Source organism: Pseudoalteromonas sp. SG44-1 (assembly GCF_014164315.1).
Taxonomy (GTDB): Bacteria; Pseudomonadota; Gammaproteobacteria; order Enterobacterales; family Alteromonadaceae; genus Pseudoalteromonas; species Pseudoalteromonas rhizosphaerae.
Map to the genome: position 1 here is coordinate 1 of NZ_JACJEW010000014.1, position 109,350 is coordinate 109,350.

Sequence of the window (109,350 nt, forward strand, 5' to 3'; positions counted from 1 at the left end):
GTAGCCGCCGTATTCAGCGGGGCATTGCCTGTACCAACATCGGTAGCTTTCACGTTTTGCCCATTATCAGCTTGATCTGCATTTAGTGAGCTTTCACTGCCAGCCTGAGTATTGTCAGCTTTTGGTTGAGTAGGCTCAGTCACTTGCTGAGTCGCGTTAGCTTGAGCCGTTGAAGCCGTAGCCGCCGTATTCAGCGGGGCATTGCCTGTACCAACATCGGTAGCTTTCACGTTTTGCCCATTATCAGCTTGATCTGCATTTAGTGAGCTTTCACTGCCAGCCTGAGCACTATCTGCCTTTGGTTGAGTAGGTTCATTCACTTGTTGAGTAGCGTTAGCTTGCGAAGTTGAAGCCGTAGCCGCCGTATTCAGCGGCGTATTGCCTGTACCAACACCAGTAGCTTTCACATTTTGTGCATTATCAGCTTTTGGCTTTGGTGCATCAGTCACTTGTTGAGTAGCGTTAGCTTGCGCAGTTGAAGCTGTAGCCGCCGTATTCAGCGGGGCATTGCCTGTACCAACATCGGTAGCTTTCACGTTTTGCCCATTATCAGCTTGATCTGCATTTAGTGAGCTTTCACTGCCAGCCTGAGTATTGTCAGCTTTTGGTTGAGTAGGCTCAGTCACTTGCTGAGTAGCATTGGCTTGAGCTGTTGAAGCCGTATTCAGCGGCGTATTGCCTGTATTAATCTCGTCAGCTTTAACGTTTTGCCCATTATCAGCTTGTTCACCATTTAGTGAGCTTTCACTGCCAGCCTGAGCACTATCTGCTTTTGGTTGAGTAGGCTCAGACACTTGCTGAGTAGCATTGGCTTGAGCTGTTGAAGCAGCACCCGTATTCAGCGGTGCATTGCTTGTACCAACATCGGTAGTTTTCTCGTTCTGGGCTTGTTCACTATTTAGTGAGTTTGCATTATCTACTTTTGGTTGTGTAGGCTCATTCACTTGCTGAGTCGCGTTAGCTTGCAAAGTTGAAGCAGTAGCGCCTGTATTCAGCGGTGCATTGCTTGTAGCAGCATCAGCTTTCACGTTCTGAGCGTTATTAGCTTTTGGTTGTGTAAGCCCATTAACTTCTTGAGTGGCGTTAGCTTGAGCAGTTAAAGGAGCAGCACCCGTATTAAGTGGCGCCTTACCTTTACCAACATCGTTAGCATTCGCGTTCTGATCGTTATCTACTTTTGGTTGTGAAGTATAACCATCATTAGAAGAAGTATTTCTTGGGACAGAAGAAGAACTATCAACGCCTTGTATCTGTTTTTCTGCCGCTTCATCACTTACTTTTGACTGATTAGTGTTAGTTTGTGAATTTACATAATTCAATAGACCAGGAACACCAACTGCGAATGCTGATACACCCATAGATAATGGTATTTCGCTATTATCAAACTGAGCTGTATTTGAAGACCCTTCAGGTGCCTCAGGCGGTTTAGCACTAGTATTACTAGTCGGATTTACACTAGATGGCTCTTTACTCTCTATAGGTGACATATAAGCATCACCTTGCTTATAGGAATAACCATTGTCCTTTTCATTTTTATAAACAAATGAACCATCTTCATTTTGTGATTGTAAAGTAAATCTACCGTTATCTGTCTTGAATGTTGATACAGGTGATTTACTAGAGCTTACTTCCGTTGGTACATCGACATTATTTGTTTTTTGTATTTCATTCCCGTCAGAATACGGTGAAAGGGATGAGAGACCCAGCCTATTATATGCTTCATTAGCTTGATTAAGAATATCGTTGAAGTATGGTTTAAAGTTTTTTGGTAATTCTTCGTCTGGTATTGAGTCCAAAGCACCCCGAAGTTCATCAGAGTTTTGATAAACACTTCTTAATAAATTGTTGTCTCCGCCCCTCAACATTTTGTCTATAGTTACATCATTCATATTAATATAAGGATTACCCGGAACGGTTTCATTTCTGTCAAGAAGTGAAGTAAATGCTTTAGCTGCTGATGTTGAATTATAACCTTCTTCATTAGAACTCATTATATGTGCTGCATTTTCTTTGAATGAATTCAACGCAGCTGTAGGAGCTGATTCATCTTTATCATAACTAACACCAGTACCAAATAAGGTATTTTTATCCGCTTTATCAACCCCATTTTTGTATGATTGATTATTGTTTATAAGATCGACTTTGTTGGCTTCATAAGGGAATTGAGCCCCGACAGTACCACCTTTACCGGCCATCAAGCCCACTGCATCCATTGTAGATGCATAGCTAAAACCATTTTTACCACCCATTTCCATTACACTGTTAATATCGCGACCTAGGGATGTATTACTTAACGCTTGCTCTCCAGCTTTAAATGCTAATGTAGAGCCGCTAAATTCATCTAACTCGCCAGCACCTAAACCTACAATAAAAGAGTTGTTGCCAGATTGTGTATTAGTCAAATAATCAGCTGCATGTGACATTTGTGCTATTGATTTCATATCATCAAATGAAGCTATGCCGGTATTCACGCGACCAAACATATCTTGGATCTCAGAAGGCGATTTTGTATTCAATGCTTGAGTACCTTCATAAACACTCTTTTCGTCATAGCCTAATTCAGCAGCTCTATCAGCAGCAAATCGCGCAAATTTATCTTCTCCTTCAATCTGCCCGAACGCCCACATTGCACCGTTTAACTCTCCGCTTTTAATTCTATCGATTACATCTTGTTGGTCACCACTTAATAAAGTATGACCTTCAACACGTTTCATTGCATCAGCTTGTTTTTCAGTCATTGCCCCGTATTTTTCTTTTGAATAGTCACTTTCAGAAGGAATATCATTTTTAAAAGGCTTATCAAACTTGGACGTTTTAATCGCATTTTCGGCCTGTTTAGCATTAGAAGTATCTGTATCTAATCCTAGTAACTCAGGGGAAGCATTTTTTATCACGCCACCATCTGCTGTAGTTTCATCAAGTTTACGGTAAGAGTCATTCATCATACTTAGCGCATTAAGCTGAGATGGTGTTGCGCCATTTGATTGGGCATTGTCGGATACAACTTGGCTCCAATCAGCAAGCATATCTGCTTGGCTGTTAACATCATCGATAGACTGCGGTTGTTTTGCTAATATGTCGTCAAGTATAGACAGCATACCTCCGTAACCTGCTTGCGCTGGACCTGCTAACTCAGCGCCTTCTTTTTGATATTTATCTTTGAGGTAATCTTTTTTACTATCAACTGAGCCACCAGCATCATTACCCACTAATGATTTAACTTGATCGTCGGATAGACCATCAATATAAGTATCTAAAGATTTGCCATCTACAAGGGGTGCTAAAGCTTCATTATTTAGCGCTTGACTAAATTTAAGACCATTACTTGAGTTATACATTTCACCTAAGTTAGTTGAAAGTTCTCGTGATTGTGCAATTTGCTCTTGTAATTTATGCCCTTTATTTAAACTTTCTTGAAAACTTTCGCTTTGTTGATTTGATTCGGAAATATTGTAAGCACCTTGCTCACTATTAGTTGTTTGCCCCTTGTGGCTTTCTGCTACATCTTCCAGAAGCTTTTGGGCTGAACTATCTTTAATACCAAATTTAGTCATATCCATATTTGATAAATTTGATGAAACGCTTGCGTTCACACCAAGCTTAAAAGGAGTAGGAGCACCACCTATCGCAGAATAATCTTTATACGTATTAACGCCGCCAGCTACTGAAATTACTGCTTGCCCCATAATTTGGAATGCGGCTTGGCTAGCTGCATCGGAAGAAATATTTTGGCCTTCTTCGAGTGACCTTTTCAATGCAACGGTTTTTTCGGCCGTATTCATATCACTCCAAGTCTTGTTTTTTGATCCTGCAACTACATCTGCGTTTTGTTCAAGCGACGCCATAGCAGTTGATACAGTCTGCTCATATGCTTGGGTTTTTGATTGAACATCTTTCTCGGCAATGGATATTGAATTACCTAATGAATTATTAATACCAGAATCTATATTTACGTTTGCAAAACGACCCGAATCACTTGATTTCACGTTAGCTTCAACAGCTCCAGTGCCAGCGTTGTATGTATTGCTGTGCGTACCCATACTTTGCGCACCATCAGACCACGAACTTGATAACCTTGGCGCAATATTTGTACCATCAACACTGCCTTTACCAGTTGGATTAACTGAACTCATAACACCCATTAGTGAGTGAACACCACCGTAAAGTAAAAACATTGCAAGCATTGGTATTGCAGCGGTTAATGCCGAAGCTACACCTAAGAACCCTTCAACTTCCGATATTACAGCGGGCATAGCTCCCATTGAGAATGGGTCCATCTGAGCGAAACTAGTAGATACTGAGAATGCTTTTTCTGCTGCTTTATATGTAAACAAATCAACAAAAACTTTAATGAAACCCCATAAGTTAACGAACAAGATAAGGTACATGTATTTGCCTATCATGGCGAAACCAGCGCCCCCCATAACAGATAATAGAATCATTACAGGCCCAATAAAGAACGTAAACATTTCAAATACAGAAATCATTGGAATCATGTAGTTCATGAACAAAGAGCGTTCACCTGCTTGCTCGTACAAACGTTTTTGCATTGACTCAAAGACCATTTTATTAACCCACGGGCTATCTTGGCCTTGTAGAGCCTCATAAGTATGAAAAGCAAGAAAACGACCAGCCATTACTTCATATGGATTAGGGCTGGCCATACCACCACCAGTCAAAAGGCTATATGCAGCAGTTATAGAAGGAGCATCAACACCGCGCGCTTCATAATAACTAGAAACCATAGTAGGGAATTTACCCGTATTTATATGGGCGTATATCTTGTTATAAGCCACGTCACACGATAGATACTCTCCATCAGGACTATTATTTAAAAATATTCTAGTGTAGTAGTCAGGGTATGTAACCTTAATTTTATCAATTACCTTGTCTAATCTAGCTGCATCTAATCCACCCATATTCCCATTTGGATTACCTGTACTTAATAGCTGATCAGGTATATAGCAATCATTTATATAATTTTTGATAGATGTCTTAAAATCGTACTGTCCCGGATGATCTAAGGAGTTTATAACGGGTGACATAGGAATAGAATGGAGTCTTACAAGTGCTCCTAATGGATCTGCGGGTGCATTACTGCCCATTGAAGGTGTTGTGAAGTTATTTGCAGCTAAATCACGTAAGCCACCAATTAAATTCGTACCAGCCCAAGAAGGAACAGCTACTAAGAACGGTACATTTGAGACAGTCCGAACATCAAGCGAACTAGTTGAAACTGATTGTAGATGAACAGTAAAACGCGGGGATAGAGGGCCTACAAACATAATAAAGCCCATAACGCCGAAGACAAACTCTTTAAAAGGGTAAGGTGAGCGTTCTGGATCTAGAATATACTTAAAGTATGATAGAAATAGAGTTAGGAATATTAAAACTCCTGCACCAGTTTGTATTTGATCGTAAGTCGAACCAGCGTTAAACATACGGGCTACAGCAACAAGAGTATCATTCGCAAACTCTAAATCACCTTGTAAATAAACATTTAAGTCCATATATCACCCTTTAGTCTGTTTGGTTATAGCAGAGATTTGCACTACTGTTTGGAGGGCTTGGGTGCTCTCTGTATTACTTGCATATATCTTTTTGCTTACAAGCTCATACTGTTTGCTAAAGTCTCGGTATGCAATTTCATACTCCTTTTTTAAAGATGTACCTGAGTTATACATATTTTCTTTAGCCGAAGCGGTCATTGCATAAACTTTGCTGACTTGATTAAAAATTTCCTCGTTTATTTGTCTCAACAACAATGTAGCTGCATAGTTCGCAATATCGTCTATGTTTATATGGTTCTCTTTAGCAAATACTGCCCAACGTACATATGGGAAAGTGAATATTTTAGCAAAGCGCTTCTCCTCTGCGTTAAGAGGTGTTTGACTTAAATATTTAGCAAAAATACCAGGGCTACCTGCTTCTCCAACAAGTCTCGCTTTTACTACCATCTCTAATGGAGTAAAGCTCACTGTTTCTGTTTCAACATTTAAACAGCGATATTCGCCACCTATAGGAATAGTTTCAGTTCCACAACTTCTAATTTTTATCGGTACAGCTGTTTTCCCAAAAATGAAATCTGAATAATTAGCAGGTCCAGTGTTATCAACTCCAGGTTCTGCATCTACTTCAGTGGCACCATTTTCAAACTTAATAACTTTGGTACCTAATAAAGTCATTAACATAGATGCCATTTTTTTCTTCTGCGTATCACCTTTGAACTCAAGCGCATCCAAAAAAGGTGTTGATGAAGTTGGGTTTAATAAGGTAACAGCTTGATAGACTGAATTACCTTCAAGAGTTAGCTTTCTGGTGTTTAAATCTTTCTTTTCATTTGTATTTTTATCGCCAAGAATAGAACCAGCCCAACTAGTAACAGAACCAACTTTTGAGGCCATATCGGAACTAATAAGGCTTTCTTGCATTACCAACCTATCTTCACCAACATACTCGTTATTAGCTAAGAAGGTTTGAGATTCAGCGCAGGCATTTCGAGCCAGTTCATTAAATCGCTGTAATTTATTTTGTAAGTTTTCCATTTCTGCAGCACATGTTGAGCAGATATTATTAATTGCTAGTTTAAAAAAGTAAGAAGCTGCACCTTGAGCTACCGCTCTACCAACTTGAACTAGCTCGTCGCCAGATATTAGACCAAACGAACCTCCGTATAGATCTACGCCACCACAACCTACGGATATAGATGGACTTTCTAATGAAACGACATCAATTGTAGGCTGATTCCAACGAGCAGAAAATTGACCTAACCCCCAGTTATTGCCACTAGCAACGTCAACTTGATATGGACCTAAATCATTTTGATACGAATCAAATAAGTCTTTCATTTCTGCATTAGCATTTAGAGAGCTTGTTAACATGCACAAGCTAACAAAAATTCCAATTTTTTTTAATTTCATCATTATTCCCCAGAAAGAGAGTTAAATAATTGAGCACCTACTGGCTTAGAATCAGCTAATTTCGATTTAAGTATTTCAGCTAAATAACCAGGGTCATTCTCAATTAATTCTGCATCAGCTAACATAGTTCCATCCGTATCGGTCAGCACATTAATCTCCCGAACGTTTTGAGTTTGTTGATACTGTTCATCGGTAATTACATTTTTTAATCGGGCGGATAAAAGAATACGATCTTGCATTAGAGGTAACGTAGTTAAGCCTTCACCTATTTTGGTGAAACCGCTACCGTCATTAAGAGCCATAAACATGGTTGGTGTGAACTGAACGCCAAAGCGTTCAGCAACATTTGTTGTATCAACCACGACTTCAATATCTTCCATGTCGGGCAATACTGACCCATCCATTGAGATACCAAGTACATTCATACCAAAGCGTATTTTTAATTCTTTTAATAACGGAAGTTGTTTTTTGCAATAGGCGCAATTAGACGAGAAGAAAAACCATAAATGAGACTTTTCATTGATTGCACTAATAACATTGCTTATGGCTTTTTTTGTGTCATCTTTAAATACGTTTAATGAAAACGTGGACATAGGGCGACGTTTTGATTCATCTAATTCAGATTCGAACTGATTAAATTCCATTGTTTTAGTAGCAAATCGTGAGCTAATATCGAGCATATAACGCTGCACATACATGTAGCGTGCAATGTTTTCCCTCGTTGGGTTATTAATAGCGGCTTCTTGATACTCAGGTATTTTTGATTTGAGCCAAGCAACATCTAAGCGTACTTTTTCTTCTTTTTTCTCTTCTTCTGGCTTAGTTTCAGCTGCTGGTGCTGCCGGCTTTTCTTTTTCTGGCTCATCTTCAGGTTCTACAGGTGGATCTTCAAACCAATACCACCCTCTGTACTTATCGCCATAAAAAGGAGAGTTTGTTGAAGTTGATGATGCAGCTGAAGCATTAAAGCAAGTTGCAAGTAGTAAAGTAGCTAATATAGTGTTTTTCAAAATGACCCCCAATATTCAATTGAGCCATTTTCTTATTAATATAGGAAATTTTGAAATATTAGAGAGTACAAATATGCCACCTCTAATCATTCAACAGCCAAAAAAGGAGGAGGGGAGAGTTAATCGAAGAAATAAATAATTATGTAATAAAAAAGAGGCTTATGAGCCTCTTTTAAAATTATAAAAATTGATTTGGTATTTCACACAATGAAATTGAATTTATATTACCAACATCTGAGATTTGTTGAACAAAATGCCTGGCATTACTTGCTTGCTGAAATCGATGCCATGGAGCAGAAAATGACATTTGTTTATAATACAGTTCCACGCTTTGTGATAAATAAGCCTTAGTTTTTAAGAGTTCATCTGCAACATCACCTTTTAGGCGAGAACATGTTGCCTTTACATTTACGTGATTGAAATAAAAATCAAATCCAGACAAACTTTTATCGAAGTTAGCTACTACTAAAGTTAAATATTTAGGTTTCTCTTTTTGAATTAGCACACCCGCGACATAATGCTTTTGTTCAGCATTGTTGTTTAGCCCAACATTAATTAGTGAAGCCTGCTCATCACCTAGTAAGTTAACAAAATTAATGCTTACTTGTGACTTCTTAGGAGTCATTGGATCAAGCCATTCGACAGCCTGCAAAGGTAGTGTGGCAATAAGAAGTAATGATAAAAAAGTTTTACGCATAAAAAAACAACACCTTGGCACTTGAAATTGCTATTAGTATTGGTTTTCAAATATTAAAAATCAAACTTTTTAAATGCGTCTCTTACATTAACTTTTAAACTTGTTGTCGCTGAGGTAAATTATCATGCATTGGAACGTCAGTTATCTGATCTTCAAATAGCCCATGTTTCTCACGTTTAGCCTTTGGAGCTTTTGCACCAGTAATATGGCACGATGCACAAAGGTTTATGTCAGAGTTGTCATCATAATGAACTACGTAAGACTTAGAACAGCAAGCACATGACGGCATAATACCAAGTAGCTGTTCACGTACTAGTGGGAAAAAGTAAAATATACGAGTAGGGTGAATTTTAGAGTTTGGGTATAATGCATTATAGGCATAGTACATGTTCAATAATTGCACACCAGTTATAGGTCTGTCTAGTTGGGTATCTTTATACATTTTTTTATATAACGATAAAATTCTGTCGGCCATCAGCCGACCTTCAGTATCTTTTACCCAACCACCTTGACCACGACGAAATTGTCTTGAAAAAGGGAGGTCTTTCCAAAAGTGTTTGATATTGTCTTTTCGTCTATGAGACAGAGCAAGTAGAATTTTCTTTTCAGTACCTAACACTGCTAAAGCGCAAATAGCTATTTCATTTTTATAAATATTAGTCAACGATATAGACATTCTATTTAACCTCAGATGCAAATATGTGGTCTATTGACCCTGCTTTTGGTTTGTTTATTTTCATAGAAGCAATAGCTTGAGTTAGGTCACTTGGTGAGCACGCTAATTTGAATAAAGGAACGCGAGAATCTGCATTTTTTAAACATGCAATATCTTGAACATGAGCATTTTTAAGAGCTGTTACAAGTTGTGAATCAATGCCAATGACACCCTCAATATCACAATCAAAATCAATAAGTGATTTAATTATTAATAACAGCTCCACATTGCAATTAAAGTAGTTATTAATTTGATCGGCAAGGTTGTTTGCATTTTCTAGCATTGCTCTAGTTCCGTTTAAAATTATTCTATGATTTTGAATTATAGATTCATAAAAGGAACTTCTCAATAAAAATAACGTCACCACTTGTGACTTAGAGCGAGTTAATTTTTAATTTAGTATATAAATACGAATAGATTCAATGATTAACGAAACATCAACTTAAATTATATGAAGTAAAATAAAATTTAAGAGCATTTTTTTCTAATCGCTTTACAAAATACCCATCCTAAAGTATTGGATGGGCAGGCCTTTAATCGGGACTTGCATTTGAATCTGTAAAATCAAAATTTTCCATGTATCTATCCAAGTAAGGTACGAGGTCAAGTTGATTTTTACCTTCCTCAACTTCTTCTACAGGCTCACTTTGGGTTTTCTCTACAGCAACAGAAGCTTTGTTCAAACTACTGTCAACCAAAGGGTGATTCGGTTGGTTAACTGATAACTTTACCTCCCCTCCATTATTAACTAGACTCTCAAATAACAAACCTTGAATGGCTAACCTAATTAACTCATTAGGGTAGCCAGATAACTGAGAATCATTGACCAAATGAATCCCAAGTTTACTTTCTCTTTTTATTCTCGCTGTTACTTTAATTATACTACTCATAGATTAACCTCTAACGACTTGTTTGCCCGCGTAGAACAGCCCCTCAACAACGGTAGTTAAATTATTTTCTAGTACAATCATTTTATGATGTGGATATTGCGCTCTAATAGCTGGTTCAAAAGTTTTAATTGGTCCACCGAATAAAACAAAATAATCAATGTCATCACCGCTACCTACAATGTTTCTTACATAGTTTGCAGCCGTACTTGTCGAACTATTAATATTACCCGTTACGTCATATTCGATACCGAGATCATTTTCTTCTTTTTTGCAAATTGGGAATGGGTATTCGTAACCTCTAACCTTTAGCTTGCCATTAGTTTTCCAGAAAGCATCATCCACTAAGCGTCTTGATAAGTTGTTAGTTAATGAAAAAGCTTTAGATAAGGTCGGTATAATTTCATTCAATACGGTTGAAAAGCCGTTCTCAGTAGCACCACTTCTTTTTTCAATTGGCGTTAATCCACGAGATGTACATACATCTAGTGTTAAGTATCCGGCATCGACACAAACAACGTTTGCTGTTTTAAAGTTTTTTTCAAACTCTTGTTTAGGTAGACTTGTCGCATAAGAAACTAATCCAGCAACCGGTTGTGGTAACACCATAGTCTTTTTAACTATTCGTTGCTTACCGCCTTTGAAATCATGCACACCTTCTGTTAATTTTATAAGCTCGTTTTTTTTTGACCAATGATTAACAGGTAGGCCAACAACAAGCAAATCAATAACACGATCATGCATTAGTGAAAGACTGCCTTTTAATAATGCTTTATATTGTTTGGAACCAACATAATGATCACTTAAAACATCATCAGAGTCTTGAGCACTTAAATAAGCGTCAGGCCCAACTTCAAAAATGTCGCCATCAATATCGACTTCTACCGTTTCACGCTTACCAATTCCCATATCGGCTTGCCCAATTCGGCTCTCATTAATTCGCCCAACAGAAGAGCTAAACGTTTTTATCACTGGCTTATCGTCACCCGACACAGTAAAACTTACTGTTCCAAACCCAACCTCAGCAGCTCTCACTATCTTCTTAGCCATTCTCTACACTCCTATATGTATTGTTCAGGCAGAGAATACACCCAGTAATTAAAAGCTTTAAATATTAGAGCACCCCAAAATGACACCTCTAAGGTTTAATTATAAAACTTATTAGTTATTAGTTGAGTGAACGATAACCAAAAACACAGACCAATACAAAGCTATAGAACAAAAGTGGCATAAAAGCGGCATAATATGGCAATGTACGATTTATAATATTGGATATGTAAATTATTTACCGACCAGCGGCATGAAAGCGGCATAAAAAGGGAGCAATATGGCGATGCGAAATTTATGGTATTGGGTATGTCAATCGCTTATCGGGAAGTGGCATGAAAGCGCCACAAAAACGGCACAATAAGGCGATGTATAGTTTAGTATATTGGGTAGGTCGATTGCTGATCGGGAAGTGGCATGAAAGAGGCACAAAAGCGGCACAGCATTGCAATTATGACTAAGTAAATTCCATATTGTTCGCATGCAGCTTTAATTGATGAACTGCGCTACTCATTTTACCTTTCCCTCTAATTAAATACATTAGCGCTTTCACAAAGTGAGCTTCATTTCTTCTTGATTGGTATATCCAGCATTATGATTGAGATGCTGAACGATAAAAAAATCGCATATTTATAATAAATAACTAAGCCAAATACGCCTCAATAATTTATAACCACAAAAATATATAGTTTAATACAGCCCTCAATTAATGGGGTGAGATTTTTTTTACGCCCATTTTTAGGGCATTATCCCTAGTCTAAAAAATAAAAAATTATTAAAACTACCCTCAATTAATAGTGCACTTCCCTAGAACCTACCCACAATGGCGCAACTCCATTTATTTAGAGGAATTACGCTAAATTTCATACTTCTCCAAAATTAAAGTTTACGAAATATTAATTCAACAAAAAAAGAAGCCGCCCTCAATTAATAGGGTGAGATATTTATTGCGCCCATTTTTAGGGCAGGATATTAAATTAAATTGATAAAAAAAATTAAAAGCGCCCTCAATTAATTAAGACGTCACTCAAAACGCCCTTTTAGGGCATTTTACAAATCATTCTGTTCTTACCAAAAAAAGCACCAATTAAGCAAACCTCGAAAACTTAATTCTCCCCTAATTAATTGAGGGCAGTTTTGGTTAAACCGCCCGTTTAAGGGCAGTTTGATGAAACTGCCCTCAATTAGATTTTAGGGCATCAATAGTAAAAGAATACCTCACCGGAAGGTGCCCGAAATTTACAGCATGCATTTATACCCTCTGTATTTTTTTTCTCTTAAGGATAATTACGCGAAAATGACATCACGACAGAAACAAGAGTTTTGAAAAATGAACCAAGATGCATTTGAAGTTCGACAGTATTTAACTGATAAAAAAGACGACCTAGCTTTAAAGCTTGATTCGTTAGTGGATGGATATTGGGGTGTTTGGCGAGACATTAATAGACAAATCATAAGTCAAGCCGCTAATCCGGACCGAACCGATAAAGTCGGCAAGGTTGCACCGAGCATTCGCATATACAAAACCAAAAACCATAACCGAGTAACGCTCAGGTGGCGAATTTACGAAAACAGTTGGGCAAGGCTCAATGTTGCTAAAAGCAATAAGCAGACACTTCGCTACGCAAAAGAACTCAAGCGGAATAAAGATGGCACAACAAGTCGATTCCAATTAGTGAAAAACGCTGAAAGCTGGGAAGTTAGTTTAATTGATGAATTCCTAATTAAAGCGGAACCAATTATCACGCTTATTAATATGATTCATCAAAGCTTAAAGCTACTGAACAACACAAAAACTTTAGAAACTGAGGAGATACAAAATGCAGACTAAAACTGAAAATTCAATATCAGCTGAACATGTCAAGAATGAACAGGCGCAAAGAGCGGCCACAAAGCATGCTGGAAAAATGAAAACAATCACTACCATGATTAAGTATGAAACAGACCACACACATTCATATTTAAAGCTTAACGAGCATAAAATTCTAAATGCATTCGAGCGCTTAGCTGCAATTTTACGGATGGCAAAAACCTCTAGCGTTGCGTACACAAGAATAAGTGAATGGCATAGAGATATTAATTTAAGTCTTGCTCAAGCCCAGCTGGATACACTTCATGAGCACCGAGTAGAACGTGAGAAAAGTTTACCGGTTATGGGTGACCTTATAATTAATACTCCAGAAAGTTACGCCATGCAATTTGAAGTGTCTCACCCAGTAGGACTCACAATTACTCAGTTAATTGTTGCCGTGGACAAAGAGTTAAACGCAATTGAAAAATTATTTATGTTTGGTGCTTTAGATGATCTTGAGTATGAGCAAGCATGCAAACAGGCAGCAGCAATTGTTACTGGTGTAACTGACAGAATAATGAAAGTGACTTCGCCGGGTAAACGCGAAGGAGGCCAATTTAATCCGCGTTACTATTTGGAATTTTTGCGTGATCCACAATTTAACATGCTTTCACTGTGTGACATTCCTTATGAGGTAGCAAAAACAATACTGACTGAAGAACAATTAGTATTAATTGTTAAAGCCAAAAATGAAGATAGTGAAAGCAAGGTAGCATAATGTCATTTGTATCCACCATGAAAATGCTATTTGGTTTATCCACTTCTACTAAGCCGGTTAACGGTGACGTAGAGGTTCTTAAAGATAAACCTAAGCCGATCCACTTACAGACCAATGTAAGTGGAGAAATTTATTTGGATATTTATAACAGGCCAGTACACGATGCTGAAGCTCAATTTTACCCACCTAAAGTAAATGGTTTGAGCGTGTTTTGTGTAGACGCCATTTTAAAGCGCTATAAAGACCAAATTATAGCGCTTGAGCAACACGTAGATATTGGGTTTCATAGAACCACTGAGGATGGTGTTAATCTTTTTGACGCGCGTTATTTGAGTGTAATTCGCAAGCTAGCGGAATATGTTCACATGCTTCCTGCATCTGAATACCACCACCATTCACAACCAGGTGGATTATTTCGGCACTCGCTAGATGCAGCTTTAATCGCTTTGCGTAAAGCAGACAATCAATTGCCTCCGACCGTTGGTAAAGTGGACTTAGATGCACAACGTCGTGTCCGTTACATGTATGCAGCGTGGGTTGGGGCGCTTTTACATGATACAGGTAAAATTTTGACAGATATGCAGGTGAGTGCGTATACAATTTTTGATGATGAAAAAAATATAAGTGTACCAATCGCGAGCTGGGGGAAACCAATTAAGCCTTGGATACCACAAATTGAAACTTTAATTGAATGGGCTACCCGCAATAAAGTAGAACGATATTTTGTCCACTTTAGAGCATCTCGTGTACACAAGGAGCACGTGTCTTCAGGTGCCACTCTGTTACCACACATATTAAAAGGAGAGGGGTTAGAGTTCATTATGGACTCCCCAGATGACTTATATAGCAATCTAACGTCTGCACTTAACGGATATGCTCACATCAATGGATACCTTGCCACAGCAATTCGTTTTGGAGATTCAGTGTCAACGGCTAAAGATGTCAAAACAATGGCAACTTCGGCTTTTGGTACCTTAAAAAAATCAAGAATGATGTCTATTGTCGACACGATGCGAAGCCTTAAAAGCAAATGGAATTTTAATGCTGAAAAAAGCCATGCTTTTGTAATTGGAGATTGTGTTTTTATTCGTTGGCAATCAGCGTTTGATGGAATCCTAAAAGCTGCACGGGCTAACCAGTTCGATGCTCTACCAAATGATACAAAGTCACTATTAGGAATGATGGAAGATTTCAGAATAGTAGAGCCATTCGATAAAGAAAATCGCTTTGCGCTATTTGCTATAGGCAAGTTCACTGAACAAGATGTAATAAACATCATTGACGAAACAATCAGCATTAATTGGATTGAGTTGATTAAAGTGGTGTATCGCGAGTGGATATATGATTCTGACCCAGTGCACCCAAACTTAGAAGGTTTACTTTACCTTAGTGGCTCAAACAAATATTTCATTACGAAAGAAGATGGAAGTTTTACAGAGCTAAGCTTTGATACTAAAGCGCTAAGCGAAGAAAAAGAGACGGTAATTGAAGGTACGAACGAATTACATGACAAAGTTAACATTAGCACGACTAAAAAAACCGTTTCCGTTAACAATGGTGTAAACCATGTTGAGGAAAAAACCAGTACCTCCAAAACAGAAAAAACAGTTCCGCCTAAAACTGAAGTAAATCCAGGGGAAAATAAACAAGTCACGGCCAAAAAGAAAAAAATGCCAAAGCCTAAAAAACCGGAAAAAGCGAATGTTACACCAATTCTATTTGAAAACAGCACCGATACCTCTGTAGTACAAACTGAACAGACAACACTTGCAGAAAAAACTGAACAGGCTGTATCTGTGGAAATAAATCAAAAGGCAATACCACCAGCTTTGGAGAACGAAAAGCCTACATTCCACGAGTATGTTTTGCAAATCAATAATAAATGGTACGTAGACGTAAACAAGTACGTTGAAGCCTACAACACTAATCAAATCGAAGCTGGACAAGCGCTATTAAGCAAAGGTTTTATACGGCAAAAACTAGGTAGCTCATCCCTTGCAACACTTGTTCGGCGTCAAAAAGCAAAGTCTGTCGTTTGCTTTGAACTAACACCTTTAGGTCAGTCCTCGTTAACTGGCGCTGTTAAAAGCAGTTCAGAAACCAAAAAAGGTGTTAATACCAATTCACCTAAAGCAAAGAGTGAGACTACTAAGAAAAAAGCCACTGCCGGTAAAGATAAATCTAGTTTGCCTTTGACCGACCCAACAGAGTTTGAATTCACAACAACAAGCATCAAAGGAAGTCTTGGCGAAATCTTGCTAGCTCACAAATTTAATGTAGCTGGTGGTCCAGAACACATAGACATTATATTAAAAGAAGTAGCGTTAGTTAGCGATTCAAGCCCATCTTTTATAAAAGGGATACGTATAAGCAAACTAATCCAATTAATGAAAGCGCGCTATAAACATGACGTAAAAATTAAAGACATGAGTTCATTTGCCATACAAGTCCACATACAAGATGTATCAAATACAGAGGTGTTCAGTGAGTAGTAAATACAATAGAACAGATGGGCGATACGTTGAGTTTCTATTTCGACCTATCTATGAAGTAAACACAGCAATAGCTTATGGCATTGGTGCAATAACAACTCCGTTTATGACTTTAGGTGCATTCCAACCAGGAGCAACCGTTTCATTTGGTATTGCTGGCATACTGGCTGGTGGAAGTTATCTGTATGCTAGGAAAGCAAAACCATTAATAGAGCGTCAGTTAAAACTAAAACTCAATAGAAAAGAGTTTATGGATTGTAAACAATTACGGGAAATCAACTCGCTTGAACCAAGAATAACGAATGACAAATTTGTTGACCCTAGACACAACTTTATGGGGTATGGGTTTGAATGGGGTTCAGAACATGCCAATCGTATTTATCAAGTTATGAATATGGACTCAAAATTAACGGATATAAAGCTTCCATTTTTTCTACGCAAAGCAACAGACGAATTTCAGCATGAAACTGAAGAGCTTGGTGGAAAACCCTTTATCCATGCTGTAGGCGATGAAACAGAAATAAAGGTTGTGGAAGATACTTATTTTGGGCACACACTCATATCAGGAAATATAGGTACAGGCAAAACAACACTATTACGCTTGCTTAGCCTCAACGCTATACATATGGGTGCAAAAGTAAGTTCAGCTCGCTTCAATATAAATGGCCAACAAAATAAGATCAAAAAAAGCGACAAAACAAAAAATAACAGCAAAGTAATCGTCGTTATCGATCCAAAAAACGACACTGACTGGAAAGAGTCTATCAAGCAGGAAATGGAGCAATTAGGTTATGGCGATAGGTTTTTCAGTGTACACCCAGCTGCGCAAAGTGACTCTTGTCGTATACCGTTACTAAAGAACTTTGTACGCGTCTCAGAAATTGCTGACAGAGTAGCGCCACTCATGGGAACTTCAGGGGGTAGCAAAACCTTTGAAGACTTCGCCTATGAACAAATAACATTTGTAGCTGCAGGCATGGAGTACATTGGCACACCTATTCGCTTAACTTCCATTCAAAAAGCGTTGTCTTCAGGGAAAATACCTTTCTGTGAAAAAGTGTTGCGTGTGTTTTTTGAAAGGACACTAGGACCAGAATACGAAACAAAGCTGAATATGGCTGAGTACCTTAAAAAAGGTGTAGAGGCGTGGCAAGTAATGAGCGAATACTATAAAGCTCGTTTAAGCGAGTCGCATGAGAACGCGGCTATTTTAGGTATTATTCAATTAATCGAACATCCTTCTGAGCACTTTATAAAGATGATCACATCGTTACGCCCTGTATTAACGGCGCTAACGTCAAAGCCAATGGATGATTTGTTTTCCCCTATTGATGATCCCGAAAGTGAAGATAAGCGAAGAATAGTAGATTTAGATAACCTCATGGAAAAAGGGGGGTGTCTATATATAAGTTTAGATTCAATGACTGATAATAAAACAGCAGGTTTTTTAGCGCGTTTAATTATGGCTGAGATTGCTGCTGTGTCAGGTCGTCGTTATAACAATAACGACAAGAAAGCATCACGAGTTGCTGTTTTCTTAGATGAAGCACATGCCGCACTTGAAAATAATGACAGCTTATTAAATCTCCTTGCTGTTGGTCGCGCATCATCAATCGAGCTTTATCTTGCTACACAAACAATAAGCGACATTGCAGCTAAAACCGATGAGCCTACAGCCAACAGAGTTTTAGGTTTATGTAATAACTTCATTTCCTTTAGAACAACTGATCCAAAGACCCAAGAGTATGTTGCTGCGCAATTTTCAAAGACAGCAATCACAAAAGTTCAAAATCAAAGTTCATCTGGTGCATCAAGTAGCGAAAGTATATTTGCCTTCAACTCTATGCATGGTGAGCGTTCAGCTAAAGAGATGGATGATTCATTTCCAATGGGCTTAATGGGCGATTTACCAAAACTTCAATACATAGCACGGTTAGCAGATGGCCGAAAACTTAAAATGAGGCTACCAATTGTAATTAACAGCTGCCCAGAGGAGCGAGCCAAATGGTTATAGATAAGTGGCGAATTGAAAACTTTAATGGTTTAACTGCCCAAAAAACATGGCTTTCACTGAATGACATTGAAAAGCAATCATCTAAGAATGAGATACGAGCACGACTAAGTGAAAAAAATCAGGATAAGTTTTTAAAGTTATGCAGTGATAATGAAGCAGTATTGGAATTGGCAAGAAACATAGCGCTGTATGTTGGTTTACAAAACAAGATATACAAAGAACACGTATTTAGCCTCATTATGAACGGCGTTATAGACAATCTTGAAAATACAAAAGTTGAAACTCTAATTCTGGCAGTATCCGAAAAGTTATACCCAATCATTTACGCAAAAGTGTCGGGCAGGCCAAAAGGCCAGCGATTGTCAGCCTCTGTAACGTGGGATTTTACGAATGAAAGTTTATATTCGTGGATTGAAAACAATAACTTTGAGTCAATTTCAACGACTGAACTTAACGTAAAGTTAGAGTACCTGCGCAAAGATGAAGTAGGACTACTCATTTTAAATAAATTCTTTGACGCTGAATCAATTTTAAAATTCATGCATGCAGTTAAAATTAAGACACTGACAAAGAAAGCGCAATTGGTTGATTCAATCGGTGAGTCAAATATTAAAATACAATTGTCGATGATAGATACCATCAACCCGGCAGTAGTAAAAATATGTAACAAAGTCAAAGAGTACATGGGCAACATTGATATATTCAATAGTGGCGCACCTACTTATATATCCATCATTACAACATCCTTGAGCGCGTATTACGCCAAGGCTGAGATACAAGGACAATCGGCTGCGTATTTGGTTTTTTGTGAATATATTTCTAATCAATTAACTCAATTATGTTGCATGGAAATTAAATGTGAAAGTGAGGTGTGGGATTGGACTAAAGAAAGCTTGTGCGCCTGGACAAAAAGGCACCCAAAAGACAATTTAATAACATTGCACACTCCAACTAAAAAGACGAATAAAAAACTATATTTAATTTTCAATTTATTGGTATTTAATCGCGTTGATTTAAGTATTTGGGGAGTGCCGGCCACAGGCAAAAGGCAGGCAATATTTTGGGGGGATGCAGTATGAAGACTGCAATTACAAGTAAGCATACACGTTTAGAAATATTATTACTTCTGTCCTCACTATCGGTGGCGGCTATGCTGCTCATGCTGCTACTAACTGAACCAGACGAATATAAAACGAATGTACTGCAAGAGTCATATCAGATTAAAGATGCGATTTCAGAGAATGATTGGAACGTATTGCATAACGAAACCCTCTTTTTACAAGATAAATGGGTAAATGGGAGTGGGCTATACAAATGGTTTTTATCAAAGTTGATGCCTGAAAAGGACACTGAATGGGATGGTGTCATAGGTAGTACATTCCAAGAAAGACTAGCAATAAATGGGCAGATACTAGCGTATCAAATCGCTTTGCGAATAATGATGTTTAAGTATTGGCTGTTTGTATCACTTCCACTTTGTTTAGCTTTAATTTACGGCTCTGTTAACAGACACAAAGCAAACGCATATAGATTTGGCGGGGCTAAACCTAATTTGGTGCGTTTATATATAAAAATCATTTGGATTTCATTCTGTTTATTTACATTTTTTATGTTAGCGCCGAATTTTGTAGGCGTAGTGCTGCCCTATTTCCCATTTATTTATTTGATAGGTATTGCCCTATTGATTGATTTCAGGAATAATCCGTAATTTCCATAAAGGTACAAGTTAAAATGATTACAAATTTACTAAGAAAATTTAAAAGAAAAAAAGTTGAGAAGTTAGAGTTCCACCTGAAAATTTAACACAGGCCATATCAGAGTTAACATCTACAGTTGAATCTAAGTTAGGACCAGTAGCGAAGGCTTATTCATTTTCACAGGTTTTTAAAACATTCATTATATTTGGAGGCTTCTTAACGCCCATATTAATCAACTGTAAGGCAGAGACATTAGAAATAAATAAGCCTAAGTATGTTTCGCAAATAATGCTTGAGGGTGAGATGACTGATGCTGGTGCCGGCTCTGGCTACAATTTAGCGAAAGATTGAGGGTGCAAAGTCAAAAGGTTTCATAGATGGGATAAGTAGCACAATAGACGTTGAAAATGAATTGATGGAGATGACAGAGACTAAAGATGCTAAGTCAGTTAGCGCTCACGGTTTCAGCATTAGTCGCCTAATAGGTGGAATTCTATAAATGTATACCTTAGAGGTGCGATTTTAACCCTCTGTAAAATTTAAAATAAGCCAAATTAAAGGTAATAATGATTTTGCTGAGAAGGACTAGGAACACATTAATGTGCTCCTTTAAAATTAGCATAGCTTAGAGGGGCCATTTTAGTACGCTCTAAAATTTTAAAATGAATCAATTACAGTGAATAATCACTTTGAATTAAAACCACTCATTAATCGGAGATAACCATGAGTATAGCAATTGCAAACATCGACAACATGAATAACGTTGAGACATCTAAAAAAACTAAATACCTTCTATTAGCACTAGCTATAGCATGTGTAGTGTTTTCATCACTAGCACTTGCTGCAGGTAGTGGTACTGAATGGAACTCGATATATACAACGTTTGATGGTTGGGTAAAAGGTATTCCGGGTAAAACAATTTCACTTTTAGCATTTGGTTACTCTGTTTATAACATTACTCAACAAAACTACACTATGGCTGCTGGTGCATTCCTTGGTGCAGTATTAATGGTAAATGCTGGTTCAGTATTAGATTTAATCTTTACTGCGGGTATCCCAGGCCTTTAATAAAAAATTTAGTTTCCCTCCTTAATAAAAGGCTCATTTTGAGCCTTTTTTTTTGGTCTAAATAATTAGAGGTATCAAATACACCCTCTCTAATTTTATGCATTCGTCTTTATACGGTAAATAATAGCGAATACATTTTAATGAAGGACAAACTAATGTCAGACAATCCTTTTCAATACAGAATGCCAAAACGCATTAACGAGCCACTAACTCTCATACTGTGGCCAATGCACTACGTACTTATGCCGATCATGTGTTTTGGGTTTGGCATATTAATCAACAAACCAATGGAATTGCTTACTTTTGGTTTAATTTGGTTTTTCACATTGAAATACACAGAAGAGCGTTACTCACGAGGGTTTATTCTTCATTTCCTATGGTGGCATGGCGCTTTGCCTTTTTTGAAAAAAAGTAAATATATACCTGACCCATATAGTCGTGAATATTTTCAATAGGAACTCTTTAGATGAAAAGAAGTGAAAGCAAAATTTTAAAATCCGTTAGCGAGATTAAAAAAAATCAAACTAAAAACACAATTATTCAGTACGGTCTACTTGCCATTGCAGGGGTATTAGCTTGCGCATTGGCTTTTAAAGACACTGAAGTAATCGCCACGCCACCTAATTTCACACAACCTTTAGTCGTTGCAGGTAATGTGGCCAATAAAGAATATAAATTACGATGGGCAGTTGCGGCAGCGTCGATAGCAGGGAACTTATCGAAGGACAATGCTGATTTTGTATTGAATCAACTGGATAGCATGCTTTCACCTTACTTACGGCAGCAAATATTGCCATCACTAAAAAAAGAGGTCCAAATTTTAATAGCACGGGATGCAGAGCAAACATTTGTTATTAAAGACGCGATTTACGACCCAGTAAAGGACTTAGTTTGGATCTGGGGTGACAGGACTATCAAACTAAAAGCAACGGCCAATAATATCAACTTACCTCAAAGATGGACGTATGAGTTCAGAATTAAACCTTTCTCTGAACGTGCAGCTATTACGCATTTTAACTCATACAAAGGTCTGCCAAAGAACCGTGATGTTGAATATCTGGTTGAAGAAAACCCTATGTTAACTGCTGAGCTTAAAAAAGTCATAAGTGACGATTAAGGAAAGAAAATGAAACTAATAAATAAAATAACAGCATCTATCTGTTTATCACTGAGCTTAATGCCGGCAGTCTATGCGCAAGACGAAGGGTTAGACATACCAATACAAACAAACTTTGGTAGAAAACCAATGAATGCAACACCGGCGGGTCAACCAGCTTACAACGGTGCCGCTGAATTGCGCGCTGCAACTAATAGCTTTGTACCTAGTGAAACTAATAGAGCAACGTCGAACGCTCCTGTAAGTAAAAGTAGTAATGAACCTGATTTCTTACAAAAGGTGAAACAAAGTTTTAAACCAGAACAATCGTACAATCTAAAGCCGGGAAGAAACATAGTTATTCCAGTCGGACAGGGGTTTAGTAATGCCATACGCACCAACTTTAGAAGTTTATCTGTTAAAACGAGTGCCAACGCAGAGCAAGCTTTACTTGAGGTTGAAGATGGCCACTTGTATGTGACGTTAAGAACAATGCAACCAATTAGTTTATTACTATCTGAAGACGGTGTTATTGAATCTGAAATTTCTATCGTATTAGTACCAATGGCTTCACCACCAGCCATGGTAGATATTGATATAGATATGCCAGCTGAAATGACGTTAAAAGCGCTGAATCATTTTAACGAAATGGAAAAACAGAAAAAAATTGATAAAGCGACTCTTGAAGCGCAAAACGCACCGGTACTGCGTTCATCAAGTTATCAAAAGAGTATTGTTTCAATATTAAAACCGATAGCGCAAGGTAAGACACCTGCTGGATACTCAATAACAAACGATATACCAAATTACCTTAAACATCCGTGCCGTATAGCTATATATCATGAAGCGGGCCAGCGATTAAGTGGAAGCCAAGACTTTATTGATGTAGTTCTCGTACACAATGATAGTGATCGTGTTTACCAAGTACGTGAAGAAATGTGTCTAAATGATGGTGTTACATCGGTTGCGCTATATCCAAAGTCTTATTTACAACCTGGTGAAGAAACAGAGATTTATATTATTCGTAAACTGAAAAAGGCAAATGCGGACTCATATGGTCAGACTAGACCACGCTTAACAATGGGGGCAGGTGAATGATGCAGGAAAAGATAAAAACCTATATTGAAGACAATCCATGGTTGCGCAAGGGCATTCTTGGAGTCATATTTCTTGTTATTCTTTGGTTTGTTGGTGGATCACTGTTTACAGATGACACGATGAGTGAACAGCAAGTAGAGAGTCAATCCGTTACATCAATTCTGGGCCTATCCGACACACTAGGCACAATGGATCAACGCGAAGCAGAAGGTATTGTAGATGAAATGAAAGTACGTTTAGCCGATAAAGAGCGCGAGATGGAGGCTAAGTACAACAAAGACGCAGAAAACCTTGAGCAATTGAAACTTTCAATGCAGCAAATGCAAAATGAGATGTTTGAGCTAAAAAGGAAGAACGCTACGAACACAAAACCAATTGATATAAGCACTAAGCTGCCTAGCAAACAGTTTCAAGTACAAGGTGAGCCAGTCAGTTACAAAGCAGATCAGCAAAACCAAAATGTACTATATAGACCGCAAACTGAGATAATAACGCAATCACCGCAAATTAAAGGCAACGTTATTAGAACAATTACTCAACGCAGTATACGTGAAGTGCAGCGCTCTGGTGAAGTAACTATAAGTGATATTAAAGTTCAGCGTTTGACGAATGACAGTCAAAATGTAGACGATAGTCGTGAAGGACAAATTGCTAAAAGTAATGACGAAAGAAACCCGTCAGCAAAAGGTGATAAAGGTGAATTTACATTAGCAATGGGCTCAATATTATCGGGCACGTTAATTAATGGTGTTGCGGCGCCAACCAAAGTAGGTTCACAAGATACACCAATCCCTATTTTACTTCGTGTAAAACGCGAGGCGATTATGCCTAACTTTTTCTCACTCGATATACGTGAGTGTATGGTCCTTGGTGCAGGTATTGGTAACCTAGCAAGCGAACGTGTTGAAATCCGTGCAGAAGCAATTTCATGTATTACCAATGATGGCCAAGCCATTGAAAAATCATTAACGGCTTATGCTGTGTCTAGTTCAGATGGTTTAACCGGTATACGTGGCACGGTAATCGAGCGTAGTGGTAAAGCGATAGGTAACTCTATCAAAGCAGGCTTTTTGTCAGGTTTTGCAAGTGCAGCTGCCCCGCAGCAAGTACCTTCGATTAATACTGAGCTTTCTGCATCAACAGTATGGCAAAGCCAAAACCTAAACCAGTACGCTGGAGCAGGCATAATGGAAGGTGCAAGTAGCGCAATGGAGCGTGTAGCTTCATATTACTTAGCAATTGCTGAGGCTATGTGGCCTGTTATAGAGATTCCAGCAGGTATTGAAGTAGATTTCTTAGTTCAGAAGGGAATGACCTTACAATTGAACCAAGACGATATTAAGGACCTAAAATAATGGCCGGTTATTTAGCAAAACTAATTTTAGCCTCCAGCATTGCTATTTTATTATTGGTAAGCGTTAAAACTTACCAACAGACAAAACAAATAGCTCAGCTGCAGCAACAAGTAAGCAAAAAACAATCTCAAGTGATCGCCTTAAATGGTAAGCGATTAATTGATAAGTTTATGCGTGATGGAAACACACAAGCGGAGTCAATGGAGGCTTTCGCGCTATTAATAAAAATGATGGAGGATGAGGGAGTATTAATTATTGATAGTAACCAAACAATAACTGCGCCTACAGACAAGCAATTTAAAGATCTGCGCGTAAGCGATATAAACGCAATGGCTAAAGATAAAGGTGTAAATATAGTTAAGTTTCGGGATGAAATAATTGAACAAGCAAAGAAGGAAGCGGACAAAATGATAAAGGAGTTAGAAGCACTACAAAGGTAGATTTAAAAAGGCCAAATACCCAACGGAGAGTAGTGTTGGATACTCGGCCTAACCCTTGAGAGACATAATACGTATTTCGATATTTTAGGCTACTGATTAGAAAAGGGTACAAATGAGCATAAAAAAATGATCATCATTTGTGAATTATCTTGATCTAACTATTTAAGCGAAGTATCCTTTGCCAGAATTTCGATAAATAATTGAATAATTAACATATAGATAAGGCTAAGCACAACGAAGAAACAACAAAAAAATAACATTGCTAAGCAATAGAAAAACAAAACCGACATAAAAGTCGGTTCTAGAAAGGTTTTATATTTATGTAATGTTGTAAGCAACCAGCGGCAACTGGTAAGTCCCACGTAACTTGTGACAAGCTTATAACTACATAAAAATAAGGTCAAGGTCTTTTTTGGCTAAAATTTAAGTTATAAGTGTTTTTTTATGAAAATTACTCTATCTGATCGTAGTGTCATCCCATGAGCGACACTGCAATAACGGGTCGCTCTGTGCATAGGCATTTGACTCCGCATTTCGATTTTAAAGCTAAAAATCCAATTGCGAAGCTGCTTGTTGCTCGCATTGAAATGCATGATTTCAAACTAAATACGTTCTTAAACAAAGCGCGATACGCTGGTGGCATTGTAAATCTTGGTTTCAGTAACCTCGTACTCGCGGCGCGAACTAACCGTATGCGAATAGAAAGAGAGCAAACCCTTCGCGAAACGATGAAGGCGTTAGTTTACTGCGCCTCATACAAACCCTATTCAGATTCACTATTTGAAATTAAAATGTCCATTAAAGCTTTGGCCAAAATGGTTAATCAACTTCACATATCAGAGCCAACAGCCAAATACCGCCATGGCCGTGAAAACTACAACCCTGTAATTAATGCATTAAAGGATTTAGCTGCTGCAGGATTGGTCATGCTACAACAGAATTACAGCGTTAAACTAAAGCGCTATCAAAGTATGCGTATCTTCATCACCCCTGAGTTATTCGCATCCCTTGGTATCAATAAAAAAACCGTTAAAAAGCTTATACACTCACAAAATAAGCACGATATTAAAAATGGATTTGATGTAAATAAATCAAATAGAATGGAGCATTTACGCGCGCAAAGTAATGCGGCCATACAAGAACACGACAGCCATAGCTTAAAAACATTTAAGGCTCGTCTTAAAAATGAATTCAATGTTCCTGACGATATACGCGAGATGAAAGAAAAGGTAACGTCGCTAATTAAAAAGAAACAAAAGGAAGTTGGGAGCGAACAAAAACCAGGGGCAAATCCACAGCAGGTGTTTAACCGGTTAGTTGTACAATTTAATGTGCCTGCGTTTAAAATTTATGAATTAGAGGAAAACATAAAGCAAGAACATCCCTATATTGAGAAAGCCTCCCCCCCTTACTACGAGCTGTTAATAACACTACTTAAAGAAAGTCACCAATAATTCACTAGATGAAAACACACGGCTACCCAGCCATCAATGATCTATCAAAAAACACCTAATTTCAGACGAAACCAACCCATAAATACGAGTTTAATTATTTCTTAATGATACTAAAGTTGAGTGCTATTATTTTTAGAACAATTAATTGGGCTATTTTTTAACACACATACTTAAATAAATTTATTAGAGCTGGTTTTTAAGCCCAGCATCTAATTTAACTATTAAAATTCTTCACTATCATTTATAGACATCACTACTAGATTATTTGGATCTGAATAATAATCTGGAGGTAAAGTGCCATCAAACTCTAACAAAAAATCGTCATCGTCAGAATTAACACTCTTATTTTGATTGGGTAACAGCACACCAACCTCACGCATTTGCTCATCAGTAGCGGTATCAGAAAACATTGATGAGCTAGTAGTAATCAAGAAAAACACACCCATTAAAATTACGACGAAAATAATCATAGAGCTCCCCTAGTGAACTGTTGGTTTAGTAAAGCGTTCAGACTTTGCTTTAATTGATTTGATTAATTCTTGGCTAGATCCTTTAGTTAAACCAAGTTGCTTTTGTGCCTCAAGTAAACGTTTGTTGAAAAGTGATTCCATTGTCTTAAATGCCTGTCGTGAGTTGATGAAATAATAGTATCAATATTCGATATTTGAGCTACTGATTGGAAAACAGTTACTGAAAGGGTTTCTGATAAGTATTCGGTTACCTATAGCCGAAATACTATTTGGTTCACGGATCTATGTTGACAAGCTTATTGAGTTATAAATTAGAATAGAGCGTAATCTTGGTTTTGAAACTGCCGGAAAAGAATACCAGGCAAGAACATACACATTAATGTACTGATATTAGTCAATGAAAGCAAAGTATCGAGATAGGCAAAAAAAATGCGCTGAACAGCGCATTTGATTACATTTAATGGTAGATGTTAGCTATTAAACTCTAACTTACGCTTCAGCGCGTTTAGGCCTCTTAAAGCATTAAAGGTAATTGCTTTGCCTATCGGCAGTGAAAAAGACATTAATGGTAAACTTAATTCATTGTTTTTATTTAAGTAGTGCAGCTTAGCACCCAATAGATAACTAAAAACGATGTATATATCTTGATGATAAGCATCTGTCCTAGAACAATATATTACCCGGTGAAAGATAGAGCTTTTATTATCAACTGGATGGTGTGCATCACGGACATTAAAAACATTAACTGGTTCGCCACAGCACTCACATGAAGTAGGTCTAGCTATTTGTACCTGAACACCATTAGAACATGCAAAACCTATATTAGCGCTTCTATTACTTTGGAACGATTCTTTGATTGGTTGAGCTATTAAGCTCTCAACTTTACTCTGTACTTTTTCCATTCTAATTCTCTTGTAATACTTACTGGTAACTCGTTGTTGCAAAATAATTTTAATTTAATAATCAGGAAGTGAAAGTGGGATTCGCTTCATCAATTGTAAAACAACGATACTGGCTGAAAGTGTATAATAGCGTGCACTTATATTTAGTCGTCATAATCAAGGGCTCGTGACATAACAAAACCAGCAGTGCCATCATGCACCACCTGGGCCCAACCCCAATCATCCAAACCTATTAAAGCAACCTCATCACCAGCATCTAAGCTACCGATAACATTGCTTTGTGGGTGTGCATTATCTCTAAAGTTAACAGGTCGATTAATAACTGCAACGACCTTTTGAATATTTCGATCCATTGGCTGAACTTTAACCTCTTCATCAATTTCAATGTCATTCTGTAACTCTAAAACATCATTTTTACTAGTTTCTGTTTCGCTCTGTGACTTTATATCAATCAAGTCAGTTTCAATGGCAACAGGGGCAGGAGTGGCCATTGGTCGAATATCTTCATTGACTTGCGCAGCATTTAATAAAGATTGCTCTGCAAAGCCATAAACACCTAGCTCATCTTCAACAACAAACACACTGCCGTTATGAAGTTCATCTACGACATTAAAACGTGCGCCACCCATAACTAGGACTGGGGGAATTGCGTTATCCTGCACGATTGACGCGACATAAATATCTTTTTCGGTCGTTATTACTTTTTTTGAATCAAGTATTAAGTTTTTGTAAGGTAATGCTCCATCGACATCATTTGAAATTGCCTGTGTTAGTAGTGGCCACGCCTTGCTGTACGACTTGTAATGATTAATGTAAAACTTAGCCAGGGTGAACGATGCGTTATTGTCGCCCTCTGAATGCAACTTATTCAGAATTGCTTCTATGAAAGGGTAATCTGCACTGATGAATGTTCCTCTGTCATAGAGTGATACTAAATCAGTCATTGCGTCTTTATTACCATGTTTGGCAGCGACTTTAAGCCACAAAATAGCAGGAGAGGCATCATTCAACGGTTGTTCTGTATCAAGTTTTAATAATTCTGAGGCGTAGATGTATTGCGCGGAATCATTTCCCGCTTGAGCGGCTGCGATAAGCGCTTTTTCAGCTTGTTTTGTTTTCCCTTCACGCTTTTCTAAAATGTATAGATTTAGGTAGCCAAGTGCATCCCCTTTTTCACCTGCTTGAGAATACAAATTTCGCGCTTCAATCAAGTCATTTTGCTGCTCTTTAATATAGGCCATGTTGACTAACGACTTTACATACCCATTATTAGCTGCATCTTGGTAAGCGATATAGGCTTTTTCTAAGTCTACCTGACCGAAAACACCTTTTTCATACAACACGCCCACCATGAATTGTGCTTTTGGGTTACCTGATCTAGCTGCGCGTAGTATTAATTCAGACCCTTTTTCGGTTAAATCACCCGCGACACTCACTTGCTTTGTTAGCATTAACTGGCCAAGCAAAAGTTGGGCTGAAGTATCACCCACACTGGCTTTTTGCTGTAAGTCAGTGATTTCGTTTTGCTCAATACTCAGTGCGCTAAATGAGATTGCAGCCAGTAGGCTCGTGTAGATTAACTTCTTTAACATTATTTACTCCGCTTATGAGATGTATAAGCGTATTAAAACGTTTTTAATCTAGGAAGTTAAAAAATAGAGATACCTAAAAAGGGGTGTGTAAATTTAAATGTTTGATATTTGATATGGAATAGATGGGGAAATGGCGCACCAGTGGAGAGTAACCAATTCAAAACTGGCGCGACACCAAAACTAAAAGTTTTTTCTGCTCAAACCCTAGAGCAGATTTTCATTTTACACAACATTCCTTTTAATTCAATGTGAAAAATGAGTATTTCAACACAAGAACAAGGATAATTATTCTATTTATAAATAATCCTTGTTCGCCAGCATCTTATTAGGGGGGGGGAAACTTATAAGAGAACGATACAGGACTAAATTCGGGTCGCCGGTAGGTATTAGAAAAAAGAGTCCTCAGTGGCACTCTTTGATGGTTTTACTCAAATTCTGAGTTAGGTGCAAAACCTTCCCCATGCATTGCCTGATATTGATTGCTAGGTCTTGGGGCGCTCTTGTGTGGTTCTTGTTGCTGAACTCCCGCGCTTTTCTGTTGAGATTGGTTATGAGTAGTGGGTGCAGGTTTATTATCTTGGTGTTGATCGTCAAGTTCGTTTGCATTGTTATCGGTGTAAGCATGATCTTTCTTTTTACCATCTAAAAACTTGATAGTGTGGCCTTTAATATTTTTATGATAAATTTTACCTTTCACTGAATTATTCTCAATAGAAGTGCTTTGCTCACCGAGTACAAACACCAAACTCCCTTTTTTTAGGTATGTATTTATATTTTCTGCCACTGAACCTGTAAAAAAAACATCATGGCTTTCAGTTTTTTTCTTATTCTCACCATCGCTTTTGTAATATGTATTTGTACCGATACGAATATTAACGATAGCTGTACCTTGCGTTGTATAACGAAGAATCGGGTCTTGGAATAAGTTACCTAGAACTAGCGTTTGATTGAACATAATAAAAATCTCTATAAAGTTTGTTGGTGTATTTGGTTATTAAAGCATCATTTACATTTCTGGCTACTAAGCTAGATTTACCCTCTGGCCTTTTTATAATTCTGGAATGAGGCTGATTTCATTTCTGCATTCAATAGACAGCGTTCTGCTATGAAATAAAGGCTAATAAGCAATAATGCATATTTAACGCTCTCTTTAAATACAGCAAAAACATACTGAGTTTCGTTGATAGCGACATTAGCATCTGTTTCAATATGAACTGGGGGGAGGATAGATAACCAAATAAACATAATTGACGCTGTTAAGATGATCGTAAAGCAGGTTGCAGCAATAAAAAACCTTACAAATCTATATATGTAATTTAAAATACTCATTCGTTTCTCTCTCGAAGTACAAAATAATTAAACGTAGTTTTACCTTTATTGAGTGAAAGTGAAAAAAATAGAGAGGGTCAAAACACCCTCTGTAAATTTATCCCACCAACTCAAAACGAGTTTGACTTAGCTCAGAGAAATCATAATAGGTTGAGTAGTTGCCTTCTGGCTTTGCTGTGCCCTCGATAGAAGCTTTAGTTATAAGCGCATCATCATGCAAATAAATACCCTGTAGGCCATTTAATTTAGCGGTCGTTATATTTGAAACATCATGAGCAAAGAGATCTGCAGGATGGCCATTAAGCATGTCATCACGCCCTCGAAGTAATACATGATTTATTAAACCTTCCGCAATGGCGCTATGTGTTATATAGCTAGTTGTATGCCTAAGCTTTAAATAAGAGCCTATAAAGTAATAGAGTGAAGGTACATTGTAGTTATCTCTTGCCTCATACCCACTTGTGCAAATACTGATTGAAGAACTCACACTTAACCCAAAGTCAGTACCAAAGAACTGAGTCGCTTTCTCTAAAAATGTTTCATCTTTGCGTACTGAAAAAGAAGATAATTGCTTTGTTACTGGGTCTGGACACATTGAGTCAGCGAGTGTATTGATAGCTGCCGATGCTTGAGTGATTATACTGATAATGTAATCTTTATCACTTAACGATACCGCCTTTCTAAATTCATTGCGTTCACTTACGCTTTTGGCCACTACCTTTAATTCTGCCAGCGCATTTAATGACTCGCGTTCCACCAGCTCACTCACGAAAGGGAATTGCTCAAAGCGATGGTTATTATTCAAGATCAACTTCATAAAGTCTCTATGCAGTAAGATATTAGCCAATTGCAGGAGTGATATTTTCATTTCTTTTGGTGTTTTAATGGCAAGCATTGGGTAACCCTCTATTGATAGCTGGTGGTTGAAATATCGCTTACAAAAGCCATGAACGAATTGCTTTTGTATTCACAACCCTCAAAAGTGACTGCACTAGGAAGCTTACCTAAAACATGAAAATAGCTACGCGCTTTACGTCTAATGTGGCAAATTGCATTTTTAGGTATAGGGTCGCTTATGTCGCCTTCACGTAAGTTAGCTTTAATGCGTAGAAAATTAATTTGAAGTTTCTGCTCAACCGCTTTAGCTTTTGTATAAAGCGCGCTTAGTTCAGGGTACATTTTCAACAGGGCGGTACTGTGACGATGTTCTAGCGGTATGCGACTCTTAGCATGTAATCGAACTTTCATGCTTGTACGCTTTGCGTCAGCGACTTCATTGTGTAAGTCTGGAATGGTTTTAATACGAGCACGGCGCTCTTGGTAAGTATCTATTTTCATAATGACAAACCTAACTAGATTGAATATGAGTTAAGTTTGCCAGAATAAGATAATCGCGCTACTGATTGGGAATGGGCTAAATTAAGATGCAGAACACCTACAGAAATGGATTTAGAAATTACTGAGTAAAAATGATTCTAAATAAATCTCTTGCGTACCAAACTTTGAAACCGCCTCTTTTGCCGCCAGTTCCAGAGCATAACCAACACATTCCCCTTGAGTATTAATTGTTTTACGAATATCTTTGCCACTTTGTTTACAGATGAAAATAAAACTATAACTTTTCATTTCATTGTGTGCTCCCTTCATCACCAAATTAAGTGCGCTTATCAGTGAAGCCAAACATTGTCCAGATTTCTGGGGCGATTGGCAAGGCATTCACAGTAAAAGATTTTAAATCAACTAAAGCGCCATGCGCCCTAATTTCACCTTCACGGACTAACTGCCAAAATAGCTGCGTCATTTGCAATGCTATTGCATTATTAATACCGAGCGTTTGTGATCTCATTGCTTCAACATGCGAACAACTTTCGGTCGCAATATACTCCTGTGTTTTAAGCTGTTCTGCATATAAGTCAAAAACAGAAGGCAAGCGACTGTATGGTAGGTCTTCTCTCTGTTCATACGTACCAAGCACTACTTGCCCATCTGCCCTGCTGTTCCCACCATCAATCCATAAAACTTCGCTGTTTAGCCGCTTTTCTAAATGCTCACCCACGGTGACACGCGCAATTGGATTATCGACACATGTAAAAACTACACAGTTATTGGGAATATACTTGCCTATATTTTCGGGATTTATTCGTTTAACTACGTACTTCCACTTTAAGTTACCAAACGTATTAAAGCGTTCAATGAGTGTCTTTGCTTTTGATAAACCGAGATCAAAATGGTAGAACGATTGCCTCCCTAGATTAGTGGGACTAACTACATCATCGTCAATTAACGTTACGTCTAGGCCAGCACTACCTAATTCCATTAATGTGTAATTAATTTTGAAAATTTGGCTTATTAACTCAGAACCAGTACCACCAGCACCAATAATTACAACTTTAGTTTTTTTGTTTTGAAATTCATTATCCGTTAGCCATTGCGGTGATTTATACATTTTATACTCCTTGAGTTAATGTTTTAAAAGACACGGTAGACAATACAAGTTCACTCGCTTTAGGTTCGCGATTTTCTTTTTCAAACTTCTTCCACAAAGCAACATGTCCCGCTGTTGTTACATCCTTTTTACTCTTAAAGGTTTTAGGGTTATTTATGTGGCTAAAATTGGTATCAAATAACGCTGATTCACACGCATTACGTATTTGCTTGCTATCTGATTGAACGTTATCAGGCAATGTCGCAGAGCCTAAGCAGAGTGAGCCATCGAGACTTACATTCATCAATGGTGCGTTATAGAGTTTCGTTTCGAAGGTTGGGCGAGATTTTGATTTACAGCTAAACACTCTTAACGTTCGGGCATTACGATTTAGGGAAAAAACAAAAGATGGCGTGTGAACTTTCAGTGAAAATTTATTTTCACTAGCTACAAACCAAAGCGCTCTTTTTTGAGCGGGTACATACCAGATTAATTGATTGTCACTTGAATACAAAATGTCTGTATCTATCCAGTTACATTCGCTTTCTATAGGCTCGTCTTTCAAGCTGGCGAGTGCTTTTACTGCTTGAGGAATGTCGATGAATTTACCATCTTTTATTTTGTTATTCGCATCAATGTCATGGTAAGTAATATAGGTAGATGACTCATACTGATTTACAACTATGGCACAATGGCCTTTCATGCCACCAATTTCTTCGATATTGGTGATTTGCTTTATATAATCATCAGAACTATTTTGTGCAAACATTCTATTCGCTCCTATATTTAATATAGGTTCATAATAAAATATTTGAAAATTCAGGCTACCGAACGGGAATACCCAAACTAAAAATTAAATTGCTTTGCGCGCTCACTAAGGAAAGATAAAAAGTTCATACAATACGAATTAATCAACGTGTTTTTTACGGTAGTTATATTGCTGTCTGTCAGTGATATTTTATAGCTTAATGTTAGCTCGTCTACTTCATAAGCATGATTGTAAACATCGCCAATCACACTGTAGGCAGCTTCATTATCGCTAGTCATGTAATCAGTTAAAACGAAGGTTCTAAGTCCAATATGATCTTCATTAGCTATTTCTAAGTAACCATTGTCAGTTGCTTTACTGGCAACATCATAAATTGCTTTGAGTATTTTAGCAGAACTTGCCTTTTTGTTGTTAAGCTTTGAAAACATATCAGGGTCTTGAAACCTTGATGCTAAATAGCTAAAACTGGCGATTCTAGTAAGCATTTGATGGTAAAAAGTCACCAGAGACTCCAATTCACAGTCTATGTTTATACGGCTGTTAGCAAGTTCATCTACATAACCTTCATCACACGCCATCAATCGCTCTGCATCCAAGTCATTAAAGTTCATTAAAAGCAACTCAGATATTTCAATATCATATTCTTTTTGAATACGTGCCAGCAAAGGTAACGCTAACTTAACCCACGCAGTTTGGTCTTGTAATTCGTCTAAATCTAACTTGCTCGATAGCAGCTTATTAACTTGTGCGATTATTTTGGTGTCCGTGATTGGATCACAACTTTCCATGTGGTTGTAATAAGATGCATTATGACCTTGATCGAATAAGTTACCCTTGCATAATAATGACACTAAGGCACTGGCGGCTTTAGAGTTAGAGCGAAAACTATCAATGTTAACAATCAAACACCCTTCAATATTAGGTGTCTCAAATACAAGTTCAGAATTGTTGTAAGTAAAGTCAAAATCAGGGCTAAATTGAGCGTCAAATTCCTCAATTAGCTCACTTGGCACACCACCAGCAATCAAGTCTTTTTTAGCAGTGTGTACATGCGGCATAAGCTGCTCAATAAGCTTAACGGGTACGTTAGCAAGTAAGTTACGAACAAGATTAATTGATTCTTTTGCTTCATCAATCGTTGTCGGACGTAGATTGGGAAGTTGATTTGGGTGAATCAGATTAAAATCAATAGCATTAATAATAATACCAGAATATTTTTCAATAAAGTCAGAGGCTTGGCTTAAATAGTAACTGTCATTTAATGAATTAAAGTAATTAGAGTTTTCATAAACAAGCGTTTCACCAGTAAGGCTAACTAATGGGTTAGTTACATTAATGGCGGTGCAAACATTCTTAATACGTTTATTGGCGCGTGTATCTTTTTTAATTTTTGTTTCAAAACCACAACCTTTGATGAATCGCATGTTTTGTATTCCTTCTTAAATTTAATGCTTGCACTTGGCTTACTAGCTTTTGGTTTTACTGAGTTATCACTGTGTTCATTTTTGTTAAGCTCAATCAAATAATCTAAATTTGATTGAGCTTGCGGTGTTACCCGTTCGTTTTGCATGGCGGTAACTCCACTTCGTAAAGAATTGAGCCATCTGATTGCGGTATCCCATCTACTTCGAGAATATGTGTGAAGCGAAACATAGGGAAATTAATCATTAATTGGTCAACATTTTCTTGTAGAGAACCATTTGGTAAAGGTGCATCAATCTCACGCGCACCCACTTTGAAAATTCTATTTAGTTTATTCATTTTTTTGTTCCTTACTTACTAATTAAAATTAAATGCTGACAATATCATCGAAATCATTAAATAAATCGTGTTCAACTGCTGGTGGCTCTTGAACTACAACAGGTGCTTGTGCTGGTTCATTTTCAACTACTGTAGTAGCTGGTGTGGTTGCAGTATTAGGCTTATTCTTTTCTTTAGGCGCTACGGCAGTGGCTTTGTTGGCTTCAACGGCTTTAGTTGCGCTATTTAAGGCATCTATAAAGCTTGAGTTATTCATATTTGAGTTTGCTTGCTCTAATGGAGTGCCAGCACTATGCAAAAAGTCATTTAATTGCGTTTCTATGCTTTCAGGTGTGCCTGTCATAACCCAAGGGGTTGATAGGGCTGCACGAAGGTTAAAATGGCTCTCAGCGTTAGCCTTACCATCTTCTAATATGTCAGATTTACCAGACTTGCTTAATGCTGCTAACTTAGGAGTGAAAACGATAGCAAGCTCAGTGTCGTTTTTTGAAGTAACGTTAATTGCTACTCCCGCTAATGTCGCGCTATCAATGATTTTTTTAAGAGTGTTCAACATGGTTATCTCGTTTAGTTAGTATCTATGTTTTAAGTGTCTACATAGTAAAACAAAAGAAAAAAACCGCTACTGATCAGGAAGTAGCGGTTTGGGTTGGGAAGTTATGTAAAAAGGGATTAGCGTTTAAGAAGTGTCAATAACACTGGTGGCGCGTACTTCTGCCAGTTAAATTTAGTGCCTAAAATTGATTTAATGAAATCGGTTTTTTTGGCCGAGTGCATTGTTTTAAAGCTGTCCTCTGCCTGTTCATTGGCGGCCTGTGCAAAGCCACTACCAGAGCATAGTTGTTTAAGCCCCTCAATCGTGTAGCTTGAAATATTCTCTTTACTCGGTTGCCATTCTTGCACTGCTTTATCAGCAAGCCCATCAATGCTTTGAAATGCTAATTCATAAAATTGGAATGCATTTGCATTATCAGCGCCATCACTTGTTAATATAAAATTAGTAATAGATTTTGAAAGTTCATCCAAAATTTCTTTTTTAGTTTTGGTTGAAGCAAGTTCAGCAGCGATTTTACCAACATTATTAAACCCTCTTTGTTTAGAGTGTGCGCTGGTTACACATGCAACAGCAAGGCTTAATCTAAATAGTTCGTTATCTTTTAACTCATTACGTGCAAAGTCCACCAGCTCCCTTTTATGAGACTCAATGACCACGTTTGAAGGTTGGCAAGCAACAGGCTCAACAGTTTCCTGTGTTTCGACAGGCGCGCTAGTTGTTTCAGTATCCGCTTCATTAATAATACCTTTATTGTCGCTCTCGGATTTCGGAATACTTTTTTGAATTTTTTTCGTTTTTGCTTTTTTAGCTTTAGCGAGTGCCGCAACACACTTATCATTGCAGTCAACATCAATACACTGACTTTCAATAACAGTGCCTTCATGTGCTGGGCGATCATCAAGTATACTGATGCGCTTAGAGCAAAGGGCGCAACCGCTAGTGAATTGTTCTTCACCCACGGTAGTTGTATCAACTTTTCGTCTATCGGCTGGATTAGACTCACTAAAAAATAAAACTTTACCGTATTTTTCTTCTAATTTATTTTTTTGGTCACTTAAATATGCCTGTGTCTTGTTTCGGTAGCATGTGCCAAACGAACAGGTAGAGCTTTGTTCATCACCTAAATCGAACAAACCCACTTGGCGCTCGCTGTTATGCTTACATGAGTTACAATCTGTTTTATCAAACTTGGCCGTACCTAATGGCAACTGAACTTTAGTTGCTCGTTGCTTTAACTCAGCGACAGTCAATTTCTCATCAATAACACGTTTCAATGTGCCGATTTGAATTTTCTCTGGCAGGATAGATAAAATCAAAGCATGACCTGCTTTAATCTTGCCTTGGTCTAGCGCGTCCAATACTTGATCACAACAATGAACAAGCTCAAGTCGTTCGTTTAGCTTTTTAACACTCCACATAAGGCGCTTGGCTGCACTTTCTCTATCGCCATTAAAAAAGCTTAACCAGCGTTTTGACGCTTGAATTTGGCTAACAAAGTCTAAGTCCTGACGAACTGTATTTTCGCAAAGGTGCTGCTCCATAGCTTCACGGTCTGTAAGCTCTTTATGCTCAACATCAATTGATTCTAAGCCGTTACTGATAGCCGCTGAAACGCGTCTGTGGCCAACAACGATTTCAAGCTCACCTTCACTGTTTGTGCGTACTATAGGTTTTTGAATGATGCCAATATTACGAATTGACTCACACAGCTCGTTAAAGGCCTGTTCATCGTTTTTTCTTCGTGTGTTACCCCCTTTAAACTCTTTTAGTTCAGCAGGGTTAACAGTGATGCTACTTGAAGCAATAGACGCATTTGGTGTAATAGCTACGGTTTCATTTTTATCAGTTACAGTATTCATTAATAATCTTCCCAAGACTTAATAAGTTATAAGTATGCTAACCAATTTCGATTTTCTGGCTATTGATCAGGTTCGCAGTGGTAGCACTATCATGCGGCTGGTTTCATCTTCACCTTGGATAACAAGATATTTATCTTTCGGGTGTTGTCCAATTCGCGCAACTTTGCTTGTTACGTTAGCCACTGCTTGCATTAAGAAGTTTAAATTTACAGATAGCGCATTTTCAGGTTTAAAAGTCACCTTTGATTTAAGGTAGTCCTCACCAAGCGTTTTTCCGCCTTGTACTGTGCGTAAATGTGTTTCTTGTGTTTCATCGTCAATCAATAACTCTATAGCGGGTAGACGCTTATCAATGGCCGCAGATAAACGCCCCAATGCATCAGCCATATCTTTTTGTTCTAAATCCATCAACCAATCTGGTTCATTTAAAAATAATTCGGATAAGTCAGGGAATTTATTATCAAGTAACTGAGAGCGAATAAGTGTACTTTTGAAGGTGATTTCACATGAATTGGTATCGCAACGTAGGCGTACTAACTCACTTGCATCACTTACTTTTAGCCCTTGAATCATATCAATTAACTTAGTGGGGATAACGATATTGAAATCATTCTTAGAATTTGTAACATCAAGCTTATTATCGTAAACACGGTATCCATCGGTAGCTGTTAAAGAAATCGCTTTTGCTGAACAGTTTAGCTTTATATTTACACCATTTAGGGCAGGTCTTGTGCTGTTGTTGACCGCCACTGAGCCACGCGCTTGCACAAGTACGTCTTGAAGTCGCTTTAGGGGGATCGTCAATACTGAATGTTCAGCGTATAACTTTGGTGGTGCTGGGTACGCGCTAGGGTCTGCGGTATCAATTTTCATTTTTGAACGTTTAGCAGTAATTAACCCTCCATTTTCGCTAAAATCATCCCATGAGATTTTTACAGGCTCGTTTGCATCAAAAGACGTATAAGCACTAACAATAGATAAAAGCTTTTCACCTGAAAGTAAAACCTCTTTATCTTCACCCAACATATCTATATCGCTTTCAAAATTTTCTATTCTACGCGCCATAGACTGCCCACCATTTGAAGCACTCGCGTAAGCGGCAAGCTTGCCACTTTTGTTCGTAATAAGAATGCGAGCGAACTCAAGTACACCGTTACTCTTTTTGTTAGAGCAAGCAAGGCGAGCGATAGGGTTTAAGATTGATATAAAGTCTGCACAGGGTAATTTAATAAAAGACATAAGGGCTACTCTCCGTAAAAGTTAAATAAATAATACGTTTATTTGAAATCCTGACCACTGAACGGGAATTAGGTTGAAGCCCACGTAAATAAAGGGGTTAGCTAGTGTGGATAAAAGTAATAGCGTGAAAGAGTCAATAAGTCCAAGCGTATTAGTTGATCGGGTTTTTAAATTCACAGATTAATTTTAAAAGGTTTAACAACCGAAAAGACATGGGGTTACAGGGTGTAATTGGGTGATCGGGTTTTTAAATTCACAGATTAATTTTAAAAATGGGTATTTAAATAATTAGAGAGGCACTTTATACCCTCTGTAATTTTAGCCAAGCAACTTATAGGGTGTAAAAATAAACCTAATCAAATTAGATAGGCCTTAATTATGAAGTTAAATATGAAGAATATGGTAACGCTTGCATTAAGCGTTACATTTTCGTTAGCAGCGAATGCTGAAGGCGTAAAAGTTGAAAAAAGCCAAGCAGAAATCGTACTGCAAGCCGCTATAGACAACTTTACAAAGCTTGTACCAATTCCAATTGTCGCAATTGAAGAATCACCACTTCCAAATATGGTGCAAGTTGTTACCGAAAAAGGCGTGTTTTATGCCACCAAAGATGGAAAATATATTGTTGCTGGCAATGTTCATGAAGCTAAAGAAGGCCTTCCTAATTTAACTAAAGCGCGTTTAGCAAAAGAAAATGGAAAGAAAATTGCTGAATTAAAAGATAGCTTTATTACATACAAGGCTGAAAACGAAACTAGTGAAATAGTCGTTTTCTACGATACCTCATGCGCGTACTGCACAAAATTTCATAATGAAGTAGAAGACTTCAACCAAGCGGGTGTAACTGTCCACTATGCAGCATGGCCAAGACAAGGCGCATACAACCAACAAAATAAAACGCAGTACACTGGTGCTTATTACAAATTAGAGAATGTGTGGTGTGCCGAAAACCCTAAAGCGGCCTTAGATGCCGCAGCACATAGAGCGAACGTGCCAAGAAGTACGTGCGAAAATACAATCCCTGAGCAATTTGCACTGGGATTAAGTTTAGGTGTAAGTGGAACGCCTGCCATTTTCTCAATTGATGGGCAGCTAGTGCAACGAGGATATGCGCCAGTTGATGATCTAATTAAAAATCTGAAAGGCGTTAACTAAATGAAATTACTAACCCTCCCCATTATTGCGGCACTTCTAAGCAGTTCTGTTTTTGCAGAAGAAAAAGTAAATAAGGATGAAGTTAAATTACCTTTACCGTCACGCACAGAATTTGCAGAACAAACAAAACGTGACCTTGGAAAGTACGGTGCTGTAAACGCTATTCAAGAGCTGCCGGTCTCACGCTTGTATTTTGTCGAAGCTGAAAGTGGAAGTTATATAATAAGTTCTGACGGTCGTTTTGCTATTGAGGGAGCGATAAAAGACGTATGGCATAGAAAAACACTCAAAACTGTGGACGATGTGCGCGATACATTGCGCATGCCATTATCTGAAATGAAATTCGACTTTCAAAAAGACCTAGCTTCACTTGTTCTTGGCAATCCTGATATACCGCGCCAAGGGGTTATTTTCGGTGATCCAACAGCTAAACATACCCAAGAATTTGTAGCAAAGATTAACGCTAACAAAGAAAAATACCATTTCGTATTTGTCATGATGCCGCTGATTGGTGGAGAGGATGCAGTAAAGCGCAGCATGAGCATTCTGTGTGCACCAGATAGAGAGCTTGCAATAGAAGATTTAGCTAACAACACAAGCAAATCATTCTTGGACACAAATGAAGGCTGCCCTGACCAGAATTTAATGTTTACTGTTTATATGCAGGAAATTTTTAAAATCACCAATTTACCGCATGTTGTACGAGAAGATGGCCTTGTGTCGAAAGGCGCACCCGTTGAATTAGATAAATGGTTGGGATCATTATGATTAAAACATTAACAATAATAATTTTGGTAAGTGCATTAGGTGGCTGTATGTCACCAATTGGCAGTGAACCTGATCCGCGCCATTGCCCACGCTACCTGACTCAAACAAACAACATGTGTAATCATTCAGATTTAGGGATTTACAATGAAATTTAAGCTTTTAACTACTTTAACATTGGTCATTAGTGCTTTAAGCCTTCAGGGGTGTGTGAACTCACTAGGTAAAGAAGAATTTACCTGTCCAAATTTAAAAAAAGGCGGAGTATGTGGTGGCCCTCGTGATGTTTATAAATTAACGAACAACCGCGTTAGTCTTGAGAACCTAACCCAAGAAGAGCTTAACGCATACCGCAATGGCCAAAATACAAATCACGTTTCATTGTACGAGAGTGATGGTGAAACAAAGCAAGTTATTACCAATCAAAACAAAACAACAAAACTAGAAAATAAATCTAGTAAGCGTGGTACAGACAATGGTGTTACCTATGCAGCGCGTGGAGATGGCCAACAAACCCCCGATAATTACCAAACACCGGAAGTCTTACCGCAAACCCGATTTTCATACCAACAAAATCAATATGAACAGTGGCCAAGCAATAATGAACCACTCGCACCTGAACCATTAGCGACGCTTGAGCCCGCTCAAGTTATGCGTGTATTAATTGCCTCATATACTGATTCGGATGGCTTATTACATATGCCAGGATATACATTTGTTGAAGTTACACCAAGACGATGGAGTTATGGTGAGGCAGCGAACGACAGACCATCTCGCGTAGTACCGTTAGAAGTAAAACGCCGCAGTGAAGAACAATTCAACCGTGCTCGTAATCGTTCAAACGGGGTCGATGCTATGGAAGTTGTAAACCCAATCAATCGTAAAAAGTAAATAAAGGGGTATTTAAAAAATGTCTGCATTTCGCCGCCGTAACGAAAAATTATTAAAGCACGAAGCTTTTGCTGATTTATTCCCGTACTTAGAATACTGGGAGGATGAAAAATTATTTTTATTAGAGGGGCCTTATCTTGGCTTTGCATTTAGATCAATGCCCACAAACGGCGGCAATCGTGAAATTTTAAATAGCTTAACCGGTATTTACAAAACAAAATTCCCCAAAGGAACACTTATACAGGCATCTTTAATTTCAAGCCCTGATATTGAAAATCAGCTATATGGTTTTCGTGCTGCACGAACTGGACGCTACTTAGGTAAAGACCAAGAGCAAGTTTCATCCATAGCAAAAGCTGTTCATGATTTCTACCGCAAGGGTACAAACGAAGGAATAAATGAATCTGATTTTATTTTTAGAACTTTTGAGTTCATTTTTACTATAAAAATTCCAATTAAACAGCTTGTACCAACTAGTAATGAACTGACGCTAGCCAAAGATGTTAAAAAGCGCGCTTTACGCTCACTGTCAATATTAGGCGCAGTAGAGCTTGATGATGTAGGTTTTCGTCGCCGCTTACGCGTTATGTTCAACATGTTCAATAAAGACAAGTGGCGTACACGCCCGCACTTTAAAGAAAAGTCACAATCTTCGGGCTTAATGCGTGATCAGATTTTAGATCCTGGCAAGCGAGTTGAGATAGAAGGTAGTGGCATAAAAATACTAGATGAAAAAGATAAAGAATGTGAATACATTAAATCGTTGTCTGTAACTGAAATGCCAGAAAATATGGTTTATGGTCAAATGATGGACTTGCTTGGTGATTGGCTAGAAGGTAAGGGAGCACCTTTGACAGAGCACTTCATGATCACACTTAATATGTATTATGAAGACGCAGTAAAAGCTATTAAAGATATTAAATCTAAACGTAGTTTTATAAACTCACAGGCAAAAGGCAAGTTAGTGCAATGGGTTGACCGATTACGCTTCCAAAATAAAGACTTTAACGATATAAATCGTGAAATAGAGCAAGAAAAATCAACTATTGTTAAGTATGCACTGCAAGTAAATGTGTTTGCTAAAAATGAAGAGCGAGCTGACGTATTTGCAGAAGAACTTATTGCATTTTACGAGCGTAAAGGTTGTACGCTGGTTGATAATAATTTTTTCACAGTACCGATGTTCATAAGCTCACTACCATTGGGGCTTAGCGAAGAAGTTGTTAATCTCTCTGGCCGTTATAATGTGTGTACTTCAAAAGCACTTCCTTTTTTAACCCCTCATATGGGGAGCTGGGCGGGAAACACCTCGGAACCTAGACTATTATTAACATCACGATTAGGTCAGCTGGTAAATATCGACTTTTTTAAATCACAGACTAACTATAACTTTTATATTGCAGCTACTTCTGGAGCTGGTAAGTCTTTCTTTACGGGATACCTCATTGCAAATATGCTTTCATCTGGCGTTAAGTTACAAGATGATCCAGATAACCCTGCACAAAACAAAGATTTCGATGATGGAACTCAAGTATTCGTAATTGACGTGGGGCGTTCTTATGAAGGCCTAGCAAAGCAGCTGCATGAAGCACAATTCTTAGTGTTCAATAAAGACTTAGCCTATACACTAAATCCGTTCTCATATATTCATGAGTTTGATGGTGAAGAAGGTCAAGGTATACAATGTCTAGCACAACTAAAAACAATGGCAGCACCTTCAGGTAAAATATCAGACTTTCAAAGCTCGCAGATGCTGACCCTGTTAACTGCGCTATGGAATGACAAAGGAAATAAGGCCTGTATTGATGATTACTATGAACTGTGTTTAAAAAGTGAACATGAAGCAGTGAGAGAAATTGGCCACCAGCTTAAACCATTTTGTAAAGGGTTTTACTATGGCGCATATTTTGATCCCGAAAAGCCGCCAGTCGATTTCTCTTCTCGCTTAGTGGTAGTTGAGCTCGAAGAGCTAAAAGGCGACCCTCACTTACAAACAATTGCGTTAATGTCTGTAATTATGTCAATACAGCAAACAATGTACCTTGGTGGGCAAGCACGTCGTCGGATGTTCCTGCTTGACGAGGCGTGGGAATATTTGAAGGGCGATGAAGCAACAAAAGCAAGGCTTGGTTTTTTTAGTCAATTCTTAGAAACAGCTTGGCGACGCTTCAGAAAATATAATGCTGCTGGTGGGCTTATCACTCAATCTGTCATGGATGGTTATAGCTCAGATGTAGGTCGAGCGATACTTGATAACTCAAATTGGCTACTTTTACTTAAACAAAGAGAAGAGGCCGTTGAAAAACTACAGAATGAGAAAGCATACTCTGGTAGTGAATTAGATTTTAAACTGATAAAATCAACACATACGGTACAACCTGATCCGTCTAGGACAGATGTTGCTTATTCAGAGATTTTTATAAAGTATGAAGGACAATCACAAGTCTGTCGATTATATACTGATAGACGTATACAGCTTACCTTAACCACTAATGCCGACGAAAAGCAGCGCAGGCAGGAGTTAATTGATGACGGTTACTCTTTCATGGATGCAATTGACCAAATGGTATTAGAAGACAACCGTCAGTAAATAGTGAAAATTGAATGTTAAATTTGAGTAATGAATCCCTTGTTGTTTTGGAGGTCCGGCGTCTTTTTGGCGCTGGCCGCAGCTTGGTTAAAGCTAATAACAAGGTGATAACTGAATTAAAGAATGCATGCTTTAACCAGGATTACAACACTGCAAAGATAGTACAATTGGCTCATACGGATGGCGCAGTGCTATCAAAGATAATTGAAATAGCTAATAAGTCGGTAAGATACAAAAGAAGAACGCCTATAACTGACCCAGCCCAGTGCGTAGCTCGTATTGGTCAAAAATGTATGCAAGGTATCGCACTCCATTTGGAAATTGAATCGCTTAGCGTCAAGCTAAATGATTTTTGGAAGAAAGTTTTCATAAAAATTGAGTCCAATACAAGAAAAGCACTTTTAGAAGCAATGAATTTAAATAAGGCAAACGAAAGTAGTAACTTGTTTGAAATAACAAATAAAACCTTACTGCTTAGTTTATCTTGTTACGCCAAGGCTATTGCATGTTCTAACATCGACATTCAGATGACCAAAGAGTTACTTCAATTTGTACTAACACCAGAGCCTGTGATGGCTGAATTAATTCAAACGTCGATGGGGGTTCGTGTTGAAATACTCAGTTTTTCTGAAGAAGACATTTCAAAGAGTTCATACATTGCTGCTGCAGCATGGGCAAAGGTATCCGGGGAAACCAACCCTAAAGAAGTCTGTAACCTTGAATTTAGTCCATAGGGAGTTGTATGAGTGTAGATATATTTGAACATGTTGAAGCTATAAAAGCTGGGGTTTCATACTTTGAAAACCAGGACAGTATAATTGATGCAGTTTCAAGCTTGGAAATGATGGTTTTCTTAGAAAATGCATTTAAAGGGCGCAAAGTTAAAATATGTGCTAATTACTCTAAGGCCAGTGGGTATCACTTTACTATAGACAGACCAAAGGCGGGTTATATAGTTTTAAACTCTGTTTCGGGGCAATGGCATCATGATAATTACATAGAACAATTTCTTATGCGTATAAGACTCTGTGAGTTGTCATCACTTCCATACCAATGGGTAAACGAACAAAACGAACGCAACCACGATATAAAACTTTTAATCGTTCATGATGGAGATAAGAACTATTTAGAGGCGCGTCGGTATTTTGATTTATATGGCGGGGTTCGGTGTGATAATCTTTGTAAAACCATTGAGGATTTTACTGTTTCTGCGCAACTTTTATCACAAATAGTGCAACGTGATATGGCCTTGGTTAGAAAAAGATCAGAGGCTCCCTTTCATCATTTTCAGTCCGAACACACGCAACACTAGCATATTCAAAAAAATTGTAATTAGACCGACTGTAAAACACACTAGGTCTTTTACATATAGCACCAGTAGTTACATTCAAACATTCGATAAACTCCCCATCTAAGTGCAAAGAGGCACGCTCAGGCATTAAATCATCAATAATAAGAGTATCAATTTGACTATCAACGTCATTCATCAATGACAATGGAACTGAATTTTCTTTTTTAAGGAATAAAACTGAACTGTGCACAACTGAGTATGCGCTGCATCCTAAATTAGTACGACTTGAGATTTTTAAGTCACCAGTTTTAAATAAACTGGAATTAACCTTACTTACAAAGCTATTCATTAGTTTAAAACGTTCGCTGTAAGGAACATCTATTAGCTTTTTACCATTCACTATCGCAGCATCAACGGCTGTAAAACCAAATCTTGTTGAATAGAAGCCTTCCACAATAGTGTAACCCAAGCCAAGTCGCTTAAAACCAGCCTTGATCATGTTCGTATATGTCGTTGGTAAAGGGAGTGCAGCCCCTTCAATACCAATCTTGTTAGCTGGATAGAATCTAACATTGTAAAATTCATCAAATACAACGACTGACTGAATGCCTGAATAGACTTCTAAGCATGGATGATTAGCTAGGCCATTGATTTGCTTGTCATCTAACTTTGAGTAGGATAGAGGCATGATAGGCTTCGATTTTAGCTGCTCTAGCTCAAATGTTTGGATTGAATTGTCATTACGTTTGGCAACTTCAAAATCAATTTGCTCTAAACATGTAATTTCTTCTTCAAGGCGTTCATAAGCCAAATGTTCAAGTTTAAAGTCACCTGCGGTAAATTCTTCATACTCAAAGTTCAAACCCTTACCACACAGATCCAAACGTATGAAAAACTCAGAGTCGTTCTCATACACCATTATGCGTACTGATTTGCGCTCATTTTCATTACATTTTAATATGACACGAGTTTTAATATTCATTTATTTCACTTTTAATTATTTAACAAAGAAAGTCGCTCACAATAAGTTCTTCAGACGATTCCATATGTTCATGCTCTGCCGGTGATATAGTTTGTACTGGCTCAATCTCACTGCGTTTGTTATTAACCAATATTTCATGATTGAAATTTCCGAAATCAAATGGATCTAAAGTAACCTCATTATTATCGAGAGAGCTAGTGGCACTTTGACCACGCGATGCAGCAATTTTAAATGCACCATAACGCGGTAAGTTTTTCTGTTGAATTAATTCAGCAGGGGAGAAAAGGTTAGTTTTTCTACCAATAACTCGACCAAAGTCATTCTTAATTAAAGAATCAGCTCTTTCTTGTTTGCGGAAAAATACGTTATGCATTTCTACCGCTACTTTGTACTTAGCAGTCACAGATTTACCAAGAATTTTTTCAGGGCATTGTAATGCGTCATCTTCTAGTGCGCGTCTGTATGTTGATGCTTTGTATATATCAAGCCATTCATCATCATTAAATACATTGAAACCGCCGTACTTAATATCTATGTAGAGTCTCTTAATTGCTTCCAGCTCTTTAAGAGAGAGTCCACACGAACCTTTACTTTTATCTATATTGAAATTGATACATGCAGCGATAACTTCACTGTTTGGCTTTTTAGGTAACTCACGATAATTAATATGGTTATCGTTGCCACAAAGCTGGTACATATCAGTCGTGTATAAAATAAAGTCCTCATGAACCTTTGTCTTCGTACTAGAGTTAATTAGGTGACGAAAATAAGCTGATTTCAGCTCAACAACAGCAGTGAGTTGTTTGGTATTGCGATCAATTGCAGGCACTACACTCACAAAATCAAGTAATTCGCTTAAATCCAATTCTAACTTTAACAATGTTTCGTTAAGGGCAAGTAAAATGTCCGACTCATTGACCTCGTGCAAAGAAATAGGTGTGTTTTCGTGAATAATTACACGGTTATATTCTCCTTGAACAAACTGTGTGATTTTTGCTGTTTTATTACTTTTGTAGTGCTCAGCTATAGCTATAATAATTCTACGCACGATAGTTACCTTTTAATTAATCATGTTGATATGGCCACTATAGGTCATCTCAATAATCTGGCTACTGTTCTAATTGATTAGCCAAGAGGGCGGCAAAATCCTCATCACTCACTGATTCTTCAGTCAAACTTGTTGTTTGTGGCACGTTCGGCGTTTGTTGTTCAACTTTAACTACAACACCAGAGTCATTAATACTTCTGTTATTCGGTAGTAAGCCCAAGATGTTTGCGAGACTATTAAATGTCCTGCGTAAGATCACGTTGCGCACACAGCGACTGGTAAAGTTAACCCAAGCACTTATTCCAGCATCATCTGCCATATGTGTTTTATCAGAAATAATAGACTGAATTTCACTTGTTCCAATGTACGAGCAATAGAATGTACCATCCGTAAAGGTTATAACAGAGAAAGCGGCTACAATGGCGTTACCATCGGTTGTATATGAGTGAATGAATCGCGGTGGCGTGTTTTCACCGTACCATTCAAATTGATCGCCATCATGCACAACACTGAAGTTGGTAGATTTGATTTTGGAACAGGCGCCGTAAAATTGATTCATGCCCTGGATACCAATTTTAACAGTCGGGAATACTTGTTCACAGTGAGATTCCCAATGAATAAATAAATAGGCCTCTTTGTCATATGGATTAATAGATAGACCCATATTGGCTATTTCAAGAATGCAGCGGGCTAATTCTTTAGGTTTTATGCTGTCAAAGCTAGGCTTACGGTTGCTATACAATTTTTGTTTGTTGACTTGAGATGTTATCCAAGCAAAGAGTTCGCGCAATTGGCTGTTGATTTCATTCACATCAAATGAACGGTCAATTTTGTTAGTTTGATACGTAGCTATAAGTTGAGCTCTAAATTCTTTATTTAAAAATAAATCGATGTAGTTGTTATGTGACATTGTTTGCCTCCAGTTTTTTCAGTAGTTAAACATATTTGAAAATTCTGACTACAGATTGGGATTTATTGCTTGTTAAAAGTTATACACATATCCACAAACCCTATAAATTCTATTTAATGTATAAATACTAGAAAGAGATATAAAACTATAGGGTTCGTATCTACTTGATTTTAAATGTAAAAAAAGACACTTTAGATCTTAATTATGGTGGTGGTGATCACAAAGTTGGTGGTTGAGATCACAATGCTGGTGTTACTGATCACTTTAATGGTGTTACTGATCACTTAACTGGTTTTTAGTTAACACATTTATGGTGTCTAAATATTAGTAATCTAAACCTTTAGTTAGCTCTAACAGTGACTCAAGTTCACTTTTCTCATCTTCAGTTACACTCTTTTCAACATTTTCTTTTTCTGTATATGATTGCAATGCTTTTTCTACTTTATCAGCTTCTTCATCTATTTCTAAATAACGATACGCCATTAAAAGTTTAGTTAACTCGGGAACACTAAGTTTCTCTTTATTAGTAACTTTTTTAGCAATCATTTCTTTCACTGTTTGAAGAGCGTCTTGGGTGTTCAACTCTTTGTACGTGCCTTTCTCATGCCATTTGATAAGAAATTTAATTTCAGATATGCGATTGCCTTGTGTTTTAACTTCATACCCAATATCACCTGTTTTGCTTTCCAAAAATAGCAGCTCTTTCCGCACTATAGGGTGATTGCTTAATCTATCAATACTATCTCTTATGCATCGCTGCATAAAAACACCATTGTTTTTAAATGAGCTTTTATTCTTTTTTAGTTTTCCTCTTTCATCGAGTAATCCAAATAAGCCTTTGAGTATATCAACCTTAATAAAATGCATCTCAAATCCATCTTTTTTAAAGCGGCTTAGTAACTCGTATAGCCTCTTTGAATACTCTTGTTTTAGATCTAAGAATGTTTTTGTAGTTATAAGTGCGAAACCATGGTGATATTCAATATATTCACTCTCAAGCATGTCATTAGGAACCATCGTTAGTAGCCCCTTTTTATATTTAATATTTTTGAACAGTGGCTTGTAGTCGAATTCATCATCTCCAGTTTCAGATTCAATTTTGATACCCACTTTATAACCTGCAAGCCTTTCTGCAGCCGGAGCTAACACCGAACCAATATGTTTAGAATCAATGTTTAACCATTCAGATAATTGGTTGGCAGTGTAAGTGTATTGTGGTGTTGATTTAACCCAGTCAGAGCTTTTCATTTGAGCCATCATTAGAGCAAATAAATCGGCCTCGCGTGGTGATAAGTCTTTCCGACTAAATACTAATTTATGACCTTGTTTAATATGTTTAGGTAAGTTAGTTCTTGAAATAGGTATATCACTTAGCTTTTTACTCATTGTCGGACGCCACTATTGTTTGGTTCTACATAATTTTAATCTAATAATGTAATATTTTACACCAAGATTGTGTATTCAATGCTTTGTACATTACATCTTCTTGGTGTGTGGCACCAAGATTGTGTAATCGATACTAGTTACATTACATCTTCTTGGTGTGCGGCACCATAAATATGTGTTCAATACCGTATACAATACATATTCTTGGTGTTCAACACCATGATTGTGTATTCAACGTTTTACACATTACATGTTTTTGGTGTATCACACCGTAATTGTTTAATGAATATTTACCGTTGCATGTTCTTGGTATGCGACACCATAATTATGTAATCAATGCCATATATGTTACTTAATCTTGGTGTACGACACCATAATTATGTAATCAATGCCGTATACGTTACATAATCTCGGTGTACGGCACCATAATTATGTAATCAATTCCATATACGTTACTCATTCTTGGTGTGTAACACCATAATTGTGTGTTCAATGCCGTATACGTTACATATTCCTGGTGTGTAACACCATAATTATGTAATCAATACCATATACGTTACTCATTCTTGGTGTGTAACACCATAATTGTGTGTTCAATGCCGTATTCGTTACATTTTCTTGGTGTGTAACACCATAATTGTGTGTTCAATACCGTATTCGTTACATGTTCTTGGTGTACGACACCATAATTGTGTGCTCAATACCGTATTCGTTACATGTTCTTGGTGTACGACACCATAATTGTGTGTTCAATACCGTGTTCGTTACATATTCTTGGTGTGTAACACCATAATTGTGTGTTCAATGCCGTGTTCGTTACACATTCTTGGTGTGTGACACCATAATTGTGTAATCAATGCCGTATACGTTACATAATCTTGGAGTGTAACACCATAATTGTGTAATCAATGCCGTATACGTTACATAATCTTGGTGTGTAACACCATAATTGTGTAATCAATATTATATACTGTAAGAAATTCGTGCTGATTAGATGTAGTTTATATGAAATATAACCACATGATTAATATGCAATTATAGGTTAGTAGCCTGAATTTCTATCTATGGCATTATGGTTGGCATAAATAGTTAAAGGGTTAAACCAATGTCAGCAGCAAAACAATTAAATTATGGTCTTGATGAGATTCAAGATGCTATCTCAAATGAAGAACTTGCACCTAAGTTAAGTAATTGGGTAGAAAAAGCCATAGAAGCTTTCGATGCTAACGGTGAGCCTAACTATATTGATTCTCAAGGCGAGTTAATTGAAGGTATTTATATTAATATGCCTAACGATTTGTATCATAGCCTCCCTGCTTTAAGTTCATCTCAACTTAAAGAATTTAAGGAATCACCGCCTCATTATTACCGTAGATACTTATCAGGTATTGAGGTTAAGCGCACCCTTCAAACTCAACGCACATTAGATGCTGGCACACTTGGCCATGAACTGATTCTTGAGCCCGAAGACTTTTACAATAAATACTTTAGAGAATTACTACCTATTGATGAGCCAGATGCATTACATACTGAGGCGCAAATCAAAGCTGAGCTGGAAAGGCTTAACCTAAAAACAACAGGAAGTAAGGCTGTTAAAGCTGAGCGATTGGTTCAACACGATCCAAATGCTAGAGTTTTTGAACATTTACTACGACTTAATCGCGAAAAAGAGGGCGCACAAAGCACCGCAGTAATAGAAGGCGAAGAAAAAACATTGTATGGCGGTAAGCTTGGTGTTGATGGCCAAGTGTGGGATAGCGCTATACGAATTGTTAAATCTTTAAAAAATGAACCACAAGCTGATGCATACATTAATTATGGCTTACCAGAAGTTGCCATTATTTCACGCTGCCCACGTTCAGGTTTACTTTTGAAGGTAAAATTCGATTGGCTTAGGTTTGATGATGAAGCCGCTGATGTAAAAACTACTCGCTCTGCTAATCCAGATGATTTTTCAAGACAAATGCGCTCGTTGAAATACGACCTACAGCAAGCTTTTTATACTTATGTAGCAAGTTTGGTGGGGATTTATATTCGTCGCTTTTTGTTTGTTACTGTCGAATATGCGTCAGCAGATTATTGCCAACTATTCAAAATTAAAGATACTCGCCTTGCTAAAGCGTTTGAAGAAATGCATCAAGCCAAAGATGAATTCGTAGAATGTAAACGCACGGGGAAATGGTTAAGCCGCTACAGTGGCTCAGTTATAGAATTAGATTAAAAAATTTACAATGTAGTTTTTGGGTAGCTGTAATTTTATAAATTGTTGTTGCTCGATGTTAATATTCAACTTTAAAACAAGGTATACATCCATGAAATTGAAAATAACTTCGCTAGCGATAGGTCTAGCTATTTTATCTGGTTGTTCATCAAATGATGATATGGCAGATAGACTTGAAGCACTTGAAAATCAACGAGCTGCAAACGAAGCTGCGCAACTAGAAAAATCAACTGTACAGCAAGAAAAAGAACTTGAAGCTTTACCTGAGTGGGTACTCTCACCACCAGCGTCCGATTCAACCGGGTTTTATGGTGTTGGTATTGCACAATCAAAACAACTTAATCATTCTCGTCGTGCCGCACGATTACAGGCTGAATTTGAATTGGCTAAGCAAACAGGCCAAGAGTTCTCTGGTTCAGAACGTTCGTTTGAGCAAGGTGGTGCAAGCGGTGAAGTTAATACGCAAACTACATTTTTAATCGACCAAATAGTAGATTCGATACCGGTAGTGGGTTACCAAGTAGTATCTCAAAAGCTCACGACTATTAACGGTCAATTCCACGCGTATACGTTACTGAAGTTGCCGTATGAAGAATTTAATAAAGCATTACAGCAATTGAAAGCGAAGAGTAATAATAACGCTGTTCTAAAGCAATTTGATGACTTGGAAAGACGCTTAGGTAAGCGTCGTGCTGAGAAGGAAAAAGCCACTCAAGCTGAGCACAACCGTGAATTAGAATTAATTGAAGCTCGTACAAAAGCTTTAAATCCAAGCACTGAAACTAAAAACAATTCTACTAAAGGTTAAAGGCAATGATGTTTAAAAGCCACCTTGCAATAGCGGCTGGTGGCTATCTCGTAGCTTTAGACTTTTTGAGTGATAAATTCGAACAAATCAACTCACAATTAATACTTGGTGGAGCATTAACTTTAATTGGCGCTTCGTTGAACGATCTTGATCATCCAGGTTCGTTCATCGGTAAGCGGCTTAAATTTATCTCTATTCCAATAAGCTTTATTTTCGGCCATCGAGGACTGACACACAGCATAATCCCCTTGGTCGTTATTCTGCTTTTATATGGGCAATCTGCTCCGTACTGGCTGCTATGGCTTTGCTTCGGCTATGCAATGCATTTGGTTGGTGATTATCTTACTGATAGCGGGATTCCTCTGTACTACCCGATAACGAATAAGCGGTTTAAATTTTTATTAGTAACTAAAACCAACACTATTGGTGAGCCAATATTAGTCACTGTTTTTTTAGTTGCATGTTTTCTATGGGTGTTTTTATGAATAAAAAATCTTTTGATAAAGATAGTAATCCATTTGGTTCAGATCTGAATGAAGACCTGTGCCAAATAATGTCTTCTGGGCACTACCAGCCCGGCGAAATAATTGAGAACGTTACGATGTTTGATGTTACACAATTAATCGAAGAGGTTGTTCTTGAGGATGCAATTTATGAAAAAAACAGAATTTTGTATAAATTAGACTATTTCGATTTAATCGTCAGACCTCTTGAAGCGGTTACCAGTTGGAGTGGTGAAGAAACCGTTAGTAGCCTTTATTTTGAAAGCAGAGTAAAGAATTTTTCATTCTTTGATTATCAGTTACTTTCTGAGTTCAATCTACGGTACAAGCTTTTAAAAGTATTCATTAACAATGAAAATCAGCTTTGCTTTTGTTTCCCTTTGATTTTAGAAGGCGTCACTACAGAGCATTTGCTTGGTGCAATACACTCTTACATGACTGATTTGCAGAGTGCTCGTAAAATGATTAAAGAGCTTGTATGCATAAAAGATATTAACACTTCACCAAAACATTAAATGTTTAATAACACATTAGGCGAAGCATGAGGCCACGCCTAATTTGACCATTCTAGTTTAGTAGCCTGATTTTTCATATTGTATAAATTAGTGCTCTGTTCTTTTCTTAAAGGTAATTATTATGAAAAATTCTAACAATACGAAATATTCTGATGTTCAGGTTGAGTTTTTAAGTTTGAATGTGAATAAATATTCTTTGGCAGAGCTTACTAAGCTTTACAATTCAACATTTAAAACTTTCAAATCAGATACAGCTATAAAAAACACGCTGTATCGCAACAATATAAAGCGACCAAAAGCAAAGGGTATAAGTGAAGATGTGCTTAAGGCCTTTTTTATGGCAAATACAAATTGCACTGCTGATGAGTTAACGCGACGATACAATAAGAACTTCGCAAGCAACCTATGCACAGCATCAATTAGAATTAAACGCAGAAAGTATGTTGAAAAAGTAGTAGAAGAAGAGGAGAGAACACTAGCGTTTACAAAGTATGATGAAAATTTGAACCCACATATAAAAGAATTAATATCGTCAAACTGGGGGTTATTGCTCAGCAAGCAGCCCGCAAGAAAGAGCGCAGCTTAAATGCCTGTGACAAATTAAGATAAAAAGGAGTTTGAAATGTTTACAGATCAACAAAAACTATCATGTGCCGTTGGTGAGTTAGTTCATAGCTTAGGGAATTTGATTGTAGATAAAGATATGTGCTTAGGAGGCTTAACTGTGTCAGATGGGGAGATATTGCAAGCACTAGGCAAACGCTACGAACGAAAGAACTAAGTGATGATAACCTAGCGCTTCAAAGTGCAGGAATAAAACCAAGTTTACATTCACGAGCTGAAATTGTTGAGATGGCAGAGGCTATATTGCTAAAAGATTCTTAAAGCACAGGCAGTTAAATCATACTCATTGCTACAGCATTAAAAACAACTGTTTAATCGCTTATAGTTAATAAAGTAAGTTGGTGATAGATACATGATTATGTTTGAAATAGAGAAAGCTGGCCCCTGTTGCCGGCTTTTTTATTGTCAATTCAATGAAGAACCATTAAACCTGTTAAAAAAGGTGAGTCTGAGTGAATTAGCTCATACCAGATCTTACAGTTTTGACTAATAGGTTTAGATTTATCTGACAGATATGAGCGAGAACCGGTCATTGAGATTGGCTAAATATCGTCGTTAATTGATTCGTTAAACTGCTCTTTGCGCATATATTCATGAAAATGAGCGCTGCGCGCATATTGATTCGCTTAACTTTACCTAAAAAATTTAGAATACTTAGTGATAGTAATACCTTAGGTTATTTGTTAAAACAATATAAAGTAGATAAGTGAGCGCGGTGTCAGCAGAAATATGCGCGATGAGCGCACTATTAAATTAATTAAACCTCTTTCATTTATTGGAGTAGTTATATACATGGATCAAGTTTTTGAACTTACACTTACACAACTAGGTGGAGCATCAGTTTTTATTGCTGGTTTAGCAGGCTGGTTAGGTAAAGTATGGCAAGATAGAATTCACTTACGTGAGAAAGCCGCTGTTGATGTTCTTATCGCAGAACTGAAAGCTGAACATGCACGAATAGCTCAATCATTAGAACACGAATTACAAATTGAAAGGCATGCAGCGCATTTAGGGCATGCAAACTTAATCGAAAAAAGAGCTACTATCATAGACGAAAACTACAAATTATTAGTCGCTATGCATGAAGCCATTTTTGATACCATCCGTCCAGATTACTTTGGCAGAGAAAAACCATCAAAAAGTGAGGCATATGAATTAGCCTTGCCTAGGTTTGATGCTTTCATAGAGCACTTTGAAAAGAATAAAATATATTTTTCTAAGGATATAGCAAAAAATATAAGTAGCTTTTATGTAGCAGCCGCGCAAACATTAGATCAGGCAAGGGTCGTTATAAATTCAAATCAAAGTCTTGCCGCCGGTGTTACTGATGAACTGCAGAGCCTTTTTGATAAGGTCAACAGAGAAATGGGCAAGGCACGAAGCGAGGTTGAAAATGACTTTCGTAATATCCTTCGAGTAGGCGAGGTTTAATCTGTAATGGTCTAATGAAACTGGACAAATTTAAAGCGAGTAATTCTACAGGCTTATTATGTTTTTTAAGGAGATATCATGCAAGGGTATGAGATTGTACATTCTTCTCAAGTTGATGGGGAATTTGAAGGTTTTGATGACGAGGTTTTATTTCAATTAATGGATGGGACATGCTGGGTTCAAGATGAATATAAGTACTGGTATTACTATTCTTATTGTCCTCTGGTGCATATTCTTCGGCGTAATGGCAGGCTTTATCTTCAGGTCGATGGTCAAAACGAAATTGTCTCGATTCGTCAAATAGAAGGTGTCATTAAAAGTAGAATAAATGGAGATTTCAAAGGTTGGGAAGGAGACACATCTTATCAGTTGCAAAATGGACAGGTCTGGCAACAATCTCACTATAAATATAAGTATAAATATGCTCACCGACCTGAAGTTCTCATTTATAACCCAGGTGGTGGTAATGTTATGCATGTCGCGGGTACATCGGCCAAAGTACAGCGTATAAAGTAAAAAACATAACAGAACGTTACTAACGACCGCTTCTTCCTCTAAGTGTACTTCAGCTTAGAGCGATAATCGAACGCTGATAAAGTTAAACTAAGTCCTGTTTTGATGAGTTGAACCCTAATTTTTTACAATAACATTATTAGCCACCATCATGGAGTTCAGTAAGCTGTTTACTGGTTCAATGATAGTCCGAGATAGGTAGAAAATATGCTGAAATTGAACAAATTATGGTGGGAACATTTGGCTCCAAAGCCATTAATTTCTCGTCTCAGAGAGGTCGAAGCTCTTTTGAAGCATTTCATACAATCCCAACCTTACGGCAAAGAGTGGTTTAAGGTGGCGCGAAATCCAGAGGGGATATTTAGACTTCAACCGGGTCAGGTAATCCCTGTGATCCATATTACCTTTATGAAAAACATACCTGGATTTATTGCTCCACTAAAAATGTTAAAGCCAGATCATCGGACAGTCGTAAGAGAGACAAAGTATCTGTCGGGGAAGGAGCTTGAAAGTGATGAGAAAACAATTCCTCCAATAATTCAAGTAGAGTTGGTAACCGACCCATTATTTCTTGAGGCGGCAAGGCGTGGTTTGATTACAATAGATGAAGCCCTGATCAAACAGCCAAGTCTAGTTTTTTCAATACCTGCTCATTTCCTACTAACACCAAAATATTTTCCAAAAAAATCGTATGTTTTATACCAACATATTTTTGGCAATGGTGGTTCATACCCTAATGATGGATATTTTTACGTTGGGCTGACAACCCGAAGCTGGCAGAAACGATGGGCTGAACATAAACGCGCAATCAAAAGTGGAAGTCATCTATTGTTTCATCGGAAGTTTCGAGAAGAAACTAAGTCCGGGAAGGTTACGTATTTACATCACAAAGTAATGGGCATCACTGATAATCTTGAGGAACTGTATGAGGCTGAGGAATTCCTGATTGAAGGACATTGGGACGATGAACGACGTTTAAATATGATCCCTGGTGGAAAATCTGGTTTGTTGTACCTTCGTGAGAATGGATTGCTTCAAAACTCTGCTATTCCAATGCCAGATGATAGGAGTGTAATTCTCAGTGGATGGCTTAAGCATCATCCGAGAAAAGGTCTCCCCGCACCTTGGGTAGCAGAGAAGTGGCGCGACAACGAGTGGGCTGTAGCACAGATCTGTGGACGCGATGGTAGATTATCTGCTGAGCAGGTTCAAGCGATACGCAAACTTGGTAAAGAATACCCTGCTGAAGAAATTTGTAACCGAATCGGTGCGAAAAACGTCGTTCAGGTTAAACGTGTACTTAAAGACAAAACGTACACTCGAGTCGAGTAGAGTGTTTTTCAGCTGATTGAATGTAGTAGCTCATATTTAAGCTTACAGTTTCGATGAATCCTATTAGGCTGTTGCCTGACAGGCAGCTATGAGCGAGAAGCAGACGGTCGGTTAAACTCGTTTTTGGACAGAACCGAGTTGGGCGCCTTCAGCTCAAATCCACCCTTCGGATAACTTTTAGTCGCAAAGCGTACTCAGCCACCGTTACTATTGGAGGCAGATCCGCGCAGAACTGGACAAAAGCTGTCATCTGTTGTGCCAGACTTACTTTATGCAGAGCTTGCTAAAAGGTATGCATGTAACCCGTCAGTTCATGAAGTACCATTATCCTATTCGGTGTTAGAACACATTAATGCTTTAGATTTCATATCATCTTTTGACTTCTCATGTGACCGCAAAGTATCTATTTTATTCAGTCATCACCTATTTGTAGCAACTATTGGGAGGGCTACTCATAGAAGCCGAATAACCTACCTATTGAGCACTGTTTAATACAGATAATGATAAACTGATAAACTGATAAACATGTCAAGAGTAACTCTAAGCACAGGCGCTAGAATTAGCGACTTAGCACCGATATCGGTGTTACTATATGCATATAAAGAAGATAGCTAATGGTATGGAAACAATAAGCCCTATGAAAGAACATTCTCAATCTGAACACAAGATAACTTATACCTCTTCCTCGGCTTCAAAACCACTAGGAACAATTGATGCTCAATCTCCAGAAGCCTTGGATATTGGAAGAAAAATCCATGAGTCGTTACAAGGAGTACCAAGTCAGATTGCACATGATACTCTTGTGGATACTCAAAGTAAGATTGAAGAAGGGTTACATGAGGAAGCAATAGACTTACTGCTACAGAATGCATTCTTTATCACTAAACTAAAAGATAAGCGAGTTTTGGACGTTATTGAGTCAATCGATAGCACTAATCTGGATAAAGAACTTAGGAAATCACACTTATCGCTTTGCCTTGGATATGCGTCAATCATCGGCGAGTTAAACGCAGTCATTAAGTATGTTGAACTCTTGGAAAGTGAGTTTTCAGAAAATCTAAATGATAGTTACTTGGAAGGCTTCATTTTAGAGAGAGCAAGATACGCTAAAGAAGAGGGCAAGAGGAATCTGGCCGTAATTCAGTATCAAGAGTTGATAAAAAGAGAAAATGCCTCACCAAGGAATACAGCAGTTGCTTATCAGGGCTTAGCAGATCTCGCCACCAACGAAGAGGATATCGCTCGATATCATCGATTAAGTGCAGACAAATTTCTTGAAGCAGGACAGAAAAAGGGTGCGATTACTAATTTACTGCAACTCTCTAAGCTACAAGCTAAAGAGTCACAATCTTCAGCATTAGAAACATTGGAAACTTGTTTAAAATTAGTAGATTCAGATGACTTGCTTGAGCGTCACGGAAAAGCCCACCTCTTACAGGACAAAGCCACATATTTGCATAAGCTAGGAAGTAAACTAGAAGCTTTAAAAACTATTGAAGATGCAATTGGTTTAGATGAAGGTGTTTTTGGTGCTGAAATCAATTTACATACTTCGTACATGATGGCAGCTCAATATGCTTTAGAACTTGGCATTCAAGACAAAGCTAATCGCTACAATCAGTTGGCTGTGGACATTGGTTCAACTATTGATGATGAGTTATTCAATCTTCAAACTAAAGTTGCTGATTACTACGATGAACATGATCAACTGAGTAAGGAAATTTTAGATGATGTATTGGCGTTTGGTAACTCTGGCTTAATTGGGACGGTCTTACTCAAAGAATCTATCAATCCATCTAATTCAATTACAGATTCAATAGACTTCTTAGATGCGGCACTGGGACACTTAGAGAAGGACGATAGAGGGGTAGTTGATTTAGTCCATTTTCATTTTGGTCTCATATATCAAGAGCAAGGATTAACAACTGACGCAGAAGCAAGCTACCTGAAGTCTCTTGATGCCAATCCATATAACTACCCAGCAGCAAACAACCTAGCAGGACTTTATATGGAAAGTGAACAATGGGAGAAAGCCTGTAAGCTTTTTAGTTCAAGAATCAAGTTGTTGGGTGAATTACCAAATATGTGTTTTGGGTACGGTAAGGCTCTTTACGAACAGCATAAGTATCACGAAGCTTTAGAATACTTTAATAAAGCAAACCCAGATACAGAAGGTCTACAGCAATTAAAGGAAGAGTGCTTTATCAAGATGCCCAAAGGCATGATTGCTACTAGTTTCAAACCTGAAGTTGTCGTTCAAATTACCAGTGATGGTATGCTTGCTGCTCTAAACGAGTTCTCAGCTACAGTATCTTCTCAAAATAGGATGCACTTTTGGCAATCTGATAAGAAAGGAGGTCATAAGTGGAACAAGAACCCAGAAGAAATTGGGAAACAGCTTCTTATTACATTTTTATCAGCAAAGTTTGGACAAAGTAACATACAAATAATACAGGAGCACCGTGCTGGAGCTGGCTTCGTTGACTTATACCTTTTACTTGCTGGCGGCCTAAAGGTAGTTGTGGAGCTTAAAATGTGTGGCCCTTCATACTCAAGTTCTTACGCAATATCAGGAGAAGATCAGATAATTCACTATCAAAATAATACGGGTTCTAATTTAGGGTATTTGGTTGTTTTTGACGGCAGGAAAAGAGATTATGCCAAAGGGCTTAAAAAGCTTCAAGTTATTGAAAATAAAACCATTTACTCTGTCGCTATTGATGTTCGAAACACCGTCAAGTAAAGCCCTTATCTGAGCGAAACACGGCTTAATTCGCGACTAGCTTAATTATAAAATGCTACAACTTAAAGTCTCCATTACGATGGTATTGATACCAGTGGACATGCATAACAATGCAGGCAGATTTTTTACTCAGGAAGCCTATTTTTGAAAGGAATTGGGAGATTCCGTGCATCGATGTTGCGCGGTGTGCCATTAGTAAAAGTAGGGCTATTTTCTGGCGGGATTTACCACCGTTTTGTTGCTCAAACTTGAAAAGGGGCAGAAACGAGTTACGGCTGATAGTCGGCTTATGGCACATATGCGACTGTCAGATTTGATTAAGTCCCGTTAATTAAATCTGACAGATTAAGTTAAGACTTATTTTGTTAAGCCCCTTCAATCACAATTACGTTAGTTTAATTTTAAAAACTGAGTACCCACGTTTATTTTTAAATTACTCTGAAAAGCCTGCTTTGCACAATCAATATCAACACCATCTATTTCTTCGGCCGCTTGTTCTGGGGTATTTATCCATCCTCGTAACCTACCAAATTCGACATTAAGGCGCGCTATAAAGCCCTGATTAATTTTGCGGTGTATATTACCGTTTTGATATGCCCGAGCAGTGAATAATACAACTTTCTTTTGAGCAGTGTGATCGAAGTAATGGAATGTTCTAAGCTTACCTGGTTCCCACTCTTCAACGGTACTTGCTCGCTCTTGGCCTAGCGTATCAAAGCCCAAGTTGTGTGCAATAGTAATTAGATCATCTATTTTGTTTGCAGAACTTTTTGAGAGCCCATTTATTCTATCAAATGAATAGCCGCCAAAATTGCCATAATTACTTGTAATTATTCGATAGTCCAATGCAAATCTATCTAACCCGGATGGTTTTCTATTATAAAGCCATTCAGAGCGCCCAAATGTTCGTTGATTTGATTTATACAAAGTAATGTTAGACTCGCCAATTAAACTCTCATAAACAGATACTAATTGTGAGTCTATGTATTTATTCACGTTTTTTACTGCCCATTCAGCTATGGCATAAGCATTTTCTTTCGTGAAGTCAACGTTAACATTCTTCATCAACAAGGTTTGCATCTCTTCTCGAGTGCTAGTACATAACTTATCAGTTATTGGAGTAAAGCGATTAAATAGCTCTTTCCAGTATTTGTTTTTTAAAGATTTAATACGAAGTTTAATAGCAGCATAAATAGAGTCGATCGAAACGTTAAGCTCATCTAAAATACTTCCATCTACATGTTCTAAGCCTTTATAAGTGATAATAAGCTTTTCTAAACTGGCATCATAGTGGCTTACCAATGTACTTATTAGGTCGCCACCAGCTATTATTTCAAATTTATCAGGTTGCACATTCTGATGGAGCGAGTCTGCTTTTCTTGCAGCACTACCTTGTGCATCTATATCGAAGTTATCTGAAAACCATGCTGCAAAAGGGTCTACATCAACGGTGGCTCTATCCCATCGTCGTGAAGCACAACTAGATAAGCTTATATGAATGACGTCTGCGGTGCATCGTGCTGGTCGGTCTGCTGAACGATAGTCAGAGTTACCTAGTATAGTGAAGGTTGCTTTACGGCGTGCCAATGCATCTTTTATAGCTTGGTTATTACTCCAGCGTGTAGGCAAAATTAAATATACGTCCGGTGCTAGAGATTCCGCGATAATTTTTGAGGCAAACTCAGAGTACTGGGTAAATGGTGGGTTGCAAAATATAACTGATGTTTCAATATCTATAAGCGTCTGGGCCATGAAATCAGTGCCAACAATCATAATATCAGCGGGTAAAGCTCGAATTAGAGGCAATGATTTTTCAATTGCATACTTTTCACCGTATTCATGTGCGATTGCATTAAGCACACGACCATCACCAACACCAATATCTAGCACAGAATAGGGCTTGTCGTAGCCTAACAAGTCGATGTGTTTTTTTATTAATGCAATGTCTGAATCTAATGTTGGATAAAATTCAAAATCACCAAATTCTCTTACTTCATTAATAAGTGTAGCTATGCCCATTTTTTTATGCCTTTGATTTGTTTCAATACGAACACAATACAAAGAACGAAAATTCACGCTACCGAATGGGTTTATACACTTTTATGAATTTGTTGCGTTTGGGAATATGCAATAGCGGCATTTATATGCTCACATTTTAAATTCGCGCATGAACAGGAAAGGGGATTTAAATTGATAGCATATAATTTAGAGTTTTGTATAACGCTAAATCCAACTCCCTTGTAGTAATGAACCGCAGTTATTTCATTTAATCGCTGCTCATTAATATTAACGACATTGGACGGGGTTTTATTATCTTTATTACTTTGTATAACATCAACAAGCTGTTCCTTTTTAGTCTTAACTTGGGCATCTGAAATGCTAGTTCCCTCTAATGCATCCTGACTAAGCTTATCGGCATGACTATTGGTAATTCTCTTGATCCAACATAATTCAATAAACTCTAACTCATAACATAGCTTCATAGCCCGCTTATTAAGAACGCGTAGGGCAGTGTCATTACAATTCCATACACCATTTAGCTGATTAATCACTAACTTTGAATCGCCATACACTGTGGCTTTACGAATGCCAAGCTCAATTGCTTTCTCTAAAGCATATATAAGCGCACTGTATTCCGCTTGGTTGTTAGTACCGTGCCCATTAAATATTGAAAGCTCTGCGACCACATTGTTTTGCCCATCAAATATAACTGCTCCACATCCGGTAGGACCAGGGTTTGGATTACATGCGCCATCGAAAAATATTTTATGCATAAATTTCCCCTTAATTCATATGCACAATATCAACATTAGATATTTAGACTACCACTTGGAATAATATTATTTAGAGAGGGGGGTTTGGGTATCTCTATCTTTTGAGATTAGCTAACTGAACACGGATAATTGATTTCATAGACATAATTCATAACGAGGACAAATGATGTTTAAAGTGATCATAACGGCAGGGGTTTTATTATTAACTGCAATGACAGCTAACCCAGCCAATGCGACAGATTTCAAAGAAGGGCTGCACTACGATACATATCCATCATCAAAATTAACAGGCAAGCCAACATTTATTGAATATCTGAGTTTCTTTTGCCCGGCCTGTGAAAATCTAAACACGTTTCAAGATGAGATTTACCGAACTGTGCCAAAGGGTGTGATCAAGAGAAGGGTAAGTGTCGATATTATATCAAAAACCAGTCCTGATGGTTTTTTAGCTTTATCTAAAGTCATGGCTGTTAGTGATGAGCTTTATCCCGAGATTGGTAATTCATTAGTCGATTTAATATTTGTGGCCATTCACAAAGAGAAAGTGACAATTACGCCATCGTTAGTGGAGAAGTTAATCAAGGTTGTGGATGAAAAGTATGATGCAGATATTTGGGCGCTATATAACAACCCGAAAACAAGCGAAGTAGCTAAATTCACTCTTGGAAATCAAAGGTTGATGTCATCGAGAGGTATGCTGAGTACAGTTCCACGCATCATTATAAACGGTCGTCATGTTGTTAAATTTGATGGTTTAGATAAGAAGAATTTTTTTAAAGAACTTCACGAACTAACTAAATATTTAGTAGATAAGGATTATGATGAACATTACAACTAATTTAGAAGACGTAAAATTTATAGAAGAAACAATTATAAATGATCCCGCAGCAAGCTTTTGGCTAAAAGAGCAAATTAAAGAAAGTGCCAATCGCGACATATTAGATGTTTTGAATGACGTAGATATTTTGCGCTCAATATTAACCATACGTCATGAGGCCATTATACTGTCGCGTAGCAAATAACCCCTTTAAAATCAATTGCTTAAGTCCGATATTGTCTAGTATTGGACATAAGGTGTTGTTTTTACTGAGTTTTATATTGTTTACCATTAAATTGCCAGCCTCAAGTTCATCCAATTACAGATATTCTATTACTGAAACCAAAAAAGTTGAGTTATAATGAATTAATATATATGGTATTAAAACCAAAATAAAATATAGGAAATTAAAAAATGATTCCTGCAATTAATTGTTTTATTTATCAACAAGTACAATGGTTTGTTGAGCTTGATTTGTTCGGAAACAGATTTAAATTTCGACCTATACGTAGAATTATGCATTACAATTACAAGCGCCTATAAAAGGATTTTTGAGCCTAACAACTAAAATAAAATATGGAAATTATCTGAGCATGCTTACAAAAAAGTTTACCTGTTTATTAAAACAACTAAAACAACCTCATAGTTCAAGTCTCTACATTGCGTATACTGACACTTTAAAGCAATTCGATTTTGATAAGCAAGATGCTACCCACCAGCAGTGGATAGAAGCATGGCTGGAGAGCACACCTATTAAATCAATAGAGCTTACAAACCAAGGCATTTATGTTGGAATTACCATTAGAGAAAAGATTTTAGAAAAGTTTGCATTTATTTTGATAGATGCCTTAAAAATCGAAAACACCGCTACTTTACCCGCTGCACAAAATGACATTGAAAAAATAACAGAATTAGAAATCGAAGCATGGTTGGAGTTCGATTCAGATTGGATGATAACCTTGCTGACCGCAATGTTCTGCAAAAACATGGGAATAGACAGTAACTATCTAGATCCCTACTTAAATGGACGTCTCTCTATTTATGCAGACTCTTTTAATGAAAGGCTTTCGCTTGCCACAATAGCGATTGAGTTTATAGAAAGTGGAGAAATACCTATTAGTGATTATGAAAAAATCTTGGATTTCTTTGGTGCATTTTTTATATTGGCATTCTGTGAAGATGACGTGCTTAAACAAAGAGTTTTGAACACTGTAGGTGATATTTGAGCCCTATTACCCTATTTGTAACACTTGTTTTGGTTAACTTTGTTCTAAGATTAAAAATTAGGTCAACTTCATCTTCATGGTTACTCAAGCTAATATTTACGCTTGGCGTACCTTTGCACGAAGCTGCACATTACATTTTCGCAAAAATCCTACTTCTAAAAGTCACAAATACGCAATTTTTACCAAACTTCAAAGATAAAAATAAAATGGGGTTTGTTCAATTCATACCACACAGAGGACTTGTGGGCGCTCTTACCAATATGTTGGTAGGCATCGCCCCCCTGCTTCTTGGTTTTGCTATACTTTTCATTGTATATAACCAAGAGAAAAACATTGATACAAATGCGCTAAGTTATCTAGGTATTGGCTTAACTACTGTGGTTGTTATGCAAAGCATGATTCCCTCATGGCAAGATATAAAGATAGCGCTAAAGGGCCTTTGTATCACCTTCACTTTGCTCGTTGTAACTTCCCTTATGTTCCCAGTTAGGTGGGAAAGTATTACCTCTTATGAATTGACTACCCTACTAGAAGTAGTGTCACCGCATCTTATGGTATTAACCCTATATCAAGTAACTGCAGTTCTAGTCCTAACTGTTTTAAAAAATAGAAATTAAATTAAGCACTGAATTAGGCTGGCTGTTTATTAGTAGCTAGCTTAGTAGTTTTATCTAAATCTTTTATAAAAGACTTCCAAATACCCGTATATTCTAAGACTGAAGATTGCTTACTCAATGAGTTAACCATTTTTACTGTCAAAGTAATTAAATCATCCTCGGCAAATTGTAACCATAAGCACTGTTCCTGTTGCATTATTTTGTTCGGATGATCAGAAAATGCCAACCAAAATACAATGCTGACACCATAATCTGCGTCAGTGAGTTCTATATTTTCAAAGGGCCGCATGGTTGAAGAATAATAGCTATTAAGTAGCATCTTCTTTATTGCAATCACTTCATTTGTTGAGTCTGTTGGTTTTTTGATAATCTGAAGGCATAAATTCCTATATAAAGGAGTGTTTATAACGTTCAAAGCGCTATCTATATAAGCTTTCATATGTTGCTCAACTCTTTTTGTGTTGGCTCAATAATCTCTGAGCTTTTAAAGTCTACGTCGCTAAATCGTTCAAGTAAGTATGGCTTACCATTGCCCTCAATAGCCCACACATCTTCCCCACTTACAACAAAAGCAAGCTTATAGCTTTTGCTTTCAAATTGCAGATGCCTTGTTTCACTTGACAAGGTTACTGGGTTACCGGAACACGTTTTCATATTTGAAAATAAGTCTTCAACTTCAGCGCTTATTTGTTTCGAGATTAAAGTACCTGTGAGCGGCATTTGAGCACCACCTACAGACAGCCCGCTTTCAGAAAATTTATATTCTAATAATCCATGAATTTTAATTTTCCCCTCACATTTAGCCGGGTTATATACCCAGTGGCCACTGAGTTTTTCAAAGTCGTTATCGTGAACATTTACAAAGCTTAGATCAGGTGCTTCTTTCTCATCAGAAAATGGGGAGTCGCAGCAAGCTATACATATCGATAACACGGATGCGAGGAAGATTCGTTTATTCATATTGAGACCTCTTCATTAAAAACACTATGTTATCCATACTTTATGAAGCCCGCAAAAGTTAGAGAGTGCAAATAGGTGTCCTCTAAATTTTTGAAGCTATAAATATGCAGGGTAAAATAACCTAATTAACAATTAACAATTAACAATTAACAATCAACAAAAAAACGAATGGAAAAGACAAAAGATTTACTCAACCAATTAGTTGTAGGGAATATCCAATTTCAAGATTTTCTTAACTTGGAGAGTGAGCTTGCTGAATTAATGCAAAAAAGTAGTTACTCAAAACCTGTTCTTCACGAAGATACACCACTGTCTATTTTATGCATGAACTTATATCAAGCAATAAAAGCTGCAAATAGAAAACAGAGTGCGAGTGTGAATATTTCGTGCTTTTACAGTAACCCGCTTTGTAAACACTGGCTCAGTAAAGCCGAGTTAGCTTTACAGAACGGTAGCTAGATTATTGGGTTGTGGTTTAATAATGGTAAGGAGAATTTACATGACTAAGTTTGAAATTTATTCCAAGTGCCCTGCTTTGTATTTGCCATCAAAGGTAGAAGATTACACCTATGTAATTGATAATTTTTCTAATCTAAAAGCCTGCATTGGCCATGAAATAATAGTTTATGGCTTAGCTAGTAAGAAAGGCGAGCATACATCACAAAGAGGTGTGCCATACACTAGTTACCATTTAACAGATTCGGATGATTCTGCCTCCTTTGTATTGTTTGGTGATGAAAACTCCCGTGTTAAAGAAGAAAATCAACCAATGCATATCAAGGGAGTAATCGAGCTTGTAAAAGGTAAATACCAAATCAATAATGCCTCAATTATTGATGATGAAAAGGCTGGTAGAATTGTGCCTGTATACGATGGAATTAAAGGCAAGCTAATAAAGGCAGTCGCAAATAAATCACTACAGTGCAATATAGGCGAAAGCCAAATAAAAAAAGGCAAAGACCAAATATACTTAGAGTTAGAGTGTTTGTTTGGCGAATCTATTGAAAGCGTATTAGTTGAATTAGGGTTTGCAGGTACAATGTCAGTCGAAAACCTATTAAATAATGTTCACAATCCAAAAGTAGTATATGAATTTTATAAATCGATTGAGATGTTAAAGCGACTAAGTACCGCATTAATGGCCGGGGCAATATTAAAAGAACGCAAATGTGTGCCGACTAACCCATTTCAGGTTACCCCCAAAATTGATGATAAATTACTTACTAAATATATACCGTTCACACTAACCGGTGAACAGTTCTATGTTGCAAGTCAAATCATAGAGCGCCTGTGTAATGGTCCTACTTCGCTCGATGGACTACTCATAGGTGATGTTGGTACTGGAAAGACTGTAATATTGGCAATGGCGGCGCGACAGGTTTTACTTTCACAGACTAACAGCAAAGTGATCTTCCTCGCCCCTAACGTATCATTGTGTAAGCAACTAAGTAGAGAAATTTGCGCGATGATACCTGAAGTAAAAAGTGCATTAGTGTGCGCTGAAAGTAACTCATACACTAATGAAGCGCGTTTGATATTTGGTACAACCGCCCTACTATTTAAAGAATTTAAAGATGTAGAACTATTAATAATAGATGAGCAACAGCAACTATCTGTAGATCAGCGACGTAAAATCAAGTCCATCCATTACCTTGAGGCCTCAGCCACACCCATACCAAGAACACTTGCACTTACAAAATACAGCAATGATAATGTTTTTTTTCTCAAGCATCAGCACCTCCCAAAAGATATATGCACGCGAGTAGTTTATAAAGAGCAAGGTTCTGACCTTATGCGATCAATTCACGAAACTTTATCATATGGATGTAAAGTATTAATTGTTTGCCCTAAACGCGACGGCGAAGGTAATAACAATAAAATGATAGATGCTGAATCGCTTGCGAGTAGTCTAAATTTGCACTTTCCCGGCATGGTACGAGTTTACCATTCAGCGTTGGATGATAAAGAGTGCGAAATTGTACTCAATGAGTTTAAAACACATATACCAATAATGGTTTCAACCTCAAAAATACAAGTAGGGCTTACCATTCCTGATTTACGGCACTGTATCGTTTACGGTGCAGAAAGGTTTGGTCTTACTACACTACATCAAATACGAGGCCGATTAGCACGCACACAACCACAAAGTGGTAGTAATTGGGGGAAATTTGACTTGTTTTTACCTAATAAACCTTCTGAATCCACTTTAAACAGACTGAATGTGTTAACTCAAAGCTGTGATGGCTTTTATATTTCAGAAAAAGACTTAGAATTACGCGGTGCAGGGGAGTTGTTGAGTGGCGGTAAAAAACAACACGGCTCTACAGTCTCATTAATAAAAAATATAAATGTAGATTTCGGAAGGTTAGCAGCTGCAATTGAATATTTGGAGACATTGACTCAAAAGATTAATCAACCTACCTGCTTGCATTTAAACTCATCTAGTTAACTTGAAACCATGAATTGACATTAATTGTTAAGTTAATGCCAAACGTTGAGAGGTCGTTTTAGGGAATACGTAAAGAAACTATTATTCAGCAATATTTACAAAGATAGGTTGCTGAGATAGTTTTGATCTTAATCGGTGCAATCTTAATCGGTCTCGCATACCAATTTTATGAAGAGCGAAATCATGAACAGTAAAATCAACAACTTTAACACTGGTTAAGCTTGGGTGTGCAGGAATAATTGAACGAGAAGCGCCCTGCCTGTAAATCAAACTTGGGTCAAAACTTATTGGTAGTGATTTTGTTCCTAAATCTATAAAGTCACCTTGCCATTCTATTATTAATTCCGCTCCACGCCCTGCTATCCTTTGGTTTGCGCATACAGGATAGCCTTCAACGAAACCATAAATACCAACACCACCGTATATCGAATCACGATGAAGATTAAACTGTTTGTTTTTTTAAATTGATATAAGCGATTGTGGTGAACACACATGATTGAATTTAATCAAACTAAGCTCTGCCTTGTATTGGGAAATAAAGCCGCAATTGCTATCACATTTACGGCACTAAATTATTATTGTCTTTGTGGGCTTTTGAAAGGAAATTTTGCACAAGCAGTCATATCCTGACTCATACGATTAATATTTCTTAAAATTATATCTGAGCCCAAACCCGCGAAATTTGAAGTATATTGCGCTAGCATAAAGTGCCCAATATTTAAGGTTGTAGGCCAATCCATTTTAACAGCCATAGAACCACCTTTATGGAATACGCTAGCAAACAAACCATCTTCTTGACGCTCGAAATTGAACCCTTTATCTTTATTTTGACCGTGGTTCATGAACTGGCAGGAAGTTGCAATGCCAAGGAACACAGCAATTACAACTGGTAATTCGCTTAGCATAATTTGGACACTTAGCTTTTTACTCCAATCGTAACGCTTGTCATTATTGTCATTGGGATTAATACGAGCAGCGCCTTCAATCATTATAGTGTCAAAGCTAAAATTTCTACCTTGGCTTCTTCGGGTTTCACTTAACTTAAACTGTAAAGCCGCACGCTTAGAGTACACAGGGAACATTGTATAATCTCTTTCATTGCTACTGTCCCTTTCAATATTTTGATCCTGATAATGGGGGGTAGTCATTTGTTCCCTGTTAACTTCTTGCGTTGCTTGGCTAACATTATGCGTCTGTGGTCTTGGCCGAGTGTTGTTAGTTTGCTGGGACGCATGATCAGCAGAAGGAGTATGTTGTTTATTGTCGAAAGATTGCTCTCTACTATGATTATTATCAAACGAAGTGTGTCTTGGAGAATTTGCAAAAGGGTTTGCGTGCATTGGTTATTCCTAAATACATTGGTTATGTTGTATTTATATCAAATTTGTAAAATCCCGCTACTGACTAAGAATACCTATAAGTAATTTTAACTCTTTTAATGGATCAAACTAAAAATTTAGAGAGGGTCTTTTGGGGTGCTCTAATATTTCGTTAGCTTATATAACTTTAATATGATGACTTAAATTAGGTCATTTTAGGTAAATTTATGAAATCTAAAACAAGTATTATAAGTCGTCATTTTTTCGCTATATGTGCGTTAATTGTAACTGTGTCAGCGAAAGCAGATATTGTGCAATATTCGTACATTCATTCACAGTACAGTACGCAAGAGAAGATAGTTGAACCGTCTTCTATTGAATATCTGAGTGCAAATAGCTTAATTGAAATTCATTCTTCAGCTGGTTTAGATAGAAAAATTAGAATTAGGCTAACTAATGCTGAAGGTGCATCTATTTCTTCAAGTGAGAGTGGGGTTATTAGCGCTTCAGATAGGTTTACTGTTGGGGGGAAGAGCTACTTCGGAAAGTCGCTAAATTTAACAGTGCCGTCTAACGGTTCCTATTCAGTTGTACAAGAAATACTAACTTCGAATAATGAGTTGGTAGAAAAGTTCACTAAAAAAATTAATATCGACACAACACTACCAACTAGCAATGAAAAGTTAACTTCAAAAGGTCATGGTACTTATTCTATTGATACACAATCTGAAATTTGGAAACTTGGACTTGGAAGCATGGGAATACAAGAATTATATTTAAGCAATATTAGTGATAACTTTGGTATTAAAAATATAGTTGTCGAATCATACAGAGAAGATGGGCGGTTGCATAAGTCGAAAACGTATGGCTATAACAGCAGTACTAGAGTACTCGATTTTAATTATACTGATCTTTTTCCAAGCTCAAACTTGGACGAATTATTTAAACTGAAAGTTAAAATCTATGATCTAGCAGGTAATGTTAAAATAGTTGAACAACAGTTGTATTTCGACAATTATGTTAATGCTCCAACTGAACCTTACGCAGTATTTGATCCCAATATATCAACTAGCATAGTACCTAATACAATTGGGTATGTTCCATATGTTGCTGGTATGGCTGTGAAGACCAATCCTATTCAAGTCATTTATCGGTTAGATAGAAACAATTGGCATGAATTTAATGAAGCTGGCCTTAGCTTACACAGTAGGTTTGAGAACACCAAGCTTGTTTATTCTGATGCGCGTTATGCCTACGTCACTTTTAAAGCACCTATAGGTAACTTTAATTATAACGATGTTCGTTGGAACAATTTTGGAACCTGGGGGGGGGCAACTGTAAATTACAACTTAGTGTTACATCCAGATGCACCTCCTACACCCAAACTGTCGTCAGAAACTGAATTCTATTATTCAGATATAGGTTGGTCAAGCTGGTTGCCATTTATAATACCAAATTCACGATTACCTCTAACTATCAATAAAATGCGTGTGAACGTAATCCCAAGGAATTATGAGCAGGAAGCAGACCATCGAGGATACACATGTACTATTCCTGCTGGCTCAGGGTCATGTATTATTGAGTTTCCGGAAAATTTTATGAAACTTGATCGCGGTACGACAGGGTATTTGCATGAACCTATGATGTTCTATAAAAGTGATAAATCATTATATGGAACGAATTCTTGGGCAGAAGTAGACTGGAACGATGCATATTATCCAGAAATAACTCCCGTGTTCGATGAAAGGACATCAACTTTGCGAGCAGAGATATATCAAGAAGGATTTGGTTCCTATTTTGAGAGGTTGAAACTTAATAAAGTGTGGCTTGAAGACAGTAATGGCAAAGTCCTTCAAGCTAAAGGGGGGGAAGTAAGTCAAAATAGAGGCAATTATATTTATGAATGGGATTTAAGCACACTTGATGCAGGTTCACATGAAGTAAATGTACTAGCAAAGGAAAATCACGGACCTATTACTAAAGAATTTGCGTTAAGATTTGTATCTGATAAATCTGCACCGATCGTTGAGATAAATTTTAATGGAAATAGCAACAGTATAGCTAGCCTTGATGATGTTGTGATTACTGCTTTTGATAATGAATCTAATATAACTTTAACAGGCATACAACTAGTCGGTGGTCCTGCGAATGAAAACGTATATCTAACTAGCCGTTCACTTGGCTCAAATAAATATAGCTTACTATATCCCGTCCTTTTCCCCTCAGAAAATGAAAGCGGAAATTATACACTAAAAGTTACAGCTACAGATACTCAAGGTAACGCAACCACTGCTCTGCAGAACTTCTTTTATGATCCTCCTCGAGTCGCATTGAATGATGGTAGAGGTTCTGTGCTATTACCGAATATTAAACAAAGTATTTTACGTAATACAGGAGCTAACCCTATTCAATCTGAGACTTTAATAGTTAAAAGTAAGAATGTTACTGGTTCTTATCCAGTATTTGCAACACTAAGAAGCGATGCCGTAGGTAGTGTAGTAATACAAGGTGTAACGTTAAGCCCAGGCGAAACAAAAACTATTACAGAGAGCTATAATTTCTTGTTGAATGACAGTAAATATAACCTAGGCCTTACCCCGAGTGATACTTCAATTAAAACCACGGGAAGTATGTTGATAGGATCTACAGCTCCGAATACGCCTGTCTTAGTTTTTAGTTATGACTTTAAAGACCTCGAAATAGAAGGCGCGGTGACAAGTGAGCCTTATGCTGTGATTGAGCCTATGACTTCGGAAATTAGCTTGCTTAGTACTAGTCAGTTTTGTCAATCCTTAACTCATGATTTAAATATAGCTAAGAATAGTAATGCTTATGGATCACCTGTATGCCTTGTAACACACGTTATAAATGCAGTGAATAAAACTGAAGCAACGAAGGGTAACAAAGTCTCTTTTAGTGCTTATATGGCCTCCCTTTCTTATGAAACGATGACCGTCCGTGTAACCACCTATTCAGGCCCTAATAAATATACTCTAGGTGAGTACACTTATGAAATAAAACCTAAAGGCCCGGATGAGAAAATACTATCTAAACTAAATTCCGATGTATCCACAATATTGCATGAAATTGAATTAGCAGAAGTTACAGCTAAATTTGATACATTCACAGGTTGTGGTATCACAGGCGATAAAGGTATTGCTATGGATTATGCGTTTGATAAAACGGATAATAATGGCGAAACAAAATGTTATCTTGAGTGGATTCAGTTACCAAAAGGAATAAGTAAAGTAGGTAGTAGCGTAACCGCAAAAGGTTATGCTGAGGAGGTCGGCGTTCAAAAGTTCTCTTGGAAATTATCTATATTCCATGACGGTGATCAAAGTCTTTTGATATCTTCAGGTACGGCAGATAGCAAAGTTGTTATACCAAAAAGCCCATCATTATTGGCAACCACATTAAGCTACAGCAACGGTAGAATAAGTGAAGGTGTTGAACATTTACTAAGAGACAGTGGCGCTAAAGTAAAAAGCATCCAATTCAGTGTAGAGCCAAGAGACTTTGTTCAGGTAATTAAGCTAGATGGACTTACATGTAATGTGCCAATAGGAATAAACGAGTGTCGTATAGCACTTGATATTGGTCCTTTAGGTGATCAGGAAAGCAATATTTCCGGAATGATCCCTATAGATACGCTTATTGATTCAAACATCCCTTATTTTTTATCAAGAAATGAAGGTAGATTTAACCATAAGCTAGATTGGGATTACACGCCACCTAAACTAGTTAAGGTAGCGATAAACAACAAAAGAGACGGCACAGTGCTAGTGGAAGATGTTGATGGTACCGAAATAAAGCTGAATGAAGATGAAGTTGCACTTATATTATTCAGTCCATTTACAGATTTAAAAGATGATGAAACGTGGAAATTAGAAAATTCCAGCTTATTCATTTCTTCGGATGAAGAAATAACGTTTGAACAGTCAGTGCTTATTGATAGAAATCATTTTTTCTTTATTCACGATAAAATTAACTTAAATGATGAAAATCGAATTTTAGCTGACGATATTCAAGTCTACGGGAATTATATTGTTTACCGCTATAGTTTTAAATCTTTACCAGATGGGGCGTTTACTTTTGATGTTGATTTACGTGACCAATATACAAATGGTCAAGACTATAAGCACGACACCTTTATAATGCAAAGAACAGCACCAGAAATTCAGTTAAGTTATTTACGTGATAAAGCGCGAATGGTTGACGGTGTATACTTTGCCACTGATTTTGGTGCAGTTACCAATCCGGGCTGGGATAGTAATAACACCATATTCGAAGCAACTTTTGGTGGCGAAAAACTAACACTAGTAGATGATCCATCTGAACCACGAAAAAATGTGAAATTTTTCCAAGGTGATCTTGCTTCTTTAACCGCCGGTAAATTATATCCACTAGTTATTAAGGCACGAGATACTGCTGGGAACATAGGAGTATTTAACCAAGAATTGACCTATGCACCATCATTTTTCAATATTAAATCAAGTACAGGTATCGCAGAATTATATCAATATGTTCAGCGGGGTACTGCGTATGTATCCCAAAGTAGATACCTTTGTAACTATGTCGCGTCACAGGAACTGGCAAGAGAGATATCACGAGATGCACGAAAAGGTTGCTATGTAAAAATTGATTCACTTCCTGATGGGATGAATACAATTTGGCAAGGCTGGGCTCTTAAAGTTACCGGTTCAATCAATAAGCTTACGGATAACGAAATAGAATACAGTGCATATGTAGTTAATCCAGATGGTCAAGAAGTTAGAGTAAGTCACGAAACATTTTCTTACGATATTAAACCCGCTGAAACTATGACGTTTGAAATGTCACCAATTATAAAATTAGATGACAACGTGTATGGTGTTATTCCTGAAAATCCAGTGCTAGCTAGATATACCCTTGAAAATGTATCGGGTGAAGTGAACATAAATGTTACGCGTGGCGAGTTCTCTAACAGTGAATTTATGGCTCAACGTAGTCATAAGCCTCTTTACGAATTATTGGGTGTAATACGTGATGATGATGCTAAAAAGCGTAATGTATTCGATAGATACCCATTTAAAGTTGAGGCTTCGTATAACTTATCCCCTCAACATAACGCTGGTACATACGGTGAAGTAATTGTATTACCTTCACGTAGAGTCGCTTTAAATCTAACGATGGAAAGTAACGACGTTATTTTAAGTACCGATGATGTAAAAGTAACCGCTCATATTGGTGCGTGGAACTGGCAAGAAAAGCAAAGTGACTATGATGTGTTATCGATGGGTGAATGGGATATTTACCTTGCATACAAAGACAATAAGGGTAAAGAACAACGTATTTCAGATGTAAAAACCAATGCAGCAAATGGACAGGTTATTTTCAATTTAAGTATTGAAGCTATATTTAGAAAAAGCAGCGGTTTTTATGCGGTAGCTGCAGTTAAATCGCCTCACCCAGAATATACACAAAAATTAACGTCTACCCCGATTTTTATGCGTATTGTCCTCGGCACAGGTGTAAGTGGTGAGCTTGTGAGTAATCAAGTGCGGGGTAAGGTGCCTTTCACAACGCTAGTACGTTATGACTATGACACTATCGAAGATATGGTTGCCGGTAATGATACTGTGTGGCTTAAATCTAAAGACAATAAAAACTGGGAGTCTATGGATGAATATAGTGGAAGAAGTGCGATACCATTTTTTATGAGCGAAGCTGGTGATTACTTTGTTAAAGCTAAAATCACGAATAAAAACACAAATGAGTCTACGACAACGCAATCACTCAAAATAAGCGGATATGAAAAAGCAAGCCTTGTAATCAGTGGACCTACGCAGGTTTATGATGGACAAGATATGAAATTAAATATGCTTGATTATGTAAAAGAGTTAACCGATTACGACGGCATAGCTCAATGGTCGCGTGATAATGGTGCTTCGTGGGTTGATGGCTCACCACATCAAATATTAGTAGCAACCGGCGAGCAAGAAGTAATTTTAGGACGGTTTAAATATCATTCTTCTACAGCTGGCGCGGGTGATGAAGCATGGGCGCTTTCTCGTTTTTATGTGAGGCCTGTCGGGCCAAGAACCGTTATGGCTCAAATTAAAGCAACACATCTAGTTGAGCTGGGCGTTCCCATTAAAGTAGAAGCGCAAGTTTTAAATTTAAATGGGGGTGTTGATTTACCAATTGTTTATCAATGGACTAAACCAAATGGCGAAACGAGTGATGAAGTCATATTTGATTACACACCTGTAGAGAGCGACTTAGATGCTCAAGGCCGGTTAAACTTCAAATTAAGGGCATGGATAAAAGGATATAAGTCTGAAACATTTAGAGAAACACAGCGTAATTTAGAAACGTGGAAATATGTTTTTCCTGAAATGAATATAGCTGTGAGAAGTAATATTTTGGTCGCACCCGCTACCATCACGGGTATGATCGAGGTTCAGCGTAAATTTATGCCTGGCATTACATATGATTATGAATGGATACAAGGAAATGGCATTGAAGCAAGAACACCAACTAGAATTTACAGTGAGATAACCCTTAAAGATGCAGGTGTGCATGAGCTTAAAGCAAAAGTTACTGACAGCCGTGGTATGAGTCGGATATTAAGCAAATTTGTTGATGTAATTGAGCCAGATGAAACGAAAGGGACTTTTATCTATTTTCCGTCGAACCGATATAGTCGCGCTCCATTAGGCCTTGTAACAAGAGCCCAAATGACAGGAGGCCATCCAAAGGACTATATAATAGATTACAAATGGTTTGTTAATGGGATTGAACAAGAAACACTACAATCACGCAGTCCAATGTTCCGCTTTGAAATTGAAAATCCGGGCAATTATGAGATAAAAGCAGTTACAACGAGTCAATATGGCCAAGTAACTGAGGTTATCGAAAATTATACAGTTAATGCCAATTCATTACCTGAGTGTGTCAGTGATCAACTTGTTCGTTCTGGAACAATCCGAATTACTGCTAACTGTAAAGACAGTGATGGTTATGTAATAGGTTACGACTGGTGGTTTAATGGCGAATACGTAGGCCGTGGTGCTGCATCTACTCAGTTACGATTGAGTGAATACCCAAGCATGACAGTAAACTATGAAGCAATTGATGATGCTGGTGGACGTACAAAAGGTTCATTTAGCTGGTAGTGTAGCCAAAAATAATAGCCCCATCTAATGCAATATTAGGTGGGGTTTTTTCATTTCAAGCCCTCTTAATTTCATTTAGTAAATTTACAGCACCTATATTTGTACTCTCTATTTTTTAACCTTTCAATTTTCATGCTTGATAATAGTGAAAATTATCAAGGGCGAACTAAATGAAAAAGCATGTTCCAGCAATTCTTGTTGCAGTTTCATTCATATTTTATTTTTTATATTTTTCTTCTCGGTACACGCTGGCTTACCCACCGGGGCACAGTACGTGCCTTAATGCGTCTTTTTTTCTGATAGATAAGTGGGATACAGACATTGAACAAGGCGATTTAGCTTATTTTGAAATGAATGTTGAAAATCAATTCTACCCAACGGGTTTACGTTGGATCAAAAAAGTTGCTGCACTGCCTAACAGCGTCGTATCAGTCGAGGAAAATAAAGTTGTGGTAGACAATTTAACAGAGTTTCCTTTGTCACTAAGCCACATCATAACCGCATTAAATTTAGCTGATAACAGTATTGGCGAAATTGAAGATTATACAAAAGTAATTCAACTTGAAAATGATGAAGTATTCATGATTGGAGAGACTATTAACAGTTTTGACGGGCGCTTTTGGGGGCCTCTAAAGAAAGAACAAATAAAAGGAACAGCTTATGCGATTTTCTAAATTGATGACTTTAATCGTTGTTTTATCATGTGGCGCTCACGCACAAACTGCAGAAGAACATGCAGCAAAGGTAAAACAAGATGCAGCCAATGCAGTCCAATCAATTGATCTTAACAATTCCCCGTTTGAAATTCCTGAAAGTATGAAGGAGAAATTTAGACAAGCTGCTCAGAATAAAGGTGATTTTGCTCTGCCAGATAGCAGTAATAGTGCTATGCAAGAGATGACACCTGCGCAACGTGAACAAATGAAAGTAGCGGTTGATAATGTTAAAGCTAGAACAGAAGAAATGAAGGCAAAGGGTTGGTTAGACGCATTTGATAAAGAAACGGTGAACAAGCAAGTTGAACAATACCGAGCGTCTGCGCAAATGCTTAGTGAGCAATCCACCAGCTCTCTTGAGCGTGCGTTACATGAGCATGCCGGACTAACAAAGGAACAAGCTAGCCACTTTAATGCAAGTGCTGACACACCAAAATCACGCCAAAATGAAGCCAATGAAAAAGCTATATTTATTAGTTTTTCAATGGACAGAGAAACAATAAAAAATATTATCTATTTAGCCAAAAAGGAAGGAGCTGAGGTCTATGTAAATGGGCTACACCCACAACATAAAATGGTTAATGAAACGATGATGTTACTGCGCGAAATTGTGCAAGGCATCGAAGAGCCCCCTATTGTTCGCTTTAACCCAACTGCCTTTAAAAAGTACGATGTAAATTCAGTACCTACGATTCTTTATCGTGAACTTGATAGATATATCATTGCCTCGGGTGTGACTAGCTTTGATTGGTTAGAAATGGAATATAAAAATCAAAATGAAAGCGTAAATTACGGTGTAACAGGCCCTATTAGCCAAGTTATTGAAAAAAGCATTATTGATGAAATGAAAGAGCGCATGGCTAATTATGATTGGAAAGCTCAGCGTAAGCGCACAATAGATAGTTTTTGGTCACGACAAGATTATACCCCACTCCCTAGAGCCACCAGCACCGAAGAATGGTTAATTGATCCAACAATATCGGCATCAAAAGATATAAGCACACCGCGTGGCGAACTGATTGCTAAGCAAGGCTCAGTAATGAACCCACTTAAAGGCCATGGTGTTGGCTTTACGACAGTTATATTTAATGCGACTGATATTAAGCAAGTTGAATGGGTGTCGAAAAAGTTAAATGAAATGAATACGGTTGGCCAACTGATGTTAATCACCTCACAAGTGAGTAAGCAAAAAGGTTGGGCACATATTGAAGCACTACAAAATCAGTTTAAACAAAAAATATTTTTAATGCCAAAAGAACTGGCATCTCGATTCCAACTATCCGCCTTACCAGCAGTCGTTAAAACTGATTTACAAAAATCAATGCTACACGTTACACAATTCGATATTAATGAGGAAGAAAAATGAAAATTATACCCGCTTTATTTTTCGTGGCCGTCGGTATTTGGATAACTTACACATACCCTGATGTTGCCAAGCAAGCATACTCTTACATCGTTGTAGGTGTTAACTGGGCGCTCGCAATGCTCAATGATTTAAGGGGGGCTTAATGTCATTCTTTAATATTAAAAACCGTTACAAAAGTGGAATGACCAAAAAAATAATGTATACAGCATTATTCTTTTTAGCACTTATAGCTTGTACGGCAAAGGCTGAAGATGTAATTCCTAGCGGCGGTGGCACTGCTACAAGTACCGACGGTGTAGGTGCTTCATCTGTGATTTGTGAAGATGCAAACTTATTTACGAGTGTATTTACAGGCATTTGCTGGGATTGTTTTTTAGATAACGTTTCATTACTTGGTATTGGTAATCCTCCAGACGGTGCAGCGCCCCGCTCTCCCATTTGTGCGTGTGAAGATAGAGCCGGTGTTCCTCAGATTGGTTGGCCGCTTGCATTTTGGCAGCCACAACGAGTAATTGAAGTTACAACGATCCCTTGGTGTAGCGGTGGTTTGGGAGGTATTAGGTTGCAAAATAACTATGAGGGGCTTGGTCATTCAAACGAAGCGCCTAAAGATGGCACACGCTCTACGAGTGGCTTTTATCAATATCATTACTATTCATACCCAATAATGGTGATGCTACAAATGTTTGTTATGCCTTCATGTAGCTCTGAATATGTAGACTTTGATTTAATGTACCTGAGCGAAATTGACCCATTGTGGCACAATGATTTACTTGCTCTTCTGTTAAATCCAGAAGCAATTATATTTTCAAATCCAATTGCACAAGCTTATTGCTCTTTAGATTGTGTTCGCGCAACAGCTGATGCACCGATTGAGTCCTCATTTCCTTGTGCCGGTTGTGATGGAAACTTATACCCGTTAACAGGCTTTGTATATCCTCAACCCGACCAAGTAGCAGCAACGTCATTAATATCGCAAAGAGCAATTGCTTCACTGCATCGTAAAGGTTTAGCTAGAAAGACTATGGGGCCTGAAGCTCAATGCGAGCCTACGTGGGCACCAATGACACCTAGATCTCAATATAAATTCTCTATGCTGTATCCAATACCTGAGTCAAGCACTACACCAGTACCTAATTTTGAAGTAGATGATGAACTCACTGGTCCCGATTCTATTCAAGCAAAAGCTGGTGAAGGTGAAAGCATAGAGGCGTATGAAAACTGTTGTCATCCTATGGGAATGTCTACAGCGCGTTGGTGTGTCCCCGTTGGGGGAAGGAAACGACCAGGTAAAGATAAAACGTTTTTATACCTAATTTGGAACTATCGTGATTGTTGTGTAAGAGATTTACCCGGTGGTGGTGGTTCTGGCGGCACAGAGGGTGGTGAGTAATGTTAAAAAATATAGGAGTCTATGGTTCACTTATCATTTCTACGATGCTAGTAAATTCTAGTGCGTTAACGGTAGGTATGCTTTTAAGTACATACTCAACATCAAGTTACGCTCAAGATGAAGACAAAATACTAAAAGACTTAGACAATAAGTACGATATTAGTAATCCGTATCGCCATAATTTAGAAAGCAAAACCTATGATTTAGCGCCGCGAGCTTCAAGGGATATGACAAGCCAGCTTGAGACTATGATCATCAAGTCTAACTCAAGGACAAACACGCTTGATATAAAAGGTACGACAGGCGCAAATGCGGATATGACAACGGCAGTGAAGAATGCAAATGCCGTTAGCTCTACCCAAATAATGCCCAGTGTTGACCCCACCACAAATGACGTAAATGTTAAGTTAAACAAAAGCCGAGCTTTTGAAACGTACCGCGATTCAAGTGGTGCAATCAAAGTAAGGCTTAAACCAGGGGCAGACTCTTCACTTTCACCTGTAAGCGTATCAGCAGATGAAATATATTCTTCTGAATTAAATCACGGACAAACAAAATGGGAAGGTGAAGGAACGTATGAAGATGAAGATGCCTTTTATCAAGCTGGCCGTGATTCTAATGCTAGACTGAGTTCAGCTGCTAATAATACAGGTGAAGCCGTTGCTTATCGAACAGTTTTAAGTAATGCCCAATCGGGCGCACAACAAACTGTTCCAGATGCAATTATGGCACAAAGCTATACAACATTAGATGAATTAGAAACTGGCGGTGCTGGTTTCTTTGATTCATGTGGATCAACAACTGTCGCTAAAAGTGGAAATTTATATGCCCCAAATATTGAAGAGAGGTTTTGCCAAAGGCTACAAAAAGATAATCCATTTCATTGTGAGGTTGAAAGAAAGTTAAGAATCCCAGTTTTTATAGAGGGCGATACATTTACATCTTGTGGATTGGGTTGTTACCAGATGGTAATTGGCGTAGACAAGGCAAAGGGTGTTAAAGCCACCCAAAAATGTCAGTTGTATACTGAATCTAAACAAATAAACGTAAAACTTGGTGACGGTATAGTATTAAATAAGGTCACGCTAGATGGTAAAACTGATGATCATAGTCAGATACTATTGAACGATATACCTATCTTTTCAAGAGTTAACGAAGTTAATGGTGTAAACATACCATTACCTCCAACGGGCCCTAATGCAAATAAATGTGAGATTGCAAAATATCAATCTTTTTCTGCAGATTTAACTGGCGCTGTAACTAGTGTGGTCGGTGAAGGTAATAACGTTTTAAATTTTAAAATGAATACAGCAGTTACCGATGTGGGAGGCTACTTTGCAGCTATACAATTTCATTTTGTAGATACCACTGGAGAAGGTTTTGGGCAAGTTATCGAAGATTTTCCAAGCGGTTGTTATAACGCTACAGGCTTAAAATTACCTAACAATGTACCATTAGCTTTTGACGGTTTAGCAAAGACTGAAATATTAGATGCCCCGAGTGCAATACATAGTCAATTTTATTGTAGTTTTGACAAATATCAGACTATTAAAGGTGGTTCTGAAGGGTGGGATGATTCTTACTTAGAAGCTGCAGGACCTTTTTACAATGGGGATAATGAAAATGTATCGTGGCGAGTCAACTTGAATGGATATAACTGCGATCCCTTTAAAGGTGAAGAGGTATGCACTAATCAAGAGCAATCAGATGGTTCAGTTGTCGGAGTGTGTAGAACATGGGATGAAGTAAAATCATCAGGTAGTACGTGTGCTGCTTACGAAGAAAAAGATGAATGTGTCGAAATAAAAACTGAATGTACTGACGGCTTTACTATTGATGGTTGGAATCATTGCGTAAATGAAACAGTAACCTACGAGTGTGACACCGGTCATGACATAGACTTTGAATACGAGACAACTGAATCATCATGTGAAGGCATGTTGCCATGTTCAGGTGGTGAATGTAGCTGGGGTGAAAAAGAAGAAAACGAAAATTTCCTTAAAGCTGCGGCCATAGCAAACGTTATGGAGCAAATACCAGGCGAAGCATCGTGTGATGTGCCGGGCGATTTATCAACCTGTCGTATTTTTGAAGGTGAAAGGCAATATTGCTCATGGGCTACTGCTTCAGACTGGGGTAATGATTGCTGCGAAGCACCGGAAGGTATCGACTTTCTTGATTACCTAAACATGACACAAATGATGCTCAAGTTTGAAAATCAGCAAATGGGTGGTGTGTTTTCAGAGCCTGCCGCAGAGGCTATTAATGGGGCCTGGTCTACGGTATCTGACTCTGTTACTTCTACAAACGCTTGGGAAAGTGTTAGCTCATTTTATACTAGTGCCGTGGAAACAGTTACGGGTAATGTTGCAACCGCTGTACCGGGAGCGGCTAGCGGTTCTGCAGGTGCTGCAGCTTCAACTGTAGCAGAAGCGGGCTTAGGTCCTATGACACAATACATATATCAACTTATTTATGATGCTTTACCAGAAGAGTTGGGTAAACTTATGTTCTCAACAGCTGTATCTACTGAGGCGGGAAGTGACGCGGTTGTAACTGGTTTAAGTGATGGGATGGCAAGCGCAGCTAATTTTTTAGGTGCGGTAATGTTTTGGTATTCTATGTATCAACTAGCACAACTCGTTGGTTCACTATTAACTGCATGTGATGAAACTGATAGTGATACAGCCCTTAAACTTGAAATGCGTCAATGTTATGCTGTAGAGGATAAATATTGTGCTAAAAAAAGCCTGGGTGTTTGTTATATGAAAAGGCAGGATTATTGTTGTTATGGCTCTATTTTAAGTCGAATAGTTATGGAACAAGCTCATGTATTGCTGAGTAAAGATATGACTGAGTGCTCAGGGTTAACGCATGAGGAATTACAAGCACTAGACTTCAATCAAATAGATCTAAGTGAATGGATTGGCGTAATGATTGAGTCAAATTTAATACCCGAGTCGAATCAAGATGATTTAAGCGCTGGTGGTAGGTATGAAAACACTGAATACAGAGAGACACCCACTGAAAGGACTCTACAAAGAACAAGCAATGCAGCTGAGGGAGCAAAGGCTATTAAGGAAAAAATGAACGAACCATTAGATTGTTCAAAGTACCCGCGTCCACAAATTTGTGAGTTCGGGTTTACACTTGGTAGTGAGGAAGGCGGCTGATATTCGTTAGGGTGAAAAAATGCCAGCCTTAATAGGCTGGCAACTAGAGTAAAATGAATAACTAATTTAGAAATATATTAGTTTAATTTAAAAGAAGAATTTTCTTTAGTGAATAAATGCATTGTATTGTTATGGATTACGTAAGGGGCTGGAACAGTGTATTTAACCCCACTACCCCAACGACCGAATGTTTGTGGTACTACCGAAAAACCTGAAGTAGCAATAGCCATATCAGTAAAACCTGCATACCCACCATGGAAAGTTACTGTAATAACACTCTTTTGTTCACCCTGATAGTCTACCTTTCCAGTTACTTCTACGTTTACTGGCGTAGAGCATGAGCCTTCGTATTCACGTTTTACGTTAATGAATTGCCCTGAGTTATTAGCAAGATCATACTTTAATTTTGGCTGCCCTGTCTTATCACACAGCGCTCCATCAAACATAAACATAAAGTTGTTATCTCTGCCGTCAGCACTAAGCCTCATAATCCCAATGTAATTAGAATTTTCGATTTTTTCAAAAGTTTTTGTTAATTCAGCTTCTACAACTTTTACTGCATCAGCATCAACATTAGGGTTATCTAAATCACCTAAAAAAACAAGCATAGGTTTCCAATTAAAGGCTCTGTCTGCTTCTGATTGAGCACCCATGCTCCCAGCTAAATCAATTAAGCCACCAGTTAGGAAAGACATAGCGTACTCTGCCCCAACTAATGCACCATTAGCTTTGAATTGCGCTTCTTCTGGTAACGCTACATCAGACAAACCTGCGGTTTTACGTGTCATTTTAGCCACATTCAATGCAAAGCTAGCATCATCGTCAAATTGATAAACTTCATTTGATTCCATTGTTATAACAGGTGGCTGAGTAGACATACAAGCTGCCAGTGAAAGCGTTGATAGTGCTAAGATTGATTTTTTTATGAAGTTCATTTTTTTAATCCAAATGTTTAATTGCATGTATTAAAACATATTTGTAGAAATAGGCTACCGGTTGAAATCAATATTAGAGATTATATGAGATGTAATCGCCATAGCTCATCTATTTCAAATACTTTTTTAGTATAGGTATCTTTAATTACGCCACCAGCGGTTACTGTCATATACAGAACTCTACTAAGCCCACTTCTCTGGCGATACTTAACTGAAGCATGGCAACCAGCTACTTTGTTAATTGCTTGTGAAAGCTGGTCAAGGCTATAACAAAGAAAATCCTCTTTGCCGATTGTTTGAATTTGAATCATGATTGTAATCCATCCAATACAAGACCTGCCTTAAATCGAGAAACATGACTACGCAATATATAAGACAATTTAATAAGTTGACGCTCTTGCGGTTTTGCCTTGCCACTTTCCCAATTAAGGTAATCGCTTACTTGTACATCTAATTTTATGGCAACAGTTTCTGGCGAAAGTAACTGCTTCTCTCTTTGTGATTTGATACGTCTACCAAGAATGCGACTGTATTTGTTCATATATATATTTACCCTACTTCTAATTTACAGAGGTCATTTTTACCTATTGTAAAATTTAGGCTACTGAACAGGAAATATTAGAATGCATGTTTTAGGGACTTGTAGGATTACATATGGCATTAACAAACGATCAAAACGCGGTAGTTGAACACAGAGACGAAAACAAACTTGTACTCGCTTTACCCGGAAGTGGGAAAACCCATTTATCAATAGAACTGGCCAGTGAGATTATAAAGGCTAATGAAATTAATAAACTAATAATGGTTACTTTTACTCGTTCATCAACAAAGGAAACAGAGCATCGTATTTCAAAATTGATCAGTGAAAATGAATTAATGCGGATAGATATAAGAACGTTTGCCAAATTAATACTTGACCATGCTCGGCCGTTATTAGATGGGCGTAGTTTAATAATGGGACCAACACACGATTCATTTAAACGCCGTGCAGTAGGTACAGATGAAAAAAATCTACAATTTATAGATACTCAATACCCTGTAGAATATTTAGAATCGAATGGGGATATTGGCGAGCTTTCTGAAATTTCAGTAAAATATCTACAAGCACTTTGGCAGTACAAAAAAGTTGATTTAACAACATTAAGTATAGAGCTTATTTTTGCACTAAGAGCTAAGAAAATTGAGCCTTTAGATTTTACTCACATGCTGGTGGATGAATTTCAAGATACGTCAGCAATAGAATATGCTTGGATAAAAGAGAACAAAAAAGAGAATAGATCCTTTACGGTCGTGGGAGATGATGACCAAGCCATCTATTCTTGGCGTGGCGGTTTCGGTTACAAAAACATGGTTAAATTCCAAGAAGAATTTAAAGCCAAAGCTTTTCTTTTAAGTATTTGCTTTAGATGTGCACCAGAGATATTGGCGTATGCAGCAGAGCTTATTGACTATAATGTAGAGCGAATGCCAAAAAGCATGAACTCTGCAAAAGATCCGGGTGGCAGAGTCGTTTTCAAAGATTATGCACGTTTAGATATTGAAAAAGCACTTAAAATTGATCCAGAACGTATCCACCAATACAAAAAGGAAACTGTTACAAATAGAATCGTACCAAGTGGATTATCTTGGCATTACCGCAGAGCAATTGAAAATTATCTTAACCTCATTAATCAAAAAGTGTACGCCAATAAACCTGATAAAGTAATTATGAGTAAAACTTCGGTACCGTTTGAATGCCAAGGCGTAGTAGCACTAGAAATAGCTCAAAACCCAAAAGGCTGGGCTGTGCTAGCTCGAACTAATAAGTTATTGGATTTGATGCAGGAAGAATTAGTTTACTTAGATATTCCTGTCGAGAGGATTGGTGGTAAATCTATATGGGAGTCACCATTGATTGTTGGTTTGGTTAGCTTATACAGAAGCTTATCGAACCCGAAAAGCATGGTGTTTATTGATGATGCACTTAGCTTTATAGGTGTACCGAATAATGTTATTAGTGAAACCCATAAGCATGTTGTAGAAGTTGGCGATATAAATAAGGTTAGCTCACTATCATTGCCAGAAAACAAAAACCTAAGTATTTATTTGGACTTGGTCAAAAACATACCCAGTAATAACGATGAAGAAGGAATAGATGAGTTTATCAGTAAAGTTTTTAATATTGCGTCAGTAATATCAAAGGATCACGAACGCGCGGTTAATAAGCTACGGTTAGTTTCAGACCGACTACAAGGTTATAGCGGTTCACTAAGAATGAGGGTTTCAGCCTTGATTCGACTCATGCAGATGAAAGACGAAATAGACCATAGTGATAAAGATAAGGTGATACTGGCCACCATGAATGGCTCTAAAGGACTCCAGTGGGAAAAAGTATGGGTAATAGATGTTGAAAAGAATAGAGTGCCAACAAAATTTAGAGGCGATAGCGACAATGAGGACAGTAAGTTAGCATTTTTAGAGGAAGAAAGGCGTTTGTTATACGTGGCGATCACTAGGGCTGAGTCACTATTACATATAAGCTATCGCCAGGGTAAGCACTCGCAATTTATTGAAGAAATGCAGCCAGCTTAGGCGTTTCTTTAACGGAAGTAGTCTTTTTTCAGCGAGGTCAGAAAACCATTTGGCCTTGCTTCAATTTTTTAAATAAAAAACAGTACAAGCATTGTAAAAAAAGTAAATGCGTTATATATTCGAAATTCGCTACGGCGACAAACCCTTTTTCGCTACGGTGAAAATAAATCGCTACGGCGATAAACCCCCTTTCGCTACGGCGAAAATAAATCGCTACGGCGATAAACGTCTTTCGCTAAGGCGATAACTCTTTTCGCACCTGCGAACGGTTTGGCTAAGCCAACAAAATGAATTTAAATAAGAATACCAACCCCCCTCCCCCAGTGAGCATTAGCTTATCTGGTATTTTTCATGCTTAAAATTTATTGAAAACATAACTGCCTAGTTATGTCCTTAATAATTTTTACCGTTTTTTTAACTGAAGTTTTTAACTTCGACTCCTTGCATGGAGTATAACCCTTAGCGGCTTTACATCCCTGTATCGCGACGGTTCAACCTTTTTAGGTCAATGAATCATATGCTACGGCATCAACCCCAAACCCAACCAAATAGTCCTGCTATTTGTAAATTAAAAAAACGGAGAGTAACCACTCATGCGAAAACTTAAAAAAAGCGCACTAACCCCTAAGGCAAATAAAAACATCTTAAGTAATTTTTTCAACCTCGTTGGATTAGTTAATTAATGTTTTTATCTGCCGACCTATTTAGTTTCAAAACTTTTTCATAGCGAAAATTTCTTTGGGCGACTCGTAGTTTTGTTTATCTGGCTTTTGAATGTAATATTTTTAATGTTTATTTCATCTACCATGACAAGCACAACAGGCTTATTAACCAATCTTAGTAACTTTATTGTTTCGTTTGGTCTTTTAAGTGCAGTTCCCGTTTTAATTATTCAATTTAGAAAAGACTCTTTTTAAGTTTAATCCCTTAAATCGTAACTAAATAAACCCAAGGCAAATAAAACACCATTAGCAACCCATTCAACCACGTTGAATTTGCAAATATTTGTTCCTAATGCCTACCTAGTAACCGTACTTTAAACCGTAATTATTTATTTGAACCACTCGTTGTAATGCTTATATTGATTTTGACTGTAATAATTTTTTATTCCTTTCATACTTTTCAATTAACACTACATGCTTACTAACTATCCTTAACAATTCCCTTGTTTTGCTTAGTTTTTAATTCTGGTTTTAATTTATTTCTGCAATTTCAAAGTCACTTTTTAAGTTTAATCCCTTAAATCGTAACTAGATAAACCCAAGGCAAATAAAACACGATTAGTAACCGATTCAACCTCGTTGAATTTTTTCGCTAATACTTTTATTTTCCACACATTTTAGTTAACTCACTTTCATAGCAAATATTTATTAAACCACTCGCTGTACTGATTATCTTAATTTTGACTGTAATATTTATTTATTCCCTTCATTACTATCACTATCGCTACGCACTTATTAACTAACCCTAACAATATTTATTCTTTTGTTTTGTTTAGTGCTTTAAGTTCTGTTTATTTTTATTTTGAAAGTTTTCTTTTAAGTTCAACCACTTAAATCTTAACTAAATTAAACCCAAGGCATCAGCCTAAACCCTACGGGAGTATTTATTCACTCCTTTGGGGTGCATGTACTCCCGTTTTTTATATCCCAGAGAGTAACCATGCAAACCCATGCAAAGAAAAATAAAGTTAACCACCTAGACAAAATTGAATGCGTTTATCGTATACAACACCACGGCTCTACTATTAAAGCTTGTGCTAAACGTTTTGGTGTTACTGATAAAAAAGTAATTAGTTGGCTTTCGATGCACGAAAAAGGTGAACTTATTAAGCAACATGCTCAGTGGTCACCAAGTTGGAATAAAGAAAATGTAATTCAACACCCGTTGGATTTAGATATATTGCAGGCAATTAAGCGTGGAAATCCCACTTATGAAGACTCAATTATCTCTTTGTTCGATCCTGAACTTGATGCAGTTAACTGTATATCTCATGTTGAATGGCAAGATGAAGAAATCGAAAAACTATGCTTATGGATGGTTGATCGTTCTTTAGAAATTCTGCGTGATGTTGCTGTTGATAGTGAAGACTTAATTGTTGAGCTTGAGTTCGTTAGTTCTAACTATTTTGCATTAATTTGTAAAGCGTTTGGCTTTGATCATGTTGAACTCCGAAAAGGAATTTATCATGAACTTAGACTTCGCGGCGTAAATGAATTTGCATTAGAAATGTTAGAAATATCATCTGTATATACTCGTTCTGGAGTTACTTATGTTCCTAAAAGTGAATACTAAGCATTCTCTAAACAATGTACTTACATGTGTATTTGCAATAGATGGAGATATTCAATGAGAGATTTATTATTTAGGCAATCATTTGCTTATAACTTAGTTGAAATTATCACTGCGATAGTTACATCTGAAAATCTTAAATTTAATTCATTTATTAACAATACTGATATTTTGGTTTGGATTGCTTTAGAGCAAGGTGATGTAGTTCCCCAATTATATATTAGTGAGATAGACAAAGCTTTAACTGAGCTATCAACTGATTTTAATGGGAAGTATATAGAAGCATATGCTTTAGCAGTTCAAACATATAACGAGAATTATGAAATTGATAAAATGGCTGATTCAAGCATTTACGTTTCATAATTTAACAACTGTATATAAAGTTCTAAACCCTAAATTTAATTCTAAAGATTAAATTTAAAACCCTAATCGGGGATAGTTTTCCCTGATAGGGAAGATCTATCTCCAAAAAACTTAATTCCTTTTGGAGAGTAACCATGTCAAACACAAACACGGCAGAAAACGTAACAGAAATTCAATCAGCAAAAGTAAACTACAACGAATTAGAGAAGGTCGATGCACATAGCATATTTCCTGATTTTTTCACTCCCGGTGAAAGAACTCTTACTCGTCGTAAAAATCGTCACCCTGATTGTCAAGGCTCTAACAAGTATTACATTCCGACAGAAAAGACGCTTAAACGCTTATTATCTTGGTGGATGGCGCCTGTTCAACTTCAAACTTTTGGTTTGCATGGTGAGACAGGTACAGGTAAAACTGAAATGTTACTTTTTGTAGCAGATCACTTAAATGAACCTGTATACATGGTTAAGTGTCACGGTAGCTTAATGCCAGAAGATTTAGAGGGTTCACGAGTTCTTATGAATGGTGAAACACCTTTTAATCCTGGTCCAGCTGCTAAAGCTTACGCTAGCGGTGGGTTAGTAATTTTTGATGAACTTGATAAGGTAAATCGCAACACTGGTGCTGCGATTCATGGATTACTGGAAGGTAAACCTTGGCCTATAGAGCAAATTGGAAAAACACTAACTAAACACTCATTGTGTCGTATCGTTGCCACAGGTAACACGACTGGTGAGGGTGGCTCAGAGTTATACACTTCTTCACAGAAGTTAGATGATGCCTTACGTTCACGTATCGGTTGGTACAGAACGTATTACCCACAACCAGCACAAGAGTTAAAAATAATACAAAAGCAATTCCCTGCAATCCCATATGCTGTCGCACATAAGATGGTCTTAGTCGGTAACGAGTTAAGAAAATTACGTGTTGGTGATGATGGTAAAGGCATTGATGATCCAATCGGTTGTATTTTTAGTACACGAACATTGGTTAATTGGGCTTTTCATACGATGGTATTTGGTAAAGATGCGGAATGGCGCGAAGCCTTAGATTTCTCTATGCAAGGCGGTGTTGATAGTGATAGCCAAGAAATAGTTGATGCAGTTTTGCAGCGATTATTAGGTTTAGATCTTGATAAACCAAGTGGAGAAGTTTTTGCCTCACACGCAAAAAAGTAACAAGCTCCTCCATAAAGCCGGTAGCTAGTTTTTACGATATGACAGACAGTTTAGATTGTTCCGTTTTTGAAGCTCATGAGTTTCCAGACGGTTCATTTAAAGCAATGTCTATCGGAACTAATGCTAATGGAAAGAGATTATCGGTTACATTTAGTTGCGTTGGAGTATTTACTGGTCTTAATAGTATATACAGAAAAGTTAGTGATATTGAGTGGGTGGATAACAGTACGCATCTTGATGATGTTGTTACACACTTTACGATTAAACACAGCACTGAATACAAAGGACAAGAAGCGGTTGAATTAGGCTTTCTACCATGTAGACCCTCTTCGTACCCAACAGGCTCTTTCGATGTTATTACTTTAAGTAAAAGCAAAGATGAACTTTGGGCCATTGGTCACTTTAATAATGCTCTTTATGTTTTTTACAAAAAGAACAAACGTTATGGTGATTATTGGATACCGCAAATAGTAGATAGTAAAGTTTCTTCAAGAGATCGTATTCAAGAAAAGCTGGATGATGGGTATTTAACTACCATTAATAGCTTTGTGTTCGATCACAAAACTAGAAACTTAGAATATTCTAAATAATATTGGAACTATTTATGACTCGAAATATGAATAAATATTGTCCTAAATGTAAGTGTTCACCAATTGTTTTAAAAGAGAAGCAGGAAAGATGCATTCACTTTTATGTAAATCTTAATGGTAATGTTTCTGATAAAGGTGAAATTCAAGAAACACCACTTACAGGTGTCGTTTTTGCAGTATGTTGTAATTGCGATACCGAATGGAAAATTGATGGTATAACTCAGGCTTGTCAATATGCGAGCCTGTAATCAATTTTAAAATATTAAAATAGAGGCTAACACCTCAAAACCTAAACCCTACAGGGGCATAATACCCCTGAACAGGGTTGTTATGCTCCGAATTTATAAACCCCCGGAGAGTAACCATGACAACCCAAAAATATACAGTCGATTCAGCAAAAGAAGCTTCTAAACTAGCCGCAAGCAATGCCAACTTAGATATTAAAAGTGGCGCTTGTTTAATTTCAGTAGAAGTTCAAGGAGCATGTGGCGAAAGTATTATCTCTGATAGTAAATCGTTAATAGATGGACAAGTGCTCGACTCTGAGTTGCTTTCAGGTACTAAGCTACGCTGGTTCCCGAAAGAAAAGCTTAGATTTGTTAGTAAGTGTTCAGCGCAAGCTCGTCGTGCTCTTAATCAACGAGGTATTAGCTTTGCAAAAGGCGCTACCCTTGTACCAATCAGTCAATTAGATGATTTGATTACAGAGTTACATGAAATTGATACTGAGTTTAAAGCTGAAGTGCAGAACCTTAGAAGTGAGTATGAAAACACCATTGAAGACCATATTTTAAATAACAAGCCTGTAGAGGCCTATATTAGAAAATGTTCAGATGAAGCCAGCAAATTTGCTAGTCGATTCACATTCAAGGTGCACCCACCAATGGCGATTCAACCTCTTTTTGATGGTGATGAAGATGTTATTGCTGAGGAAGCTAGTCAAACTTTGTTTGATGAAATTTCCAGCGAAGCAGCTGAAATCTATCAAAAGTCGTTTCTTATGGCAGAAAAAGCAACAATCAAGAAGATGAATCCAGTTTTCGCTCTACGCGATAAATTGATCAATTTATCTTTCTTGGATTCAACTGTTGCCCGTGTAGCTGTGCGCTTTTCAGAAGTGCTTAATGAATTACCTTTGACCTACCCTTTAATGGGTGGTGACTATCACAAAATTTGTCATTTTTTGACACTTGTAAGTGACCGAGCAAAAGTAATTGCTTATGGAAAAGGTGGTGATGAGCTAAGCGAAGTTGAAGAAATAGAGGAAGTTGAAGAAGTAGCCGTTGTGGATAATACGTCAATTGCAGAGTCTAGTATAAACACTGAAGATAACCCTTTCAGTGATAACCCATTTGGAGAAGCAGTAGAACAATCAAGTAGTGATCCATTTAACTCTGAATTCATAGTTCAGCAGGAGAATGTGGCCATTGATAGTTTTGCTTTTGATGGTTGGTAATTAATTTTATCAATTGTTAGCACCAGTAAAAGCCTAGCGCTTTTGCTGGTGGCTTACTTCCTAAAAATACTTTTTTTTGGAAAGTGTTTTTAAAGATTAAGAATATAAACCCACGCGGGTACACCTACCCGCTTGGGCATGGTTGTACCCCAAATTTAGATGTTTTGGAGAGTAACCATGAAAATCGATTTAAAAAAAATGCTTGAAGGTAAAACTGTAACAACAATAGTCCGTGGTGATTATGTTTTTAAAACAGTTGAACACGATGGTAAAGAAATTGTTGTAGGTGTTCGACTAGTCATTACCAATTCTTCTCGAAGAATTGAGAATAGTGAATTAGTTACTAAATAACCACCATCCAAGCTCGCTTTTGCCCGCTTGGGTGGCGAGCTTTCTTTTTACCGAGTCACGGTGATCACCAATGCACCTGAGACTCGGATGTATTGGGATCATCGTGATTTCGATATATGAGGAAGTAATATTATGAACTACAACAATTTCGACAAAATTAACCATGTAAAAGCATTAGTAGACCAAAGTGGCGGCTGGGAGAGTGTTCTTTCAAACTACCACGGGTTAGCGCAATCATTTGAAAAAGGTATTAGGCAGCAGCCTTGTCCTTTAACCGGTGGTGGCCGTACTAAGTTTAGATGGTTTCGAGACTACAGAGATACAGGTGGGGCATATCATAACGATGTAGGGCCTTTACCAGATGGTATATCTGTTGTGTCTTGGTATGTTGGGTGTTCTGTCTCACAGGCTTTAGATGAAATTATACGTATTTGTGGCGGTGACTTATCACGAGTTACTGAATCAGATGCAGCTAAAGCACAACGTAAGCATACCCAACAAAGCGCATACAAAACGTCAGAAGAGGCCTTAGCAAAAGCTAAAAAAGTTCTTAGGAACAATAAAGCTCAAGCTAAGCCAATTTTGAACACTCATGCGCAAGATTACCTTCGCAATCGCGGTATTAATTCTGACCTTACTAATATGTCTGATTTGGGTTTTCATCCAAAACTTGCATATAAGGAAAGCGATGAAACCAATTGGCAGCACTTCCCCGGAATGCTTGCCATGGTACGTGATGTGAACGGTAAACCTGTCACTATGCACCGTACTTTTCTCGACACAAAACTACCGGTTAAGGCAGATATTATTCGCAGCAAAATGATTTTTGCGCCTATATCTGATGTTCGAGGCTGTTCTATTCAATTAGACCAACCAAGAGACGTAGGTTTTGGAGAAAAAGTTATAGGTATAGCTGAAGGCATTGAAAATGCACTTAGTGTTCGTGAAGCTACAGGAACTCCTATGTGGGTCGGTATTTCGGATCGTTTAATGGAAGCTGTAAAGTTTCCAGATGACGTTACGTTTGTCCTAATTTGGGCTGATATTGAACCTAGTGGGGCCGGTCTTGCTGCAGCGAAGCGCTTGAAGGAACGTTTGGAAAAAGAGGGCAGAAATGCAGAAATCTTTGTACCAAATTGTCCTGAAGGTGTTGATAAAATTGATTGGAATGATGTTTATCAGTCAAAGGGCTTTGATGGTTTTCCACCAGCTCTTAGGCCTGAATTTCAACTTGATACTGGAGTTGTTATTCATGATTAAAATCATCACTTCGTCGCGTCAACATCACAGCGTAGAAAGCAAAGGCACAATACTTCAGAGTCTTGAACAAGGCTCCGTTGTACACAAGTCACAGTGTAGAACTGGAATTTGTGGCTATTGTAAGTGCAAATTAAAGTCGGGTTCAGTGACTTACGTCACTGAGCCTTTAGGCTTTATGTCAAACGATGAAATCTTGCCATGTATATCAATTGCTAATGGAAATATAGAAATAGAGAACTGAAAAGGGAAGTCCTTTTTGGTCCTCTATTTTTCATTTTATTGTTTTTCTAAGCAGTAAAACGAAAAGCAGGTGATATAGAACTTAATAGCTCCGGCTATAAACCCTTAAATAAAACCCTATACGGCTTAGCCGTTAACCCCCCCTATGGAGAGTAACCACCCATGAAATCAAAAAACAGAGTTATAAAAGTAGCTAGAGTATTATCAAAGTTAATGAGTGACAGAGAAGGTATTAAGGTTACTGTTAGTGGTAGTACGGCTTATAGTTGTGGTGGAAAAATTAATATTCCATTTGGCGATTTTACTGATCCTGATTATGTGTCTATGACGCATGGTTATATTGATCATGAAATTGGCCATGAAAAACACACCAGTTTTTCAATCAACTTTAAGAGTAAGTTACATTTAAATTTATGCAATATCTTTGAAGATGCACGAATGGAGAAGTTAGTTGGTTCAGAGTATCCAGGCGCTAAGCTAAACCTTGAAAAACTTGTTTTAATCGCAATTAAGAAAGGCTTATTTAGTGAACCTGTGAGTTCTGATAATCCGTTATCACTAGTATTAACATACTGCTTATATAAAGGCCGTGTACTTGGTGCAGGCAACCTTTGTCTAGATCAATATGCTGAACAAGCTTTAGCGTATTTAAAAGCAACCTATGACAATAACTTTATAGATAATTTAACTGAAATAGTACATGGAATTACAAACACTCGTAGTACGCGTGATTGTGCAGATATGGCTTGGAAAGTTATTGAGCTTATGAAAAGTACAGATGAAAAGGAGCAAGAAGAACCTAAAAATGGTGATGATAGCGATGATTCAGAAAGTGATGAACAATCAGACGATGAGCAATCAGATGGTGAACAATCAGATGGTGAGCAATCAGATGATTCAAGTACGGATACTAATGGAAATGAAGCCTCTGCTGAGGACCAAGAAAACGGTGATCAAACTTCACGAATCATTAAGTCAGTTATAGATGCTATCGAAGACGATAATATTGAAGTACCTGACTTTCATGAAATGATAGCCGAAGAATTGAGACAAGAAGCAGAAAACTTTAGCCCTTCTGAAGATGATTCCGAACTCCGAGATATATTTAGTAATACGTTACCTGTAACGACTAAATGGAAACTGATGGGATTACCTTTTAATAATCCTGAATTAATACCCAGTGCAGGCAAGGCGGTTTACCGTACCCTACACAGAGCGCTAATTGATGACACAGAGGAGTTGAATGGTTTTAGAAATCGTGGCCGAAAATTATCTAGCAAAAAACTAGTTGGATCGGTTTTAGGTGATGATCGCATTTTCAAAACACCGGTAATAGAAAACGAATTGAGCGCCGCTATTAGTATTTTAATAGATGCTTCAAGTTCTATGGCTCGTGGCTATCAAGAGATTGCTAACGCGGTAGCATTAGCAATGTCTAAGGGTTTGCAAAGCTTACAAGTTAAAAATGAAATTGGTTTTTACTCGTCTGAGATGTGCCTATATATAGCAAAACCTTTTAACCAACAATATATCGATGAAAAACGCTTTCAAGTTTGTTCTGATTTATACACTCCAAGCGGTGAGGCTATGAAGTCTGCATTAATGAGACTGAATCGCCAATCTGAAGATAAGAAGTGCTTATTCCTCGTAACTGATGGTAAGCCTAGTTGTAAGGGGTCATTCATTGAAGCATTAGAGCTGGCAAAGATATTGGGTATAAGTATTGCTGTATTAGGTGTAGGGATGACTAGAGATAACATAGAAGGTTTAGACGATAAATACTTTACGAATGTAGAGTGCGTTTCAAACCTTAAAACTGCGTTATCTAAAATTGTAAAATCAAACATATTTTAACTCTGTCAAAATATCGTATATAGGAGCGTGTTATGTGCGAAACAAAGCCTGTTTCGGGTTATGCAACAACGTTTGTTCATGTTATTGCAGCTAACGTATGTGGTGAAATTATTAAACCAAGTGATTTAAAGTCATTAGATAGTGGTGCAGGTGACTTATACTGCGCTGCTTCATGTGGGGAAATAATAACGCGTACTAAGTTGAAGTATTTAGATGCATTGTTGATAGAAAACAACCCAGCATTATCGGGATTGATTTTTAATGTTTACAATGAGGCTAATGATTTCTTAGAACCAATCTATGATCTTACTGAACTAGTGAGTGACCCAGATTATTTAGCAGAACAATACGAAATATATTCTCTATCTGAATTTGAGAATTAACACCGGCAATTAAATAATTGCCTGAAACATTAACCCAGAAGGGGGTCGCTCTCCCTTTTGGGATTGCTCCCCCTCAAATATGAGGATAAGCAATGAGTAATAATAAGAAAAACTTCAACCTAATACTTGTTGAACTTGTTCTGATGGCTATATTAGTTGGTTTCATACCCAGCTTAATTGTAGGGGGTTTTGAAGATTCCTTTGGAGTTTGCATAAGCCAAGTTACAGAAGTGTGCCACCAGTTACAAATTCAAGGTTTAGTTAAGGCTATAGGAGCATTAATTTGTTCAGTAGCTGCGGTTGTCGTTTCATTTACTATTTCAAAGCAATATAACAAAGAGGACAAATAATATGGACACAAGTATTTATCAAATAGCTACGGTAATAGTGGTTTTGTTGACATTCAGCACTCTTGCTGGAGGTCTTTACTTGGTAGCCAATAGGTCCTCTAGTTGATTTTGAAATAAATCTGTTTAATTAAAGCGTCCTTTTGGGCGCTTTTTTTTTGCTTAAATTTTGCTGCCGGAGAAGAAATCTAATAAGCACTAATATAAACCAGGATCAATGTAGAAACGTTCCTTCCACTTCTTAGCTGTTTGTTTCCAAGTACCATCAATATTTGGGGCTCTCTTTAAACATAGCACCCAATCCGTTAATGAAGGCGCGTACTCAACGTCAGGGGCAGCGATAGGGTACTTGTTGTTAATAACGCATTTACTTAAATAGCAAAAACACATTGCTCGATTTCATTGAGTTCTCTATTTAGGTTTCATCCTCAACGTGCGGCTTAAAATCTAAGTTTAATTCGGTGTCTATGGTTGTTGTGAACTCGGCAAGAAAATCGATCTCGGCTTGGTTTTTCTTTCGTGGCACTGAATGCGATGTAAATATATTGAGTCTACCTAATGCATGGGCTTTGCCTTGAACAGACGGAAATATTTGCGGGTATGCAAGATAGACAAGTGCAAACGCCTCATCTTCTTCATAATATTCACTATTAAGGGTTAGGTGTGAAGGAATTGCATCAGCAAGCTTTTTCGTCAGTTTTAAACCACCCTGCCCGGCAGTCTCAACATCCATTATTCCCTCTACAAGTTTTCTTTGCTCTACTATAAGCCCCTACGGCGATGTGAGTTCAAGTATCGCTCTCCGGTCTTACGGTGAATATCCAACCCCTGCATTTTCCAGCATGTTTAACACCATGCCATGAGAGTAATTATACTTAATGTAGCGCGACAATATTTCGCCTATGACTTCATGGGCGTTGTTTTCTGCTGTTATGTAAATTGGTTCGTGTGGGCTAGATACATGCTCTATAAGCTCATCCCACTCGTTAAAAAGAACAGTAGCCCATGCCTTCGCTTCAATAGAGTGAGCAGGAGTTATTTTAAAGTTATTCATACTTTCTTTTTTAGTTGTTTATGAGCCGATTTATAGTAGTTGAAAGGTTATCAAAAGCCAAACACTGCAAGCTTGAGGCTATTACGTGGTTGTTAAGAGAGCAGGGTTAACAGAGTAAGTAAAGGAATAACGTGTATTATATCGCTGGAATAATTGCAGTTTTTTATTCGTAAGTGACTGTTTTGAATGTGAATAAAGCATAAATAACCTTTGTATAAAACCCACTAAAAAACCTGCTAATCAGCAGGTTTTTTATCAAGGTTATTGGTTATGTTTTTCCAAGAGCGCTACTATAGCTTCTTCGATTTCTCGTTTGGCTTCTTCAGTAATTTTGTCAAATGTATAACTTACCTTTCTACCCTTTTCTGTTTTTTTAGCTGTTCTTTGATTACCCTTACAGTCAAACAGTTTAGTTGTAACAGCTTTATCCTTCGGTTTGGCAGTAAGTTTTTTGTTTGTATTTTTAATAAGAGTTAAAACAGCACTTTTATATTCATCGGCCGCAAGGTTGTCATCTATGCTAATAATTTCAGTTTCGATTTCATCTATAAATCCATCAAGAAAATTGTTACTTTCAAGTTCGTCTTGCACTTGCTTTAGAAGTTTATAGTCAGCAATAGCGAGCGTGTTCAGATCAGGGAAAAGCGTTAGCATTTCCTTTTTTACTGAAGCAGCAGTGAGTGCTTTACTTATTAAGCTTTGGCTAACACCGAGCTGTTCTGCTAATGCAGTTTGATTTAAGGTTTCGCCAGTCTCATTAAAGTGATTATCTTTAATCAACTGACAACGCAAACCAACATCCCTTAAGCTATGCTCCTTTGCCGATTGAAGCTCTTTAGCTAACGCTTTAGCATCACTGACGCTTATATCTTCGCTAGAAACGAGAAGGTGAAACTCTTTAATCGCTCCTTCTTCATATAAAAAACGGGCACGCCTACGTGAGCCGTCTAATATATCCATCTTTCCATCAAGTAACCTTGCAATGGCCGGTGTATATTGTTGCGTAAGAATTGAGTTTAGATCTTGCAATGACTCAAGGGTTAAATCGTCTTGGAATCGCCCGTTCACCTCAAACGTGACGGTTGTATTATCGCGTACTTCTTCATAAGACAATGTAACAGGTGTAAATTCTACTTTTTTACCTGACCTCAAAGTCCATATTTTACTTTCCCCAACTGAACTTAAACCAAAGAACTCTTTAAGCACTGCATTTGTATTTTGATTTGAGTTTTCAATTGCAGATTTTAGATCCTTTGATAAATGCTGTATTTTACTTATTGCTGCGTCTACTATCGCATCTTCTCCACCCGGTACACCACCTGTAGGATTGTTAAAGCCACGTTTCTTAGCCATTATTTTTCCTCCTTACTGCTTTCACGCCATACTTTTGCAATATCTCTATATACCTGACTCGTTACTTCATACCCATTTACTTGAGCTTTTAGGAATGAAGATTTACTTTTGTCGTATTCACTTTTGGACATATCGAAGACAGTAGCCATTGATGCTTGACAATTAGAAACCGCCTCAGATGCTTTAAACTCTTTTGAGTATAAATAGTCCGAGAAATCATCACATAAACCAGTCATCAATCCTGTCGTTGTTGTTGAGCCTTCTTTAAAATTTGTAAGTAGCATTTTCATAAAATCGAAGCCGGGATGACCTGCTTTTTTTAAAATAGCCCACACTTGCTGAATAAATTCAAAGTAAGAACTTGTGGCATCAATATCGCTTTCAGTTACACCTAATGGGTAGATAATACCCGTAGCCGCGTAGTAAGCATTGTACGTTGGGAAGCCTAGGCTCGGCGGGGTATCTATGATAATTATATCAAATTCACTTTCAACTTCATTGATAATGTTTTTCAAAATTGAATACGGGTTTTCAATTTTATTATTTATAACTTGTTCGTGAAACCAGTTGTCTAAAGCTCTATCTGATTGTGCAGCCGGTAGGATACGTAAATTTGGTATTGTTGTTGGTAAGAATGCATTTGAGATCACTTGCTGCTTTGTTTCACCTTCGTCTAGCTCATAGTTCCCAGTAATCAAATCACCAGATGATAGCTCACCCAACGCCTCTGACTTCGTAGCGTAAAAGGTGGTTAATGTTGCTTGTGCATCCATATCAATTAGGCCAATGCGAAATTCTTGATGGAACTCTGTTGCTAGGCAAGAAGCTAGTGTAGCTGCAGTAGCTGTTTTAGCTACGCCACCTTTTTGATTTTGTATCGCGATTACTTGGAGTTTTTGATTTAAGCCACGGTGGAATTTTTCCGCTTTTCTCAAATCTTGAGGCATTAGATCACGTACCTTGTATATTTCTTCTAAGTCCAGTGACCACTGAGAATCATCATGTCTGCGAGGGTCGATGTTAGCTAATTTTGTGTATTTATCTATAGTAGCCGCATGTACACCTAAATAGTCTTTGCTTTCATTACGAGTGAAGTTGCGAAGTTGTTTTTGGTTATTACTCAACAATCTTCTATTACGTGCTTCTTTATGATTGGTTGCGCCTACACTTAAATTATAAAAATCTCTATCAGTTTTAGCTACTTTTTCTGAACTCATGAAAAACCTCATACTTAACAATTATTCTAGTAAAGTGATAGTACATAATATGTATAACCGTGTATACCGATTTTTGTAATGCGAGTCATTTTTTGATACATGAATCGTGCATTGGTGTGTGGGCAATTATTCCCATATATATCGCGATTCCAAAATGCTGAAAACGCAATAAAATGATTATGACTAATGAAATAAAGTACTTAGTCAATTCTGTAAAGTGGCTTTATCCGTGCGTAATGACGTCAGGCAACTCAGTGGCCATAAAAAATAGAGCCGATTGGTTATTGCATTTGTCATCGTGTCTTATCAAAAGTCGTTTAAATGCAGAGCATGTGTTCTGTATTGATTACAGTTTTTTGCAGAAAAGTAGAATAGTGTCTTCATTTTTTTACACTTTTATTAAACTATCATTTCTTTCTTAAACTTTTTACACATTAAATATGTATACTTCTGAAACACTCATAAATTTAATGTTGTAACAACCTGATTTAAAACACATTAAATGCTTGTTTGATAGTTTGAAAAAATGTGGCTGGCTTATTGCAGAAATTGAGTATGTGACAAACAAAATCTGGAGAAAATGTATGTCTATTACAACAAAGCGTTATGCTTATGCTTTTGTATCAATTTTTTGCCAATTATTTTTTTACGCTGCAATTATAAAGTTTGGAAATAGTGAAGATATAGCTAGAGTTGTATGCATTTTAATCAACATAATTAGTATGTATTTGTATATAAAAGCTCTTATTACAGATATAAATTATCATGGAATTTATTAACAAAATTTCGTAAAAACTGCGAAAGTTAGTGCGAAAGCTTTCGCGTTTTTTTCTGTATTTAACATGGATATTTTACAGTTATTGATATTTTTATTTCTGTAAATTTAAATTAAAACAACTAACTTAGTTAGTGGCTAAGTATAAAGTTCCATATAAACAATGATTTATATGGCTTTCTTTGCTTTTAGCGTCTGGTTTTAAGCTCGTTCATATTGTAATTAATTGCGAAACTATTCCCTCGCTAATGGCGAAATTTTTTCGCGATAAGAGCGATATTATTTGCCGTAATTGCCTATATGAACAAGCGTGTGTATAATTCAATCATGTTTAAAAGTAGGTAATACCAATGTCTGCAAAAAACACTTCATTAAATCACAAAAAAATGATTCATGAGTTGTGTAATAACTTAGTAAAAAAAGGTATTGAGCCTAACATTCCTATGCTTTTGTCGTTGATCCCTGAAATTAAAAGCACGAGCACAGCTCATAAACACTTACTATCTTGGAAGACTATTAGGGCCCAAGAGCAAAAGGAATGGTTTGATAACAAATTTGCATTGTCATCTAACTTTGCACAAACGTTTATGGATGAATTGGCGCTAAAGGAAAAAGAGGCAGAACTACGCTATAAAAACCAATTTAATGAAGCTAATAGTCAGCGTTTAATAGCCGAGCATGAACTATCACAATTCAAAGCTGAATATGAGGCACTGAGTCTTAAGCAAGTGGCAAGCGAAACAAGGATAGAGCTACTTGAGAGGCAGTTAATGCAGAGTCGAGAGCTTGCTAATGAAAATCAAGAAAATGATGCACAATATCAAAAAGCTCTGGAGGAACTGACTCGCACGCATTCTCTGGCCGTAAAGGAGCTAGATACACAAATTGAACAGTTGAGAACAAAAAATCTGTCTAGTAGTAGGTTGAACCAAGAACTAGTAGAAGAGCTAACTTCACAGAAAGCATTAGCTAGTGAAAGCAAGGCTCTCGCACAAACACTAGATGAAAGAAACGCTAAATTACTCTTAAGTAATGAAGCCCTTATAAAGCAGAATGAAAAAGTTAATGCAGAGCTTGAAGATGCTACCCAGGCGCTAGAAGACAATAAAAATAAAGTTAATGAACTCACCGAAGTAAAAACTGCATTACAAAACGAACTAAAAACGCTGAAAGCTTCTAATTTAGCTTTACAGGAAGAAACTGACAATTTTGAAATTTATAATAATGATATAAGCCCTAATCACATTAATTTAAATGAGATAGCGGAATCAGAAGAAAAAGATTTAACTGCGTTAAATGATGCTAATTTAGCATTAAGTAAAGAACTCGAATCTGTAAAAGCTGCACTCAAAGAGACTGATGCTAAGTTACAGGATGCTTACACGCATAAGATGAACTTGTTAGTTGAAGTAAAAAAACAGAAGACAGCTATAGATTTACTACGCAAAAGAAAGTAGAAATTAGTAAATATGATTAGTTCAATATCGGCAAATGATGACCCTCTCTGGGTTGTTTTTGGTATCGTCGCTTGTGCCGCGCTTGGCATGCTTATTCTGTGGTTTGGGAATGTTAATAAAGGAAAATTGGAATAATGATTAAAAAGATTACTGAATGGCGAGTAGGGAACACCCTCTTCATAAGATGGTCAAATGGAAAGGTTAGTGCAGTCGGCAAGACACATAAGTAGGTCAATAATTTCATGGTTTATATTGGAGGTATTATCAATATAAACAGTTGGTTGTAACAAATTTAGGTGTTTATTTAAATGTTATTAATGTTGGTTTTTCTATCGGTTTTAGCAACCGGCTCTTACACATTATCAAAGCTGATCAGTGGAGCGCTGGGTATGTTTGTCTTTTCTGTCACAGCTTGCGCGTTCTTTAGTTGGAGATATTTCACTACTGATGTTTACACCAATGCCCCCAATATTTTTGAAACAACTTCAAATTCATTAAGCGAGTTTAACTTGCCAGTAGCTATTCTTACGTTTGTTGTATCTATTTTTTCGGGGTTATATTTATTTGCAGTTAAGGCCACAAGATAATAATTTGAAGGCAGAAAAGATTGCTAATCTCAGCGCGCTTTTTATATTTATAGAGTTGTGTATAATTATTAATAGACCTGACAGGAGATATTTATGAGTACAATTCAAATTGCGACAGCTATTGTTATAACTATTACAATATTTACACTTGCTGGTGGTTTGTATGCGTTAAAGAATAAAATTAAACACTAATCACCTTGGCGTCATACATTTTCATCTATCGCAGAAATAAATCATGATGCCAGGATAAATCTAATAATCCTCACGAAGCCATTCACATCAAGCTATCTAAACCCTTGTGCTTTATAGTTAGCATTAATAGAATTCTAATTTTCTGAAAAATGAATTAGAACCACTATATTCGCCCTTTCTAGCTTAGTAGCCTAGATAAAAAACTGTGACATAATTTAGAAACAAACTGTCCAGAAGGGTTGGTTCATGGTAGTTTTTTTATTTGTTATAATTTATTTGATTAGTCATTTATGTACTTTTTATATTTATAAAAAGTGTAATTTTATGGGGGGCCCGAACGCTGCAATTTATTTACTATCGTGTTATGTAAGTCAATTGATCATACCTTTGTTTATATTGCTACTATCCTTAATATTGTCGGGTGTGGCACAAAATTTACTCGTTGCTCGTTTTGCAGAGTATTTGACTGCGTGCTTAGGTTTGATTTTGTTCACCACCATTAATGTAATGATTTTTAGTGTTAAAAGTAAAAAAAATAGTTAAATTAATATTTTAAAAACTTAGGTGAGTTGACCTGAGTTTTTTATTAAAAGTCCAATTTAACATAAAAATAGGTATCGTAAATAGCAATTTACAAGAGTTATTTTTAACATGAAGAAGTTACCTGTTATAGTGGGGGGGGGTAGAGACAATAAAGTTTGTAACCTTGGGGTGAAGCGATCACCCCAAGGTTACGGAGTTTAATGTTCCTGCACAGGGGGGGGATTGACATTAAAGTTTGCCCGCTAATATCTAGGGTTATATCGGTGGCGGTAAAGTGTTTAATTATGATGTACGGGTTTAATTTAAAGATTAACAATGAAGCATTTTATTTTAATTGCACTAAAACAAAACACATAGAAGGGTTAAGCTTTGACACGATTTGCAAAAGAATTATTTGAAATTCGTCATGATTTGGTTGCTGCCAATAGCATGTATAAAAAGACAGTTATATACAAAGATGTGAAATGTCCGATATATAATTATATTTTATCTCTTAACTCTGAAGCCTCAAAAGAAACTGCTGCACGTGTGCTGAAAGCTGTGGCGAAGCATATTGGCAGAGATTCAATCTATGATATTAATTGGCAAAACTTCAATGCTACTGCATTAAATACTCTGATTAATAGCTTCAAGTCTAATGAAAATTATTCGCCAAAAACAATTACACTCTACATTGCAATTGTTAAACAAGTTGTTGAGCACGCTTACTTACTTGGAAAAATGAGTGCTCTACAGCGTGACGCTATTAAAATGGTGAAGCCTAAAACGGGCTCAAGGAATAAAGAATATAACCTGCTGGATCATCATGGAGTAGAGTCGTTATTAGGAATGATTTCTAAAAAAACTTGTGAAAATGCTTCAAAGATTCGCGATTATGCAATATTTTCAGTGTTACTGCGTTGTGGCTTACGTCGGCAAGAAATTGTTAATTTGAAAATAGGTGATGTTGGAGACAAGGCATTACGGGTGATAGGTAAAGGTAATAAAGAACGAAAAGTTGCACTGCATCCTGTTGTGTTAGAGGCGATAAATACATGGCTTGATATTCATTTGTATTCTAATAAAGATGAGCCGCTTTTTGTACGGATTCTAAAGGGTGGTCATTTGCAAAAAAAAACCATGAGTGCCGATGCGATTTTTAAATTATGCTGTAAATATGAAGCTCCACCTCCGCACTCTTTACGTCGTAGTTACGCCACCAACCTGTACAACAGAGGTGTGCCTATCAAGAAAATTTCTCTCTTGCTTGGCCACAACCAGGTCTCTACGACCGAGTTATACGTTCGAGTGAATGATGAAGATCTATATCAAGAAGTTATAGATAATTTATTGTGAATATATATTTTATCTAATGATATCATGTGTTTTTTACTATTTTTATGACTTTAGAGGTGGGGGGGGAGACTTGTTTTTACTTTAGTTTCAACTGTTTTTTTATCCACATTTGCTAATGCCAAGCCTATTTTAATAAGATATCAAAACTACGCCAAATCAAGAGCTTACCTTAAAGAGTTCAATCAACAAAGTTGCAACTTCAATAGTATAAAGAAAACTAATGATTTTTGAATGATCGTTGGTGTTATAGCCCTTATTTACAAGGGCACTATTCATGCGCTCTAAATTTTAATTTTTTTTATATAACTTGTGATAATAGCCTTTTATATTTTGTGAGAGCGCATTAGATGGATAATCATAAATTAGAGCGTCAAGAGAATATGCTTAAGCGAGCTGCTGCGCTGGCTATATTTGCCGCTATTGCTTTGGGCGCTTATATGGCATCCCCTTTAAACACTACTACTGACATACCAACTTTGAAATTTGGTGTGAATGATGTAATTAAACATAAATTAATAGAGTTAAGCCCAATTAAAGTTGAAAAGAACACTGCATACTTTACGATTAACTGCAGAAGTTTTGACATAGGTGCACATAGCTATTTTGTAACATCCAAAGGCTCATCAAGGCATGATGAAGTGGCTATGCTTAATTGCCCGAGAGAAATGAACTACTTGGACTGCCCGGATTTTACAGTTTCCTACAAAGAAAATTTGGCTCATGTTGATGTAATTAATGGGTATAGAGAGCAATATTCGACACATACAGTTAAGAATTGTGCCATTAATGCTATTTTATATGCCCCTACTGAAATGAGGCCTTTGGATGCTAAAACTCAAAAAGAGAGCTATAACAAGGCAAGTTGGGAAGATGTGTGAAAAGCGGGTTAAGCTTTTTGATTTAAATAATTTGTATTAATTTAAGATAAATCAATCATTATTAAACCTTTTTTTTATATAAAATCCCGCTGCGGTAGTGGTGATAGCTGACGCAGCTTTTAGGATGGTATTACCAACATTTGGCGTAGCTTTTTGAAAACACCAATGACACAGCGGCCTGCGTATTAGGGAACCATTTGCATAATTGTCGCAACCAGGTGTTAAGCAAACCACTATTGGTTGATTGCATTTTTTATTGGGGCAAATACAGTAATCTCTATTAGTTAAGCTACCCGCAACAATAACTGGTTTGATTTCAGTTTTACAGAAGGAGCATAACCCTACGACCTTTTCTGATTTTATAGCGTTATTTACACTATCCCAAAAATTATCTTTGTTCATAAATAACCCAATTTCTCTTCATTAAGACCTAAAGTAAACCCAAGAGCAGGCTCAATTAGTTAATTTTTAAGCGTACAATAATCATTTGTATAATTTAGCCTATACGCTATCGCATTACTATACACCCACCTAATAATGTTGCTTGTACTTATAATTAGACCTAAAATAGCTGTATATATATGGCTATGTTGTATTTCAGTGTTGGTGAACTATATTCAATATACTGAAACCTAAAAACGGTAGGTGCAACATGGCTTCCAAGCAGTTTCAAAATATACTACATCACATTACCAACTTAAATTACGCTCAACTTAAAAAGCTTCGCCACGAAGTTGAATCAAATATTGCCACTAACCAAGTAGGTCAAGCTATTTCCGACCATGAGGAATCAATATCTCATTGCCCCCATTGTGATTCACATAATCTAAATCGTTGGGGAATGACAAAGCAAGGAATTCAGCGCTTTAAGTGTAAATCATGCAACAAAACATTTAATGCACTTGCAGACTCACCACTTTACCGAATGAAAAAGGCTGAGAAGTGGATCGAATATACCAAATTAATGTGGGAAGGCGTATCCCTTAGAAAATCAGCTAA

At 37.4% G+C, this 109,350-nt stretch carries 100 protein-coding genes; 59 read left to right on the forward strand and 41 right to left on the reverse strand.

Features of this window, described 5'->3' with window-relative positions; all coding sequences use genetic code 11:
• The 8 genes from H5187_RS08585 to H5187_RS08620 form a co-directional block, all read right to left on the reverse strand.
• Positions 1–5,510, reverse strand: a 5,510-nt coding sequence (locus H5187_RS08585; protein WP_182797719.1) for a conjugal transfer protein TraG N-terminal domain-containing protein, incomplete at its 3' end; no start/stop codon positions are given.
• A 3-nt stretch (positions 5,511–5,513) separates the two neighbouring features.
• The gene (locus H5187_RS08590) at positions 5,514–6,923 is read right to left on the reverse strand and encodes a conjugal transfer protein TraH (RefSeq protein ID WP_182797720.1); all 1,410 of its coding nucleotides are present in this window, start codon (positions 6,921–6,923) and stop codon (positions 5,514–5,516) included.
• Entirely contained in the window at positions 6,923–7,930 is a 1,008-nt protein-coding gene (gene traF, locus H5187_RS08595; protein ID WP_182797721.1) for a conjugal transfer protein TraF, read from the reverse strand. Before traF ends, H5187_RS08590 begins: the two co-directional genes overlap by 1 nt.
• 178 nt (positions 7,931–8,108) lie before the next feature.
• A complete protein-coding gene (locus H5187_RS08600; RefSeq protein ID WP_182797722.1) occupies positions 8,109–8,627 on the reverse strand; it encodes a hypothetical protein in 519 nt (172 codons plus the stop codon).
• A 94-nt stretch (positions 8,628–8,721) separates the two neighbouring features.
• The gene (locus H5187_RS08605) at positions 8,722–9,303 is read right to left on the reverse strand and encodes a FlhC family transcriptional regulator (RefSeq protein WP_182758828.1); all 582 of its coding nucleotides are present in this window, start codon (positions 9,301–9,303) and stop codon (positions 8,722–8,724) included.
• A 1-nt stretch (position 9,304) separates the two neighbouring features.
• The gene (locus H5187_RS08610) at positions 9,305–9,625 is read right to left on the reverse strand and encodes a hypothetical protein (RefSeq protein ID WP_182758829.1); all 321 of its coding nucleotides are present in this window, start codon (positions 9,623–9,625) and stop codon (positions 9,305–9,307) included.
• Between the two features lie 250 nt (positions 9,626–9,875).
• A complete protein-coding gene (locus H5187_RS08615) occupies positions 9,876–10,232 on the reverse strand; it encodes a hypothetical protein (protein ID WP_182797723.1) in 357 nt (118 codons plus the stop codon).
• A 3-nt stretch (positions 10,233–10,235) separates the two neighbouring features.
• Positions 10,236–11,279 carry a ParM/StbA family protein gene (locus tag H5187_RS08620; protein WP_182797724.1) on the reverse strand — a complete coding sequence of 348 codons (1,044 nt, stop codon included), beginning with the start codon at positions 11,277–11,279 and terminating at the stop codon, positions 10,236–10,238.
• A gap of 1,327 nt (positions 11,280–12,606) precedes the next feature.
• On the opposite strand from H5187_RS08620, the gene H5187_RS08625 reads away from it, so the two are divergent.
• The 13 genes from H5187_RS08625 (at position 12,607) to H5187_RS08685 (ending at position 26,560) form a co-directional block, all read left to right on the forward strand.
• Positions 12,607–13,107, forward strand: coding sequence for a conjugative transfer protein MobI(A/C) (locus H5187_RS08625; RefSeq protein WP_182797725.1), 501 nt, complete (start codon positions 12,607–12,609; stop codon positions 13,105–13,107).
• Positions 13,097–13,846, forward strand: coding sequence for a hypothetical protein (locus tag H5187_RS08630; protein ID WP_182797726.1), 750 nt, complete (start codon positions 13,097–13,099; stop codon positions 13,844–13,846). Before H5187_RS08625 ends, H5187_RS08630 begins: the two co-directional genes overlap by 11 nt.
• Positions 13,846–16,338 (forward strand): MobH family relaxase, encoded by a 2,493-nt coding sequence (gene mobH, locus H5187_RS08635; protein ID WP_182797727.1) that lies wholly within the window; start codon positions 13,846–13,848, stop codon positions 16,336–16,338. Before H5187_RS08630 ends, mobH begins: the two co-directional genes overlap by 1 nt.
• Positions 16,331–18,352: a conjugative transfer system coupling protein TraD gene (gene traD / locus H5187_RS08640; RefSeq protein ID WP_182797728.1), complete on the forward strand. Its 2,022-nt coding sequence runs from the start codon at positions 16,331–16,333 to the stop codon at positions 18,350–18,352. The genes mobH and traD overlap by 8 nt, the downstream gene beginning before the upstream one ends.
• Positions 18,343–19,431 (forward strand): hypothetical protein, encoded by a 1,089-nt coding sequence (locus H5187_RS08645; RefSeq protein WP_182797729.1) that lies wholly within the window; start codon positions 18,343–18,345, stop codon positions 19,429–19,431. The genes traD and H5187_RS08645 overlap by 10 nt, the downstream gene beginning before the upstream one ends.
• Positions 19,428–20,060, forward strand: a complete 633-nt coding sequence (locus H5187_RS08650; protein WP_182797730.1) for a hypothetical protein — start codon at positions 19,428–19,430, stop codon at positions 20,058–20,060. Before H5187_RS08645 ends, H5187_RS08650 begins: the two co-directional genes overlap by 4 nt.
• A gap of 712 nt (positions 20,061–20,772) precedes the next feature.
• Positions 20,773–21,117, forward strand: coding sequence for a hypothetical protein (locus H5187_RS08655; protein WP_024595920.1), 345 nt, complete (start codon positions 20,773–20,775; stop codon positions 21,115–21,117).
• A 155-nt stretch (positions 21,118–21,272) separates the two neighbouring features.
• On the forward strand, positions 21,273–21,572 hold the full coding sequence (traL, locus tag H5187_RS08660) for a type IV conjugative transfer system protein TraL (protein ID WP_024595919.1): 300 nt from the start codon (positions 21,273–21,275) through the stop codon (positions 21,570–21,572).
• 11 nt (positions 21,573–21,583) lie between these two features.
• Positions 21,584–22,234 (forward strand): TraE/TraK family type IV conjugative transfer system protein, encoded by a 651-nt coding sequence (locus tag H5187_RS08665; RefSeq protein ID WP_182758839.1) that lies wholly within the window; start codon positions 21,584–21,586, stop codon positions 22,232–22,234.
• A 9-nt stretch (positions 22,235–22,243) separates the two neighbouring features.
• Entirely contained in the window at positions 22,244–23,311 is a 1,068-nt protein-coding gene (locus H5187_RS08670) for a type-F conjugative transfer system secretin TraK (RefSeq protein ID WP_182797731.1), read from the forward strand.
• Positions 23,308–24,666 (forward strand): TrbI/VirB10 family protein, encoded by a 1,359-nt coding sequence (locus tag H5187_RS08675; RefSeq protein ID WP_182758841.1) that lies wholly within the window; start codon positions 23,308–23,310, stop codon positions 24,664–24,666. The genes H5187_RS08670 and H5187_RS08675 overlap by 4 nt, the downstream gene beginning before the upstream one ends.
• Entirely contained in the window at positions 24,666–25,106 is a 441-nt protein-coding gene (locus tag H5187_RS08680; protein WP_182797732.1) for a hypothetical protein, read from the forward strand. The genes H5187_RS08675 and H5187_RS08680 overlap by 1 nt, the downstream gene beginning before the upstream one ends.
• Positions 25,107–25,585: 479 nt before the next feature.
• Positions 25,586–26,560, forward strand: a complete 975-nt coding sequence (locus tag H5187_RS08685) for a hypothetical protein (RefSeq protein WP_182797733.1) — start codon at positions 25,586–25,588, stop codon at positions 26,558–26,560.
• Positions 26,561–26,781: 221 nt separating this feature from the next.
• Here H5187_RS08685 and H5187_RS08690 read toward each other — a convergent pair whose 3' ends face one another.
• From H5187_RS08690 to H5187_RS08760, 16 genes are all read right to left on the reverse strand, one after another.
• Entirely contained in the window at positions 26,782–27,030 is a 249-nt protein-coding gene (locus tag H5187_RS08690; RefSeq protein ID WP_182797734.1) for a hypothetical protein, read from the reverse strand.
• Positions 27,031–27,039: 9 nt separating this feature from the next.
• Positions 27,040–27,171 carry a hypothetical protein gene (locus tag H5187_RS24590; protein WP_259398326.1) on the reverse strand — a complete coding sequence of 44 codons (132 nt, stop codon included), beginning with the start codon at positions 27,169–27,171 and terminating at the stop codon, positions 27,040–27,042.
• Positions 27,172–27,500: 329 nt separating this feature from the next.
• Positions 27,501–27,932 carry a hypothetical protein gene (locus H5187_RS08695; protein WP_024591242.1) on the reverse strand — a complete coding sequence of 144 codons (432 nt, stop codon included), beginning with the start codon at positions 27,930–27,932 and terminating at the stop codon, positions 27,501–27,503.
• 143 nt (positions 27,933–28,075) lie between these two features.
• Entirely contained in the window at positions 28,076–29,524 is a 1,449-nt protein-coding gene (locus H5187_RS08700) for a hypothetical protein (RefSeq protein WP_182797735.1), read from the reverse strand.
• Between the two features lie 424 nt (positions 29,525–29,948).
• Positions 29,949–30,479 carry a single-stranded DNA-binding protein gene (locus tag H5187_RS08705; protein WP_182797736.1) on the reverse strand — a complete coding sequence of 177 codons (531 nt, stop codon included), beginning with the start codon at positions 30,477–30,479 and terminating at the stop codon, positions 29,949–29,951.
• A gap of 77 nt (positions 30,480–30,556) precedes the next feature.
• The gene (locus H5187_RS08710) at positions 30,557–30,853 is read right to left on the reverse strand and encodes a hypothetical protein (protein WP_182797737.1); all 297 of its coding nucleotides are present in this window, start codon (positions 30,851–30,853) and stop codon (positions 30,557–30,559) included.
• Positions 30,854–30,950: 97 nt separating this feature from the next.
• The gene (locus H5187_RS08715) at positions 30,951–31,748 is read right to left on the reverse strand and encodes a hypothetical protein (RefSeq protein WP_182797738.1); all 798 of its coding nucleotides are present in this window, start codon (positions 31,746–31,748) and stop codon (positions 30,951–30,953) included.
• Positions 31,749–31,759: 11 nt separating this feature from the next.
• Complete coding sequence (locus H5187_RS08720; RefSeq protein ID WP_182758850.1) at positions 31,760–32,191, reverse strand: hypothetical protein; 432 nt, start codon at positions 32,189–32,191, stop codon at positions 31,760–31,762.
• A gap of 111 nt (positions 32,192–32,302) precedes the next feature.
• The gene (locus tag H5187_RS08725; protein ID WP_182797739.1) at positions 32,303–32,479 is read right to left on the reverse strand and encodes a hypothetical protein; all 177 of its coding nucleotides are present in this window, start codon (positions 32,477–32,479) and stop codon (positions 32,303–32,305) included.
• Positions 32,480–32,507: 28 nt separating this feature from the next.
• On the reverse strand, positions 32,508–33,299 hold the full coding sequence (locus H5187_RS08730; protein ID WP_182797740.1) for a PRTRC system ThiF family protein: 792 nt from the start codon (positions 33,297–33,299) through the stop codon (positions 32,508–32,510).
• A gap of 1 nt (position 33,300) precedes the next feature.
• Positions 33,301–34,047: a PRTRC system protein B gene (locus tag H5187_RS08735; RefSeq protein WP_182797741.1), complete on the reverse strand. Its 747-nt coding sequence runs from the start codon at positions 34,045–34,047 to the stop codon at positions 33,301–33,303.
• Between the two features lie 77 nt (positions 34,048–34,124).
• Complete coding sequence (locus tag H5187_RS08740) at positions 34,125–35,471, reverse strand: hypothetical protein (protein ID WP_182797742.1); 1,347 nt, start codon at positions 35,469–35,471, stop codon at positions 34,125–34,127.
• Positions 35,472–35,598: 127 nt separating this feature from the next.
• Complete coding sequence (locus H5187_RS08745) at positions 35,599–35,808, reverse strand: hypothetical protein (protein WP_182797743.1); 210 nt, start codon at positions 35,806–35,808, stop codon at positions 35,599–35,601.
• 28 nt (positions 35,809–35,836) lie between these two features.
• Positions 35,837–36,364, reverse strand: coding sequence for a hypothetical protein (locus tag H5187_RS08750; protein WP_182797744.1), 528 nt, complete (start codon positions 36,362–36,364; stop codon positions 35,837–35,839).
• 116 nt (positions 36,365–36,480) lie between these two features.
• Entirely contained in the window at positions 36,481–38,223 is a 1,743-nt protein-coding gene (locus H5187_RS08755; RefSeq protein WP_182797745.1) for a PRTRC system ParB family protein, read from the reverse strand.
• Between the two features lie 66 nt (positions 38,224–38,289).
• Positions 38,290–39,462 carry a DNA polymerase III subunit beta gene (locus tag H5187_RS08760; protein ID WP_182797746.1) on the reverse strand — a complete coding sequence of 391 codons (1,173 nt, stop codon included), beginning with the start codon at positions 39,460–39,462 and terminating at the stop codon, positions 38,290–38,292.
• Positions 39,463–39,840: 378 nt separating this feature from the next.
• On the opposite strand from H5187_RS08760, the gene H5187_RS08765 reads away from it, so the two are divergent.
• The 6 genes from H5187_RS08765 (at position 39,841) to H5187_RS08790 (ending at position 46,175) form a co-directional block, all read left to right on the forward strand.
• Positions 39,841–40,617, forward strand: coding sequence for a thioredoxin fold domain-containing protein (locus H5187_RS08765; protein ID WP_182797747.1), 777 nt, complete (start codon positions 39,841–39,843; stop codon positions 40,615–40,617).
• Positions 40,618–41,385 carry a hypothetical protein gene (locus H5187_RS08770; RefSeq protein WP_182758860.1) on the forward strand — a complete coding sequence of 256 codons (768 nt, stop codon included), beginning with the start codon at positions 40,618–40,620 and terminating at the stop codon, positions 41,383–41,385.
• A gap of 144 nt (positions 41,386–41,529) precedes the next feature.
• Entirely contained in the window at positions 41,530–42,273 is a 744-nt protein-coding gene (locus tag H5187_RS08775) for a TraV family lipoprotein (protein WP_182797748.1), read from the forward strand.
• 19 nt (positions 42,274–42,292) lie between these two features.
• The gene (locus H5187_RS08780) at positions 42,293–44,863 is read left to right on the forward strand and encodes a TraC family protein (RefSeq protein WP_182797749.1); all 2,571 of its coding nucleotides are present in this window, start codon (positions 42,293–42,295) and stop codon (positions 44,861–44,863) included.
• 14 nt (positions 44,864–44,877) lie between these two features.
• On the forward strand, positions 44,878–45,597 hold the full coding sequence (locus H5187_RS08785; RefSeq protein ID WP_182797750.1) for an HDOD domain-containing protein: 720 nt from the start codon (positions 44,878–44,880) through the stop codon (positions 45,595–45,597).
• Between the two features lie 8 nt (positions 45,598–45,605).
• Positions 45,606–46,175: a hypothetical protein gene (locus H5187_RS08790; protein WP_182797751.1), complete on the forward strand. Its 570-nt coding sequence runs from the start codon at positions 45,606–45,608 to the stop codon at positions 46,173–46,175.
• Here the strand turns inward: H5187_RS08790 and H5187_RS08795 are convergent.
• From H5187_RS08795 to H5187_RS08810, 4 genes are all read right to left on the reverse strand, one after another.
• Positions 46,117–47,136 (reverse strand): hypothetical protein, encoded by a 1,020-nt coding sequence (locus tag H5187_RS08795; protein WP_182797752.1) that lies wholly within the window; start codon positions 47,134–47,136, stop codon positions 46,117–46,119. The genes H5187_RS08790 and H5187_RS08795 overlap by 59 nt on opposite strands.
• 19 nt (positions 47,137–47,155) lie before the next feature.
• Positions 47,156–48,184: a hypothetical protein gene (locus tag H5187_RS08800; RefSeq protein WP_182797753.1), complete on the reverse strand. Its 1,029-nt coding sequence runs from the start codon at positions 48,182–48,184 to the stop codon at positions 47,156–47,158.
• Between the two features lie 61 nt (positions 48,185–48,245).
• Positions 48,246–49,094 carry a recombinase RecT gene (locus H5187_RS08805; protein WP_182797754.1) on the reverse strand — a complete coding sequence of 283 codons (849 nt, stop codon included), beginning with the start codon at positions 49,092–49,094 and terminating at the stop codon, positions 48,246–48,248.
• Between the two features lie 324 nt (positions 49,095–49,418).
• Positions 49,419–50,480 (reverse strand): replication initiation protein, encoded by a 1,062-nt coding sequence (locus H5187_RS08810; RefSeq protein WP_182797755.1) that lies wholly within the window; start codon positions 50,478–50,480, stop codon positions 49,419–49,421.
• Between the two features lie 1,105 nt (positions 50,481–51,585).
• Here H5187_RS08810 and H5187_RS08815 point away from each other — a divergent pair.
• From H5187_RS08815 to H5187_RS08860, 10 genes are all read left to right on the forward strand, one after another.
• Positions 51,586–52,701: a PD-(D/E)XK nuclease-like domain-containing protein gene (locus tag H5187_RS08815; RefSeq protein WP_182797756.1), complete on the forward strand. Its 1,116-nt coding sequence runs from the start codon at positions 51,586–51,588 to the stop codon at positions 52,699–52,701.
• A gap of 91 nt (positions 52,702–52,792) precedes the next feature.
• Positions 52,793–53,509 (forward strand): LPP20 family lipoprotein, encoded by a 717-nt coding sequence (locus H5187_RS08820; RefSeq protein ID WP_182797757.1) that lies wholly within the window; start codon positions 52,793–52,795, stop codon positions 53,507–53,509.
• Positions 53,510–53,514: 5 nt separating this feature from the next.
• On the forward strand, positions 53,515–53,994 hold the full coding sequence (locus H5187_RS08825) for a metal-dependent hydrolase (protein WP_182758872.1): 480 nt from the start codon (positions 53,515–53,517) through the stop codon (positions 53,992–53,994).
• A complete protein-coding gene (locus tag H5187_RS08830) occupies positions 53,991–54,527 on the forward strand; it encodes a YbjN domain-containing protein (RefSeq protein ID WP_182758873.1) in 537 nt (178 codons plus the stop codon). Before H5187_RS08825 ends, H5187_RS08830 begins: the two co-directional genes overlap by 4 nt.
• Before the next feature lie 121 nt (positions 54,528–54,648).
• On the forward strand, positions 54,649–55,113 hold the full coding sequence (locus H5187_RS08835; RefSeq protein WP_182797758.1) for a hypothetical protein: 465 nt from the start codon (positions 54,649–54,651) through the stop codon (positions 55,111–55,113).
• A 36-nt stretch (positions 55,114–55,149) separates the two neighbouring features.
• Complete coding sequence (locus H5187_RS08840) at positions 55,150–55,308, forward strand: hypothetical protein (RefSeq protein ID WP_182758875.1); 159 nt, start codon at positions 55,150–55,152, stop codon at positions 55,306–55,308.
• A 572-nt stretch (positions 55,309–55,880) separates the two neighbouring features.
• A complete protein-coding gene (locus H5187_RS08845; protein WP_182797759.1) occupies positions 55,881–56,582 on the forward strand; it encodes a hypothetical protein in 702 nt (233 codons plus the stop codon).
• Positions 56,583–56,660: 78 nt separating this feature from the next.
• Positions 56,661–57,098, forward strand: coding sequence for a hypothetical protein (locus tag H5187_RS08850; RefSeq protein ID WP_182797760.1), 438 nt, complete (start codon positions 56,661–56,663; stop codon positions 57,096–57,098).
• A gap of 204 nt (positions 57,099–57,302) precedes the next feature.
• Entirely contained in the window at positions 57,303–58,427 is a 1,125-nt protein-coding gene (locus H5187_RS08855) for a hypothetical protein (RefSeq protein WP_220493259.1), read from the forward strand.
• A 637-nt stretch (positions 58,428–59,064) separates the two neighbouring features.
• The gene (locus H5187_RS08860; RefSeq protein WP_182797761.1) at positions 59,065–61,170 is read left to right on the forward strand and encodes a tetratricopeptide repeat protein; all 2,106 of its coding nucleotides are present in this window, start codon (positions 59,065–59,067) and stop codon (positions 61,168–61,170) included.
• A gap of 390 nt (positions 61,171–61,560) precedes the next feature.
• On the opposite strand, the gene H5187_RS08865 is transcribed toward H5187_RS08860, so the two are convergent.
• Entirely contained in the window at positions 61,561–63,189 is a 1,629-nt protein-coding gene (locus H5187_RS08865; protein ID WP_182797762.1) for a DUF4942 domain-containing protein, read from the reverse strand.
• 71 nt (positions 63,190–63,260) lie between these two features.
• A complete protein-coding gene (locus H5187_RS08870) occupies positions 63,261–63,944 on the reverse strand; it encodes a ribonuclease HI family protein (RefSeq protein ID WP_182797763.1) in 684 nt (227 codons plus the stop codon).
• A gap of 163 nt (positions 63,945–64,107) precedes the next feature.
• Between H5187_RS08870 and H5187_RS08875 the strand changes: the two genes are divergently transcribed.
• From H5187_RS08875 to H5187_RS08890, 4 genes are all read left to right on the forward strand, one after another.
• Positions 64,108–64,782, forward strand: coding sequence for a hypothetical protein (locus tag H5187_RS08875; RefSeq protein ID WP_182797764.1), 675 nt, complete (start codon positions 64,108–64,110; stop codon positions 64,780–64,782).
• Positions 64,763–64,966, forward strand: coding sequence for a hypothetical protein (locus H5187_RS08880; protein WP_182797765.1), 204 nt, complete (start codon positions 64,763–64,765; stop codon positions 64,964–64,966). Before H5187_RS08875 ends, H5187_RS08880 begins: the two co-directional genes overlap by 20 nt.
• A 388-nt stretch (positions 64,967–65,354) precedes the next feature.
• On the forward strand, positions 65,355–65,987 hold the full coding sequence (locus H5187_RS08885) for a hypothetical protein (protein WP_182797766.1): 633 nt from the start codon (positions 65,355–65,357) through the stop codon (positions 65,985–65,987).
• Positions 65,984–66,604, forward strand: a complete 621-nt coding sequence (locus tag H5187_RS08890) for a hypothetical protein (RefSeq protein WP_182797767.1) — start codon at positions 65,984–65,986, stop codon at positions 66,602–66,604. The genes H5187_RS08885 and H5187_RS08890 overlap by 4 nt, the downstream gene beginning before the upstream one ends.
• Positions 66,605–66,617: 13 nt before the next feature.
• Here the strand turns inward: H5187_RS08890 and H5187_RS08895 are convergent, their stop codons facing one another.
• Positions 66,618–67,043, reverse strand: a complete 426-nt coding sequence (locus tag H5187_RS08895) for a hypothetical protein (RefSeq protein ID WP_182797768.1) — start codon at positions 67,041–67,043, stop codon at positions 66,618–66,620.
• Complete coding sequence (locus H5187_RS08900) at positions 67,040–67,564, reverse strand: hypothetical protein (RefSeq protein WP_182797769.1); 525 nt, start codon at positions 67,562–67,564, stop codon at positions 67,040–67,042. The genes H5187_RS08895 and H5187_RS08900 overlap by 4 nt, the downstream gene beginning before the upstream one ends.
• A 168-nt stretch (positions 67,565–67,732) precedes the next feature.
• Here H5187_RS08900 and H5187_RS08905 point away from each other — a divergent pair, with 168 nt between their 5' ends.
• Positions 67,733–68,023, forward strand: coding sequence for a hypothetical protein (locus tag H5187_RS08905; protein WP_182797770.1), 291 nt, complete (start codon positions 67,733–67,735; stop codon positions 68,021–68,023).
• Between the two features lie 4 nt (positions 68,024–68,027).
• A complete protein-coding gene (locus H5187_RS08910) occupies positions 68,028–70,013 on the forward strand; it encodes a DEAD/DEAH box helicase (protein WP_182797771.1) in 1,986 nt (661 codons plus the stop codon).
• Positions 70,014–70,588: 575 nt separating this feature from the next.
• Here H5187_RS08910 and H5187_RS08915 read toward each other — a convergent pair.
• On the reverse strand, positions 70,589–71,353 hold the full coding sequence (locus tag H5187_RS08915; protein WP_182797772.1) for a hypothetical protein: 765 nt from the start codon (positions 71,351–71,353) through the stop codon (positions 70,589–70,591).
• Positions 71,354–71,559: 206 nt separating this feature from the next.
• Between H5187_RS08915 and H5187_RS08920 the strand changes: the two genes are divergently transcribed.
• The 6 genes from H5187_RS08920 (at position 71,560) to traN (ending at position 85,140) form a co-directional block, all read left to right on the forward strand.
• Entirely contained in the window at positions 71,560–78,492 is a 6,933-nt protein-coding gene (locus tag H5187_RS08920; protein WP_182797773.1) for an Ig-like domain-containing protein, read from the forward strand.
• A gap of 170 nt (positions 78,493–78,662) precedes the next feature.
• Positions 78,663–79,166 carry a S26 family signal peptidase gene (locus H5187_RS08925; RefSeq protein WP_182797774.1) on the forward strand — a complete coding sequence of 168 codons (504 nt, stop codon included), beginning with the start codon at positions 78,663–78,665 and terminating at the stop codon, positions 79,164–79,166.
• Entirely contained in the window at positions 79,153–80,574 is a 1,422-nt protein-coding gene (locus H5187_RS08930; protein WP_182797775.1) for a TrbC family F-type conjugative pilus assembly protein, read from the forward strand. The genes H5187_RS08925 and H5187_RS08930 overlap by 14 nt, the downstream gene beginning before the upstream one ends.
• Positions 80,571–80,717, forward strand: a complete 147-nt coding sequence (locus tag H5187_RS08935) for a hypothetical protein (protein WP_158000904.1) — start codon at positions 80,571–80,573, stop codon at positions 80,715–80,717. The genes H5187_RS08930 and H5187_RS08935 overlap by 4 nt, the downstream gene beginning before the upstream one ends.
• On the forward strand, positions 80,717–81,967 hold the full coding sequence (locus H5187_RS08940) for a TraU family protein (RefSeq protein WP_182797776.1): 1,251 nt from the start codon (positions 80,717–80,719) through the stop codon (positions 81,965–81,967). The genes H5187_RS08935 and H5187_RS08940 overlap by 1 nt, the downstream gene beginning before the upstream one ends.
• Entirely contained in the window at positions 81,967–85,140 is a 3,174-nt protein-coding gene (gene traN, locus H5187_RS08945) for a conjugal transfer protein TraN (RefSeq protein WP_182797777.1), read from the forward strand. The genes H5187_RS08940 and traN overlap by 1 nt, the downstream gene beginning before the upstream one ends.
• A 77-nt stretch (positions 85,141–85,217) precedes the next feature.
• Here traN and H5187_RS08950 read toward each other — a convergent pair whose 3' ends face one another.
• Genes H5187_RS08950 through H5187_RS08960 form a run of 3 tightly spaced genes read right to left on the reverse strand, consistent with a single transcriptional unit; the run spans position 85,218 to position 86,616 of the window.
• Entirely contained in the window at positions 85,218–86,102 is an 885-nt protein-coding gene (locus H5187_RS08950; RefSeq protein ID WP_259398310.1) for a hypothetical protein, read from the reverse strand.
• A 53-nt stretch (positions 86,103–86,155) separates the two neighbouring features.
• Positions 86,156–86,386 carry a hypothetical protein gene (locus H5187_RS08955; protein WP_182797778.1) on the reverse strand — a complete coding sequence of 77 codons (231 nt, stop codon included), beginning with the start codon at positions 86,384–86,386 and terminating at the stop codon, positions 86,156–86,158.
• Positions 86,383–86,616: a hypothetical protein gene (locus H5187_RS08960; RefSeq protein WP_182758953.1), complete on the reverse strand. Its 234-nt coding sequence runs from the start codon at positions 86,614–86,616 to the stop codon at positions 86,383–86,385. Before H5187_RS08960 ends, H5187_RS08955 begins: the two co-directional genes overlap by 4 nt.
• A gap of 113 nt (positions 86,617–86,729) precedes the next feature.
• Between H5187_RS08960 and H5187_RS08965 the strand changes: the two genes are divergently transcribed.
• The 13 genes from H5187_RS08965 (at position 86,730) to H5187_RS09025 (ending at position 98,963) form a co-directional block, all read left to right on the forward strand.
• Entirely contained in the window at positions 86,730–88,646 is a 1,917-nt protein-coding gene (locus tag H5187_RS08965; protein ID WP_182797779.1) for a UvrD-helicase domain-containing protein, read from the forward strand.
• Between the two features lie 1,662 nt (positions 88,647–90,308).
• Entirely contained in the window at positions 90,309–90,941 is a 633-nt protein-coding gene (locus H5187_RS08970; RefSeq protein ID WP_182797780.1) for a hypothetical protein, read from the forward strand.
• Positions 90,942–90,995: 54 nt separating this feature from the next.
• Positions 90,996–91,301 carry a hypothetical protein gene (locus H5187_RS08975; protein ID WP_182758950.1) on the forward strand — a complete coding sequence of 102 codons (306 nt, stop codon included), beginning with the start codon at positions 90,996–90,998 and terminating at the stop codon, positions 91,299–91,301.
• A 134-nt stretch (positions 91,302–91,435) separates the two neighbouring features.
• On the forward strand, positions 91,436–92,479 hold the full coding sequence (locus H5187_RS08980; protein ID WP_182797781.1) for an AAA family ATPase: 1,044 nt from the start codon (positions 91,436–91,438) through the stop codon (positions 92,477–92,479).
• 38 nt (positions 92,480–92,517) lie between these two features.
• Positions 92,518–93,069 carry a hypothetical protein gene (locus H5187_RS08985; RefSeq protein WP_182797782.1) on the forward strand — a complete coding sequence of 184 codons (552 nt, stop codon included), beginning with the start codon at positions 92,518–92,520 and terminating at the stop codon, positions 93,067–93,069.
• A gap of 14 nt (positions 93,070–93,083) precedes the next feature.
• Positions 93,084–93,317, forward strand: a complete 234-nt coding sequence (locus tag H5187_RS08990; RefSeq protein ID WP_182758948.1) for a hypothetical protein — start codon at positions 93,084–93,086, stop codon at positions 93,315–93,317.
• Positions 93,318–93,433: 116 nt separating this feature from the next.
• On the forward strand, positions 93,434–94,525 hold the full coding sequence (locus tag H5187_RS08995) for a DUF3150 domain-containing protein (protein WP_182797783.1): 1,092 nt from the start codon (positions 93,434–93,436) through the stop codon (positions 94,523–94,525).
• 177 nt (positions 94,526–94,702) lie between these two features.
• Positions 94,703–94,876 carry a hypothetical protein gene (locus H5187_RS09000; protein WP_182797784.1) on the forward strand — a complete coding sequence of 58 codons (174 nt, stop codon included), beginning with the start codon at positions 94,703–94,705 and terminating at the stop codon, positions 94,874–94,876.
• A 132-nt stretch (positions 94,877–95,008) separates the two neighbouring features.
• Positions 95,009–96,136: a toprim domain-containing protein gene (locus tag H5187_RS09005; protein WP_182797785.1), complete on the forward strand. Its 1,128-nt coding sequence runs from the start codon at positions 95,009–95,011 to the stop codon at positions 96,134–96,136.
• Positions 96,129–96,377, forward strand: coding sequence for a class I ribonucleotide reductase maintenance protein YfaE (yfaE, locus tag H5187_RS25185; protein ID WP_033027823.1), 249 nt, complete (start codon positions 96,129–96,131; stop codon positions 96,375–96,377). The genes H5187_RS09005 and yfaE overlap by 8 nt, the downstream gene beginning before the upstream one ends.
• A 161-nt stretch (positions 96,378–96,538) precedes the next feature.
• Entirely contained in the window at positions 96,539–98,230 is a 1,692-nt protein-coding gene (locus H5187_RS09015) for a hypothetical protein (RefSeq protein WP_182797786.1), read from the forward strand.
• A 32-nt stretch (positions 98,231–98,262) separates the two neighbouring features.
• Positions 98,263–98,613: a hypothetical protein gene (locus tag H5187_RS09020; RefSeq protein ID WP_182797787.1), complete on the forward strand. Its 351-nt coding sequence runs from the start codon at positions 98,263–98,265 to the stop codon at positions 98,611–98,613.
• A 92-nt stretch (positions 98,614–98,705) separates the two neighbouring features.
• Complete coding sequence (locus tag H5187_RS09025; protein WP_182759098.1) at positions 98,706–98,963, forward strand: hypothetical protein; 258 nt, start codon at positions 98,706–98,708, stop codon at positions 98,961–98,963.
• A gap of 412 nt (positions 98,964–99,375) precedes the next feature.
• On the opposite strand, the gene H5187_RS09030 is transcribed toward H5187_RS09025, so the two are convergent.
• From H5187_RS09030 to H5187_RS09045, 4 genes are all read right to left on the reverse strand, one after another.
• Positions 99,376–99,726: a DUF7007 domain-containing protein gene (locus H5187_RS09030; protein WP_409072546.1), complete on the reverse strand. Its 351-nt coding sequence runs from the start codon at positions 99,724–99,726 to the stop codon at positions 99,376–99,378.
• Positions 99,727–99,768: 42 nt separating this feature from the next.
• Positions 99,769–100,014 (reverse strand): hypothetical protein, encoded by a 246-nt coding sequence (locus H5187_RS09035; protein WP_182797789.1) that lies wholly within the window; start codon positions 100,012–100,014, stop codon positions 99,769–99,771.
• A 261-nt stretch (positions 100,015–100,275) separates the two neighbouring features.
• Positions 100,276–101,367: a ParB family protein gene (locus H5187_RS09040; protein WP_182759095.1), complete on the reverse strand. Its 1,092-nt coding sequence runs from the start codon at positions 101,365–101,367 to the stop codon at positions 100,276–100,278.
• Entirely contained in the window at positions 101,367–102,584 is a 1,218-nt protein-coding gene (locus H5187_RS09045) for a ParA family protein (RefSeq protein ID WP_182759094.1), read from the reverse strand. Before H5187_RS09045 ends, H5187_RS09040 begins: the two co-directional genes overlap by 1 nt.
• A gap of 1,125 nt (positions 102,585–103,709) precedes the next feature.
• On the opposite strand from H5187_RS09045, the gene H5187_RS09050 reads away from it, so the two are divergent.
• From H5187_RS09050 to H5187_RS09065, 4 genes are all read left to right on the forward strand, one after another.
• Complete coding sequence (locus H5187_RS09050; RefSeq protein WP_182797790.1) at positions 103,710–104,816, forward strand: hypothetical protein; 1,107 nt, start codon at positions 103,710–103,712, stop codon at positions 104,814–104,816.
• Between the two features lie 308 nt (positions 104,817–105,124).
• Positions 105,125–105,403 carry a hypothetical protein gene (locus H5187_RS09055; RefSeq protein ID WP_182797791.1) on the forward strand — a complete coding sequence of 93 codons (279 nt, stop codon included), beginning with the start codon at positions 105,125–105,127 and terminating at the stop codon, positions 105,401–105,403.
• A 1,104-nt stretch (positions 105,404–106,507) separates the two neighbouring features.
• The gene (locus H5187_RS09060) at positions 106,508–107,473 is read left to right on the forward strand and encodes a tyrosine-type recombinase/integrase (protein WP_182759091.1); all 966 of its coding nucleotides are present in this window, start codon (positions 106,508–106,510) and stop codon (positions 107,471–107,473) included.
• Positions 107,474–107,820: 347 nt separating this feature from the next.
• Positions 107,821–108,351, forward strand: a complete 531-nt coding sequence (locus tag H5187_RS09065; protein ID WP_182797792.1) for a hypothetical protein — start codon at positions 107,821–107,823, stop codon at positions 108,349–108,351.
• A 51-nt stretch (positions 108,352–108,402) separates the two neighbouring features.
• Here H5187_RS09065 and H5187_RS09070 read toward each other — a convergent pair whose 3' ends face one another.
• Positions 108,403–108,753, reverse strand: coding sequence for a hypothetical protein (locus H5187_RS09070; protein WP_182797793.1), 351 nt, complete (start codon positions 108,751–108,753; stop codon positions 108,403–108,405).
• A 250-nt stretch (positions 108,754–109,003) separates the two neighbouring features.
• Here H5187_RS09070 and H5187_RS09075 point away from each other — a divergent pair.
• The coding region (locus H5187_RS09075; RefSeq protein ID WP_182797794.1) for an IS1 family transposase at positions 109,004–109,350 on the forward strand (347 nt) is incomplete at its 3' end.

Excerpts from the sequence above, each read along its gene's own strand:
- H5187_RS08590 (WP_182797720.1), bottom strand. The coding sequence starts at position 6,923 with ATGATGAAATTAAAAAAAATTGGAATTTTTGTTAGCTTGTGCATGTTA.
- H5187_RS08600 (WP_182797722.1), bottom strand. The coding sequence starts at position 8,627 with ATGCGTAAAACTTTTTTATCATTACTTCTTATTGCCACACTACCTTTG.
- H5187_RS08605 (WP_182758828.1), bottom strand. The coding sequence starts at position 9,303 with ATGTCTATATCGTTGACTAATATTTATAAAAATGAAATAGCTATTTGC.
- H5187_RS08610 (WP_182758829.1), bottom strand. The coding sequence starts at position 9,625 with ATGCTAGAAAATGCAAACAACCTTGCCGATCAAATTAATAACTACTTT.
- H5187_RS08615 (WP_182797723.1), bottom strand. The coding sequence starts at position 10,232 with ATGAGTAGTATAATTAAAGTAACAGCGAGAATAAAAAGAGAAAGTAAA.
- H5187_RS08620 (WP_182797724.1), bottom strand. The coding sequence starts at position 11,279 with ATGGCTAAGAAGATAGTGAGAGCTGCTGAGGTTGGGTTTGGAACAGTA.
- H5187_RS08625 (WP_182797725.1), top strand. The coding sequence starts at position 12,607 with ATGAACCAAGATGCATTTGAAGTTCGACAGTATTTAACTGATAAAAAA.
- H5187_RS08630 (WP_182797726.1), top strand. The coding sequence starts at position 13,097 with ATGCAGACTAAAACTGAAAATTCAATATCAGCTGAACATGTCAAGAAT.
- mobH (WP_182797727.1), top strand. The coding sequence starts at position 13,846 with ATGTCATTTGTATCCACCATGAAAATGCTATTTGGTTTATCCACTTCT.
- H5187_RS08645 (WP_182797729.1), top strand. The coding sequence starts at position 18,343 with ATGGTTATAGATAAGTGGCGAATTGAAAACTTTAATGGTTTAACTGCC.
- H5187_RS08650 (WP_182797730.1), top strand. The coding sequence starts at position 19,428 with ATGAAGACTGCAATTACAAGTAAGCATACACGTTTAGAAATATTATTA.
- H5187_RS08655 (WP_024595920.1), top strand. The coding sequence starts at position 20,773 with ATGAGTATAGCAATTGCAAACATCGACAACATGAATAACGTTGAGACA.
- traL (WP_024595919.1), top strand. The coding sequence starts at position 21,273 with ATGTCAGACAATCCTTTTCAATACAGAATGCCAAAACGCATTAACGAG.
- H5187_RS08665 (WP_182758839.1), top strand. The coding sequence starts at position 21,584 with ATGAAAAGAAGTGAAAGCAAAATTTTAAAATCCGTTAGCGAGATTAAA.
- H5187_RS08670 (WP_182797731.1), top strand. The coding sequence starts at position 22,244 with ATGAAACTAATAAATAAAATAACAGCATCTATCTGTTTATCACTGAGC.
- H5187_RS08675 (WP_182758841.1), top strand. The coding sequence starts at position 23,308 with ATGATGCAGGAAAAGATAAAAACCTATATTGAAGACAATCCATGGTTG.
- H5187_RS08680 (WP_182797732.1), top strand. The coding sequence starts at position 24,666 with ATGGCCGGTTATTTAGCAAAACTAATTTTAGCCTCCAGCATTGCTATT.
- H5187_RS08685 (WP_182797733.1), top strand. The coding sequence starts at position 25,586 with ATGAGCGACACTGCAATAACGGGTCGCTCTGTGCATAGGCATTTGACT.
- H5187_RS08690 (WP_182797734.1), bottom strand. The coding sequence starts at position 27,030 with ATGATTATTTTCGTCGTAATTTTAATGGGTGTGTTTTTCTTGATTACT.
- H5187_RS24590 (WP_259398326.1), bottom strand. The coding sequence starts at position 27,171 with ATGGAATCACTTTTCAACAAACGTTTACTTGAGGCACAAAAGCAACTT.
- H5187_RS08695 (WP_024591242.1), bottom strand. The coding sequence starts at position 27,932 with ATGGAAAAAGTACAGAGTAAAGTTGAGAGCTTAATAGCTCAACCAATC.
- H5187_RS08700 (WP_182797735.1), bottom strand. The coding sequence starts at position 29,524 with ATGTTAAAGAAGTTAATCTACACGAGCCTACTGGCTGCAATCTCATTT.
- H5187_RS08705 (WP_182797736.1), bottom strand. The coding sequence starts at position 30,479 with ATGTTCAATCAAACGCTAGTTCTAGGTAACTTATTCCAAGACCCGATT.
- H5187_RS08710 (WP_182797737.1), bottom strand. The coding sequence starts at position 30,853 with ATGAGTATTTTAAATTACATATATAGATTTGTAAGGTTTTTTATTGCT.
- H5187_RS08715 (WP_182797738.1), bottom strand. The coding sequence starts at position 31,748 with ATGCTTGCCATTAAAACACCAAAAGAAATGAAAATATCACTCCTGCAA.
- H5187_RS08720 (WP_182758850.1), bottom strand. The coding sequence starts at position 32,191 with ATGAAAATAGATACTTACCAAGAGCGCCGTGCTCGTATTAAAACCATT.
- H5187_RS08725 (WP_182797739.1), bottom strand. The coding sequence starts at position 32,479 with ATGAAAAGTTATAGTTTTATTTTCATCTGTAAACAAAGTGGCAAAGAT.
- H5187_RS08730 (WP_182797740.1), bottom strand. The coding sequence starts at position 33,299 with ATGTATAAATCACCGCAATGGCTAACGGATAATGAATTTCAAAACAAA.
- H5187_RS08735 (WP_182797741.1), bottom strand. The coding sequence starts at position 34,047 with ATGTTTGCACAAAATAGTTCTGATGATTATATAAAGCAAATCACCAAT.
- H5187_RS08740 (WP_182797742.1), bottom strand. The coding sequence starts at position 35,471 with ATGCGATTCATCAAAGGTTGTGGTTTTGAAACAAAAATTAAAAAAGAT.
- H5187_RS08745 (WP_182797743.1), bottom strand. The coding sequence starts at position 35,808 with ATGAATAAACTAAATAGAATTTTCAAAGTGGGTGCGCGTGAGATTGAT.
- H5187_RS08750 (WP_182797744.1), bottom strand. The coding sequence starts at position 36,364 with ATGTTGAACACTCTTAAAAAAATCATTGATAGCGCGACATTAGCGGGA.
- H5187_RS08755 (WP_182797745.1), bottom strand. The coding sequence starts at position 38,223 with ATGAATACTGTAACTGATAAAAATGAAACCGTAGCTATTACACCAAAT.
- H5187_RS08760 (WP_182797746.1), bottom strand. The coding sequence starts at position 39,462 with ATGTCTTTTATTAAATTACCCTGTGCAGACTTTATATCAATCTTAAAC.
- H5187_RS08765 (WP_182797747.1), top strand. The coding sequence starts at position 39,841 with ATGAAGTTAAATATGAAGAATATGGTAACGCTTGCATTAAGCGTTACA.
- H5187_RS08770 (WP_182758860.1), top strand. The coding sequence starts at position 40,618 with ATGAAATTACTAACCCTCCCCATTATTGCGGCACTTCTAAGCAGTTCT.
- H5187_RS08775 (WP_182797748.1), top strand. The coding sequence starts at position 41,530 with ATGAAATTTAAGCTTTTAACTACTTTAACATTGGTCATTAGTGCTTTA.
- H5187_RS08780 (WP_182797749.1), top strand. The coding sequence starts at position 42,293 with ATGTCTGCATTTCGCCGCCGTAACGAAAAATTATTAAAGCACGAAGCT.
- H5187_RS08785 (WP_182797750.1), top strand. The coding sequence starts at position 44,878 with ATGTTAAATTTGAGTAATGAATCCCTTGTTGTTTTGGAGGTCCGGCGT.
- H5187_RS08790 (WP_182797751.1), top strand. The coding sequence starts at position 45,606 with ATGAGTGTAGATATATTTGAACATGTTGAAGCTATAAAAGCTGGGGTT.
- H5187_RS08795 (WP_182797752.1), bottom strand. The coding sequence starts at position 47,136 with ATGAATATTAAAACTCGTGTCATATTAAAATGTAATGAAAATGAGCGC.
- H5187_RS08805 (WP_182797754.1), bottom strand. The coding sequence starts at position 49,094 with ATGTCACATAACAACTACATCGATTTATTTTTAAATAAAGAATTTAGA.
- H5187_RS08810 (WP_182797755.1), bottom strand. The coding sequence starts at position 50,480 with ATGAGTAAAAAGCTAAGTGATATACCTATTTCAAGAACTAACTTACCT.
- H5187_RS08815 (WP_182797756.1), top strand. The coding sequence starts at position 51,586 with ATGTCAGCAGCAAAACAATTAAATTATGGTCTTGATGAGATTCAAGAT.
- H5187_RS08820 (WP_182797757.1), top strand. The coding sequence starts at position 52,793 with ATGAAATTGAAAATAACTTCGCTAGCGATAGGTCTAGCTATTTTATCT.
- H5187_RS08825 (WP_182758872.1), top strand. The coding sequence starts at position 53,515 with ATGATGTTTAAAAGCCACCTTGCAATAGCGGCTGGTGGCTATCTCGTA.
- H5187_RS08830 (WP_182758873.1), top strand. The coding sequence starts at position 53,991 with ATGAATAAAAAATCTTTTGATAAAGATAGTAATCCATTTGGTTCAGAT.
- H5187_RS08835 (WP_182797758.1), top strand. The coding sequence starts at position 54,649 with ATGAAAAATTCTAACAATACGAAATATTCTGATGTTCAGGTTGAGTTT.
- H5187_RS08840 (WP_182758875.1), top strand. The coding sequence starts at position 55,150 with ATGTTTACAGATCAACAAAAACTATCATGTGCCGTTGGTGAGTTAGTT.
- H5187_RS08845 (WP_182797759.1), top strand. The coding sequence starts at position 55,881 with ATGCGCGATGAGCGCACTATTAAATTAATTAAACCTCTTTCATTTATT.
- H5187_RS08850 (WP_182797760.1), top strand. The coding sequence starts at position 56,661 with ATGCAAGGGTATGAGATTGTACATTCTTCTCAAGTTGATGGGGAATTT.
- H5187_RS08855 (WP_220493259.1), top strand. The coding sequence starts at position 57,303 with ATGCTGAAATTGAACAAATTATGGTGGGAACATTTGGCTCCAAAGCCA.
- H5187_RS08860 (WP_182797761.1), top strand. The coding sequence starts at position 59,065 with ATGAAAGAACATTCTCAATCTGAACACAAGATAACTTATACCTCTTCC.
- H5187_RS08865 (WP_182797762.1), bottom strand. The coding sequence starts at position 63,189 with ATGGGCATAGCTACACTTATTAATGAAGTAAGAGAATTTGGTGATTTT.
- H5187_RS08870 (WP_182797763.1), bottom strand. The coding sequence starts at position 63,944 with ATGCATAAAATATTTTTCGATGGCGCATGTAATCCAAACCCTGGTCCT.
- H5187_RS08875 (WP_182797764.1), top strand. The coding sequence starts at position 64,108 with ATGATGTTTAAAGTGATCATAACGGCAGGGGTTTTATTATTAACTGCA.
- H5187_RS08880 (WP_182797765.1), top strand. The coding sequence starts at position 64,763 with ATGATGAACATTACAACTAATTTAGAAGACGTAAAATTTATAGAAGAA.
- H5187_RS08885 (WP_182797766.1), top strand. The coding sequence starts at position 65,355 with ATGCTTACAAAAAAGTTTACCTGTTTATTAAAACAACTAAAACAACCT.
- H5187_RS08895 (WP_182797768.1), bottom strand. The coding sequence starts at position 67,043 with ATGAAAGCTTATATAGATAGCGCTTTGAACGTTATAAACACTCCTTTA.
- H5187_RS08900 (WP_182797769.1), bottom strand. The coding sequence starts at position 67,564 with ATGAATAAACGAATCTTCCTCGCATCCGTGTTATCGATATGTATAGCT.
- H5187_RS08905 (WP_182797770.1), top strand. The coding sequence starts at position 67,733 with ATGGAAAAGACAAAAGATTTACTCAACCAATTAGTTGTAGGGAATATC.
- H5187_RS08915 (WP_182797772.1), bottom strand. The coding sequence starts at position 71,353 with ATGCACGCAAACCCTTTTGCAAATTCTCCAAGACACACTTCGTTTGAT.
- H5187_RS08920 (WP_182797773.1), top strand. The coding sequence starts at position 71,560 with ATGAAATCTAAAACAAGTATTATAAGTCGTCATTTTTTCGCTATATGT.
- H5187_RS08925 (WP_182797774.1), top strand. The coding sequence starts at position 78,663 with ATGAAAAAGCATGTTCCAGCAATTCTTGTTGCAGTTTCATTCATATTT.
- H5187_RS08930 (WP_182797775.1), top strand. The coding sequence starts at position 79,153 with ATGCGATTTTCTAAATTGATGACTTTAATCGTTGTTTTATCATGTGGC.
- H5187_RS08935 (WP_158000904.1), top strand. The coding sequence starts at position 80,571 with ATGAAAATTATACCCGCTTTATTTTTCGTGGCCGTCGGTATTTGGATA.
- H5187_RS08940 (WP_182797776.1), top strand. The coding sequence starts at position 80,717 with ATGTCATTCTTTAATATTAAAAACCGTTACAAAAGTGGAATGACCAAA.
- traN (WP_182797777.1), top strand. The coding sequence starts at position 81,967 with ATGTTAAAAAATATAGGAGTCTATGGTTCACTTATCATTTCTACGATG.
- H5187_RS08950 (WP_259398310.1), bottom strand. The coding sequence starts at position 86,102 with ATGCAATTAAACATTTGGATTAAAAAAATGAACTTCATAAAAAAATCA.
- H5187_RS08955 (WP_182797778.1), bottom strand. The coding sequence starts at position 86,386 with ATGATTCAAATTCAAACAATCGGCAAAGAGGATTTTCTTTGTTATAGC.
- H5187_RS08960 (WP_182758953.1), bottom strand. The coding sequence starts at position 86,616 with ATGAACAAATACAGTCGCATTCTTGGTAGACGTATCAAATCACAAAGA.
- H5187_RS08965 (WP_182797779.1), top strand. The coding sequence starts at position 86,730 with ATGGCATTAACAAACGATCAAAACGCGGTAGTTGAACACAGAGACGAA.
- H5187_RS08970 (WP_182797780.1), top strand. The coding sequence starts at position 90,309 with ATGCAAACCCATGCAAAGAAAAATAAAGTTAACCACCTAGACAAAATT.
- H5187_RS08975 (WP_182758950.1), top strand. The coding sequence starts at position 90,996 with ATGAGAGATTTATTATTTAGGCAATCATTTGCTTATAACTTAGTTGAA.
- H5187_RS08980 (WP_182797781.1), top strand. The coding sequence starts at position 91,436 with ATGTCAAACACAAACACGGCAGAAAACGTAACAGAAATTCAATCAGCA.
- H5187_RS08985 (WP_182797782.1), top strand. The coding sequence starts at position 92,518 with ATGACAGACAGTTTAGATTGTTCCGTTTTTGAAGCTCATGAGTTTCCA.
- H5187_RS08990 (WP_182758948.1), top strand. The coding sequence starts at position 93,084 with ATGACTCGAAATATGAATAAATATTGTCCTAAATGTAAGTGTTCACCA.
- H5187_RS08995 (WP_182797783.1), top strand. The coding sequence starts at position 93,434 with ATGACAACCCAAAAATATACAGTCGATTCAGCAAAAGAAGCTTCTAAA.
- H5187_RS09000 (WP_182797784.1), top strand. The coding sequence starts at position 94,703 with ATGAAAATCGATTTAAAAAAAATGCTTGAAGGTAAAACTGTAACAACA.
- H5187_RS09005 (WP_182797785.1), top strand. The coding sequence starts at position 95,009 with ATGAACTACAACAATTTCGACAAAATTAACCATGTAAAAGCATTAGTA.
- yfaE (WP_033027823.1), top strand. The coding sequence starts at position 96,129 with ATGATTAAAATCATCACTTCGTCGCGTCAACATCACAGCGTAGAAAGC.
- H5187_RS09015 (WP_182797786.1), top strand. The coding sequence starts at position 96,539 with ATGAAATCAAAAAACAGAGTTATAAAAGTAGCTAGAGTATTATCAAAG.
- H5187_RS09020 (WP_182797787.1), top strand. The coding sequence starts at position 98,263 with ATGTGCGAAACAAAGCCTGTTTCGGGTTATGCAACAACGTTTGTTCAT.
- H5187_RS09025 (WP_182759098.1), top strand. The coding sequence starts at position 98,706 with ATGAGTAATAATAAGAAAAACTTCAACCTAATACTTGTTGAACTTGTT.
- H5187_RS09035 (WP_182797789.1), bottom strand. The coding sequence starts at position 100,014 with ATGAATAACTTTAAAATAACTCCTGCTCACTCTATTGAAGCGAAGGCA.
- H5187_RS09040 (WP_182759095.1), bottom strand. The coding sequence starts at position 101,367 with ATGGCTAAGAAACGTGGCTTTAACAATCCTACAGGTGGTGTACCGGGT.
- H5187_RS09045 (WP_182759094.1), bottom strand. The coding sequence starts at position 102,584 with ATGAGTTCAGAAAAAGTAGCTAAAACTGATAGAGATTTTTATAATTTA.
- H5187_RS09050 (WP_182797790.1), top strand. The coding sequence starts at position 103,710 with ATGTCTGCAAAAAACACTTCATTAAATCACAAAAAAATGATTCATGAG.
- H5187_RS09055 (WP_182797791.1), top strand. The coding sequence starts at position 105,125 with ATGTTATTAATGTTGGTTTTTCTATCGGTTTTAGCAACCGGCTCTTAC.
- H5187_RS09065 (WP_182797792.1), top strand. The coding sequence starts at position 107,821 with ATGGATAATCATAAATTAGAGCGTCAAGAGAATATGCTTAAGCGAGCT.
- H5187_RS09070 (WP_182797793.1), bottom strand. The coding sequence starts at position 108,753 with ATGAACAAAGATAATTTTTGGGATAGTGTAAATAACGCTATAAAATCA.